General features: G+C 54.4%; 101 protein-coding genes and 1 tRNA gene (1 of these 102 running past the window's edge). 26 read left to right on the plus strand and 76 right to left on the minus strand.

Annotation, left to right across the window (positions count from 1 at the left end; genetic code table 11):
- Positions 1-101: 101 nt before the first annotated feature.
- Positions 102-175 (plus strand) — tRNA-Gln (locus FDK21_RS13370).
- 62 nt (positions 176-237) lie between these two features.
- Here FDK21_RS13370 and ppsA read toward each other — a convergent pair.
- The 16 genes from ppsA to phnG all read right to left on the minus strand — a co-directional run bounded on the left by ppsA (position 238) and on the right by phnG (position 16,249).
- Positions 238-2,643 carry a phosphoenolpyruvate synthase gene (gene ppsA / locus FDK21_RS13375; protein ID WP_138149043.1) on the minus strand — a complete coding sequence of 802 codons (2,406 nt, stop codon included), beginning with the start codon at positions 2,641-2,643 and terminating at the stop codon, positions 238-240.
- Between the two features lie 208 nt (positions 2,644-2,851).
- The gene (locus tag FDK21_RS20660) at positions 2,852-3,013 is read right to left on the minus strand and encodes a hypothetical protein (protein WP_157967713.1); all 162 of its coding nucleotides are present in this window, start codon (positions 3,011-3,013) and stop codon (positions 2,852-2,854) included.
- 225 nt (positions 3,014-3,238) lie between these two features.
- Positions 3,239-3,844: a phosphonate metabolism protein/1,5-bisphosphokinase (PRPP-forming) PhnN gene (gene phnN / locus FDK21_RS13380; RefSeq protein WP_114010253.1), complete on the minus strand. Its 606-nt coding sequence runs from the start codon at positions 3,842-3,844 to the stop codon at positions 3,239-3,241.
- A gap of 50 nt (positions 3,845-3,894) precedes the next feature.
- Positions 3,895-5,049, minus strand: coding sequence for an alpha-D-ribose 1-methylphosphonate 5-triphosphate diphosphatase (locus FDK21_RS13385; protein WP_114010252.1), 1,155 nt, complete (start codon positions 5,047-5,049; stop codon positions 3,895-3,897).
- A 79-nt stretch (positions 5,050-5,128) separates the two neighbouring features.
- Positions 5,129-5,830 carry a DUF1045 domain-containing protein gene (locus FDK21_RS13390; RefSeq protein WP_138149045.1) on the minus strand — a complete coding sequence of 234 codons (702 nt, stop codon included), beginning with the start codon at positions 5,828-5,830 and terminating at the stop codon, positions 5,129-5,131.
- A 53-nt stretch (positions 5,831-5,883) separates the two neighbouring features.
- The gene (gene phnE, locus FDK21_RS13395; protein ID WP_138149047.1) at positions 5,884-7,458 is read right to left on the minus strand and encodes a phosphonate ABC transporter, permease protein PhnE; all 1,575 of its coding nucleotides are present in this window, start codon (positions 7,456-7,458) and stop codon (positions 5,884-5,886) included.
- A gap of 14 nt (positions 7,459-7,472) precedes the next feature.
- The gene (phnE, locus tag FDK21_RS13400) at positions 7,473-8,441 is read right to left on the minus strand and encodes a phosphonate ABC transporter, permease protein PhnE (protein WP_114010250.1); all 969 of its coding nucleotides are present in this window, start codon (positions 8,439-8,441) and stop codon (positions 7,473-7,475) included.
- Positions 8,442-8,725: 284 nt separating this feature from the next.
- A complete protein-coding gene (gene phnD / locus FDK21_RS13405) occupies positions 8,726-9,640 on the minus strand; it encodes a phosphonate ABC transporter substrate-binding protein (RefSeq protein WP_138149049.1) in 915 nt (304 codons plus the stop codon).
- Between the two features lie 87 nt (positions 9,641-9,727).
- Entirely contained in the window at positions 9,728-10,573 is an 846-nt protein-coding gene (gene phnC, locus FDK21_RS13410; protein ID WP_114010247.1) for a phosphonate ABC transporter ATP-binding protein, read from the minus strand.
- A 184-nt stretch (positions 10,574-10,757) separates the two neighbouring features.
- Complete coding sequence (locus FDK21_RS13415; protein ID WP_138149051.1) at positions 10,758-11,393, minus strand: acetyltransferase; 636 nt, start codon at positions 11,391-11,393, stop codon at positions 10,758-10,760.
- Between the two features lie 9 nt (positions 11,394-11,402).
- Positions 11,403-12,176 (minus strand): phosphonate C-P lyase system protein PhnL, encoded by a 774-nt coding sequence (gene phnL / locus FDK21_RS13420; RefSeq protein ID WP_138149053.1) that lies wholly within the window; start codon positions 12,174-12,176, stop codon positions 11,403-11,405.
- Between the two features lie 13 nt (positions 12,177-12,189).
- Entirely contained in the window at positions 12,190-13,047 is an 858-nt protein-coding gene (phnK, locus tag FDK21_RS13425; protein ID WP_138149055.1) for a phosphonate C-P lyase system protein PhnK, read from the minus strand.
- Positions 13,044-13,970 carry an alpha-D-ribose 1-methylphosphonate 5-phosphate C-P-lyase PhnJ gene (locus FDK21_RS13430; protein ID WP_138149057.1) on the minus strand — a complete coding sequence of 309 codons (927 nt, stop codon included), beginning with the start codon at positions 13,968-13,970 and terminating at the stop codon, positions 13,044-13,046. Before FDK21_RS13430 ends, phnK begins: the two co-directional genes overlap by 4 nt.
- Entirely contained in the window at positions 13,967-15,109 is a 1,143-nt protein-coding gene (locus FDK21_RS13435) for a carbon-phosphorus lyase complex subunit PhnI (RefSeq protein ID WP_138149059.1), read from the minus strand. The genes FDK21_RS13430 and FDK21_RS13435 overlap by 4 nt, the downstream gene beginning before the upstream one ends.
- 1 nt (position 15,110) lies before the next feature.
- The gene (phnH, locus tag FDK21_RS13440; RefSeq protein ID WP_246657579.1) at positions 15,111-15,761 is read right to left on the minus strand and encodes a phosphonate C-P lyase system protein PhnH; all 651 of its coding nucleotides are present in this window, start codon (positions 15,759-15,761) and stop codon (positions 15,111-15,113) included.
- Entirely contained in the window at positions 15,761-16,249 is a 489-nt protein-coding gene (gene phnG, locus FDK21_RS13445) for a phosphonate C-P lyase system protein PhnG (RefSeq protein WP_138149061.1), read from the minus strand. Before phnG ends, phnH begins: the two co-directional genes overlap by 1 nt.
- 272 nt (positions 16,250-16,521) lie before the next feature.
- Here phnG and phnF point away from each other — a divergent pair, with 272 nt between their 5' ends.
- The 4 genes from phnF (at position 16,522) to FDK21_RS13465 (ending at position 19,078) form a co-directional block, all read left to right on the plus strand.
- Positions 16,522-17,286, plus strand: coding sequence for a phosphonate metabolism transcriptional regulator PhnF (gene phnF / locus FDK21_RS13450; protein ID WP_138149063.1), 765 nt, complete (start codon positions 16,522-16,524; stop codon positions 17,284-17,286).
- Positions 17,287-17,431: 145 nt separating this feature from the next.
- Complete coding sequence (locus tag FDK21_RS13455; protein ID WP_114010240.1) at positions 17,432-17,896, plus strand: YbhB/YbcL family Raf kinase inhibitor-like protein; 465 nt, start codon at positions 17,432-17,434, stop codon at positions 17,894-17,896.
- 89 nt (positions 17,897-17,985) lie between these two features.
- Complete coding sequence (locus FDK21_RS13460) at positions 17,986-18,324, plus strand: hypothetical protein (protein ID WP_138149065.1); 339 nt, start codon at positions 17,986-17,988, stop codon at positions 18,322-18,324.
- Positions 18,325-18,454: 130 nt separating this feature from the next.
- Positions 18,455-19,078: a response regulator transcription factor gene (locus tag FDK21_RS13465; protein WP_114010238.1), complete on the plus strand. Its 624-nt coding sequence runs from the start codon at positions 18,455-18,457 to the stop codon at positions 19,076-19,078.
- On the opposite strand, the gene FDK21_RS13470 is transcribed toward FDK21_RS13465, so the two are convergent.
- The gene (locus FDK21_RS13470) at positions 19,073-20,890 is read right to left on the minus strand and encodes a hybrid sensor histidine kinase/response regulator (protein ID WP_138149067.1); all 1,818 of its coding nucleotides are present in this window, start codon (positions 20,888-20,890) and stop codon (positions 19,073-19,075) included. The two genes, FDK21_RS13465 and FDK21_RS13470, sit on opposite strands and share 6 nt — an antisense overlap.
- A 233-nt stretch (positions 20,891-21,123) precedes the next feature.
- Here FDK21_RS13470 and FDK21_RS13475 point away from each other — a divergent pair, with 233 nt between their 5' ends.
- The 3 genes from FDK21_RS13475 (at position 21,124) to menA (ending at position 23,966) form a co-directional block, all read left to right on the plus strand.
- The gene (locus FDK21_RS13475) at positions 21,124-21,726 is read left to right on the plus strand and encodes a DUF4202 domain-containing protein (protein WP_138149069.1); all 603 of its coding nucleotides are present in this window, start codon (positions 21,124-21,126) and stop codon (positions 21,724-21,726) included.
- A gap of 319 nt (positions 21,727-22,045) precedes the next feature.
- Entirely contained in the window at positions 22,046-22,819 is a 774-nt protein-coding gene (locus FDK21_RS13480) for a CbiX/SirB N-terminal domain-containing protein (RefSeq protein WP_138149071.1), read from the plus strand.
- A gap of 220 nt (positions 22,820-23,039) precedes the next feature.
- Positions 23,040-23,966: a 1,4-dihydroxy-2-naphthoate octaprenyltransferase gene (menA, locus tag FDK21_RS13485; protein ID WP_138149073.1), complete on the plus strand. Its 927-nt coding sequence runs from the start codon at positions 23,040-23,042 to the stop codon at positions 23,964-23,966.
- A gap of 77 nt (positions 23,967-24,043) precedes the next feature.
- Here menA and FDK21_RS13490 read toward each other — a convergent pair whose 3' ends face one another.
- A complete protein-coding gene (locus FDK21_RS13490) occupies positions 24,044-24,628 on the minus strand; it encodes a copper chaperone PCu(A)C (protein WP_138149075.1) in 585 nt (194 codons plus the stop codon).
- 414 nt (positions 24,629-25,042) lie between these two features.
- Between FDK21_RS13490 and FDK21_RS13495 the strand changes: the two genes are divergently transcribed.
- On the plus strand, positions 25,043-25,930 hold the full coding sequence (locus FDK21_RS13495; RefSeq protein WP_114010232.1) for a bile acid:sodium symporter family protein: 888 nt from the start codon (positions 25,043-25,045) through the stop codon (positions 25,928-25,930).
- 55 nt (positions 25,931-25,985) lie between these two features.
- On the opposite strand, the gene FDK21_RS13500 is transcribed toward FDK21_RS13495, so the two are convergent.
- On the minus strand, positions 25,986-26,534 hold the full coding sequence (locus tag FDK21_RS13500; protein ID WP_114010466.1) for a cupin domain-containing protein: 549 nt from the start codon (positions 26,532-26,534) through the stop codon (positions 25,986-25,988).
- A 208-nt stretch (positions 26,535-26,742) separates the two neighbouring features.
- On the opposite strand from FDK21_RS13500, the gene FDK21_RS13505 reads away from it, so the two are divergent.
- Positions 26,743-28,068 carry an aspartate aminotransferase family protein gene (locus FDK21_RS13505; RefSeq protein ID WP_138149077.1) on the plus strand — a complete coding sequence of 442 codons (1,326 nt, stop codon included), beginning with the start codon at positions 26,743-26,745 and terminating at the stop codon, positions 28,066-28,068.
- A gap of 78 nt (positions 28,069-28,146) precedes the next feature.
- On the opposite strand, the gene FDK21_RS13510 is transcribed toward FDK21_RS13505, so the two are convergent.
- From FDK21_RS13510 to FDK21_RS13530, 5 genes are all read right to left on the minus strand, one after another.
- Positions 28,147-29,259, minus strand: coding sequence for an ABC transporter ATP-binding protein (locus FDK21_RS13510; protein WP_138149080.1), 1,113 nt, complete (start codon positions 29,257-29,259; stop codon positions 28,147-28,149).
- Positions 29,260-29,376: 117 nt separating this feature from the next.
- Positions 29,377-31,014 (minus strand): alpha-glucosidase, encoded by a 1,638-nt coding sequence (locus FDK21_RS13515; RefSeq protein WP_138149082.1) that lies wholly within the window; start codon positions 31,012-31,014, stop codon positions 29,377-29,379.
- 55 nt (positions 31,015-31,069) lie between these two features.
- The gene (locus FDK21_RS13520) at positions 31,070-32,227 is read right to left on the minus strand and encodes a carbohydrate ABC transporter permease (protein WP_138149084.1); all 1,158 of its coding nucleotides are present in this window, start codon (positions 32,225-32,227) and stop codon (positions 31,070-31,072) included.
- 1 nt (position 32,228) lies between these two features.
- Entirely contained in the window at positions 32,229-33,239 is a 1,011-nt protein-coding gene (locus FDK21_RS13525) for a sugar ABC transporter permease (RefSeq protein ID WP_114010227.1), read from the minus strand.
- Positions 33,240-33,642: 403 nt separating this feature from the next.
- The gene (locus FDK21_RS13530) at positions 33,643-34,998 is read right to left on the minus strand and encodes an ABC transporter substrate-binding protein (protein WP_138149086.1); all 1,356 of its coding nucleotides are present in this window, start codon (positions 34,996-34,998) and stop codon (positions 33,643-33,645) included.
- 388 nt (positions 34,999-35,386) lie between these two features.
- Here FDK21_RS13530 and FDK21_RS13535 point away from each other — a divergent pair, with 388 nt between their 5' ends.
- Both FDK21_RS13535 and FDK21_RS13540 read left to right on the plus strand, forming a co-directional pair.
- Entirely contained in the window at positions 35,387-36,412 is a 1,026-nt protein-coding gene (locus FDK21_RS13535) for a LacI family DNA-binding transcriptional regulator (protein ID WP_138149088.1), read from the plus strand.
- 74 nt (positions 36,413-36,486) lie between these two features.
- Entirely contained in the window at positions 36,487-37,845 is a 1,359-nt protein-coding gene (locus tag FDK21_RS13540; protein WP_138149090.1) for a GH1 family beta-glucosidase, read from the plus strand.
- 312 nt (positions 37,846-38,157) lie between these two features.
- On the opposite strand, the gene FDK21_RS13545 is transcribed toward FDK21_RS13540, so the two are convergent.
- The 6 genes from FDK21_RS13545 to FDK21_RS13570 all read right to left on the minus strand — a co-directional run bounded on the left by FDK21_RS13545 (position 38,158) and on the right by FDK21_RS13570 (position 48,975).
- Positions 38,158-38,604 (minus strand): Lrp/AsnC family transcriptional regulator, encoded by a 447-nt coding sequence (locus tag FDK21_RS13545; protein WP_171022083.1) that lies wholly within the window; start codon positions 38,602-38,604, stop codon positions 38,158-38,160.
- Positions 38,605-39,156: 552 nt separating this feature from the next.
- Complete coding sequence (locus FDK21_RS13550) at positions 39,157-40,512, minus strand: amidase (protein ID WP_138149094.1); 1,356 nt, start codon at positions 40,510-40,512, stop codon at positions 39,157-39,159.
- Between the two features lie 261 nt (positions 40,513-40,773).
- The gene (locus FDK21_RS13555) at positions 40,774-42,972 is read right to left on the minus strand and encodes an anthranilate synthase (protein WP_138149096.1); all 2,199 of its coding nucleotides are present in this window, start codon (positions 42,970-42,972) and stop codon (positions 40,774-40,776) included.
- A gap of 400 nt (positions 42,973-43,372) precedes the next feature.
- A complete protein-coding gene (locus tag FDK21_RS13560) occupies positions 43,373-45,517 on the minus strand; it encodes a methyl-accepting chemotaxis protein (protein WP_138149098.1) in 2,145 nt (714 codons plus the stop codon).
- A gap of 270 nt (positions 45,518-45,787) precedes the next feature.
- Complete coding sequence (locus FDK21_RS13565) at positions 45,788-47,929, minus strand: HAMP domain-containing methyl-accepting chemotaxis protein (RefSeq protein WP_138149100.1); 2,142 nt, start codon at positions 47,927-47,929, stop codon at positions 45,788-45,790.
- A gap of 353 nt (positions 47,930-48,282) precedes the next feature.
- On the minus strand, positions 48,283-48,975 hold the full coding sequence (locus FDK21_RS13570; RefSeq protein ID WP_114010220.1) for a response regulator transcription factor: 693 nt from the start codon (positions 48,973-48,975) through the stop codon (positions 48,283-48,285).
- A gap of 430 nt (positions 48,976-49,405) precedes the next feature.
- On the opposite strand from FDK21_RS13570, the gene FDK21_RS13575 reads away from it, so the two are divergent.
- The 3 genes from FDK21_RS13575 to FDK21_RS13585 all read left to right on the plus strand — a co-directional run bounded on the left by FDK21_RS13575 (position 49,406) and on the right by FDK21_RS13585 (position 56,685).
- Positions 49,406-50,839 (plus strand): helix-turn-helix transcriptional regulator, encoded by a 1,434-nt coding sequence (locus tag FDK21_RS13575; protein WP_138149102.1) that lies wholly within the window; start codon positions 49,406-49,408, stop codon positions 50,837-50,839.
- Between the two features lie 383 nt (positions 50,840-51,222).
- Positions 51,223-53,925 (plus strand): aminopeptidase N, encoded by a 2,703-nt coding sequence (gene pepN, locus FDK21_RS13580; protein WP_138149104.1) that lies wholly within the window; start codon positions 51,223-51,225, stop codon positions 53,923-53,925.
- A gap of 342 nt (positions 53,926-54,267) precedes the next feature.
- Positions 54,268-56,685 (plus strand): PAS domain-containing sensor histidine kinase, encoded by a 2,418-nt coding sequence (locus tag FDK21_RS13585; protein ID WP_171022084.1) that lies wholly within the window; start codon positions 54,268-54,270, stop codon positions 56,683-56,685.
- A gap of 224 nt (positions 56,686-56,909) precedes the next feature.
- Here FDK21_RS13585 and FDK21_RS13590 read toward each other — a convergent pair whose 3' ends face one another.
- The 31 genes from FDK21_RS13590 to FDK21_RS13740 form a co-directional block, all read right to left on the minus strand.
- Complete coding sequence (locus FDK21_RS13590) at positions 56,910-59,891, minus strand: bifunctional [glutamine synthetase] adenylyltransferase/[glutamine synthetase]-adenylyl-L-tyrosine phosphorylase (RefSeq protein ID WP_138149108.1); 2,982 nt, start codon at positions 59,889-59,891, stop codon at positions 56,910-56,912.
- A 63-nt stretch (positions 59,892-59,954) separates the two neighbouring features.
- Positions 59,955-61,442: a HAMP domain-containing sensor histidine kinase gene (locus FDK21_RS13595; protein WP_246657580.1), complete on the minus strand. Its 1,488-nt coding sequence runs from the start codon at positions 61,440-61,442 to the stop codon at positions 59,955-59,957.
- 79 nt (positions 61,443-61,521) lie between these two features.
- Positions 61,522-62,199 (minus strand): response regulator transcription factor, encoded by a 678-nt coding sequence (locus tag FDK21_RS13600; protein WP_114010214.1) that lies wholly within the window; start codon positions 62,197-62,199, stop codon positions 61,522-61,524.
- Positions 62,200-62,444: 245 nt separating this feature from the next.
- Positions 62,445-63,965: a Do family serine endopeptidase gene (locus FDK21_RS13605; protein ID WP_210238783.1), complete on the minus strand. Its 1,521-nt coding sequence runs from the start codon at positions 63,963-63,965 to the stop codon at positions 62,445-62,447.
- Between the two features lie 414 nt (positions 63,966-64,379).
- Positions 64,380-65,642, minus strand: a complete 1,263-nt coding sequence (locus tag FDK21_RS13610) for an Hsp70 family protein (protein ID WP_138149112.1) — start codon at positions 65,640-65,642, stop codon at positions 64,380-64,382.
- 140 nt (positions 65,643-65,782) lie between these two features.
- Positions 65,783-67,033 carry a bifunctional alpha/beta hydrolase/OsmC family protein gene (locus FDK21_RS13615; RefSeq protein WP_138149114.1) on the minus strand — a complete coding sequence of 417 codons (1,251 nt, stop codon included), beginning with the start codon at positions 67,031-67,033 and terminating at the stop codon, positions 65,783-65,785.
- A 101-nt stretch (positions 67,034-67,134) separates the two neighbouring features.
- Positions 67,135-67,644, minus strand: a complete 510-nt coding sequence (locus FDK21_RS13620) for a cytochrome c-type biogenesis protein (protein ID WP_138149116.1) — start codon at positions 67,642-67,644, stop codon at positions 67,135-67,137.
- Between the two features lie 38 nt (positions 67,645-67,682).
- Positions 67,683-69,668: a heme lyase CcmF/NrfE family subunit gene (locus FDK21_RS13625; protein ID WP_138149118.1), complete on the minus strand. Its 1,986-nt coding sequence runs from the start codon at positions 69,666-69,668 to the stop codon at positions 67,683-67,685.
- 138 nt (positions 69,669-69,806) lie between these two features.
- On the minus strand, positions 69,807-70,259 hold the full coding sequence (gene ccmE, locus FDK21_RS13630; protein ID WP_138149120.1) for a cytochrome c maturation protein CcmE: 453 nt from the start codon (positions 70,257-70,259) through the stop codon (positions 69,807-69,809).
- Between the two features lie 54 nt (positions 70,260-70,313).
- Positions 70,314-71,579, minus strand: a complete 1,266-nt coding sequence (ccmI, locus tag FDK21_RS13635; RefSeq protein ID WP_138149123.1) for a c-type cytochrome biogenesis protein CcmI — start codon at positions 71,577-71,579, stop codon at positions 70,314-70,316.
- A 204-nt stretch (positions 71,580-71,783) separates the two neighbouring features.
- Positions 71,784-73,196, minus strand: coding sequence for a hypothetical protein (locus FDK21_RS13640; RefSeq protein WP_138149125.1), 1,413 nt, complete (start codon positions 73,194-73,196; stop codon positions 71,784-71,786).
- 171 nt (positions 73,197-73,367) lie between these two features.
- Positions 73,368-73,841, minus strand: a complete 474-nt coding sequence (locus tag FDK21_RS13645; RefSeq protein ID WP_138149127.1) for an RT0821/Lpp0805 family surface protein — start codon at positions 73,839-73,841, stop codon at positions 73,368-73,370.
- 165 nt (positions 73,842-74,006) lie between these two features.
- Positions 74,007-75,428: an ATP-binding protein gene (locus FDK21_RS13650; RefSeq protein ID WP_138149129.1), complete on the minus strand. Its 1,422-nt coding sequence runs from the start codon at positions 75,426-75,428 to the stop codon at positions 74,007-74,009.
- A 5-nt stretch (positions 75,429-75,433) separates the two neighbouring features.
- Positions 75,434-76,099 carry a response regulator transcription factor gene (locus FDK21_RS13655; protein WP_138149131.1) on the minus strand — a complete coding sequence of 222 codons (666 nt, stop codon included), beginning with the start codon at positions 76,097-76,099 and terminating at the stop codon, positions 75,434-75,436.
- 62 nt (positions 76,100-76,161) lie between these two features.
- The gene (locus FDK21_RS13660) at positions 76,162-76,488 is read right to left on the minus strand and encodes a PepSY domain-containing protein (RefSeq protein ID WP_138149133.1); all 327 of its coding nucleotides are present in this window, start codon (positions 76,486-76,488) and stop codon (positions 76,162-76,164) included.
- An 87-nt stretch (positions 76,489-76,575) separates the two neighbouring features.
- Complete coding sequence (locus FDK21_RS13665) at positions 76,576-76,881, minus strand: hypothetical protein (protein WP_138149135.1); 306 nt, start codon at positions 76,879-76,881, stop codon at positions 76,576-76,578.
- 202 nt (positions 76,882-77,083) lie between these two features.
- A complete protein-coding gene (locus tag FDK21_RS13670; RefSeq protein WP_114010201.1) occupies positions 77,084-77,290 on the minus strand; it encodes a hypothetical protein in 207 nt (68 codons plus the stop codon).
- Between the two features lie 41 nt (positions 77,291-77,331).
- Positions 77,332-81,225 (minus strand): glycoside hydrolase/phage tail family protein, encoded by a 3,894-nt coding sequence (locus tag FDK21_RS13675; protein WP_138149137.1) that lies wholly within the window; start codon positions 81,223-81,225, stop codon positions 77,332-77,334.
- Positions 81,222-81,704, minus strand: a complete 483-nt coding sequence (locus FDK21_RS13680; RefSeq protein WP_114010199.1) for an NlpC/P60 family protein — start codon at positions 81,702-81,704, stop codon at positions 81,222-81,224. The genes FDK21_RS13675 and FDK21_RS13680 overlap by 4 nt, the downstream gene beginning before the upstream one ends.
- Before the next feature lie 4 nt (positions 81,705-81,708).
- Positions 81,709-82,602: a DUF2163 domain-containing protein gene (locus FDK21_RS13685; RefSeq protein WP_114010198.1), complete on the minus strand. Its 894-nt coding sequence runs from the start codon at positions 82,600-82,602 to the stop codon at positions 81,709-81,711.
- Positions 82,599-83,225, minus strand: coding sequence for a DUF2460 domain-containing protein (locus FDK21_RS13690; RefSeq protein ID WP_138149139.1), 627 nt, complete (start codon positions 83,223-83,225; stop codon positions 82,599-82,601). The genes FDK21_RS13685 and FDK21_RS13690 overlap by 4 nt, the downstream gene beginning before the upstream one ends.
- Positions 83,226-83,548: 323 nt before the next feature.
- The gene (locus FDK21_RS13695; protein ID WP_138149141.1) at positions 83,549-84,145 is read right to left on the minus strand and encodes a phage tail tape measure protein; all 597 of its coding nucleotides are present in this window, start codon (positions 84,143-84,145) and stop codon (positions 83,549-83,551) included.
- Positions 84,146-84,162: 17 nt separating this feature from the next.
- Positions 84,163-84,402, minus strand: a complete 240-nt coding sequence (locus FDK21_RS13700) for a phage tail assembly chaperone (protein ID WP_114010195.1) — start codon at positions 84,400-84,402, stop codon at positions 84,163-84,165.
- Positions 84,399-84,731: a gene transfer agent family protein gene (locus FDK21_RS13705; RefSeq protein WP_138149143.1), complete on the minus strand. Its 333-nt coding sequence runs from the start codon at positions 84,729-84,731 to the stop codon at positions 84,399-84,401. Before FDK21_RS13705 ends, FDK21_RS13700 begins: the two co-directional genes overlap by 4 nt.
- Before the next feature lie 14 nt (positions 84,732-84,745).
- The gene (locus FDK21_RS13710; RefSeq protein ID WP_138149145.1) at positions 84,746-85,159 is read right to left on the minus strand and encodes a phage major tail protein, TP901-1 family; all 414 of its coding nucleotides are present in this window, start codon (positions 85,157-85,159) and stop codon (positions 84,746-84,748) included.
- Positions 85,160-85,190: 31 nt separating this feature from the next.
- Positions 85,191-85,604 carry a DUF3168 domain-containing protein gene (locus FDK21_RS13715; RefSeq protein WP_138149147.1) on the minus strand — a complete coding sequence of 138 codons (414 nt, stop codon included), beginning with the start codon at positions 85,602-85,604 and terminating at the stop codon, positions 85,191-85,193.
- The gene (locus FDK21_RS13720) at positions 85,601-85,870 is read right to left on the minus strand and encodes a hypothetical protein (protein ID WP_138149149.1); all 270 of its coding nucleotides are present in this window, start codon (positions 85,868-85,870) and stop codon (positions 85,601-85,603) included. Before FDK21_RS13720 ends, FDK21_RS13715 begins: the two co-directional genes overlap by 4 nt.
- A complete protein-coding gene (locus tag FDK21_RS13725; protein ID WP_138149151.1) occupies positions 85,860-86,216 on the minus strand; it encodes a phage head closure protein in 357 nt (118 codons plus the stop codon). The genes FDK21_RS13720 and FDK21_RS13725 overlap by 11 nt, the downstream gene beginning before the upstream one ends.
- A gap of 9 nt (positions 86,217-86,225) precedes the next feature.
- Positions 86,226-87,242 (minus strand): head-tail connector protein, encoded by a 1,017-nt coding sequence (locus FDK21_RS13730; RefSeq protein WP_138149153.1) that lies wholly within the window; start codon positions 87,240-87,242, stop codon positions 86,226-86,228.
- Positions 87,127-87,714: a helix-turn-helix domain-containing protein gene (locus FDK21_RS13735; protein ID WP_171022086.1), complete on the minus strand. Its 588-nt coding sequence runs from the start codon at positions 87,712-87,714 to the stop codon at positions 87,127-87,129. The genes FDK21_RS13730 and FDK21_RS13735 overlap by 116 nt, the downstream gene beginning before the upstream one ends.
- 320 nt (positions 87,715-88,034) lie before the next feature.
- A complete protein-coding gene (locus tag FDK21_RS13740) occupies positions 88,035-88,556 on the minus strand; it encodes a YcgN family cysteine cluster protein (RefSeq protein ID WP_138149157.1) in 522 nt (173 codons plus the stop codon).
- 251 nt (positions 88,557-88,807) lie between these two features.
- Here FDK21_RS13740 and FDK21_RS13745 point away from each other — a divergent pair, with 251 nt between their 5' ends.
- The 3 genes from FDK21_RS13745 (at position 88,808) to FDK21_RS13755 (ending at position 92,327) form a co-directional block, all read left to right on the plus strand.
- Positions 88,808-90,994, plus strand: a complete 2,187-nt coding sequence (locus FDK21_RS13745) for a PBP1A family penicillin-binding protein (RefSeq protein ID WP_198662954.1) — start codon at positions 88,808-88,810, stop codon at positions 90,992-90,994.
- Between the two features lie 200 nt (positions 90,995-91,194).
- Positions 91,195-91,770 carry a DUF1214 domain-containing protein gene (locus tag FDK21_RS13750; protein WP_114010182.1) on the plus strand — a complete coding sequence of 192 codons (576 nt, stop codon included), beginning with the start codon at positions 91,195-91,197 and terminating at the stop codon, positions 91,768-91,770.
- Positions 91,767-92,327, plus strand: coding sequence for a hypothetical protein (locus FDK21_RS13755; protein WP_114010181.1), 561 nt, complete (start codon positions 91,767-91,769; stop codon positions 92,325-92,327). The genes FDK21_RS13750 and FDK21_RS13755 overlap by 4 nt, the downstream gene beginning before the upstream one ends.
- A 35-nt stretch (positions 92,328-92,362) precedes the next feature.
- Here the strand turns inward: FDK21_RS13755 and FDK21_RS13760 are convergent, their stop codons facing one another.
- The gene (locus FDK21_RS13760; RefSeq protein ID WP_138149159.1) at positions 92,363-93,187 is read right to left on the minus strand and encodes a hypothetical protein; all 825 of its coding nucleotides are present in this window, start codon (positions 93,185-93,187) and stop codon (positions 92,363-92,365) included.
- A gap of 890 nt (positions 93,188-94,077) precedes the next feature.
- Between FDK21_RS13760 and FDK21_RS13765 the strand changes: the two genes are divergently transcribed.
- A complete protein-coding gene (locus FDK21_RS13765) occupies positions 94,078-96,627 on the plus strand; it encodes a hypothetical protein (protein WP_246657581.1) in 2,550 nt (849 codons plus the stop codon).
- Between the two features lie 64 nt (positions 96,628-96,691).
- Here the strand turns inward: FDK21_RS13765 and FDK21_RS13770 are convergent, their stop codons facing one another.
- The 3 genes from FDK21_RS13770 to FDK21_RS13780 form a co-directional block, all read right to left on the minus strand.
- Positions 96,692-97,045 (minus strand): DUF1491 family protein, encoded by a 354-nt coding sequence (locus FDK21_RS13770; protein ID WP_246657582.1) that lies wholly within the window; start codon positions 97,043-97,045, stop codon positions 96,692-96,694.
- 43 nt (positions 97,046-97,088) lie between these two features.
- Positions 97,089-97,943 (minus strand): peptidoglycan-binding protein, encoded by an 855-nt coding sequence (locus FDK21_RS13775; protein WP_171022087.1) that lies wholly within the window; start codon positions 97,941-97,943, stop codon positions 97,089-97,091.
- A gap of 74 nt (positions 97,944-98,017) precedes the next feature.
- Entirely contained in the window at positions 98,018-99,940 is a 1,923-nt protein-coding gene (locus FDK21_RS13780) for a PAS domain-containing sensor histidine kinase (RefSeq protein WP_138149167.1), read from the minus strand.
- A 624-nt stretch (positions 99,941-100,564) separates the two neighbouring features.
- On the opposite strand from FDK21_RS13780, the gene FDK21_RS13785 reads away from it, so the two are divergent.
- Both FDK21_RS13785 and FDK21_RS13790 read left to right on the plus strand, forming a co-directional pair.
- Positions 100,565-100,933 carry a DUF5330 domain-containing protein gene (locus FDK21_RS13785; protein WP_114010175.1) on the plus strand — a complete coding sequence of 123 codons (369 nt, stop codon included), beginning with the start codon at positions 100,565-100,567 and terminating at the stop codon, positions 100,931-100,933.
- Positions 100,934-101,245: 312 nt separating this feature from the next.
- Positions 101,246-101,665 carry a SufE family protein gene (locus FDK21_RS13790; RefSeq protein ID WP_114010461.1) on the plus strand — a complete coding sequence of 140 codons (420 nt, stop codon included), beginning with the start codon at positions 101,246-101,248 and terminating at the stop codon, positions 101,663-101,665.
- A 14-nt stretch (positions 101,666-101,679) separates the two neighbouring features.
- On the opposite strand, the gene FDK21_RS13795 is transcribed toward FDK21_RS13790, so the two are convergent.
- Both FDK21_RS13795 and FDK21_RS13800 read right to left on the minus strand, forming a co-directional pair.
- Positions 101,680-102,507, minus strand: coding sequence for a DUF6456 domain-containing protein (locus FDK21_RS13795; protein ID WP_246657583.1), 828 nt, complete (start codon positions 102,505-102,507; stop codon positions 101,680-101,682).
- Positions 102,508-102,551: 44 nt separating this feature from the next.
- Positions 102,552-102,959 carry a helix-turn-helix domain-containing protein gene (locus tag FDK21_RS13800; protein ID WP_138149169.1) on the minus strand — a complete coding sequence of 136 codons (408 nt, stop codon included), beginning with the start codon at positions 102,957-102,959 and terminating at the stop codon, positions 102,552-102,554.
- Positions 102,960-103,202: 243 nt separating this feature from the next.
- Here FDK21_RS13800 and FDK21_RS20960 point away from each other — a divergent pair, with 243 nt between their 5' ends.
- Positions 103,203-103,601, plus strand: coding sequence for a DUF6477 family protein (locus FDK21_RS20960; protein ID WP_246657584.1), 399 nt, complete (start codon positions 103,203-103,205; stop codon positions 103,599-103,601).
- Positions 103,602-103,684: 83 nt separating this feature from the next.
- Here FDK21_RS20960 and FDK21_RS13810 read toward each other — a convergent pair whose 3' ends face one another.
- The 8 genes from FDK21_RS13810 to FDK21_RS13845 form a co-directional block, all read right to left on the minus strand.
- Positions 103,685-104,098: a MucR family transcriptional regulator gene (locus FDK21_RS13810; protein ID WP_114010172.1), complete on the minus strand. Its 414-nt coding sequence runs from the start codon at positions 104,096-104,098 to the stop codon at positions 103,685-103,687.
- 293 nt (positions 104,099-104,391) lie between these two features.
- Entirely contained in the window at positions 104,392-104,742 is a 351-nt protein-coding gene (mnhG, locus tag FDK21_RS13815) for a monovalent cation/H(+) antiporter subunit G (protein ID WP_114010171.1), read from the minus strand.
- A complete protein-coding gene (locus tag FDK21_RS13820; RefSeq protein WP_114010170.1) occupies positions 104,739-105,098 on the minus strand; it encodes a cation:proton antiporter in 360 nt (119 codons plus the stop codon). Before FDK21_RS13820 ends, mnhG begins: the two co-directional genes overlap by 4 nt.
- Positions 105,095-105,571 carry a Na+/H+ antiporter subunit E gene (locus FDK21_RS13825; protein ID WP_114010169.1) on the minus strand — a complete coding sequence of 159 codons (477 nt, stop codon included), beginning with the start codon at positions 105,569-105,571 and terminating at the stop codon, positions 105,095-105,097. The genes FDK21_RS13820 and FDK21_RS13825 overlap by 4 nt, the downstream gene beginning before the upstream one ends.
- On the minus strand, positions 105,571-107,271 hold the full coding sequence (locus FDK21_RS13830) for a Na+/H+ antiporter subunit D (RefSeq protein WP_138149171.1): 1,701 nt from the start codon (positions 107,269-107,271) through the stop codon (positions 105,571-105,573). The genes FDK21_RS13825 and FDK21_RS13830 overlap by 1 nt, the downstream gene beginning before the upstream one ends.
- Positions 107,272-107,285: 14 nt before the next feature.
- On the minus strand, positions 107,286-107,663 hold the full coding sequence (locus FDK21_RS13835; protein WP_114010167.1) for a Na+/H+ antiporter subunit C: 378 nt from the start codon (positions 107,661-107,663) through the stop codon (positions 107,286-107,288).
- Between the two features lie 6 nt (positions 107,664-107,669).
- Positions 107,670-108,080: a Na+/H+ antiporter subunit B gene (locus tag FDK21_RS13840; protein ID WP_114010166.1), complete on the minus strand. Its 411-nt coding sequence runs from the start codon at positions 108,078-108,080 to the stop codon at positions 107,670-107,672.
- Entirely contained in the window at positions 108,077-110,491 is a 2,415-nt protein-coding gene (locus FDK21_RS13845; protein WP_138149173.1) for a putative monovalent cation/H+ antiporter subunit A, read from the minus strand. The genes FDK21_RS13840 and FDK21_RS13845 overlap by 4 nt, the downstream gene beginning before the upstream one ends.
- A 567-nt stretch (positions 110,492-111,058) precedes the next feature.
- On the opposite strand from FDK21_RS13845, the gene msrB reads away from it, so the two are divergent.
- The gene (gene msrB, locus FDK21_RS13850; protein WP_138149175.1) at positions 111,059-111,454 is read left to right on the plus strand and encodes a peptide-methionine (R)-S-oxide reductase MsrB; all 396 of its coding nucleotides are present in this window, start codon (positions 111,059-111,061) and stop codon (positions 111,452-111,454) included.
- A gap of 182 nt (positions 111,455-111,636) precedes the next feature.
- Positions 111,637-112,167: a DUF3592 domain-containing protein gene (locus FDK21_RS13855; protein ID WP_157967707.1), complete on the plus strand. Its 531-nt coding sequence runs from the start codon at positions 111,637-111,639 to the stop codon at positions 112,165-112,167.
- Positions 112,168-112,395: 228 nt separating this feature from the next.
- Here FDK21_RS13855 and FDK21_RS13860 read toward each other — a convergent pair whose 3' ends face one another.
- Entirely contained in the window at positions 112,396-112,731 is a 336-nt protein-coding gene (locus FDK21_RS13860) for a 5-carboxymethyl-2-hydroxymuconate Delta-isomerase (protein ID WP_114010162.1), read from the minus strand.
- A 94-nt stretch (positions 112,732-112,825) separates the two neighbouring features.
- Here FDK21_RS13860 and FDK21_RS13865 point away from each other — a divergent pair, with 94 nt between their 5' ends.
- Positions 112,826-113,335, plus strand: a complete 510-nt coding sequence (locus tag FDK21_RS13865) for a GNAT family N-acetyltransferase (RefSeq protein WP_138149177.1) — start codon at positions 112,826-112,828, stop codon at positions 113,333-113,335.
- Between the two features lie 93 nt (positions 113,336-113,428).
- Positions 113,429-115,343 carry the 5' portion of a S9 family peptidase gene (locus FDK21_RS13870; RefSeq protein ID WP_138149178.1) on the plus strand. The gene runs 206 nt beyond the window's last position, so 1,915 of the gene's 2,121 nt are visible here — the first part of the coding sequence; it begins with the start codon at positions 113,429-113,431; its stop codon lies off the right edge, out of view.

The following is a 115,343-nucleotide window of genomic DNA, read 5'->3' on the forward strand; positions in this document are numbered from 1 at the left end:
CCTTGACCGCCCAAAAGGACAGAGCTAGAACGCGTCCACCAACGATTTGTAAAACATTCTACCAAATCTTGTAAAACATAGGCTTAAGCCTTTGTAATTGCTGGGGATTAGTTTAATGGTAGAACAGCGGACTCTGACTCCGTCGGTCCTGGTTCGAGTCCAGGATCCCCAGCCACTTCTCCCTTACATTGCCAGCGATCTGCCCGCTCCGGGTTTTCCTGTGCGTACAACGCATCGTTATGCTGCGCCTTGGGCTTCCTGTCCCTTCTGCTCACTTTGCGCCACTTGCAGTTTGACCGCGAGGAAGCTGTCTGGCGTGACCGAAATCGAGGATATGCCGCATTCAACCAGGAAGTCGGCAAATTCAGGATGATCACTTGGCGCTTGACCACAAAGACCAACCTTGCATCCTTTTTCACGTGCCTCTTCAATGACATGGCGGATCATCCACTTGACCGCCGCATTCTGTTCGTCAAACAGGCCCGAGAGCAACTCTGAATCCCGATCAACACCAAGGGTCAACTGGGTCAAGTCATTCGATCCAATGGAGAAGCCGTCGAAATGATCGGCATAGTCAGCCGCAAGGATGACGTTGCTTGGAATTTCGCACATGACATAGACTTCCAGTCCCTTATCACCACGTTTGAGGCCGTTGTCAGCCATAACGCCGAGCACCTTGATTGCCTCCTCAACCGTGCGGCAGAAGGGAATCATCACCACGGCATTGGTGAAGCCGAGCTCGTCCCGCAGGCGCTTGATGGCTTGGCATTCCAGTTCAAAGCCCTGCCGATAGCGTGGGGAATAGTAACGGCTGGCACCACGGAAGCCGATCATCGGATTTTCTTCGTCCAGTTCGAACTGGCGCCCGCCGAGCAGACCAGCATATTCATTGGATTTGAAGTCACTCATCCGGATGATAATCGGTTTGGGATGCGCCACCGCACACAGACGGGCAAGGCCGCGCGCGAGATTGTCGACGAAATAGTCTTTCTTGTCGGTATAATCCGCTGTCAGCGTTTCGATCCGGGCCCGTTCTTCCTCACTTTTAAGTTGGTCAAAATTCACCAAAGCCATTGGATGGACCTTAATGGTGTTGCTGACCACAAACTCCATCCGCGCCAGCCCGATGCCGTCAGATGGCAACCGCCACCAGCGCAAGGCAGTGCCGGGATTGGCCAGATTGAGCATGATCTGGGTTTTGGTTTCCGGCAGGCTCGACATGTCGAGTTCGCTTGCTTCAATCGTGGCAGTGCCGGCATAGACGATGCCTTCGTCGCCCTCGGCGCAGGACACCGTGACATCCTGCCCATCGTGGAGCAGATAGGTGGCATTGCCCACCCCGACGACGGCAGGCAGCCCAAGCTCGCGACTGACGATCGCAGCGTGGGATGTGCGCCCTCCATGGTCGGTGATAATGGCAGCGGCTCGTTTCATCACCGGGGTCCAGTCCGGGTCGGTGATTTCAGTCACCAAAATCGAACCATCGACAAAGCGATCGATATCCTTGGCGCTTTCGATCAGACATATTCGACCGGTGACTGCCCCGTCCCCAATGGCCAGTCCCTTGCACAGGACTTCACCGCGCTCGCTGAGGCTATAGGTCTTGATGCTGTTGCCTTCGCGGCGGGACTGGATGGTTTCCGGTCGGGCCTGCAGGATGAACAGCTCGCCCGTCAGGCCATCCTTGCCCCATTCCATATCCATGGCACAACCATAGTGCTTCTCGATCTGAACCGCCCAGCGGGCAAGCTGCAACAGGTCATCATCACCAAGGACATAGGCATCGCGTTCCTTGCGCGAAGTGGACACGTTGCGGGTTGGATGCTCGGCGTCGCCAAAGACCATCTTGATGGCCTTCTCACCCTTTCTGCGCTCAATGACCGGCGTCACCCTTTCATCTGCAAGGAAAGGTTTGAAGAGCTGGTATTCATCCGGGTCAACGGCGCCCTGTACGACATTTTCCCCCAGGCCCCATGCGGCATTGATCAGCACCACCTTGTCAAAGCCGGTGTCAGTATCGATGGAGAACATCACGCCTGAACTGCCCAGATCGGTGCGGACCATGCGCTGAACACCGATGGAGAGCGCAACCTTCATGTGATCAAAGCCATTCAGTTGCCGATAGCTTAGGGCCCGGTCGGTAAAGAGTGAAGCATAGCAACGGCGGCAGGCACGCAGAACCGCATCGGCCCCCTGAACATTGAGGAAGGTTTCCTGTTGGCCGGCAAAACTGGCGTCTGGCAGATCTTCTGCCGTGGCACTTGAGCGCACGGCAACCGAAAGATCATCCTGTCCTGCTTCGCGTTCCAGCCCTCGATAGGCAGTCGTGATTGACTGCGCGACATCCTGAGGCCAGTCACCGCGCAGGAACAGGTCCCGAACGGCGCGCCCGGTCTCAGCCAAGCAGGTCTTGCCCGACTGCCATTCATCGAGACAGTTGGCCATCTTGCTGCGAATATTGTTGAATTCTACATAGGACCAATAGGCATCGGCGCTGGTTGCAAAGCCTGACGGGACTGCAATGCCCTCTGCTGCAAGTTGCGATATCATTTCACCAAGTGACGCATTCTTGCCGCCAACGATGGAGACATCGTCACGTCTGAGATGTCTGAAATCCAACACAAGAGTTCTTGTTTTGTTCATAACCCAATCTCCTCACGTTGGCGTTGTTTCCTTCCGAATGCTTGGGGCGTGAGACTAGGATTTAAGCGCGTGCGGAGAGCGCGCTATCGGCTTCACGTCATGCAAAGCCATGGAAGGTCTTTCCGCTATACAGAATAGCATTTTTCGCAAGGCTTCGGTATGCGGCATCAGTTGTAGAAGCACAAATGAGCGACAGACCTGGAGCGCCTTAACCAAACAGGATCTTGGCGACAGGCCAGGTGGTGGTGACGACGATGCCAAGCACCGAACCAAAAACAAAGCGGGAAACCGGGGTGCTCAACAGCGGAGCAATCATCGCCAGAACGCCAAACAAGGCAGCAAAATAGGCGAGCATCGTGTTACTGACCATCGTCGGTGCCTCCTGATGCGGAACAGTGAACGCCGTCATGCTAGATAGCATCGGGCGCGTTTGGATCGCATCATTATAGGCAAGCTCGCATCTGGTAAAAAGGTTTGAAATCGGCATCTTGAAGACAGAGCTTCGCAATCGATAACCCTGCTGGAGCAATTTAAACCAAATTGTAGCAAAATGCAGCGCCACTCCAGATGGAGCATTTTCCAACAGATTGGGCGATCAGGCAGGATTCTCCGCCCAGTCCAGCAACATATCAACGAAGACTTGACCGGCAGCTTCAATGTCACCGGAATTGTCGAGATGAATGGTTTCCTCGTCAAACAGATCTTCGGCTTCAAGCTTCTTGGTCCGCGCGATGCGCTGACGGATCTCATCTGCATTTTCCCGCCCGCGGGCAGACAATCGCTGGACCAGAATGTCAGGTTCAACCGTCAGATTGATCACATGGAAATGGGGAAACTGGTCGCGCAGCACCGGTATGGTCTTGCGTGAGCCATTGGCAATGGCCACACCGCCAGTCTGCAAATGAGCGAGCAAACTGGCTGGCAGACCATAATAGAGTCCGTGCGCACCCCAGGAAATGACGAATTGCCCTTGCATTTCCGCCTTCTGGAAAGCCGCAACGCTCATGCTTTCATGATCTTCGCTGGGATCGCCATTTGATCGGGTGATACAGCGACGGACGAAGAGAATGCGAGGATCATCTTTCAAGGTTTCTCTGGCATAGTTCAGCACACTGTCCTTGCCAGAGCCACTAGGCCCCACCAGCAACACAAGCGTGCCATATCCTGCTTCACTCAGGTCATGCATGCCAAGCTCGTTCATTGCGATCTCCGTACCCTTCCCTCATCTTGCATTCTCAATTGTCATCGCACTCAGACAATGCGTTGTCCCTTGCGCCAGACCTGCCGGATCACTGGCGTGTTGCCCGATTTGCGGACATGAACCAGATCGCCCCGTTTGCCGATTTCAATAGCACCGCGATCATCCAAACCCGTAGCCTGAGCCGGATTGTGGGTGATCATACGCACAGATTCCGGCAACGAGATGGCGTGATCGTCATCGGCAAGCATGAAGGCGGCCTGAACCAGTGACATCGGAATATAGTCTGAAGAGAGAATATCCAAAACCCTTTCTTTGACCAAGTCTGCCGCAGCGATATTCCCAGAATGTGAACCGCCACGCACAACATTTGGTGCCCCCATCAGAACAGCAAGACCTGCGTCATGGGACGCCTTGGCCGCTTCCATGGTGGTCGGGAACTCCGCAACGTGAATATCCTGGGCGATTGCCTCCTCGACATGAGCAATGGTCGCGTCATCGTGAGAGGCAAGGATCAGGCCCCTTTGCTGACAAATTTCGGCGATGGCATTGCGGTGTTTGTCGGAGTTGCGGGCAGAGGCTTCCATTCGGCGCTGACAGAACAGATCAAATTCATCATCCGTCATTTTCAGCTTGCCTTTGTAATAGATCGCATAGGCCTCAAGCTGGGCAAATTGACGCTGCCCCGGCGCATGGTCCATCACAGAAATCAGCTTGACCAACGGGTAATTATCAAACTGATGGAAGGCGGTGATACAGTCGTCGGCAGAGACTTCGCAACGCAAGTGCAGGAAGTGATCGGCCCGCAATGTGTCTTCCTCGACACCGCGATGGAAGGCGTCAGCAAGGGCTTTCATGTCCTCGTAGGTCAGGTCGGCATCGGAATCGAGCCCCACACGCAAGGCATCAAACACGGTGGTGATGCCGGAAGAGGCAATCTGGGCATCATGGGCCAACACCGCAGCCATCGGGTTCCAGCGGACTTTCGGACGCGGGGCATAATGGCCTTCCACATGGTCGGTATGCAGCTCAACAAAGCCCGGCAGCAAATAATCGCCTTGCAGATCATAAGCCATGCTTTCCAATGGCTCCGGCAGCTCACCTTCCGAGATATCGCAGATGATGCCGTCCTTGACATGGACATGGCCGCGCAGGATTTCGTCTTTCAGTACGATTTGCGCGTCTTTTAAAATGAGGTCTCGGTTCATGTCGAACGTCTTTCCTAAGTGGGGCAAGGTCACCCGCATTGAACAAATCGGCAGCCACAAATGGCGCGATCCCTTGGCGTCAGGCTGAGCCAGAACCAAGAGGAAACTGGTGAAGCACCTTGAAGGGTGCACCGCGCTCAGCCTCAACAAACAGCGAGAGGGCCGAGACGGATTGAGGAACCCTCAGGACAGTTTCAAAATGACGATTGGCCGCCTGTTCGAACCGGTCCGCCAACTCCTCGGAGATCGGGTCAGACAGGGTCATGTGGAAGCGAAAATCATCAAAGATATAGGGATAGCCCCAAGTCATCAGATTGTCCCGCTGGCTGTCGCTTAGCCTTTCGGGCTTGCGGCGGGCAATGTCATGGGCATCGAGCGGTGCGCGAAAGGGATCAAAGTCGCGCACCAGACTGGAGGCCAGTGCCTTGAGATCATCGCTTGGGCGTTCTGTGCGCAGGGCAAAGAAAGGACCAAGCCGCCCGACCTCGAACATTGGCAGCGTGAAGGATTTCAGGCCCGCCGCATAGGTATCGAGTGCCTGTACGAGTTGATCGATGCTGGTGCCCGGTGCCAGTTCAAAGGGGGCTTTCAGTGTGCCATGAAACCCATAGCGTCGCGGAGAGGCTGTCATGGCATCAAAGGCCTCACGCGACTGTCCGTCCATCAGAGAAGGACGATCAATGTCGCCACCACCAAAGGCATCCCGACCGAGCCAGATTGCGGCAGCTTCGGTCAGAGGATCATCTTTTGGTGGAGCGAAGAAGAGAGCGTAGCGCGGCACAGCGGTTTCCTTTGGGGCTTTGGATGAGTCTTCAGGCGGCGGGCAGCCGGTGCCTAGCTTTTGGTGAGCATGGCACGCAGCTTTCCTGAAATATTATCGAAGACATAGACAACAATAAGGATAAGGATAACCATGTAGAACACATTCTCCCAATCCTGATTGGTGCGCATGGCTTCCCACAGTTTGAGGCCGATGCCCCCTGCCCCGACAGCGCCGATGATGGTGGCCGAGCGGGTGTTGGATTCCCAGAAATAGAGCGACTGGGACAGAAAGACCGGCAGAACCTGCGGCACCACCCCATAGCGCTGAACCAGCACCGGATTGGCCCCCAGCGACTTGACACCCTCACGCTGTTTGTCGTCGATATTTTCCAGCGCTTCGGAATAGAGTTTGCCCAGCGTACCAGTATCGGTGAAGAAGATGGCCGACATGCCCGCAAGAGGCCCCGGACCAAAGGCTCGGGTGAAGAACAAAGCCCAAATCAACATGTCCACCGAGCGCAGGAAGTCGAACAGACGTTTGATCAACTGGTTGCCAAGACGGTTCGGGGTGATGTTGCGCGCGGCGAGAAAGGCCATCGGAAAGGCCAGAAACGTCGCGAACAAAGTCCCGACAAAGGCCATGACGATGGTTTGCAGCAGCTTGATCCAGACATCTCCATGTTGCCATTCCGCATTGTTGATGATGTTGTCCATAGCCAGCGACAGGTTGGACATCTCGGGTTTGATCCGATCGCCGGAGGAGATCAGCGCCATCACTTCGCCAAAGCTCTTGTTCCAGTAAGGTGAATTGGTGTCGAAGATGAAATTCTCCCAACCAAGGAAGCGGCGGCGGATTTTCACCTCGTCATTTTCAACCTCAATGCGGCCGTCAACCCCAAACTGGGCGATGATCTTACCATCTTCATATTTCTGCGTGGCCCAGTCTGGAAGCGCCCCACGCGCCCGCACGCGTTCATCCTGGACAATGTCAATGACAAGGGTCTCCTCACCGCGCACAAGGGTGACAAGATCCGGTTCAACTTGAACCACACCGGAGCCGATGGCGACTTCGGCATAGACCGTTTCTTCGCGGCGTTCTGGTTTGGCTTCGATGGTGGTCGTCGCGCTCGGCGTTGCCGGATTGGTGGCGGTTGGTGCGCTTGGGGCCATGAAGCTGATCACGGGTTCCTTTGCCGGTGTCTTGGCCGGAGCAACCGGATTGTCCGCTGTGCCAGCCCCCGGCGCCATGAAGCTGAAGGCCTCGGCGGGTTTTGCTGCGGTATTTGTCTCTTCTGCTTTTGCCGGTTTGATATCGATGATCTTGCGGGTCTCGGTAATCCAGCTTGGATGCGGGTCCTTACCCAAGGGCGAGAAACGTGGAAACTCGACCTTGATGAAGCCATCATCAAACTCGACATCCGGGCGCACTTCATAGGACACCCAATCGGCAAGATAGGAACCGGCAATGCCCCAGTTGCCATTGTTCAGGACCTGCCCGATCTGGAAAAACTGCCAAGCAAAGATCAGATAGACAATGATGCCGACCGAAATGATCCAGCCGCGAAAACGTTTCACCCAGTTGGCTCTAAAAACGTCCGGATGGCGGGTCATAACGGCGTCGAGCTGAGAAGCGGTTAAAGTGGTCATTGTCTTGTCTCCTCTTAAATGCTGCCGCCAAAGGCGAAGGCCTGATCACCGACAATCTTCTTGCGAAGCCATGCGGAAAATTGGTCGATGGCGATGATCGTGACAAACAGGAGCAGGACGATGGCCAAGGTCTTGGCTTCATGGCCACGGGAAATGGAAAGACGCAAGGCTTCTCCGATGCCACCGCCGCCAACGGCACCGATGATGGTGGAGGCGCGGACATTGATTTCGAGGCGCAGCAATCCGTAGGACAGGAAGTTGGGCAGGATCTGCGGCACGATGCCGAACCAGACCCGCTCGACCCAGCTGCCGCCTACCGCCCGCAAGCCCTCGTCGGCCTTCATGTCAGCATTCTCAACCACCTCAAAGAACATCTTGCCAAGCGAGCCGATGGTATGGATCGACACAGCGATCATCGCCGGGATTGCACCAAGGGTCAGCACCGCGACAAAGAAGCCTGCAATCACAATCTCCGGGAAGGCGCGCAGAACTTCAAGGATGCGACGCACCACGAAGCGCAGCCATTTCCGGGTGGTGAGGTTCGATGCAGCAAGGAAGCAAAGAATAAAGCCGAAAAAGAAGCCGATCAGGGTTGAGACGATCGCGATGTTGATCGTCTCCAGCATCTTGTAGAAATATTCCGGCAGATAGAGGCTTTCGGTCAGATAGATCCGACCTTCGGGATAGTTGTATTTCAACGATCCGTCCGCGTAAGGCGTGTCGAGATCAAACAAGGCACGCCAGATCTCTAGTCCGTCGCGGGGCACCATATCCAAAAAGAAATCGAAAAAGTAAGGCAATCGGTCGAAGAACTTACCCGCATTGGTTTCGTTGGCGAACCAGAGCGAGGAAAGCAAGGCGACCAGCAATATCCCAACCGACAACAGGGTGTAGGTGCGGCGCTTGCGGTTGAGGTCCTGCCAATGGCGCTCAACAGTCTTGTTGCTTTCCGACAAGGGGATCGTGGGCGTCATGTTTGTCATGTCTTCACCGAACTAAAGAAAAAGCGTCCAGAGCAGTCTCGCCTAGATGGTCAGCGAGCTGGTTCCGGATCAGCGCACAAAACTGGAGATGGTTGCCGAACGATCAGCTGAGCCGCTGATGCCATCGCACAAAAGGAAAAGCGCAATCAGGCATCTGCCTGATTGTTGCCAGCCTCTTCATCCACCTGATGTGCATTTGAGAGTTGCGATGGGTCCGGACATGCTCCGCACCCATCATTTCATTTCCAGTCATCCATTCTCAAAGCTTTGAGAATGCGATCCAGTTAAGAACCGATTTTTGCCTTACGAGCAGCAATGATGGCTTGGTAGAACTCTTCATTGACTTCGGTGAAGCCTTTGTAATCGCCGCCCTGGATGGCAGAGAAGCAATCCTGGTTGGATTCTGGCAGAGCCATCATGAAGGCTTTGAATTTGGCTTTGGTGTCGTCGCTGAGGGTCGAGCGCACAACGATCGGGCCATTCGGGATCAGTGGGGACTGCCACAGCTGAACCAGATCACCCATGTCGAGGATGCCTTTATCGACCATTTTCTTCAGGTTGCCAGAGGTGTAACCATCTTCGAATTTGCCAACGCCGGAAGACCAGGTGGTGCCAGCATCGAAGTTGCCTTTGACCACTTCGAGAACAAGGTTTTCATGACCACCGCCAAAGCCGGTGTCACCGAAATATTCCTTGATCTGACCACCAATAGCAGCAGGCAGGGTGACAGATGGGACAAGGAAACCGGAGGTGGAATCCGGATCGGCGAAACCGAGTTTTTTGCCCTTCATGTCTTCCAGCTTGGACATGCCGGAATCCTTGCGAGCAACCATGACGGAATAGTAGCCGGTCGACCCATCGGTCTGAACGGTGGTCAGGATTGGCTCAACGGCCTTTGGATCTTTCAAATACACTTTGGCATAGCCGGAAGCGCCAAGCTCTGCATAATCAAGGGTGCCGCCGAGCAGGCCCTGAATCACGCCGTCATAGTCGGCAGCGGGGAAAAGGGAAACCTTTTCAACGCCGATGGCAGCAGGCAGGGCATCAACGAGGCACTGGAAGTTGCGCAGACGGTCCGCTTCGTTTTCACCACCCAAAATGCCGATGCGGAATTCTTTTTCAGCGGCAAAGGAAGGCGCAGCGGCACCGGCTGCCAGAGCAGCCACGGAAACGGCGGCAAGAATTGCTTTTTTAAACATGTTCGTGTCTCCTGGTTTCAACCGGCTTAGCCGGTGTCATCCCTGTTGTTAAATCGAAGATTTTTGGTTCGTTCACTGTTGGCCTATTCACGCTGGCGAAGCGATCTCGGCTGCAGCCATTGACGCGACCGGGGCGACGGCTGGCTCGAAAGATTCCTTGATGGAGGTCGAAGTGATGGCTTCGGAGATTTCGGCATCTTCCAAAGAGCCGTAAATCATCTTCACCGCATCATTGGTCAGCTCAGAGGATGGGCCATCGAACACCACACGGCCCTGATACATGCCGATGATCCGCTGACAGTAGGCACGCGCCGTATCAAGGGTATGCAGATTGGTCACCACCGTGATGCCGTCCCGCTCATTGATATCCTTGAGGCTGTCCATCACGATCTGCGCATTGAGCGGATCAAGGGATGCAATCGGCTCGTCTGCCAAGATGACCTTGGGACTCTGCATCAAGGCGCGCGCAATGGCGACACGCTGCTGCTGACCACCGGACAAGGTCCCTGCCCGCTGCAAGGCGGTTTGCTCAATGCCCAGTCGCTCAAGTGCGATCAGGGCTTCGGCCCGCTCTTGCCTTGTAAAGATGTTAAACAGATTAAGCAGCGTGTTGCGATGATTGAGACGGCCCAACAGCACGTTGGTCAACACGTCGAGCCGTGGCACCAGATTGAACTGCTGGAAGATCATGGCGCAATCGCGCTGCCAATCGCGCAACTCACGCCCCTTGATCGACGAGACCTTTTTGTCATCACAGGAGATCGCGCCTTCGGACGGGTCAATGAGGCGGTTGATCATCCGCAACAGGGTCGACTTGCCCGCCCCAGAGCGTCCAATGATCCCAACCATCTGGCCTTGTGGAATGGTCACTGTGACGGAGTCAACGGCTGTATTGGTGCCGAAGCGGCGTGTCACATTGGTCAATTCCAGCATCTGGTTTTCTCCCGCAAGCGCCAAGCAATGCGCTTTGAATTGTTCGTTTCGATCTGGCGAACATCTACGAATTCTTTGTGAAAGGCGCATGTAAAGCATGTTTCAGTTGTGTGACAGGCGATGCTTTCCTGCGGATAAACCTTCAAAACAAATAGCCGTTTGATCAGGAATAATGCCGTTGCAATCAGCGCTCGTAACGCGCCAAAAACGCATCAATTTGAAGATTGCGAAAATCTTCCAGCGCAGCGCGCAAATCCTCGTGGGGCCAGTCCCACCAAGCCAATGCAATCAAACGTTTGGCGATCTCTAGAGGGAAGCGTTCGCGGATGAGGCGGGCAGGTACGCCACCGACGATGGCATAATCAGGCACGTCTTTTGAGACCACCGCCCCTGCCCCGATCACCGCCCCATGACCAACGCGCACACCGGGCAGGATGGTTGCCCCATGACCGATCCAGACATCGTGGTCGATCCGGACCTTGTTATCGCGACGCCAGGCGAAAAAGTCCTGATCCATATCTGCATCCGCAAAATAGTCTGACGCGCGATAGGTAAAATGATGCTGGGTGGCACGCCATGTGGGGTGATTGGTGGCATTGATGCGCACCGCATTGGCGATATTGGCAAACTTGCCAATCTCTGCATGCCATATGTCGCAATCCAGCATCACATAGGAATAGTCGCCCATGGTCGTCTCGGCGATGCGGCTACGGTCGGCGACCTCCGTGTAACGACCAAGCAGGCTGTCGCTGACTTTGGCTGTCTCATGGATCAAAGGGTCGACACCAAGGCGGGTTTTATTGGTCAGGTGGTCCGGCATGATCGTTCCTTATGCGCTTGTGGCTCCGACCAGATTGTCTCTGGCTTGCTCTGTCTGCAGTTGGGCATTGGTGGCAAAGCTCGAGACATCAATGATCTGGTCCGCGATGGCGTCACGAACATCGGCATCGTGAAAAATGCCGAGCAGTGCGACATTCTTGGCTTTCTTTTCTTCGATCAGATCAATGACAATCGCGCGGTTGGCGGCATCAAGCGAGGCCGTTGGCTCATCAAGCAGCAGGATCGGGTGATCGGTGAGGAAACCACGGGCAATGTTGACCCTTTGCTGTTCGCCACCGGAGAAAGTGGCAGGCGGAAGTTGCCAGAGCTTTTCAGGCAGATTGAGCCGCGCAAGCATCGCGCAGGCCCGCTCGCGGGCTTCCGCCACATCCGCGCCTTGGGCAACCAGCGGCTCGGCTGCGACATCCATGGCCGAGACACGGGGCATGGCGCGCAAAAACTGGCTGACATAGCCGATGGTTTCGCGGCGGACCGACAGGATGGTGCGCGGATCGGCGGTGGCAAGATCCACCATCTTGTCACGGTGACAGGTCAGGATCTGGCCCTGATTGACCGCGTAATTGCCGTAAATCATTTTCAGGATCGAGCTTTTGCCAACCCCGGACGGGCCACCGAGCACGGCGCATTGGCCCGCATGGAGCACCAGATTGACCCGCGAGACCACGGGAATGGTGATCGAGCCACGCAAATGCATGACGAAGCTTTTGGCAACGTTGGTGACGATCAACGGCGTTGCCTTCATCTCATGGTTGGGAGACGTCATCAATCGAGCCTTTCTAGACCTGCAGGATGGAAGAAATGAGTAGCTGGGTGTAAGGCGCTTGCGGATCATCCAGCACCCGATCGGTGAGACCGGTTTCGATGACCCGGCCACCTTTCATCACCACCATGCGGTGGGACAGCAGACGGGCGACTGCCAGATCGTGGGTGACGACAATCGCCGCCAGCCCCAATTCGGCCACCAGACCGCGCATCAAATCGAGCAACCGAGCCTGTACCGACACATCGAGACCGCCGGTTGGTTCATCCATAAAGATGAGACGCGGACCGGTGACCAGATTGCGGGCGATCTGCAGGCGCTGGCGCATACCGCCGGAAAAGGCGCGAGGTTCGTCGTCGATGCGATCGGCGGAGATTTCCACCTGTTCGAGCCAATCGGTCGCGGTCTGGCGGATATCGCCATAATGGCGCTGACCGATGGCCATCAGCCTTTCGCCGACATTGGCACCGGCAGAGACCGTCATGCGCAGTCCGTCGGCGGGATTTTGATGAACAAAGCCCCAATCGGTGCGCATCAGAAAACGCTTTTCGGCTTCACCCAGCCGGAAGACCTCGCGCATCGCCCCATCGCGCATGCGGTAATTGACCATGCCGGAGGTTGGCGTCAGGCGGGTGGAGATGCAGTTGAGCAAGGTGGTTTTACCTGACCCGGACTCGCCGACAATGGCCAGCACTTCGCCGGGCCAGAGATCAAAGCTGATCTCTTCACAGCCAACGCGTCGGCCATAATATTTGCTGACCGAGCGGACCTGCAGCAAAGGCTCTTCATTGAGGTCCGTCGGGCGCTGGGCAACCAGCGAGGATTTGGCCTCGAACTCTTTGCCATGGAATTGGGAGGAGTGTGGCTGGCTCATGCTGGCACCTCTTGATCATGGTTGGCATCTGGTGCCATCGGGCCGCGGAAACCCTGTGCACGGCGGTCTTCGCAATAATCACTGTCGGAGCAGACAAACATCCGCTCGCCCTTGTCATCGAGAATGACCTCATCGAGATAGACGCCTGTGCCGCCACACAGAGCGCATGGCTCCTCGAAGGCCTGAATTTCAAAGGGATAATCTTCAAAATCGAGGCTGACGACATCGGTATAGGGCGGGATGGCATAAATGCGCATTTCGCGCCCGGCGCCATAAAGCTGCAGGGCTTCCATCTGATGCATTTTCGGATTGTCGAATTTCGGGGTCGGCGACGGATCCATCACATAGCGCCCCTTCACTTTGACCGGATAGGCATAGTTGGTGGCGATATGCCCCTTCTGGGCGATATCCTCATAGAGCTTCACATGCATCAGGCCATAATCCTCGACCGCATGCATTTTGCGGGTCTCGGTCTCTCGCGGCTCAAGGAAGCGCAGAGGCTCGGGGATTGGCACCTGAAAGACAATCACCTGATCTTCGCTCAAGGGCTCTTCGGGGATACGGTGACGGGTCTGAATGACGCTGGCCGCTTTGGTCTGGGTGGTGGTCTCAACCCGGGCCATCTTGGCAAAGAAGGCGCGAATGGAGACCGCGTTGGTTGTATCGTCCGACCCCTGATCGATGACCTTCAAGACATCATCTGGCCCAAGGATCGAGGCGGTCACCTGCACCCCACCGGTGCCCCAGCCATAGGGCATGGGCATTTCGCGGCTGGCAAAGGGCACCTGATAGCCGGGAATGGCAATGCCCTTGAGGATCGCTCGGCGGATCATCCGCTTGGTCTGTTCATCGAGATAGGCGAAATTGTAATTGGCAATTGCGCTTGGGTCGGAAAGGCTCGTGATGCTCGCTTTATTGCTCATTGTGCCGCCTCCTGATCGCTGTCTGCCTGCGCCGGATTGGCATCAGGATTGTGGTTGGCGTAGAATTCGGCCTGCATCTGGCGCACCAGCTTCAGCTCGGCCTGAAAATCGACATAGTGCGGCAGCTTCAAATGCTCGACGAAGCCGGTGGCCTGCACATTGTCGGAATGGGAAATGACAAATTCCTCATCCTGCGCTGGTGCGATGATGTCTTCGCCAAATTCGTCGGACCGCAAGGCGCGGTCACACAGGGCCATGGACATGGATTTGCGCTCCGACTGGCCAAAGACCAGACCATAGCCGCGGGTGAATTGTGGTGGCGCGGTGCGTGAGCCCTTGAACTGGTTGACCATCTGGCATTCGCTGACCTGAATGCGACCAATGGAGACCGCAAAGCCCAGCTCTGGCACGTCGACCATAACATCCACCTCGCCAATGCGGATTTCGCCAGCGAAGGGGTGGTTGCGGCCATAGCCGCGCTGGGTGGAATAGCCAAGCGCCAACAAAAAGCCCTCATCGCCACGGGACAAGGCTTGGAGGCGCTGGTCACGGGTGAGCGGGAAATCGAGCGGTTTGCGGGTGATGTCGCCTGGCTCTGGCCAGTCTTGCTTGCCCTCTGGCAGCACGCCATCGGGTTCCATCAGGCCTTCACCGGCAATCAGATCAGAAACGCGCGGCATGGCTTCGGCGTCATCGGCCAGTTCGGCCGTTTGGGGGGCTGAGACTTCCTCGTCCCCTGCCAAAGCCGGGTCCAGCAAACGGTGGGTATAGTCAAAGGTTGGTCCAAGAATCTGGCCACCGGGCAAATCCTTGAAGGTCGCGGAAATGCGGCGCTGGATTTGCATGGCGCTGGTGTCAATCGGCTCGGAATAGCCAAAGCGTGGCAAGGTGGTGCGGTAGGCGCGGGTGAGGAAGATGGCTTCGATCAGATCGCCGCGGGCCTGTTTGATGGCCAGTGACGCCAGTTCGCGATCATAAAGCGCCCCTTCGCTCATCACCCGATCAACGGCCAGAGACAATTGCTCTGAAATTTGGTCAAGCGATAGGGCATCGACATCGCGATCCCCCCGGCGGCGGTCGGCCAGCAATTGGTGCGCGGCCTTGATGGCGGTTTCCCCGCCCTTTACGGCAACATACATATCAGCGGCCTCCCGTTTTCTGGTTTTTGATCCGTGTAGTGCGTGGCAAACAAGCAATGGCATCCGGGGCAACAAAGATCACATCGACACCGCGCGGGAAGCGATTGTTGTTGGCAATCCATTGATCTTGAAAGAGTGGTGAGATGGGCGTGACACCAAGCGATGTCGTGGTCTTGATACCCGGGCCAGAGAGGATCCAGTCTCCATCCATGCATAGGTCATCAACGGCTATGATCAAGGTAGTGGAGCGATCTGGATAGTCCTGCTGGCCTTGTGCGAAGATGTCGAGTGACGCAATCTTTTGCGCATCTGAAAGCACGGCAAAGGTGGCGCGGGCTGGCTCGACGGCGAATGGTGCACCCACATGGAAGGTCAACCAATCAGTGACGGCTGGTGTGGTTTTCAGGCCTTCATCCAGCCAAATCGGGGTGTCGGCATCCGCTAGGGTTGCCAGTACAGCACCTATGAGAGGGCACAGACCCGATGGCGGTTTCGCATCGGTCTTGGTTGGCTTGATGGTGCCCGGGCGGGCCATGGCATCCATGATGGCGCGGAAAATGCGCTGGGTCTGAAGGGTTGGCTCACTCAAACCGCCCTGCATCGCTTTGGCAGCGTCCTTTGGGCTCGGCATGTTGGGTTGTGCGATCTGCATCAATCGTCCCCTCTGACCATGGTGAAGAAATTGACCCTTGTGGCCTGCGTTTCAGCAGCATTCTGGTTGTCGCGCTCTTTGGCGGCTTGTTCCAACGGGGTCAGGATTTGGCGTTCGATCAGATCAGCGGTGGCGCGATCCGTGGCCATGGCGTCGATGACCGCAGCCAGTTTTGCCTTGCCTGCATCGCGGCCGAGCATGATGGCATGGCCGATGGCGCCATTTTCCATCCGCACGGTGGCGCGGGTGGCTGTGGCTTCACCAAAATTGAAGGGCGCACCACCGCCCCCCATGCGACCACGCAGGGCGATCAAGCCAGTTTCCGGGCCGCGCAGCAATTCGCAGCCGGGATCCAGTTCAAGGGAAAGCCAAGCCTGCAGCAAATCTTGCTTTGGGGCATTGGCCAAAATCGATAGTCGGCGTTGGTGGGCAAGCTGGTCGGCGGAGAGCGTCTGCGGCGTCGCCTGAGAGCTTTTTTTGTCTTCCATGGGAGATCCGTCGCATCTGGGGTTTAAATTTGTCTATTTTACTAGACAACCTATTTGAACCGATCTCTACGCACCAATGGTGACAGCTATGTGACGAAGGGATCAAAGACTGATGAAAGTCCTTAGGACATTGCGCCCTCTGGCGCGCTGATTGCAAATTGCATACGCTTTCCAGCAAGATACGCAAAAGTCTGTAAGCAAGAACTGGACTGCGGCGGGCAATCGCGCTAAAGGACCAACCAGACCGGGCGGCAAGATCAAAGGACCGATTGATGGCTTCCGAGACCCTGAAAAGCGAGATTGAACGGCGCAGCGGCGTGGCCCTGTGGCGACAGATTGCCGATGCGATCCGGGCGGGCATATCCTCCGGTCTTGGGGATGACAGTGGCAAGCTGCCTCCCGAGATGGAGCTGGCCAAGCAATTTGGCGTCAACCGCCATACGGTGCGCTCGGCCATTTCGGCTCTGGTCAATGATGGCATCCTGCGGGCCGAACAGGGGCGCGGCACCTTCATCATCGAACCCAATCGCCTGACCTATCCGATTTCCAAGCGCACACGCTTTTCTGCGGGCATGGCGGCACAGGGCACGACGGGCAGCACGGTTCTTGTGAGCTGTGACCGCGTGGCTGCCAAGCATGATGTGGCAGAGGCGTTGGGGTTGCCGCTTGATGCGCCGGTTTTCAGCGCACGGACTGTCGGAATGGGGGACGATATTCCGGTCAGCCGGTCGACGTCCTGGTATGATGCAGCGCGGTTTCCCGATTTTGCCAAACAATATCAATCCCTTGGCTCGGTGACCAAGGCTTTTGCGGCGTGTGGGCTGTCAGATTATGTTCGGCATTCGACCATCATTGAGGCCTATCACGCGACGGTTGATGATGTGCGGATCATGCGGCTGACGCCCGGCGCCATCGTGCTGGTCACCCATGCGATCAACCATGATCTGGAGGGACGCCCGATCGAATATTCGAAAACCCGCTTTTCAGCGGACCGGATCAATCTGGAAATAGACATGAATGAAGAGGGGCAGCGATAAGGACAATCTGTGCGAACCGGGGCTCGCGTTTCTGACTGTGGCGCGCGCGCATTCGCCCCTTGCTTTGTCATGAAATTTCCTCAAACTCAGGTTTTACAAGACTACCATTTTCCTCGAACTTCCCATTTTTATTCGGAGATTTGATATGAAATTGACTAGCCCAGATTTTAACGACGGCGATCCGCTACCGCAAAAATCCGTGTCTGCCGGTCTTGGTGGACAGGACCTTTCCCCGATTCTGGTCTGGTCCGGTGTTCCGAGCGAAGCCAAAAGCCTTGCGCTGACCTGCTATGACCCTGATGCTCCGACCGGTTCTGGCTTCTGGCACATGATCATCACCAATCTGCCGGTCACCGAAAGCGGTCAGATTGCCAGCGATTCCCTGCCGGAAAGCGCGTTGAGTGCCTTGAATGATGCGGGCACTGAAGGCTTTACCGGTGCCTATCCTCCGCCGGATGATCCAGCCCATCGTTATATCTTCACACTACATGCGCTTTCTGTTGAGGCGATTGACACAACGAGCATGACAGGGGCCTATGTCCGGTTTAATATCATGCGAAACCAGATTGCCTCTGCAAGCATCACCGGCTTCTTCAAGAATGAAGGCTGAGCCGGTCACCTCGCAGATGTAAGGATCGCACAACAAGCCAGATCGGGCCGCGAGCATCGGCCTGATCATTGTTTCGAGAAAGACAATTCATGCAACGCGTCAATCCGCTCAAACTGAACAAACTCCAGCTGCGCACCCTTGTGCTGCTGCAAATTCTCGGCCGCACCCAGCCCGATGAAGCTTGGGGATCCGATGGTTCGGTGACCATCCCGCGCGTGCCCCACCCGCATGGAGACCATTTCCATGTCGGCGAATTCACCGTGCATGCAGCAGATGCCAGCGGCTTCACCAATCGGGGTGTCTGGGCTGCCTTGGCCCGTAAGGGCATGGTCAAGAGCGCCGATGTGCCGCCGGTCGAGCTGACCAAGGAAGGTCTTGATTATCTGACGGGACTCGACAAGCATTTCCTCGAAAAATCTGACCACTGAGATTGCCTGCGGGCCTGACGATCATCGGTTGCCATATACAGATGTACATCTGGACAAGGGCAACAGTTGGGACCAGACTTTTATGAGGGAACAGAACCCAAAACAGCCGTTTTCAGGGAGTTAGACCGATATGCGCATCATTTTGGCAGATGATCATCCGCTTTATCGGTCTGGCATGACGCTGTTGCTGGAAGACCTGTTTCCCGGTTCCAAGGTGGAAGAAGCAGGCGATGGGGTCAGTCTTAATCGCCTGATTGCAAAATCACCCTCCCCGGATCTGATCTTGTCCGACCTGCTTTTTCCTGGCTTTGATTATATGCGCGACCTGAAGCGCTTGCGGCAGAGTTTCGCCCTTTGCCCGATCATTGCAGTCTCGATGCTCAACGACCCGGTCGAGATCGAACAGATCATGGGCCTTGGGGTCAATGGTTTCATCTCCAAGTCCGTATCCTCACAGGAAGTGATGCGGGCGATCCGCAACATTATGCAAGGACAGATCGAGGTGTGCATCAGCGATGCAACCCTGTCGCAGGATATGGGACAGCAGCATCATGTGCCGCTTGGCGATTTGACGCCCCGCCAGATTGAAATCCTGAAATTGCTGCGCCATGGCCTGTCGAATAAGGAGATAGCCCGTGAGCTGGATCTCTCTCCCTTCACCGTGCGCAGTCATGTCTCCGCCCTGATGAAAAATCTCGGGGTTTCCAACAGAGCTGCGGCATCCGCCATGGCGGCCAGCTATGGCCTGTCATGACAGGACCTGCTCGCCGGCGTGGCTGGAGAGGAATCGGTCGAGCATGGCCGAGCGCAGTTGCACCGGCTGGACCGGCTTCTGAATGAGCAACAACCCCTTGTCCTTCACGCGCTGTTGCACATATTCCGAGGAATCGCCCGAAATGATCAGCGCCCGCAAGTCAGCACCAAAGCGACTGCGGGCGGCTTCCACCACCTCGATGCCGGTAAAGTCATCCTCAAAAGCATAATCGCTGACAATCAGGTCGAACGGTCCCTGAATCGTGGCAAACTCGGCGAGATTGGCAGCAGCCGAAACACGGCACCCCCATTTTGCCAGCAGTTCCTCGGTTGCCTTGAGGGTTTCCCGGTCATCATCGACCAAGAGAATGCGCTTTTGATGAAATCGTGCACCCATTTTGGCACTGGCTTGTTCGCGTTTTTTGCTATGTGGCTTCAGGGCTTCGGCCCGGAAATTGAGAATTTTGATGCAGGTGCCATCCGGGCTGGTTTGCAAATCAAGGGACAAATCCTGCAAATCAGCCAGTCGACGGACAATCGCAAGCCCCAAGCCCAGCCCTTTTTGCTGATTGTCGGTACTGTTCATGGTTGCATTCACCCTTCCCGCGCGCCGGGATATCTGGGTGAACTCCTCGAAAATCACCGCTTGATGTTCCTTTGCGATTCCCGGACCGTCATCTATGACGGCAATTGAGAGGCGATCACCTTCCTCCCCATGATATTGCTCGACATGGATCCGCACGGATCCTCCCTCGGCATGACGGATGGCATTGGAGAGCAGGTTCTGCACCATCCGTCTGACAAGGATAGCGTCGCCCATGACGCCCACCTTCGGGCACTCGAGCATTAAAGTAACATGGGCAATCTCGGCCAATGGCTCATAGTCGTCGAGCACATGATTGAGCATGTCCTCAAGGTCGAACAGGCGCGGGCGAACCTGCACCTTGCCACTGTCAAGCAAGCTGACATCGAGGAGCGAGTTGAACAATTTCGACAGGGTTTGCAGACTGCTGCGAATACGCTCGAGTGTTGTACGACTGCGTTCATCCATCTTGTCGAGCGGTAAGGTTTCTATATAGAGGCCAATGGCATGGATGGGCTGACGCAAGTCATGACTGGCAGCAGCCAGCAGTCGTGTCTTTTCCCGGTTCGCGTGGTCGGCTTCCGCCGCTGCATCCCGGTAGCGCTGCGCGAGGTCGAGATTGTCGGTGCTGATGTCAATATATTGCGACACGGATTCCATCACATCCGAGCCGAAGCGCAGCAACATCAGCATGAAAATAATGACCAGTCCGCCGAGCAGAATGAAATCATCCCCCAGTAGCATGATGCGCAGGGCCAGAAGCCCCAGAAAGGGAATGACATAAAGTATGAAGGAGCGCGGAAAGATGGCGAGCGAACGCACGGCTGCGGCCGTCGCACCTGCTGCAATCGACATCTGGATGGCGAAATGGGCCGCATTGTCGGGATTGAGACTGATAAAACTCATCACCCCCCAACTGGTGCCAACCATTAGCGACAAGACGTCCATCAGCTTGATCCAGAGATAGGGATTGCGTTTGGATCGCTCCTTGCGCAGATAGACTTGCCGCCAGACTTCCATCAGAACAGGATAGCCGATCAGTTCAAGGAAGGCCCAGGCATAGAGAAACCAAACCGGAACGGCGGGATTCTGACTGGCAATATAAAGCAGAACCGCAGCCGAGGCGATGTGGCCAATATAGATGGAATTTGGGGTTTTAAGGAAAGCGTCGACATATTGATGAACGCGATCAGGAGGCAAAGGGGCCGAAAAGGTTTGCGAAAGAGCCATGGCCACGTTCCCGTCTGGTTGGTGTTCTTCCCGTTTCTTCGCGCTTTCGAATATATTAAAGCATGAAGTATCTGATCATGTCCAATATAGAAGGTAACGTCTCATTTGGGAACAAAAGCCTTTTGATTTCGGACGCGGTGCCGAACCGCTTGCGTGAATTTGCACTGTTGCGTAGGCTTCTTCCTCAAAGCCTTGCCGCATCCTGTTATCGGGAGCATTGATCGGAGTGTCCCATGTCCACCTATGAAGCCGTCATCGAAGCCATAGATCAGGCCAATGCAGCAGATCCTCGTCTGGAGCTGGCCCAAGGGGGGGCTCCAATCCCGAAGGAACTGCTCTATGGCATCCGCATGAGCCTGATGTGCGAGGCCTTTGCGCCCGAAGCGGATGAGCTCACACGGATTGCTGCACGCGGGCAGCATATTGAACGCTGGATCATCCCACGCGATGACTATCCGCGGGACCGGCCCGGATACCACCAGTGGCGCAATGCCCTCAAGCGCCACCACGCGCAAAAGGTCAGCAGTATCATGGCGGCACAAGGTTATGATGAAGATACCCAGAGCGTCGTGTCTGATATGTTGCTGAAAAAGAACCTGAAACGCGACCCGCGTGCCCAGTTGGTCGAGGATGTCGCCTGTCTGGTCTTTTTGCAGCATTATGCCCTCGACTTTGCCGCAGATCATGAGACAAGCAAGGTGATCAGCATCCTGGCCAAGGTGTTGCCGAAAATGAGTGACGCAGGTCAGGCCCATATCGCCAATCTCGAATTGTCGGATGCCCTGATGGGAGCTGTTGAAGCGGCACGCGAATCTCTCTCAGCCAAAGAGGCTTGAGCTCAGGCGGCTCAAGAATGGTCTTCTACGCGCATTCCAACTTATGCAGGCAAAAGGAAAAGACGGACCAACAGTCTGAGAAAATTTCGAAAAATTCTTCACCATACGGTAAAATACTGAATTGAGAATTATGTTAGACTGTCGTCACGGGCCAACCGGGTGAGATGGGTTTTCTGACCACCTGATCCGACTGTCGGTTTGGCACGTACCAATTGCAGGTGTTTTTGAGCACCAGTAAAGTTTCGTTTTTCCTGTTCTTCGCTTTGCTATTGCAGATGCGTTGGCAGTAACACCCAAGACAGACTTTGGACCGTTCGCCATGCACAGTTACAGACATGCCTCGGAACAGGCCGTATTGATCGTTGCCCATGGCGAACGTGGCGGGCGCTGCGATAATGCACGTCTGTTGGAGCTGGCTGACGAAGTGCGGAACAATCTTGGCGACGTCCAGGTCGAAGCTGGCGTGTTGCGTGGGTCTCCCAGCATTGCCGAGGCCTGGAACAGGCTAACCGCTCCCAACCGTTTGATTTATCCATTCTTCATGGCCGATGGCTTCTTTTGCAATCGGATTCTGCCAAAGAAAATTGCCGAAGCCACCGGGTCGGATCCGCGAAACGTGAACGCTCCGACGCGGCTGTTACAGCCCTTTGGCGTATCGAATTGGTTGGCGGACGCAGTCACTGGCGCTTTGGTGCGCGATATGAATCGCATGAAGCTAACCGGCACACGGCCGCATTTGCTGATCGCTGCGCATGGAGCGTCGGTTGACCGGCAGTCGAGCAAACGGGCAAACGAACTGGCGGACCAGCTTCGCACGACCGGCTATTTCCGCGATGTCTCCTGTGCGTTTCTCGACGAAGCGCCACATCTGAACTGCGTCATCGGCACGATGCTGCCCAACACACTGGTCCTGCCGCTATTTAACGGGCTGGGGTCGCACTCAGTCGACGATATGGCCGAACTCGCCTCTGTCGCGCCACCGCAGACCCACTTTCTGACCCCTGTCGGGGGGCAAGACTGGGTGGGTGACTTGATGACTGCGGACATTGAGGCTGCATTGGCCGCCGGGCACCTTTCCATCGCTGCAGAGTGATCCTGTGGGATCACCTCCGGGACCCGTGAGTTATCCGGGGACGCTAGGCCAGCCCCTGTTGTTTGCGGCTCAAAACGTCGGTATTGCTGGACCATTAGTCTGGGTAAGTCACAAAGAGACTGGATTTTCTCATACGACAAAAGTATGATACGACCGTTCTGAATGCCGACCGACGGCGCGTCCGACAAGAGATGCAAGCTCAAACCAGCTGGAGACATTCATGGCGCTACAGGAACAGATGACCCTCAGCTCGCTTGAAGTCTGGCTGATGGCGACGCGACCCAAAACCATTATTTTGTCAGTTGCCCCGGTGCTACTGGCGGGCTTGTTGGTGCTTGACGGCACCGCTCCAGTCCATTGGTTGATGCTGCCTGCAATCTTGATTTCCGCCGCCTCCATTCAGATTGCCACCAATCTGTGGAACGATGCCACAGACGCCAGTTCCGGTCTGGACAAAGCCAGTGAACGATTGGGGCCACCGCGCGTGACAAGCCTTGGGCTAATGGATGCGACCACGGTGCGCAAGGCGGCGGTTGGATTTTTGCTGCTTGCGGCACTCAGTGGGCTTTATCTGGTCTATTTTGGTGGTCTTCCCATTCTGGCCATCGGCGCGATCGGGATTGTCTGCGCCTTTGGTTATTCCTCCGGCCCCTACCCGATTTCCGGCTCGCCATTGGGTGAGGTCTTTGTCATTCTGTTCTTCGGCATCATGTCGGTGATGGGCAGTGTCTTTTTGCTGACTGGAGAATGGACATCAACCAGTTTCTGGTCGGGTGTCTATATCGGACTGCCGGCTGCATCCGTTCTGACCGTCAACAATCACCGCGACCGGGTTGGCGACAAGGAAGGTGGCCGCAGAACGCTGGCCATCCAGTTGGGGCCCCGCAAGACCAAGCGCCTCTATACCGCAATGATGCTGATCTCCTGCATTGGCATGATCCATGTTTTCAATCTGATTCATCATGGGACCGTCAGTCTGGTGAGCCTTGTGGTGACTGCCATTCTGGCCGCCTATGCGCTTGCCATGCCGATCCGCAAACTGTTTCTGGCTGAAACGCCTGCCGATCTCAATCAATGTCTGGTCGCAACATCACAATTTCAGCTGGTCTGGGTCGTTGCCTTCAGTGCCATAATGCTGTTCGCGTAAACCTGCGAACAGAACCACGCAAAAAGCCCGGCAATTGCCGGGCTTTTGTCGTTCCAAGAGCAATATCAGAGGCTGAATCAGTTTTTGGAATGATCCATCTTGCCGTGATCATGCTTCTCCATGTCGCCCTGTTGCATGTCGTCATGCTTCATGTCGGCCTTATCCATTGTGGAATGATCCATCTCAGAATGGTCCATCTTGGAATGGTCCATATCCGGAGCCGTTTTGGCCCCGATCGAAGCAATTGAGACGTCAACCGTGACCTTGCCCGCCTTCTCGAAGGTCAGTTCCAGCGGAAAAGTCTCGCCCTTTTTCAGCGGCCCATTGAGTCCCATGAACATGACATGAAAACCGCCCGGTTGCAGGGCGACTTCGCCATTGGCGGGCACATCAATCGCCTCGACCTGACGCATCTTCATCACATTGCCTTCATGGATGTGGGTATGCAGTTCGGTGGTCGCACTCACATCGGCATGGGCCGCGACCAATCGATCTGCTTCGCCCTTATTGGTGATCATCAGAAATCCACCGCCAGCTTTTGCCTTACCAGCAGTCGCGCGGGCGAAGGGATCGGATACGGTGATCGAGCCGACGGACCAGTCCGCAGCCTGCGCAGACGCGGCGGTCAGGATGAGGGTTGCGGCAAGGAGAAGTTGTTTCATGCTGGTTCCTTATTATCTCGGTATCACGATGACATATGATCGAAAGCCCGACCACGGGTCAAGATATCATGCCCTATAAATATGCAGTTCATGTTCAAATTTAAACACTCCTTTCTATCGTTAGGCTCCAGATCACATCCATCAAGGTGCAAATGCTGAATGAAGACACCAGATTGCCTCGCTGTTTCACCGGAATTCGAGCTTTCTCCCCCACTTTTGCATAGCTGCTAATGCTTGTATTTCTGCGCAGAAATGTGGCAAATAGGTGTAAGACTTACGATGTATGTGAAAAATCGTATGCCGCATGACTATCGTCAAAGATGGGTGCTGACCAAAATGGCTATGGTCGGTGCAGGCAATAAATCAGAGTGCTGGTCGACGCGGGCATAGGACTGGCATCAGGAAGGTTACAACGTGAACACACCTCTCATTCCTCTGGGTTTGGCACTGATCATGATTACGGTTGGACTGTCAGTTCGACTGCAAGATTTTAAAGCTCTGTTTCAGCAATTGCGGGCTGTCGGTGCGGGCATTGTGGCACAAATCCTGTTTCTGCCTCTGATTGCCTTCGGTGTGGCGTTGATCACCAAACTTGACACAGTCTATGCCATCGGCTTGATCATTCTGGCAGCAGCCCCCGGCGGCATCACCTCGAACCTTCTCACCGTGCTGGCGCGCGGCAAGACCGCTCTGTCGATTTCGCTGACGATCATCACCAACCTTCTTGCCTTCATTACCATCCCAACGGCCCTCTCTGCCGCCTTCCTTCTGTTCCGCGAAACGGGTTTGGCTGGCTCCGAGTCCAATCTCTACGCCCTGCCATTTGGTGAAACCGCGTTGAAGGTTCTGGCCATTTCTGCCCTGCCGCTGGCAATCGGCATGACCTTGCGACATTTCCTGCCAAGCTTGATCAAGCGAATTGAAAGCCCGGCGAAATTTGTGGCTTCGGCGATTTTCGCAGCCATCGTCTTCACCTCCTTCTACAGCGAGTGGAGCAGCATCACAGCCCATTGGAGCACCGTTGGCCCCGCCGTGATCCTGTTGAACGGTTTGGCCATCGCGTCTGCCTTGATCATCAGCCAGATCTTCAAGCTGGAAACTCGTCAGTCACTGACCATCGCCATTGAGTGCGGCTTGCAGAATGTGGCCTTGGCTTTGGTGATTGCCAATTTCCTCGGCGACGGACGCTTCATGGTGCCGTCCTCGATCTATGCGCTGGTTATGAATGTCTCCGTGCTGATCCTGATCGCCGTTGGCAACCGGCTGTCATCGAACGCGGTCGAAACCAAGCATAACAGCTAAGCGCGCTTCAATCCGTCGATCAAAGGGCCCGTTGTGGGCCCTTTTTTGTCCCCCTTCAGAAAGAGGGCGGCGTGCAGGCACTGATGCAAATACAAGGCTCGGCCCCCTTGTTGCGAAAGCGGTGTGGCAACGCACTATCGAAGTACCAGGCATCCCCGGCTCGCAAGACCTGACGCGCCTCGCCGACGGTCACCTCAAGGCTGCCTGATATCACGATACCGCATTCCTCGCCTTGGTGACTGAGAAAGACCCTACCGGTGTCAGCGCCCGGCATCAGCGTTTCATGCAGCATTTGAATGGCCTTCTGTGGGCGATCTGCCCCAACGAGCCGGAACGAGGTCTTGCCACGCCCGATCTCGACCAACTCGCTGGCCTTGTAGAAATGCCGACCACCATCGCTCAACTCAAGGGTGAAGAATTGGCCCATATCCATCTCAAGTCCATCGAGGATGCGCTTGAGTGCCCCGACAGACGGATTGGCATCTCCGCTCTCTATTTGCGAAATGGTGGCGTTGGCGACCCCTGCCCGCTTGGCCAGGGCCCGCTGGGAGAGGCCATGCGCCAATCGCACCTGACGCAGTCGCTGACCGATATCTGTTCGGATGTCGTGAGCGGCCTCATCACGACCTGATTGCAGTGCCTCTGTCATGCTCGCCTCGTCGCTCGAAATGTTCATTTGTTCAATATACTAAACATCTCAATTTCTAGCCACGTAATTTCAGCCTCTTATGGCAATCAAGATAAAGACTTGTTCGTTATCAGCAAAATTCGCACAATCGGGAAAAACACAAATCACCCTTGACGAGGCGAACATGAACGAGATGTCTTCCAAGCCCAATGACCTGTCCAGTTTCTGGATGCCCTATACCGCCAACCGGGCCTTCAAAAAGGATCCCCGTATGGTCGTGTCTGCCAACGGGATGCATTACAAGAGCGCCGATGGCCGTGAAATTCTCGATGGCACAGCAGGACTGTGGTGCGTCAATGCGGGCCACAATGCCCCCCGGATCACCGAAGCGGTCCAGAAGCAAGTTGCCGAGCTTGACTATGCCCCGAACTTCCAGTTCGGCCATCCCAAGGTGTTCGAGTTTGCCACGCGCGTATCGGCCCTGTTTCCTGAAGGCATGGACCATGTCTTTTTCACAAATTCCGGCTCGGAATCGGTCGATACGGCCCTGAAGATTGCCTTGCATTATCACCGTATGCGGGGCGACGCGGCCCGTACCCGACTGATTGGCCGCGAACGGGGCTATCATGGCACCGGGTTTGGTGGCATTTCGGTGGGTGGCATCGTCAAGAACCGCATGCATTTCGGCTCGCTTCTGACAGGGGTGGATCATTTGCCCCACACCCATGATCTGGCGCGCAATGCCTTCTCACGCGGTTGCCCTGAGCATGGTGTTGAAAAAGCCGATGCCTTGATCGACATCGCGGCCTTGCACGATCCTTCGACCATTGCAGCGGTGATCGTCGAGCCAATGGCTGGGTCAACCGGCGTGCTGTTGCCGCCGAAGGGATATTTGAAGCGCCTGCGGGAATTGTGTGACCGCTATGGCATCCTGTTGATCTTTGATGAGGTGATCACCGCCTATGGTCGTCTGGGTGCGGCCAGCGCTGCGGACTATTTCGACGTGAAGCCGGACATCATCACCACGGCCAAGGGGCTGACCAATGCGGTGGTGCCAGCGGGGGCCGTGATTGTCGCCAACAAGATCTATGACTCGGCCATGGAAAATGCCGATGCAGCGATTGAGCTGTTCCATGGTTATACCTATTCGGGTCATCCGCTGGCGGCGGCGGCCGGTATTGCGACCCTTGATACCTATGCCGAGGAAGGCCTGTTTGAGCGGGCTGCCTCGCTTTCTTCCTATTGGGAAGATGCGATCCATAGCCTTAAAGGCACCCGCCATGTGATCGATTTGCGTAATCTGGGCCTTGTCGGCGCCATCGAGCTGGAACCACGTCCGAATGCAGCAACCGCACGGGCCAGTGAGGCAATGGTCAAGGCCTGGGAGAAAGGGGCCATGATCCGGGTAACCGGCGACATCATCGCCTTGTCGCCACCACTGATCATCAAGAAAGAGCAGATTGACGAACTGATGGATATCATTCGCTCGGTTTTGGAATCGATTGACTGATCATTTTATTGGCAGGAATAGCAAAACAAAAAGCCGGATGACCTCTCATCCGGCTTTTTGTCGTGGGGACATTTTGGCTTATTCTTCGCTGAGCCAACGGAAAGAGCGCTCGTCCTCGGTGAAGAGATGACGCTTGGAATCGTCTGCCGTCAGACGAACTTTTTCGCCGCGGGAAAAGTCATGATTGCCGGGGATTTTGGCGATCAGAGGCTCGGCTCCCTGTTGCGGCGGCTCAAGATAGAGCAACGTGACTTCACCCAGTTTCTCGACGATCCGCACTTCGCAATCATACAGGGCTTCCTCGCCTTCCTCTGCCAGACGGAGATCTTCCGGGCGAACGCCAAATTTGGCTTTCTTGCCTTTGAACTCGGCCGCACTTGGCACCTGAACGGTGAAGCCTGCCTCGTCTGTCTTGAAGGAAACTTTGGTCTGGTCGCCGGTCTCGGCGACAACGCAGTCATAGACATTCATGGCAGGCGAGCCGATGAAGCGGGCGACAAAGACGTTGCGTGGATTCTGATACAGCTCCATCGGTGCGCCACATTGCTCGATGATGCCACGGGTCGACAGGACGACAATCCGGTCGGCCAATGTCATGGCTTCGACCTGATCGTGGGTCACATAGATCATGGTCGCATCCGGCATGCTCTCATTGAGCTGGGCAATCTCGATGCGGGTCGCCACACGCAAGGCGGCATCAAGGTTGGACAGAGGCTCGTCAAACAGGAAGACTTTCGGGTTGCGCACGATCGAGCGACCAATGGCAACGCGCTGGCGTTGACCACCGGACAAAGCTTTTGGCAAACGCTCCAGATATGGGGTCAATTGCAGAATTTCAGCAGCCTTGGTGACCCGCTCCTGGATTTCTTCCTTGCTCGCCTTGGCGATGCGCATGCCAAACGCCATATTGTCGAACACGGTCATATGCGGATACAGCGCATAGGTCTGGAAAACCATCGCGATACCACGCTTGGACGGAGGCACCTCGTTGACGACCTGACCGTCAATCTCCAGCGATCCGCCAGTAATGCTCTCCAGCCCGGCAATCATTCGAAGCAGAGTGGATTTGCCACATCCCGAAGGACCGACAAAGACGACAAATTCGCCTTTCTCGATTTCGAGATTGATATTCTTGAGAACCTTGGTCGAGCCGTAGGCCTTCTCAATATTGGTGAGCTTCAGGCTTGCCATCCTGTCCTCCCGTCGATTGTGTCCGTCGCAGGTTGGCCTTGAGCAGGCCGTCAGGCGACATTGGAAATGGGTTTAACCCAGCCGCCCGGCTTGTCAGGCGGGCGGCGGGCAGAAAGGTCACTTGAGCGCGCCGAAGAAAGCGCCGTAGGCAGGCAGTCGCAGCTTGCCCTCTTTGATCTGAGCGCCGAAATCACAGCCTTCAAGTGGTTCAATGTTGAGGCTGTCGAAGGCGACCTCCTGCTCCTCTCCCACCAGATTGAAGGCACAAAAGACACGGTCCTCACCCAATTCACGCATGAAGGTAAGCACATTGCCTTCAGTATTGACAAACAACAGATCCCCTTTGATCAGGGCAACATGCTGTTTGCGGAAGGCTAGCATCTGGCGGTAGTGATGCAATAGCGAACCATTGCGGGCTTCCATCTGAGCGACCGATTTCGGCTTGTGGCTATCGGCCACGGGCAGCCACGGAGTGCCTTCGGAGAAGCCTGCCTGTGGCTTGGTTTCATCCCAAACCATCGGCGTTCGGCACCCGTCACGGCCCTTGAATTTTGGCCAGAAGCGGATGCCATACGGATCTTGTAAATCTTCAAAAGCAACGTCGGCTTCTTCCAATCCAAGCTCTTCGCCCTGATAGAGGCAGACGGACCCGCGCATGGAAAGAAGCAAGGCAATGCGCATGTGATTGGCTGCATCCTGCAAATCCGGATTGACCGGCCAGCGCGTTGCATAGCGGACCACATCATGGTTGGAGAAGGCCCAGCAAGGCCAACTATCAGGGGCAGCTTCGTGCAAGTCGCTGAAAACGTCATGAACGAACTTCGGATCCGGTACGCGAGGGCCCAGAAAGTCAAAGCCGTAGCACATATGCACCTTGTCACCGCCCGAGGTGTAGTCCGCGACAATCTCAAGCCCCCGCTCTTCGTCACCCACCTCGCCGACAGCGGTCGCTGCTGGATACTCATCCAGAACAGCGCGGAACTTCTTCAGGAATTCGAGATTTTCCGGCTGGCTCTTGTCATAGAGATGCGACTGGAAGGCATAGGGATTGACGTCAGTGGTGGTGTTGAAGCTGCGCTTCTCTGGCGGCAAAGCCGGATTGTCTTTCAGGCTCTGACTGTGGACATAGAAGTTGATGGTATCCAACCGGAAGCCATCGACACCGCGCTCAAGCCAGAAGCGGGTCACATCCAGAAGGGCCTGCTGAACATCCATATTGTGGAAGTTGAGGTCCGGCTGGCTGGTCAGGAAGTTGTGCAGGTAATATTTCTGCCGACCTGTGTCCCATTCCCACGCAGAGCCGCCAAAAATCGACAACCAGTTGTTGGGCGGGGTGCCGTCCGGTTTGGCATCGGCCCAGACATACCAGTCAGCCTTGTCATTGTCGGCGCTGGAGCGAGATTCCTTGAACCATGGATGCAGGTCGGACGTGTGGGAGAGGACGAGGTCGATCATCACCTTGATGCCCAACTCGTGCGCCTTGGCGATCAGGGCATCGAACTCGGCCAATGTGCCGAACATCGGATCGACATCGCAATAGTTCGAGACGTCATACCCGAAGTCATTCATCGGCGAGGTGAAGAACGGCGAGATCCAGATGGCGTCCACACCAAGAGAAGCCACATATGGCAGGCGTTGGGTGATGCCATTGAGATCACCGATGCCGTCGCCATTGCTATCCTGATAGGACCGCGGATAGATCTGATAGATCACCGCTCCACGCCACCAATCCTTGTCAATGCTGGTATTCTGCATGTTTGTTCCGATATGTCTGTGTTGTTCTTGTTATGCAAAACAGGGTTGAATGTTCCTAGCCACCCTTCACTGAGCCGGCGAGCAGACCGCGCACCAGATAACGCTGGAGCGAGAAAAAGACGCCAAGGGGCACAATGATGGTGATGAAGGCGGAAGCCGTCAGGATTTCCCAGTTGCCCCCGCGCGAGCCGAGCATTTCTCTTAGGCGACCTGTCAGGACCAGCTGATCTTCTCCATTGCCCAGGAACACCATGGCAACCAGCAGATCGTTCCAGACCCAGAGGAACTGGAAGATGGCAAAGGAAGCCAGCGCCGGGAAGGACAGCGGCAGGATGATCTTGATGAAGATATCAAAATGACTAGCGCCATCGACGCGCGCAGACTCGATGATCTCCTTTGGCAACTCGGAGATATAGTTGCGCAATAGATAGATCGCCAACGGCAAACCAAAGCCCGTATGGGCCAACCAGATACCCAGATAGGTCTTGGCAGGCACCCCCATAAAGGCCCCGATCTTGTTGTAGAGTTGGAGGAGCGGGATCAGCGACATTTGCAGCGGCACGACCAGCAGGCCAACCACCACAGCAACCAGAATGGCACGGCCCGGAAACTGCATCCAAGCCAGCGCATAGGCGGCAAAGGCGGCAATCAGGATCGGGATGATGGTGGACGGAATGGTCACTGTCAGCGAGTTGATAAAGCTGCGGCCAATGCCTTCAGCGGTCAGCACTTCGCGGTAATTGTCGAGGGTAAAGATTGGTGGACTGGCAACGGTATGAAAGAGCCGTTTGCCGCGACTGCCTTTCCATTTGGTCGAAGAGGTCAATTCATAGGAGCCATCTGCCTCAACCTTGAGGGTTTGACCCTTGCGCATTTCCGCAACTGCCCCCGGCTCATAGGCTGTCGGTTCCTGAGCACGCCAGCCAAATGCCGTGATCTTTCCGGCTTTTTCGGTTTCCTCAAGAATGTTGCCGCGGATGACGAAGACACCGTCTTTTTCAATCTGACTGTCCGGCCCAAGGCTGCGACCGATCAGATTCTGCTCTGAGGAAAACAGGGCTGTCCACCAACCGGAGACGGCCAGCTGATCCTTGTCGCGGATCGAGGAGACAAACAGGCCGATGGTCGGCATGGTCCAGAGCAGGACCAAAAGCACAACGGACAGGTGCACAACCCACATCAAGGGCGATTTTGTTTTGGATCCCGAGATCATGTTAAAGCCCTTTATTTTCTGCGTTGGCCTGACGGATGTTCCAGATCATGATCGGAACAACGAGCAGCATGATGATGACCGCAATGGTCGCCCCGCGCCCGAAGTCACCGCCACCGCGGAACATCCAGCTAAACATGAGATTGGCCAGAACCTGCGTATCCCATTGCCCATTTGTCATGGCAAAGACGATGTCGAAGACCTTTAGCACCGTGATGGTGATGGTGGTCCAGACGACGGCGATGGTTTTCCAGATTTGCGGCACCATGATGTAGAAGAAGATCTGGACACCATTGGCACCATCAATAACCGCGGCTTCAATGGTTTCCTCAGGGATCCCGCGCAAGGCAGCGGACAGGATAACCATGGCAAAGCCGGTCTGAATCCAGACCAGAATGATCATCAGGAAGAAATTGTTCCAGAAAGGCAGCGTGATCCATGCCTGAGGTTCCATCCCCATGGCTTCAACAACAGCGTTGAGCAGGCCGATCTGAACCGACCCCTCACCACGATATTCATAGATGAACTTCCAGATGATCGACGCCCCGATGAAGGAAATGGCCATCGGCATGAAGATCAGCGATTTGGCAATATTGCCCCACCAGATGCGATCGGTCAGGGCGGCGATGACCAGCCCGAAGAAGGTCGACATGGCCGGCACAAAGACCAACCAGAGAATGTTGTTGAACATCGCTTGATGGAATTCGCGGTCCTGAAACAGCCAGATATAATTGTTCAGACCAATGAAGGTGTCACCATTCTTGTCATGAACCGACAAGATCAGCGATGCGACGGCCGGATAGACGAGATAGAGGGTCAGGGCCAAAAGGGCCGGACCAAGAAACAGCCAAGGTCTGATCCGGTGTACCATCGCCAGATTGCGCACACTTTGTTCCGGTGAGGCTGCATCAGCTGGGTATAGCCGATCCAGGAACCAGTTCGAACCGACGAAATAGACCACACAACCCAAGACGCCGACGACGACGATGCCGAGTGCGGATGCAATTTGTTCCATACTGTCGCGCTCCACCTTGAGCGTTTTTCCGACAATCCATGCGGGATTGGATCAAAACGCTGCTTATCTGTTTTTGCTGAAGACTTGGAAATCCAACATTCCTCAAGTCTGCTCCAAATCGGCTGAAAGTCCAGCCTCGCTCGTTGCCACTCCCGGGTAACCGCGTTGCCTTTGCTTTGGCCTAATATGAAGACTTGGTCCTGTTTTCGATCCTGATCGATTTCGCCTCTGGCTGCATCATGGGCATTTCGGGCATGTCTTGCCCTTCGATGATTTGCGACCAGAACAGGTGACGCCATTTGTTAAACGGAGCATTCAAGCCCCGAGCAGACAGTCCCCGCACATAGCGGGAACCATCCAGTTTGGGAGGTTGGGGGACTCCCAACATTCAGCATGGGTTCGCTTATTTGAGTGCGTCCCAGGTTTTCTGAATTTCGTCACCGACAGTCTGGGCATCCTTGCCGCCAGCATAGTCAACCATACCGGTCCAGAAGGCACCGGCACCAATTTTGCCGGGCATCAGGTCAGAGCCGTCGAAGCGGAAGGTCGTTGCATTGAGCAGGATTTCACCCTGTTTCTTCAGCGCATCATTCGCATAGGCATCAACATTCACCCCTTTATGCGGGGTCAGCAGACCAGACTGTGCCATCCAGACTTCGTGCGCGATTGGCGACTTGAGGAAGTCGATGAAAGCGCGCGCGCCTTTGGACTCGCGGGTAATCGCAAACAGAGTGCCTGCGCCCAGAACCGGCTTGCCAAGATCCTTGCCGGCATAGGCAGGGAAGTAGAAGAAGTCCGCATCTTCACCCAACTGCGTACCTTCCGGGAAGAAGGACGGAATGAACGATGCCTGACGATGCATGTAGCATTTCGGAGGAGAGGAGAAGAGGCCTTTCGGGCTATCACGGAAATCGGTGGTGCCAACGGCCCCTGCCCCGCCATCAACGAAATCATCGTTGCGCGCGAACCAGCCAAACTCCTCGATCGCACCAACAACGGCAGGATCGTTGAATTTCACTTCATTGGTGACCCATTTGTCATAGACATCTGGCGACTGCGTGCGGAGCATGAAGTCTTCCACCCAGTCGGTTGCAGGCCAGCCGGTCGCATCGCCAGAGCCCAGACCGATACACCATGGCTTGCCACCATCCTTGACGATCTGCTCGCTGAGCGCTTTCAGCTCTTCCATGCTTTCGGGCACTTCATAGTCAGCATCTTCAAAGTTTTCCGGCACATACCAGACCAAAGATTTCACATCGACCTTATAGAAGAAGCCGAAATAGTCGTCCTTGCCGTCTTTGCCCTTGTAGGTACCAAGATCAACCCAGGACTGACCAGCAGCGTAATTGTCCTTGACCCATGATTTGGTTTCGTCAGACAGAGGGGTCAACAAGCCTTTGGAAGCCAGATCAGCGGCCAGACCCGGCTGCGGGAAAATGGCAATATTCGGCGCGGAGCCTGCACCGGTATCAATCACGATCTGCTGTTCAAAGCTGTCGGAACCAGCATATTCGACATTGGCGCCTGTGGCTTCCTCGAAATAGGCGATAACGCTTTCAAACAGGTCCTTATCGACGCTGAGCCAAGGCCCGAAGACCGTAATGGTTTCGCCTTTGAGATCCATTTTCTTGAGCGCTTCATAAGACGCCCAATTCAAGCGCGCATCTTCGCCCGGCTTAAATTTCAGATGATCCATGGCTTGCGCACTACCCGCAGCAAGAGCAGCAACAGCAACGCCCATCATTAGTGTCTTCAACATTTCGCAAAACCTCCCAAAGGCATTTGTTGATCAACAATTATTCTGATGGATAAGCGATTTTCAAACCGCTTTGGATTGCTTTGAGCATGCTTTGGATGATTGGCAGAGTCAAGGCAGTTTTTGGCAAAAATCAGCAATCTTCTTGAGAAAAATCAGATTTCAATCGTTCCAAACTGTCATATTTCGCAAATGCAGCATCAAAGCCCCGCGCAATCGGTATTGCAGAAATTTCCAAACTATGTGTAAGATGGAGATCACTTTTGATAGGGCTTTGGATAGCTGTGCAAACGGTTTCCTATCGCCCACCGAGCCAGAAAAGCAGAAGCAGGCCAAATCTTCCGGCCTGCATAAGCCCTTGCCTGTGCGCATCTTTTGTGAGGTCGCAGCCGTGAATTTGAAAGAATTGTCCAGCATTCTGAATCTGTCCCAAACGACGGTCAGCCGCGCCCTTAATGGTTATCCGGAAGTCGGCGAGAAGACTCGACTGCGGGTTCTGGAAGCTGCGCAGAAACACAATTACCACCCCTCCTCTTCCGCCAAACGACTGGCCATGGGGCGTGCGAGTTCGGTTGCCCATGTTGTGCCGCAAAATGCGCAGCATTCGATGATCAACCCGCACTTTTCCGATTTCATCGCCGGGGCTGGCGAGACCTATTCGCGCAACGGCTATGACATGGTCATCTCGGTGGTGCCGGACACGGAGCAGGAAAGCGTCTATCGCGAGTTGACACGCTCAGGTCGGGTGGATGGCTTTATCGTCCACGGCCCTTTCAAGGAAGACCCGCGCATTGATCTTCTGGAAAGCCTCAAGGTGCCGTTCGTCGTTCATGGCCGGACCGAAGTCAGCAAGGATCGATATTGCTGGCTCGATGTCAACAATCGCAGCTCCTTCAAGCGGGCAACCACCTTCCTGCTCGATTTGGGTCACACGCGCATCGCCCTGCTGAATGGTCTGGAAGAAATGGATTTCGCCTATCGCCGCAAGATCGGCTATGAGGCAGCCCTGCGAGAGCATGGACTTGAGCCTGATCCGGCACTCATTTTCTCCTCCGACATGATCGAACCCTATGGCTACTCGGTTACCCGCACATTGCTGGAACGCGATGAAGCACCGAGCGCAATCCTCACATCATCGGTATTGACGGCCCTTGGGGTGGTGCGTGCTGCACAGGAAATGGGACTGCAAATCGGGCGTGATCTGTCCATCCTGACTTTTGATGACCAGCTTTCCTTCTTGCAGCATTCAGGTGTGCCACTATTCACTGCTGTTCGCTCCTCCATTTTGGAAGCTGGCAAGCGGTTGGCGGAAATCCTGCTCGACCGGATCAACAATCCGGATCAACCCCTCACCCAAGAACTCTGGGAGACAGATCTCGTGGTCGGTCGGTCTACCGGCCCCTATCTAGGCGATTAGTCTGTCGACTGGACCTGAGGCGTCTGATCCTTCAAATCTCGAACTCTATCCAATCACATGCGATGAGGCACCCAATGCCAGCACTGACACGACAAACGTCCTTTTCTCTTTCACGCTCTGATTTTCCCGATGACTTCAAGTTCGGCACGTCGACCTCGGCTTATCAGATCGAGGGCAGCAAATTTGGCGGCGCCGGCAGCTCCCATTGGGACACTTTTGCCACCAGTCCCGGCAATGTGGTCAATTTCGAGAATGGATCCATTGCCTGCGATCATTATCACAAATGGCAGGGTGACCTCGACTTGATGCGCGACCTAGGCATTGACTCCTATCGTTTTTCCAGCTCATGGGCGCGGGTGATGCCTGAGGGCAAAGGCGCAGTGAATGCAGAAGGCCTCGATTTTTATGATCGCCTCGTGGATGGATTGCTGGAGCGCAATATCGAACCCCACCTCACCCTTTATCATTGGGAGTTGCCCAGCGCCTTGTCGGATCTTGGGGGCTGGCAGAACCGGGATATTGCCGACCATTTTGCCGACTATGCCGAGATCATGATCACACGTATGGGGGATCGCCTCGAAAGCGTCGCAACGTTCAACGAGCCTTGGTGCATCACATGGCTCAGCCACTATCACGGGATCCATGCACCAGGGCTGCGCGACATTCGCGCAGCGACCCGTGCGTCCCATCATGTATTGTTGTCCCACGCCAAAGCGGTGGCGATTTTGCGGTCAATGGAGCAGAAAAATCTCGGAATAGTGCTCAATTTTGAGCATACAACGCCCTTTGATGATCAGGAAAGCTCGATCGAAGCGGCTCGAATTGCTGAAGGAATCTATAACCGCTGGTTCCTTGGCGGCCTGTTCAAAGGCGCCTATCCAGAAGATGTCGTGACGTATCTGGAGCCTTATCTCCCCACGGGCTGGCAGGACGACATGGCGGCGATCAATGCGCCACTTGATTGGCTGGGCATCAACTATTACACCCGCAATCTGGTGGTCGAAAAGGAACCATGTGAGGGCTGCACGCTGCCGAACTTCACCTCCGAGCCGGGCCCCCTGCCAAAGACAGAAATGAACTGGGAAGTCTATCCCCAAGGCCTCAGCGCACTGCTACGCTGGATCAGCGAAACCCATACCGGAGCGCTGCCACTGACGGTTACCGAGAATGGCATGGCCAACGACGACCATCTGATTGACGGCGAAGTGGATGATCAGGAACGGATCGCCTATCTCGACATGCACTTCAAGGCAGCGCTTGAAGTGATCGAGGATGGCGTGCCTTTGACAGGCTATTTTGTCTGGTCCTTCATGGACAATTTCGAATGGGCGCTGGGCTATGACAAGCGGTTCGGCATCATTCATGTCGACTTTGATACGCTGGAGCGTCTGCCCAAGGCGTCCTACCATGCGTTCAAAGCATTTCTTGCCTGACTGCAACACCACGCAAGCCCACGCAAAAAGAGAAAAGGCAGCCTGATGGCTGCCTTTTTAGTAAAACCTTGACTTTATGAGACACCATCTGGGGGTAGAGATGGCGTCCCTCAGCTGGTCGCCGCTGCGGGGGACAACGACGACCAGCCCGCAGGCCAAACGGACTGCGTATTCGGGCCGTGGGGCCCTACGGCAGAGAATTATTGTTATTGGCAACCATGTGTGGGGGACGAGGTTGCCTATCCTTCTCTGACGCTCTTCTTTGCCACTACAGGGGCCGCATCTTTAAACCACTGGGGCTAAGACATTTCCCTATAGAGGCAAAACTCTGGTTTCCTTCGCTGTATTCAGCGCAATCTGCGTTTCTGTCGCCCGCACTCCCGGTTGGGTTTTGAGCGACTTAACGATGAAGTGGTTCAGGTCATCGTTGGTTCGCGTCCTCACCTTTAAAAGGTAGGAATGCTGTCCGGTGACATGGTGCATCTCCTGCACTTCATCAAAACTGGCAACGCTGGATACAAATTCGTTTTCGTCAAACGAGTAATCCAAATCGACAAAAATGAAGGCTGTCACCCCAAACCCGCTTTTCACAGGGTCGAGCACTGCCTCAATGGCAGCGACAGCTCCGGAATCAATCAGCTTACGCACACGTTCATTGGTAGCGCTTACCGAAAGTCCGATTTCCTTTGCAAGGTCAGCGCTAGCGCGCCGGCCATCTTTTTGCAAAAGCAACAACAAATGCCGGTCCAGATAATCCATGCTGGTATTTTTCCTTATTGGACAGCGTCCTGATAACCAAGTTGCGTCATCCATGCAAGTGCATCCTAAGATCGCCAGATCACGCATGCGCACCAAACCAATACATCTCGCCAACGAGTATTCGACAATAATTATGCTTTAATGCATCGCAAATTTTAATTGTTGCGTATCTCGCCTACTCGACGCGGAAAAGTTGCGTGATCGGCTGATCACCAGACAAATTGGTATTAGAATATATCTTGTGGATAAATCAGTTGCCGTTATATAGGAGACACACAGAATTGCTGCCTAGCAACAAAGCAAGCATCCAATCAACGGAAAAAAGCGCAGAAAACGGCTAATTTTATGGCTGTGATTGAAATTTAGGCAGTTTTGTTTCGCAACTGCAACAACCAATATTCCGGCTTTTCCGTCCATACGCCTTTCGTTTAAGACACCAATTAACCTCGTTCAACCCCGTTAAGTGATTGTGCTATCAGTGAAACTCGAAGATTTAATTCAGCGATTGAATTATTTCGACTTACTGATTCCGGACGCGTATCTGCCTGACAATTATTGCCGCAGGACGTAGTCGATCGATTCCGCGTGATCGAGCACCACCGCATCGCCACCATGCTCCCCCATCACCATCAAGCCGACTGGCGCACCATCAGGCATCCCGATGGGAATGGTCATGGCTGGGCGTCCGAGGATATTACCGATTGCCGTGTTGCGCAGAATCTTGAGGTTGGTTTCCCCGTAGAGTTCGTCGGACGCCAGGATCGGCTTGAGCTCCGGTGGTGCGATGGCCACTGTCGGCATCAGGACGGCATCATAATTGCGGGTCGCAAGATGGGTTCGGACCTGCATGTCCTTTTGCAGATCAAGCATGTCGAGATAGTCGGCAGATGAGATGCCACCTGCCACTTCCAGACGCTGACGGACACGGGGATCCATGCCGTTGGCATGCCCTTGCAAGAAGCCACGATGGGCGTGGAAGGCTTCGGCCCCGACAATGCTACCAAGCTTGGCAATGTCCCAGAAACGCTCGATGGCATCGACCTTGATGCGCTCAAGACGCGCACCAGCCTTAGCGATTGTTTCAAGCGCACGCACGAAGCTGCCCGCCACCTCGACATCCAGATCGTCCAATGCAATGGTTTCCAGAATGCCAAAGCGTTTGCCCACAAGGGATCGCAGGTTGGCTTCAGGAACAGGATGTCCCGCCATCACTGCGTCAATAATGCGGCAGCACTCGACGGAGTTGGCCAGAGGCCCAACCGTGTCCAGGGAGCGAGCAAGCGGGGTAACTCCCTTGAGGGAATGACGACCGAAGCTCGGCTTGAAACCATAAAGTCGGTTGAAGGCTGACGGGATGCGGATGGAGCCGCCCGTATCCGACCCGATGGCAGCAACAGCCATGTTTTCCGCAACCGAGAGGGCCGCCCCGGACGAGGAACCTCCGGGCACGCGGCCAATCTGACGATCCCAGACATTGAGTGGCGTGCCAAAATGCGGATTGATGCCAAGGCCGGAATAGGCAAACTCGGTCATGTTGGTGTGACCGAGGATAACAGCCCCGGCAGCGCGCAAGAGCGCGACAATGTCGGCGTCAGCGGATGCCGGTTGGGCGATCTTGGCCAACTCAGCAGAGCCTGCAGTGGTTGGCTCTCCCGCCACATTAAGCAGATCCTTGAGGGAAACCGGAATGCCTGCAAGCGGCCCCTGAGGCACATTCATTTTGCGCAGGGCATCGGAGGCTGCAGCTTGTGTGATGGCGGTGTTCTTGAAGGTGCGAATGAATGTGCGGTTCCCCTCACCTCCCTCTTTCTCGATTTCCGTGAAGGCAGCACTGACCAATTCGACCGAGGAAATCTTGCCCTCATCCAGTGCCTTGCGAACCGTTGCGATTGTCCAATGCGCCGTCATTTGCCACTCCTAGCCCACATCAATTGTCTTCTCTTTGATGTCCTCTCATTTCACTGTTTCAAGTGCGACGGCTGGCTGCAGTCCAGTGTCTCAGTGAAATTCCCCCGTGATATCAATAGAGAAGCACGCAGTTGCGAACATGTTAGCGACAAAATGAAACCTTGTCGCCTTTGCTTGAGGACGCTTGCGCTTTCGCAGTGCAATTGTGGAGAAAAACAGGGTGTGCGCGCCCAAATGGGGCGCGCACTCTTTTGCCTGCGGCTATTTCGCCGCCTTGACCCGCAGAATGACATTTTCAATCATCTGCATGCCCGCATTGCCACCCAATGTCATGATCGATTCGGGATGGAACTGAACCGCAGAAATCGGCTCGCTACGATGCTCGATCGCCATGATGACGCCGTCATCCGTGTCGGCAGTGATGTCGAACTCTTGTGGCAGGGAGACTGGATCAGCGAACAGCGAGTGATAACGCCCGACAACCACCTGTTTTGGCAATCCCTTGAACAGCGAACCACCTTGTAGACGAATGCGCGAAGGCTTGCCATGCATTGGCACGCTGAGCTGACGCAGGGAGCCGCCAAAGGCTTCTGCAATGGCTTGCAGGCCGAGACAAACGCCGAAGATTGGCAGATTGCGGGCGCGAGCCTTGGTGATGGTCGTCTTGGTGTCGAAATGTTGCGGCGAGCCCGGCCCCGGCGACATGACCACCAGATCCGGCCGGACCTTGTCAAAGGCATCATCGGCGACGGGCGTCCGCACGGTCACCACTTCAGCCCCGGTCTGGCGAAAATAGTTCGCTAACGTATGCACAAAGCTGTCCTGATGGTCGACCAGAAGAATCTTGACACCAGTGCCAACCTGCCGGTGCGGGTTGCCTGCAGCGAGTTTTTCCGGATTGGCCGCATCGCGGATAGCTGCCCGCATGGCGGAAGCTTTGAGTTCAGTTTCCGCTTCTTCCGCATCAGGATCGGAATCATAAAGCAAGGTGGCACCGGCACGCACTTCTGCCACGCCATCCTTGATGCGAATGGTGCGCAAGGTCAGGCCGGTATTCATGTTGCCATCAAAGCCGATCATCCCAATCGCGCCGCCATACCATGCGCGCGGCGATTTTTCGTGTTTCTCGATGAAGTCCATGGCCCAGAGCTTTGGCGCTCCGGTCACGGTGACAGCCCATGCATGGGACAGGAAGGCATCCATCGCATCGAGGCCTTCCCGCAGGCGACCTTCGATGTGATCGACGGTATGAATGAGGCGGGAATAAAGCTCGATCTGTCGACGGCCCTTGACCCGGACCGAGCCTGGCACACAAACGCGGCTTTTGTCATTGCGGTCGACGTCAGAGCACATGGTCAGCTCGCTCTCATCCTTTTTGGAGTTGAGCAGCTTGAGGATCTGTTCGCTGTCCTCAATCGCATCGCGACCACGCTGGATGGTGCCGGAAATCGGGCAGGTTTCGACCAGATTGCCATCAGAAACCTTGACGAACATTTCCGGGCTGGCACCGACCAGATATTCCTGGGCACCCAGATTGATCATGAAGCCATAGGGCGAGGGATTGATCTGTTGCAGACGACGGGAAATGGCAGAAGGCAGGCATTTGACCGGCTCATAGAAGGTTTGGCCGGGCACGCATTCAAACAGGTCACCACGCTTGAAATAGTCGACCGCCTTGCGCGCCACATTGGCATATTCGCCCTTCTTGTGGTCGCCTTCAGGCGGATTGCGGTCGGTTTGCTTGAAGGGATCCTTACGCTCTGGGCGCTCCATGCCTTCGGTCGTGTTGCCTTCAAAGGCAAAGTCATAGCGATAGCGGGTCGCCTCTTCGGCATAGAGATCGACGACAATCACTTCATCGGGCAGATAGAGAACCATGTCGCGCTGGTCATCCGGGCGCTGAAGCTGCATCTCAATGGAATCGAACTGGAAGGCCAGATCGTAGCCAAAGGCCCCGTAAAGGCCGAGGATGCTGTCCTGACCGGATTTGAACAGGGCGACGATCTCGCGCACCACCGAGAAGACGGTGGGCACACGGCTGCGCTCTTCCTCGGTAAAGGTGCCCTCCGGCTCTTTCACTTCGAGAGAAATCTGGGTGTCGTCTGCCTGATAGCTCTTGAGGATAAAGAGGTCCTTGATGGTCTTGTGAATGGCTGGCATCAGCACCACGCCGCGATCATTCAATGCTTCGATGGTCATCGTGCGGCCGCGCGCGGTGATCACCAGAGGCGGATTGACGAAACCGAACTCGCTTCTGGTATAACGGCCGGGATATTCATAGTTGGAGACCAGCACCACGCCGCGCTGTTCATCAAGCTTCGAGAGGCAATCGGACAAGGCCGTCTCGAAATTGTCTTTACCCGCGGAGCGGAGGACTTCGACACCACCTTCCGTGATATAGTCTTCGTCAGGAAAAAACTCGATCTCTGCTGAGACGGGTATGCGGTGTGAATTCGTCATTTTACCCTCACTGGTACGGATCCGGTGATTGCCGATCCATGTCTTGGTTGTTTGTCTCAGCCGCTTCTTTTCGGCGACTTCATGAGCAGGACCTGCCAGACACACAAAAGCCGCCGGAAATCCGACGGCCATATCCCATTTTCAATTTATGCAAGCAAAAGGGTAGGATCAGCCGCCGTTAATGCGTCTGCCACCACCAGTCCCGATTGTTTGCGATCAAATGTGTCATAGCTCTGATTTAACCGATTTCTTGCGTCGCGGCAAGTGTCTATGCGACCACTCGAACGCAGGCATTCTTTTTCGTCAAATCTTTTGCGCCTACAAGCTTGACCAACTGGTCAGAACAAACAGAAACGGGGCCATGACAGCCCCGTTTCTTTTGGTGATACAGTTTGCCTGATCATGCGGCGGCAACGCCTTTGAGGAAGTGATCGACCTCCTCGCGCAGACGCTCGGTCTGCGCAGCCACGTCGCGGGATTTCTGTTCGACTTCATCGACCGCATTGGTGGTTTCGGCAGCGGCTGCAGACAGCTCATCCATATTGCCGGCCACTTCCTGAGTACCACTGGCGGCACGCGCGACATTCTGGCTGATTTCATAGGTGGCACTGCCCTGCTCATCCACCGCCAGAGAAATGGTCTTGGTATATTCGTTGACCTTTTCCATTGTCTCGGCAATGCCCTGAATGGCGCGAACGGCGTCTTCCGTAGACCCCTGAATGCCCTGAATCTGACTGGCAATCTCTTCAGTTGCCTTGGAAGTCTGGTTGGCCAGCCCCTTCACTTCAGCGGCAACAACAGCGAAACCCTTGCCATGTTCTCCTGCACGGGCAGCCTCGATGGTCGCGTTCAAGGCCAGCAGGTTGGTCTGCTCTGCAATCGCCTGAATGAGTGCGATGACATCGCCAATCTTCTGGGCGGAATGGGACAGACCAGACACGGTCTCGGTGGTTTCGCGGGTGGCGTTGGTGGCCAACTCTACAACCTGCGTCGTTTCACTGACCTGTCGTTTGATCTCCTCGATCGAGGCGGCCAACTCTTCAGCCGCAGAAGCAACGGTCTGGACGTTACCCGATGCGACCTGTGAGGCGGAGGCAGAGCCTGTCGCCTTGCTCGAGGTCTGATCAGCCATGCTGGAAAGCAGATTGGCTGTTTGCTTCATAGAGTCCATGTTGCTCGAGACATTCCCCAGCAATTCCATAGAAGAGGACCGGAACTCGTCAATCATCACCTCGATTGCCTGTTGACGCTTCTCACGCATGGTCTGGTCCTGCTGACTGGTTGCTTCCAGCCGATGACGCTCAAGGGCATTGTCACGCAACACCTCGATGGAACGGGACAACTCACCCACTTCATCTTCGCGCTCACTGTCAGGCAGCTCGACATCGTAATTCTCGCGTGCGATTTCGGTCACACTCCGATTGAGTTTCTGGAGCGGAGCCATCGAGATGCGGGCAAAGAATACGCTCAGCCCACCCATGATCAACAACGACAAAACACCCAACAATAACAGGCTATTGGTCAGACTGTTGGAGGCAGCCAGAAACTCATCATAGGTTTGGCGTGCGACGACGGTCCATTTCAAACCAAAAGCTTCAAACGGTGCGGCATTGGCGCGGAACTTCGTGCCATTCATCACCAGATCATCGGAAGCAGAACCCACATCCAATGCTGCGGTTGCCATCGTCTTTTCTTCTTGTGTCGCGCTGACCAATTTCATAGCGTCAAAATCGAGCAAATGGCCATCAGCGGTAACCAGATCGACGGTCCCGGTCTGGCCAAGACCTGTGCGGTCATTGACGATCTGGGCAAGTTTGTCGATGTTGACTTCGAATGCAACAGCAGCGATTACCTTGTCATTCTTGTAGACTGGAGCAACCATGAAGGCATCCAAATGGCCGTCCACTTCGATGAAGCCGGTGAAAGACTGACCTGTGAAAGGATCAGTCGACTTGTCAGCAGCCATTTTTACGACAGGCTCGACAACAGCCTTCAGACGCTCATCGAAAGCCGCACCGTCAGCGAGTGACTTGGTGAAGAGGTCAGACTTGCGATAGCTATAGAAAACATCGCCGTCTTTGCTGAACAGAATCATGTCACGAAAGACGTCGCCCTTGAGCAGTTCACCGACACCGACATGGTGCTTTTCATGGGCCTTGGTGTAATAGACATTCTTGGCTTCGGCGGTTGCCAGCTTGTGACGCTCGTCCTGCGGATGCGGATTGTTGGCAATATAGAGACCATGCAGCGTTTCAGCAGCCTTGTCCTTGAGGATACGCCAGCCAGCATACATTTCCGAGCTGGTGTCTATGGTGACCACATTCCCGGTCATTGCGGTCATTTTCTCGTGCAATTGCTCTGTATAGAGTTCGAGAATTTTCGTCTTGCTTTTCGCAACATTGAGCAGCGTCCCGTCTGTTTGCTGCACAGAGGCATTGCCTCCCATCCATGCTGCCACAGAAACGAAAACCGCAGCCATCACGATAATAGATCCAACCATAATGGTTGGAATTTTAGTAACGAGGCGTTTTGGAAGGATCGACATCAGGTTTCTCTTGTCTCGAGATAAGTTTCCCTCAGTGTTGCCGACTTAAATTAGAAAATGGTAAAATTCATTGTTGTCTCAATATTTTACAATTCCGCCTCATTTCCAAAGTTAAACTACCTACATGCAGCTCAAATTTTGACAAACTATTTTGCATATTACTGTTTATTATTTATTCAGTTGCTCAACGTTTGAGCAAAGCACAAAAGAGGCGAGGCCTGACGGACCTCGCCTCTGTTGATAACATCTGTCTGGCTTTGTCCAAATCAGTTAAGCAGCAGACACACCTTTCAGGAACCGATCCACTTCATCGCGCAAACGGCTGGTCTGAATGGCAACATCCTGACTATTCTGTTCGACCTGGTCCACGGATTGAGTGGTTTCCGCTGCAGCTTGGGACAATTGCGACATGTTGCCAGCCACAGCCAAGGTGCCACTGGCAGCCTTGGCCACATTCTGGCTGATTTCAAAAGTCGCACTGCCTTGTTCGTCGACTGCCAGAGAAATGGTCCGCGTATATTCGTTGACCGTTTCCATGGTTTCGGCAATCCCCTGAATGGCATGGACGGCTTCCTGAGTGGCACCCTGGATCCCCTGAATCTGGCTGGCAATTTCCTCGGTCGCCTTGGAAGTCTGGTTGGCCAGCTCTTTCACTTCTGATGCCACGACAGCAAAGCCCTTGCCATGTTCGCCAGCACGTGCCGCCTCGATCGTGGCATTGAGTGCCAACAGGTTCGTCTGTTCGGCAATGGCCTGGATCATGGCGACGACATCACCGATTTTCTGAGCCGAGAGGGACAGACCAGAGATGGTTTCCGTCGTCACGCGCGTGGCCTTGGTGGCCTGATTGACCACTGAGGTGGTTTCGGTGACTTGACGCTTAATCTCTTCGATAGAGGCCGCCAGCTCTTCGGCTGCGGACGCAACCGTCTGCACGTTGCTGGAAGCCACTTCAGACTCAGACGCAGACACTGTGGCCTTGTCTGCGGTCTCGTCAGCCATCCCAGAGAGAATCTGTGCCGTTGCCTTCATGGCGTCCATGTTGGTGGACACGTTGTTCAGCAGCTCCGTAGAGGAATTTCTAAAGCCATCGATCATGGCTTCGATCGCCTGCTGACGCTTGGCGCGCTCTGATTGCTCGTGCCGACCTTCTTCCTCCAGACGACGGCGTTCCAATGCGTTGGTACGCAAAATCTCAACGGAACGACTCAACTCCCCCACTTCGTCAGGACGCGAGCTGTCGGGCAAATCGACAGAGAAGTTCTCTTGTGCAATCTGGGTCACACCCTGATTGAGTTTTTGCAAAGGTGCCAGCGAGTGTCGAACAAAGTAGGCGCAGAAACCACCAATCATCACCAACAACACACCACCCACCAACAGCAAGCTCTGGGTCAGTTTGTTGGATGGTGCCAGCAACTCGTCATAGGATTGCTCCGCAATCATTGCCCATTGCGTGCCCAGCACGGCCATAGGAACAGCCACAGCGCGGTTGGCGACACCCTTCACTTCAGCATCACCACTTGCCATGGTTCCACCCACAGCATTCAGCGCAATTTCGTTCAGCGATTTCGGCAGCGTCTGGACGATGTTGTTGGCAAAATCGACTTGCTGCAGATCCGCAGAGACCAGCATCATCTGACCCGTCTCTCCCAGACCGGAAGAGTCGGAAATCAGTTTTGCAAGGGTCTCGGTTTCAACTTCGACTGCGACGGCGGCCAGAACCTGATCCCATTTGACAACAGGAGCAACCATGTAAGCGGTTACTTTGCCGTCTACCTCAACAAAACCGGTGAAGCCATTGCCCTTGTATTTTTCTTTAGAGCCCTCAGCCGCCATTTTGAGAATCGGCTCCAGCAGCACCTTCAGTTCAGAACTGACTGCACCGCTTTCATTGATGTTGCGAGCAAAAGCTTTTCCTTTGCGGTAGGAATAATAGACATTGCCTTCCTTGCCGATGAACATCAGATCACGGAATGCGCCACCTTCAAGCAGCGTTGCAATGTCTTCCTGATGCTTGCCATGGGACTGACCATAATAGCTATCATGGTCGATCTTTGAGAGTTTGTACTTCTCGTCTGGCGCATTCGGATTGTCTGTGACGTAGATCTTTTTCAGAGTCTCGGACGCTTCTGCTTTCAGGACGCGCCAGCCGCCATACAAATCACTTGCCGCATCGGCCGTGGTGTTGTGACTGGCAACAGTATTCATCTTGCCGCGCAATTGGTCCATATACAGCGTCACTGTACTGGTCCGCCCTTTTGCCGCGTTGATCAATGCAGTTTCGGTGAGGCTGACTGAGGTATTTCCTCCCATCCAGGCAGCGATGGAAACCAATGCCGCGACTAGCAAGGTCACTGACCCGATCACGATCACTGGAATTTTGGTTGATAGTCTTTTAGGAAGCAGTGACATCCCGTTTCCTCCGCAGGAATTCTCGCTTAAAACTACGCATAGTCTTCGGCATCAACCTTTCCTTTGTGTAAACGAACGTACGCTTCCCACTTGAGAATCGTGAAGAACCCGGCATTTCTTTATGGCGAGGGCCAAAATAACGGCATTTTTGACAAGCCTGTCCACTGAGCTGCGTCAAAATGAGCTATCCTTTTTCAACAGCCTTGAACAAACGCCCGCTGCTGTCCGACTCAGCGCATCTGCTATTTTGATGTCTCCATGGTCCCAGAAGACAAAAAAAGAGAGGCGTGCAGGGGACACGTCTCTCTTTCTAACATCATCTCGCTAGCGGCTTGGGAGGAGTGGCCGCGTCCTTACATCATGCGGTTGGCAATCGCCACGGCCTGCGTGCGGCGATAGCAGTTGAGCTTTTTCAGGATCAGCGAGATGTGATGTTTGACCGTTGCTTCGGTCAGACCCAGCTCATAGGCAATCTGCTTGTTCAGAAGGCCGTCACGCAAATAGCGCAAGATGGTCATCTGTTTTGGCGTCAGATTGGCGAGCTTGGAGTAGAGGGTAGAACGTTCGATGACAGCTTCGGTTTCTTCAAACAGGGCGTCATCGGCGATACCGGACTTGATGCGCTTTGCAACTGCGCGCAGCTCTGATACAGGCGCGGTTTTGAAGACAACCCAGTCAGCGCCATTGCCCAAGGCGTAGTGAGCAAGGCCGTGATCGGACTCGTTGCAGATCAGGATCAAGCGAGCGCGTTTGTAAACCTTGCGAATATCATTCAATGCAGCGGAACCGCGGCTGGAGGTGGCATCCAGATTGAGCAGCAGCAGCGTGTCTTCCCGGTCAGGCGCAGCGCTCAGCATCTGCTCCAGTTCGGAACAATCCAGAACCGGAGTATATTCCCGCTTGATGCCCAGCATGCTGAGGAGACATTCGGTGAAGACCGGATGTGGCTCAGCCAGTACAATCGTGCGGTAGTTGACGGTGCCCTGTTCGATGTGATGACCCAGTCCGCGGCGTACTTCGTTGCCAGTATCGTCGAGTAGAAGCATGGTTTTCCCCCTTCTCACAAAGAGAAGTAAAAGCGTTGATCAAAACAAGTTTTGGTCGAAACCCCTAAGGTATTTCCCGTCCGTAGTCAGACTTAGAAAATCAGCCCTTTGGTTTGGTTCTTCTTCGTGGCTCTTTCGAAGAATGTCTCGACCAGCTCCCTCTTTGCCTATATGCCGGATCGACCCTTGGTTCCTATGACCTGCGTCAATTCGCGCATTGTACGTAGTAACAACCACGTTGCGGTTTACGGCAAATACCGCATATTCTTTTATCTCACCTGCATTGGCCAAAGGGCCAGTGCTTGAGGGTGATTAGACGACGGGTCTGCAAGAAAGTCAATGAAGGGATTGATTTTATTGAGTTAATTTGCGAAAGTTTTCGCAGTTGCGTTTTGCAATTTGCAAAGTTTGCAAAAGTCCAGAGGGTATAATGGCTGAAAAACTGTTTGTCGGACCGAAGGTTAGAACGCTGCGTGAAAGTTTTGGCTTGACACAAATGAGCTTTGCTGAACGCATCGGCATCTCCACTTCCTATCTCAATCAGATAGAAAACAATCAAAGACCCTTGACAACCACTGTCTTGCTGGCTCTGACGCAGAATTTCAATCTTTCACTGGCTGAGTTGGCATCTGCAGACACCAATCGTGTCCTGGCCGATTTGAAAGAGGCCCTCGCCGACCCGCTTTTTCGCGATACGAATCCGGGGTTGCAAGAGCTCAAAATGGCGGCTTCCAACTCCCCTTGGCTCACGCAGGCCTTCCTCAATTTGCACACCGCTCATCGACGTGTGAATGAACGTCTGATGGTGCTCGATGACGCCCTGTCGTCACAGAAAAATACCGGTGAAGATCGGTCTCTGTTGCCCTATGAAGAGGTGCGAGACTACTTTCATTATCACGATAACTATATTGATCAACTGGATCGTGCTGCCGAGGATTTGGGCATTCGCAACAATATGTTGGAAGGGAATCGCCTGCCCCATTTCCAAACCTATCTTGAGCAAAGGCACAATGTGCGCGTGCGGTATCAGGATCATGCAGCCAACGATCAGACGATGCGTCAATTCGATTCTGAAAACCGGGTTTTGAGTCTCAACTCAGCGCAGGATGACCCTTCTCTGACTTTCCTTCTGGCGCACCAAATTGCCCTTTTGGAATATTCCGATCTGATCGAGGAGCATGTTGCTCAGGGCAACTTTCAGTCATCGGCTGCGGAAGCCATTTGCCGCATCGGTCTAGCCAACTATTTTGCCGGTGCACTCTGTTTTCCTTATCGTCGATTTCTGGAAGTCTCTCAGGAAATGCGTCATGATCTGAGACGCATGAGCCACTATTTCGGCGCATCACTGGAACAGATTGGCCACCGCCTTTCCAGCATGCAACGATCCGGGGCCCGGGGGATCCCGTTCTATTTCTTGCGGGTCGATCGAGCGGGCAATGTCAACAAGCGTCACTCTGCGACACGGTTTCAATTCGCCCGTTTTGGCGGCCACTGCCCGCTTTGGAATGTCCACGAAGCCTTTGAAGAACCAGGTCGTTTTCTGGTTCAAATCGCCGAGATGCCAGATGGGGTTCGCTATCTTTGCATTGCCACCAGTATTGCAAAATTCGGAGCTGGGTATCATGCGCCAGTACGCCGCTATGCAATCGGCATTGGGTGCGAATTGTCTTTTGCGGAGGATCTGGTCTATTCGGACGGGCTAAACCTGAAAAGCGCTTCCAGTGTTGAGAAAATTGGGGTTTCCTGCCGTATTTGTGAAAGGGAAAACTGCCACCAACGCGCCATGCCGCCAATTGATCGCACTTTGATCGTTGACCCGGATGTTCGAGAGTTTGTTCCGTTCAAACTGGGCGGCAACCACTAAGTGATTGAAATAAATCACTTTCATGGAACCTGACACATTTTGCAAAAGTGTAAAAGGTCTGGAGATCGTCCGGTTTGCAAAGGAGTTGCTCCTTTTGCAATTTTTGCGAAAAGTCACGTTTCTTCCCATTGTTCACAGGGTCGAGGGTGCCATCAAACGGGTTTTCTCGTACCAACACTAAATTTATGCAAATGCCTTGGCAACTTGATTGCAAGATGTCAGCGCTCCACAATCTCAGCTAGAATAAAATCCCGCAAAACTGGCCTTTACGTCATATTTGCGCAATTGTTGCAAATGCGCCTTGTTGATGGCTTGCGAACCCCTCGGTGTTTCTTCTAGATTCCCACAACTATGTAATATTCCATCGTCGAGACCGATCCTTCATGACAAAAGACAAAAAAATCGTCAGGCTGTGCAACTACAAACCCACGCCCTACACAATCGAGCACGTGTCATTGGTCATTCGGTTGGATCCCGAAGAAACCACTGTTATCTCACGTTTAACAATTGTGCCTCGGGCTGCCTATCCGGCAGGGCATTGCCTTATTTTGGATGGCGATGGATTGGATTTTGTCGATGCGCGTCTCGATGGCAAGGAAATGTGGGAGGAGCGGTTCAGTGCAAATCCAATGCGGTTTTCTTTGAATCATGCCCCGCATCGGCGCTTCACATTGGAAATTACGACCCGTTTATCCCCAAACCAGAATACACAATTGATGGGGCTTTATTCCTCCAATGGTGCCTTTTGCACCCAATGCGAAGCAGAAGGCTTCCGCAGAATCACCTACTTCTATGACCGTCCTGACATCCTGAGCACGTATGATGTGCGGATTGAAGCGCCCAAGCGCCTCACGCATTTGCTGGCCAATGGCAATCTGGTCGAAAGCGGCGAGCTGCTGCCACCTGATGGGAATATTGATGGCGAAGCCTGGCATTATGCCCTTTGGCGCGATCCTTTTCCCAAACCGTCCTATCTGTTCGCCATGGTTGCTGGCGATCTGGCCTGTGTTGAAGATCACTTTGTTACCCGCTCAAACCGCAAGATTTCGCTTAAGATCTTTGTCGAACATGGCAAAGAAGACCGAGTGGCCTATGCCATGGATTCCCTCAAGCGCTCGATGGCATGGGATGAGACGGCTTATGGACGCGAGTATGATCTCGACACCTTTATGATTGTCGCCGTTTCCGACTTCAATTTCGGGGCGATGGAGAATAAGGGGCTTAACATTTTCAATGATAAATATGTACTGGCAAAGCCCGAGACCGCAACTGACACGGACTATGCACTGATCGAGGCAGTGATCGCACATGAATATTTCCACAATTGGAGTGGCAACCGCGTTACCTGCCGGGATTGGTTCCAACTGTGCCTGAAGGAGGGACTGACGGTTTTTCGTGATCAGGAGTTTTCGTCCGACATGCGCTCGCGTCCGGTCAAGCGGATCGCAGATGTCCGCGAGCTTCGCTCCCGCCAGTTCCCAGAAGACAGCGGTCCCCTCGCCCATCCGGTCCGCCCGGATTCCTATGCAGAGATCAACAATTTCTACACCGCGACAGTCTATGAGAAGGGCGCGGAGATCTGCCGGATGCTACACAGCCTTGTCGGCAGCGAGGGTTTCCGCGAGAGTCTCGATCTCTATTTCGATCGGTTTGATGGTCAGGCCGTGACGATCGAGGATTTTCTGGCCTGCTTCTCCGAAACATGTGCCGTCGACCTGACGCAGTTCGCACTCTGGTACGAGCAAGCGGGCACACCTACGGTCGTTGCCACTTATTTCTACGATCCCAAACACAAGCAATTGTCCCTGACCTTGCAGCAATCCTGTCCGCCTTCGCCGGGTCAGACGACCAAGAAGCTGATGCACATACCGCTGCGGATCGGTCTGGTGGCGCGCGATGGATCACGCCTGCGCTTTGAAGCGATTCATGATCGCAAGAGCGGCGAGCAGGTTGGTGACCGTGACTGCACTTTGTTGCACATCACTGACCGCCAGCATCAGTTCGTCTTTTCCGGTGTGGAGAAAGACGCTATTCCTTCGATGTTGCGTGGTTTTTCCGCACCGGTCCATTTACGCACCAACTTAACGCTGGATGACAATCTGATCCTGATGCGGCATGACAGCGACCCTTACAATCGATGGGAAGCGGCACAACAGATCTTCACTGAACATCTCGTCGAGCAATCAAATGCGCACAGGCCCTCTATTGCGGACTGTGACCGACCGGTTGTCTGCGAAGTGGATCCGCTTCTTGTGTCGGCGCTGGACGCCTGTCTGTTTGATGAACGCCTCGAGCACGCTTTCCGTGCCCAGATGCTTCGCCTGCCAAGCGAGGGGGATATTGCCCGTCTGATCGCCAAGGATGTCGATCCCGATGCGATCCACGCTGCACGTTCGAAGCTGCGACAGGAGCTGGCATCTCAATTGGGGGACCGGTTGATTGCGTTATATACGAGCCTGCAGGATGATAAACCCTATAGCCCGAACGCCGCTGCAGCCGGTCGACGGGATTTGCGCAATTGCCTGCTGGATCTTCTCTTGGCAACCAAAGCGGAGGCCGTCACCACCCTCGCTCAGCATCACTATGAGAATGCGACCAACATGACCGACCGGTTTGCGGCCCTGTCATCGTTGGCGACCAATCGTCCAGCAACCGCGGAAGGGTTGCTGGCGGACTTCCATCAACGATATGCAGATGACGCACTCGTCGTCGACAAATGGTTGTCGCTACAGGCATCCATTCCGGAACAAGGCACCATCGCGCGACTGCGCACATTGATGAAGGCACCATTCTTCTCGATGGAAAATCCGAACAGGGTACGCGCTCTGATCGGAGCATTTGCCGTAAACAATGCGCTGCAGTTCAATCGCAAGGATGGGGCCGGTTTTTCTCTCCTCGCAGACGTCGTGCTGGAACAAGACACAGTTAATCCACAAACCGCCGCCAGATTGGCCAACAACTTTCGATCATGGCGCGCCTTGGAAGCGGATCGTCAAACCAGCGCAGAGCACGCGCTGCGCAGAATCGCTGAAAGCTCAATGCTATCAAAAGATGTTGCTGATATCGTCAATCGGTGCTTGCAATGAGTAATCGGCCTGAGTCTTTAACAGGCTGAAACGGTGTTAAAGTAATCTCGGCAACATTAACGCCTTGTTAACCAAAAAATTCATGCGGGACTCTAGACAAAAAGCTGCGCATCGATTCAAATAACCTTGGATCGGAGATGCGGCACACCTCCGGATAAATAAAATAAAGAAGCTTCAGTCAGGAGGCCTCCAATGACGCAGGCTGGAACAGTCAGCGCGCATAAAGATACTCGATTCCGTTTTTTAGGATCGAAATCTTCGGACATGAACGACCCCATCTCAGGGCCGGCACGTTTGCTGGCTGGGCCAAGTTACATGTCCCGCGTGCGAGAAGAACCTCTCTTGCGCCATATTATTCCTGCGATCATCCTAAGTTTCATTGCGTTGGTCGGCCTCTGGCGAGCCGATGATCTGGCATCTAAAAAACTCTCCCTGAAAGCGGATGCAGAAACCGAAATCCAGCTTTTGACCGCTTTGGTTACAGCACGGGTGTCTAGCCAACAGGACGCCCATGATACCAAGCACACCAAGCAAGGGGTGGCTGACGCCAACCGGATCACCACCAAGCAGCCAGCAAAGCCAATCCTGCCGGATGCTTCGACCACTCTCCCTGAACAGACGCAGTCAACCAATCCTGCTTATCAAGCCACCTCCCCAAGCAGGGACCAGTATCAGGAATGGTTGTTTGCCTCCCTGCCAAATCAGAAGCTGGCGGACAATTACCAGATTTATCTGACCAACAGTACCGGCATGATCGTTGCGTCCATCCCTCGAGACGCGCAGGACATGCGCAAAACTCTCGTGGCGCTGTTGGGGCGGTCGCAAGGCATTCAGTATCTGGGATCGAGTGCAGGGGTGTTCAGCACCACGCTGGATGACGACGTGGAAGCCATGGCAACCGTGCATCATCTGGGGGCGGGCCGAGGTTCGGTCGTGGTGTTGCGCAAGAGCAGCGACATTTTCAGGAACTGGCGGAGCGACGTGGCGATCAGCGTGATCGTCTTCCTCGTGATGAGTGGAACCATTCTGCTCACTGTCTATGCCTTTTTCAGTCAGGGTGCACGGGCACGCGAAGCAGACAACATCTATTTCACCGCAATCCGTCGGATGGATGCCGCACTCAAACGCTCCCGCTCTGGCCTGTGGGACTGGGATCTGGCTCGCGGTCACATCTACTGGTCTCGCTCGATGTATGATTTGCTCGGCATGGCGCCCAGTGACGATCTGATCGGCTTTGCCCAGCTCAATTCCCGTATGCATCCCGAAGATGGCAATCTTCACGAGCATATCGAGACACTCCTGTCGACACAGTCCATGATGATGGACCAAAAATTTCGCATGCGCCATGAAAAGGGCCACTGGGTCTGGCTGCAAATTCGCGCTGAACTGACCCGGAGCCCGAACAACCGCCTGCATCTGATGGGACTGGTCATTGATGTGACAGAACAGATTGCGGCGAATGAACGACGCAAGCGGGCAGATATGCGCCTGCGCGATGCCGTCGACACGATTTCTGAAGCTTTCGTCTTGTGGGATGACAGCCACAAACTGGTGCTCTGCAACCAGCCCTATCGGGAGCTTTACAATATTGACCGCGATGAGGACATCATTGGCCTGAGTTACAATCAGTTGATGGACCGGGGTCAACCACATGTGGTTGGCATTGAAGACGATCAGGAAATCAATGCGGAAGAGTTGCTGTTTGACCGCTCCGGCACTGCGGCCCGGGCCGCAAGGACCTACAAAGCCGAACTGGCAGACGGGCGCTGGCTGCAAATCAGCGAACGCCGCACCAGTGATGGCGGCTTTGTTTCGGTCGGCACCGACATCTCCAATTTGAAGCTGCAGGAAAGCCGTCTGCTCGAAAGCGAACAGCAGCTAATTGATACGATCTCTGATTTGCGCCAGTCTCGCCAAACCTTGGAACGTCAGGCACAGCAGCTTGTCGTCATGACCGAGCAATATGCCAGAGAAAAAGACAATGCGCAGGCTGCCAACCGGGTCAAATCGCAGTTCCTTGCAAACATCTCTCACGAGCTAAGGACTCCGCTGAATGCCATCATTGGATTCTCGGAAGTGATGAAGAACGAGATTTTTGGCGAACACAAGACAGACAAATATCGCGACTATTCTAACGACATTCACAATAGTGGTGCCTATTTGCTGCATCTGATCGATGATATCCTGAGCATGTCGAGGCTGGAAGATGGGGAACTGGAAGTGTTTCCGGAGCCGGTCGACTTGTCCGAGATGGTTTCCAGAATCAAGGATGACAGCATCGAGAGCAAAGCGGAGCTACGCAATCTTTCCTTCCACGACAAGATGCCAGCCCATCTTGGAGCCCATGCCGATCCACATCTCATTGAACAGGTGATATTCAATCTGCTCGACAATGCGGTCAAGTTCACTCCTGAAGGTGGCACCATTGCCATAACTGGCTCGGAAAGCAATGGTCAGGCCGTTCTCACCATTACCGATACTGGCGTCGGCATCCCGCAGGATGCGATAGACCGGATTGGTCTTCCGTTCGAGCAAGTGCAGAACCAGTTTACCAAGACACACAAAGGTTCGGGCTTAGGGCTATCGATTGCCCGACGGATCATTTGTCTGTCTGGTGGCATGATGAAAATTCGGTCACGCATTGGTCAGGGAACACGCGTATCGGTACGTCTGCCCAAAAAACTGTCCACCAACGAAGATCTACGTAATTTGACCCATCACAAGGAAGAATCCACGAATCAAGCACATGATGTTGCTTGACGGATGTGAGAAGGCAAACCGTTTTGTCCCCTTGGTAGCATCTGCGCAACCGTCATGGATGGATGCATCCAGAGTTCTCCCGAGGAGGAGGCGCTCAGGTGGAAACCAGCACCAAGTGAGCATCAGCAGCCGCCTCCGACATGCTGGCACCTGGAGCGGAATTCGATCCACATGTTTCGAATTTCCGCTCTTATTTTTTGGGGCGCGCTGAATTAGCTCCTGCATTAGCTTTTGACGGAACCCACCAGTTTTTCAAAGCAGGCCCTGACGGCAGTCTGACAATCACGCATCCGCTCTTCCAGCCTCGGCATGTCAGGCTCGAAAGAAACACGAACCAGCGCTTGCCTGAAGGCTTTGGTTGCTGTGTCTGGATCAAACTGTTCCGCAAAGCAAACCCGAACGATCTGCGTCAAATCGTGATACAGCCGAATGGCTGGAACAAGTGTATCTGCGTCCCCTACATCGATCAGTCCTTCATCAACGCAAAGGCGCAGGGTTTCGGCTGTGTTGGCATGAAGGACCGCCGGATGGGTATGGGCGTGGATCAGCTGATAACATTGCGCGATGAACTCGACATCCACCAGACCGCCAGCCACTTGCTTGATGTTCCAGAGATCTGAGGTGCCCTTTTCGCTTTCAATACGGCCCCGCATTTGGGCAATATCCTTGCGGATGGCGGCTTCGTCGCGCGGCTGGGTCAGGATACCCACCACTTCATCGCGCACCACTTGAGAAAAGGCCTTGTCGCCCGCCACCACGCGCGCGCGGGTCAATGCCATATGTTCCCACGTCCAGGCGTCCTTAGCGTGATAGGATTTAAAGGATTTGAGCGACGTTGCCAACGGCCCCGAATTGCCTGACGGCCTCAACCGGAAATCCACTTCATACAGTTCCCCTTCCGCTGTTGGTGCAGACAGGGCCGTGATCAGTCTCTGAGTGAGGCGGGCGAAATACTGCGAAGGGGCGAGCGGTTTTTCACCGTCGGAAAAGGCGGCGCCTTCGTCATGATCATACAGAAGCATCAAATCAAGATCGGAGCCAGCCGTCATTTCGCGCCCCCCAAGCTTGCCCATTGCCAAGACAGCAACCCGACCGCCGGGAATGCGTCCATGACGACGCTCCAGCTCTTTCTGGCTGAAATCGAGCATCTTGCGAATGATCACACCAGCCAGCATCGCATAGGCTGCACCGGCCTGTGAGGCCGAAATCGCCCCCATCAGAATGCGCACACCAATCAGGAACAGTTGCTCTTGGCCGAAGATACGCGCACCATCCAGAGCTTCCTCATAGTGAGTGGCTTCTTTCAGCATTCGGTCCAGCTGAGATTCCAGATTGTCCCGCTCCAGCATATCGCCAAAGAAAGCCGGATCCAGCAAGGCATCAATCACCCGCGGGCGGCGTCCCACCGTTGCGGCCAAGCGCGGCGAGGTGCCAAGAATGATGGTGAGGATTTCCAAAAGCTGCGGATTGTTGCGCAACAATGAGAAAACCTGCACCCCGGATGGCAGTGCGGCCAGAAACTCGTTAAAGGACAGGAAAGCGGCATCGGCATTGTCGGTGTTGCTCAGTGCCTTCAGGAGATCAGGGGTGAACTCGGTCAGGCGCTCCCGGGCCTTGGTCGACCGGGTCGCGGGATAGCGGCCAAAATGCCAACTGCGAATGGCAGCTGTAACTTCTCTGGGATTCTGAAAGCCCATGCGGGACAGGGTGTCCAACGTTTCGGGATCGTCATCCTCGCCGGTGAAGACCAGATTGCCGCCGCCTTCCGCCCCCAGTTCATGCTCTTCTCGGAACAGCTCAACATAATGGCTTTGAACACATTCCAGCCAGCCTCGCAGGTCCTTTTTAAACTGATCGGCATCAGGATAGCCCATCATCCGACCAATCTCTGCAATCCCTTCGTCGCTTTGCGGCAAATTCTGGGTCTGCTCGTCGCGCTGCATCTGGATGCAATGCTCGACTTTGCGCAGAAAGGCATAGGCTTTCGTGAGGGCATCGCGGGCCTCAGGCTCGATCCAGCTGAGTTTGACAAGCTCGCTTAGCATGGGAATGGTTTCCCGCCCACGCAGCGCAGGATTCCGGCCGCCCGCAATAAGCTGCTGTGTCTGAACGAAGAACTCGATTTCGCGGATGCCACCACGCCCAAGTTTCACATTGTGCCCCTTGATGGCGATGGTGTCATGGCCCTTGTGGGCATGGATCTGGCGCTTGATCGAGTGGACATCGGCAAGCGCTGCATAATCGAAATATTTGCGCCAGATGAAGGGGACGATCTCTTGCAGGAAACCTTCTCCGACAGCAATATCCCCGGCACAGGCACGCGCCTTGATCAGGGCGGCACGTTCCCAATTCTGCCCCATGCTTTCGTAATATTGCAGGGCAGCCAGTAAAGAGACTGCTGGCGGGGTTGCGCCCGGATCGGGACGCAAACGCAAGTCCGTACGAAAGACATAGCCTTCGGCGGTCCGGTCCTGCATGATCTTGACCAATTGCTTGGTCAGACGGACGAAGATGCTGCTCATCTCCATCGGATCATCACACGGGGCCTTGTCGCCGTCATAGATGATGATCAGATCGATGTCGGAGGAATAATTCAGTTCCCCTGCCCCATGCTTGCCCATGGCCAACGCCACGTAGCTGCAATCGCGCTCGGGATTTTCTGGATATGGCAGTTTCAGCTTGCCACGGCGATGAAACTCACTCAGCACGAACCGCAGAGCCCCGCGCAGGGTAGCGTCGGCTATGTCGGTCAGAGCGTTGGTCACCTGATTGACGGACCACAGGCCAGCCAGATCAGCGAGGCCGATGGTCAGCGCGGCATCCTGTTTGATCAGACGCAGATGGCGCATGATGTCAGCCTGAGAGGCTTGTGGCTCCTCAATGGACTGCCGCACCAACCGTGCCATGCGTGCGGTTGGGCATTCACTGAGAATGGACGACAAGCGCGCTACATCCTTTGCCATCAATTCACGCAAATAGGGAGAGTTTTCGCAGGTGGCAGCCAACATGGCTTTGAGATTGGGAACACGCATCGCTGCATCAAGGGATGCAATCTGTTCTTCTGCTGTCGCATCCCGCGCCAACAAGCTCTTGCGGCTGTCAAGCAGGCGCTCGAAGGCTGCGTCAGCCTCTCCCATCAACGGCAGAGCTGTCGCCTTCAGCCAGAATGGATCGATCAGGCCACCAGTTTGTTCCTCTTGAGCCATCTCCACTTCCCCTTATATTGATTTTTTTAGTCCCCGCTCTCCCAACAACTGGTGGCAGGTGGTTTATTCTGATTCCTGCGTCTGCTCCATCTCGTCATCCTCTCTTGTGTCCAAAGGCGGGAACTGGATCGTAAAGATCAGCCCCGGCTCGTTATCACCCAAGATGATGGTCGCATCATGCAAGGTTGCGACTGCATTGACGAGACTGAGACCAAGACCCGAGCCGGGCTGGTTGCGGCTCTTATCCAACCGCACGAAGCGCTGCAACACCCGCACCCGGTCTTCCTTGGCGATGCCAGGACCGTTATCTGCAACAGTTAGAAGGATTGGCCGATTGTCAACGGCTCTGTCTTTGGGAATGTCTCCCTTGCGGCTTATGGAGACATGAATGCGGGCCATATCCGGTAGCTTGTCGTGATCACCCACAGCGAGACCGCGCCGTTCAACGGCATGACGAACGGCGTATTTCAGCGCATTGTCGATAAGATTGGCGACGGCTTGACTGACCAGTTCTCGATTGGCCTCAATCTCAAAGCCCGGTCCGGCATCCCAGGTGAGTTCGGCCCCTTCATCCTCTGCCACAGGCTCATATAGTTCGGCCATGTCGGCGGCGATGGCACCGATATCAAGAGATACCTTTTCGATTTGGGTGGATTTGGCTTCGACACGGGCAATCCGCAACAAGGCATCAAAGGTACGGATGAGACTCTCGGACTCTTCGAGCGTCTGCTCCAAAGCAGCGCGATAAGTCTCGCTATCAGCGTCATCAGACGACAAAGTCAGTTCAACCCGGTTGCGCAAGCGGGTCAAGGGCGTCTTCAGATCGTGGGCGATATTGTCAGAGACTTCCTTCAAGCCATGCATCAAGCCTTCAATGCGCGACAGCATGATGTTGAGACTCTCGGACAACCGGTCAAATTCATCACCTGCCTGTGTCACAGGCAGGCGCTCGTCCAATTGGCCTTCCATGATGTGGTGGGAAGCTTCGGCGATCACATCAATCCGCTTGAGCACCTTGCGGGACACGAAAATCCAAGCCAGTAGGGCGAGCAGGATCATCAGGATCGCCGAGACGATGAAGGCTTGCTCGACCACCTTGCGGAAGATTTCGCGCTCACCCACGTCGCGCCCAACCAGCAAACGGTAGCCGCCAAAAATCTCATAGACGCTGACAACGGCGTTGTATTCCTTGCGCGTGGTTTCCCCCAAGCGCTGATAGGGTACCGTTTGTTGGATCGCACCGCGCTCATCCAGAACCCATTTGGGCAGGGTCGAGACGTTGCCCGCTACAAAGTGGCCACGAAAATCGGTAACCAGATAGAGGCTTGCGCCCGGCCGCCGGGATCGTTCCTCGATGACCTGAACCAAGTGCGGCAAACCGCCGGAGCGATATTGCTCGACCAGCCCCCTCACCTCAAGTTCAACCGCCGAGTTGAGTTGCCGGGTCATTAAAATCTGGGTGTTGATGGCGATATAGACGATGAGAAAGACGGCAAAGATCGTGAAGATGATCAAGTAGATTGCGGACAGCTTGAAAGCTGTTGTTCGCATGATCTTATTAATCGAGCCCACTGCCATTCTGCCGGGATATCCTTTTCTCACAGGCAAGACCGCAGCCCTGCCTGCAGCATCAATCAGGCTCGCGCAGGCTATAGCCGGAGCCACGCACGGTTTGCAGCAATGCAGGTTCAAACCCCTTGTCGATCTTGGCCCGCAAACGGGAAATGTGAACGTCAATGACGTTGGTCTGCGGGTCGAAATGATAGTCCCAGACATTTTCCAGCAGCATGGTGCGGGTAACAACCTGACCTGCATTTTTCATCAGATATTCGAGCAGCCGGAATTCGCGCGGCTGTAACAGGATTGTCTGGCCGGACCTCTTTACTGTGTGGGACAAGCGATCCAATTCCAGATCGGAAAGGCGATACATGGTCTCGACTTCACCGGGGCTGCGCCGACGGGCCATCACCTCGATACGGGCAAGCAACTCCGAGAAGGCGTAGGGTTTGGTGAGGTAATCATCCCCTCCGGCTCTCAGGCCGGTTACCCGGTCATCGACTTCTCCAAGGGCGGAGAGGATCAGAACTGGCGTCTCGTCGCCTTCCGTGCGCCGCTGTTCAATGATGGAAAGCCCATCACGCTTAGGCAGCATACGGTCAATGATCAGAATATCATACCCGCCCTTGGCTGCATGCGCATAGCCCTGATCACCATCTGCGGCATGATCACAGACGTGACCCGCTTCCTTGAGTCCCTTGATCAGGTAGCTCGCAGCTTCAATGTCATCTTCAATGATCAGAATGCGCATGCTTTTCCTCTTTTATTGCTTCTCTCCGCCACGAGGACGGCGCTCCTCAGGCGACACGGAAAATCATGGCGATTATAACGGTCTTTGACTGTGAGCAAAGGGGCATTGTCGGAAAGCCGCGATAAGTCACAGACTTGGCCAGCATGTCGGCAAAATCAGGGAAATCACAACAGGCAGGACAACAAAAAAGGGCGCGGTCAGAAGGTGACCGCGCCCAATCGTCCGAAATTGATTCTATCTGTCGCTTAGTTGCCTTTCAACGGCAGGGCGACGAAACGAACACCATTTTTGGTTTTCACCCGCATCAGGATGGTTTTGCGGTTGCCGCTCTTGGCGTCGGACAATTGCTTGCGCACATCACCGATGGTTGCCACCTTCTTGCCAGCAACAGACTGAATCACATCCCCTTCTGCCAGACCTTTCTCTGCCGCAATGCTGTTCGAATCAACGCTCAGAATGGCAACCCCATCGCCATCCGGGCTTGCCTGCAACTCGAGACCGAATTCTTCAACTTCAGCCGGGGCTGCTGGTTGTTGTGGCTGGGTCTGCTCATCGGTGTCGTTGCTGACCTGATCCGGGAACAACCCCAAATGGACCTTCAACTTGATCTCTTGATCTTCGCGCCAGATAGTCAGTTCCACGTCGGATTCAGGCTCAGCACGACCAATGGCACGGGCAAGCTCGCGGGTACTTTTCACCGGCACATCATCGACGGCAAGGATGACGTCACCAATCTGGACACCTGCTTTGTAGGCAGGTGCGGTTTCATCGGTGTGGGTAACCATTGCACCTGCGGCTTCGGCCAGACCAAGGCTGTCGGCAATGTCTTCGGAGACATTCTGGATATGCACCCCAAGCCAGCCGCGCTTCACCTTGCCACCATTTTTCAGGTCCGCGACAACATCCTTGGCAACCTCCGCCGGGATGGCAAATGCGATACCGACATTGCCGCCAGACGGTGAGAAGATGGCGGTGTTCACCCCGATTACCTCGCCCTTCAGGTTGAAGGTCGGGCCACCGGAATTGCCTTTGTTGACCGCAGCATCGATCTGAATGAAGCTCTCATAGTTGCGGGCATTGATATCGCGACCGTGGGCCGAAACGATACCGGCTGTAACAGTGCCACCCAGACCGAACGGGTTGCCAACGGCGAGAACCCATTCCCCAACATCAGGCAGTTCTTCGGCAAATCTCACATAATCAAACTTACGGTCCGGATTCTTTACCCTAAGCAAAGCAAGATCGGAGCGTTCGTCGGACCCAAGCAAATCGGCTTCCAGCTCGGAGCCATCATCCATGACCAGCGTAAATTCGCTGCCTTTGTCAATCACGTGATGGTTGGTGACCACCAGCCCGTCATCGGAAATGAAGAAACCGGAGCCCTGAGACTGGCCAAACCGTGGGCGCGGCTTGCGCTTCTCGCCATTCCCCTCCTGCTCTTCGCCAAAGCGACGGAAGAAACGGTTGAACGGGTGATCCTTTGGCAAGTCACGGAATTCAGGAAAACCGGGAATGCCGAACTTGTTGCCTTCAGGCGTGGAAATCTGGGTTTTGACCTGAACCGAAACCACCGCAGGCTTCACGGCTTTCACAACTGCGGTGAAGTCCAAAGGTCGGGCAGGTGTGGTGACTTGAACGGGCTCCGCATTGGCGGCGGGTTGTCCGGTCATCAGCGTTGGCACGGTTGCACCGGCAACAACACCCAAAGACAGGGCGGACGCCAGCATGGTTGCTTTCACTGGTACTTTCTTAAAAATCGTCTTCATCTAAACTTGTCTCCGCTCGATCTGTCAGCCGCAAATTGACACACATATTTGCGGTAAAATGAAGGTCTGTCAGTTAATTCGTGAGTCGCGCCCTGACGGATCCGGTCGCGGCATCATCAAAATTTGAGGATGGCTATTCGTCGCAAAATACGTCATCCGTACGATACATATTTTTATATGGGGCAAAATTGGCCTGAGACGAGGTGTTTCTATTAAAGTTACGTAATGTTGATATGAAATAAAAATATCAACAAAATCAGAACGTTACAAATGCACCGACAATTATCGGACGATTAACGTAATAAAACACCAGACCACTTCGCCCCAATTGGGCCAGTTTTTGCCACATTCAACCAAGGGCTTGCCCCTTCAATTGAAACAGCAAAGCCCTGTTGTTGGCAAGGGGTATATCGGTTAAGCGAAGCGTTGATGCGCCTCGAGCGCTAACCCGACGCCGACTGAGCCAAACGCATCACCATCAATGATCCGGGCTTTGGGCACCATTGCGGTTAGACTGTTGCGGATGAAAGGAACCTTGGTGGAGCCGCCAGTTAGAAAGACCACTGACACATCGTCAGCCTTGATCTGAGCGCTTGCGATGGCTTCCGAAATGACCTTTTTCACTCTGTCGGTGCCATCGTTCAACGCTTCGACCAGATCATCGCGGGACATCAGTGCTTTCAGACCGGCTTCGATGAAGTCAAGGGGCAACTCCGTTTCCATTTGATCAGACAGCGCCACCTTGGCTGCTTCAACACCCAGTGCGATCCTATGGCCTTCACGCAACTCTAGTATCTTCAAAAGGCGTTCGATCAAGGTTGGTTCCTTTGCCTCTCTGCGCAAGACACGCAAGTCGCTGAAGGTCTTGTGATCATAAAGGAAGTTGATCCGTTGCCAGGTAGCCAGATCGTGATAATAGCCGACTGGCATCAACCGTCCTTCCTTGATCATCGGACTTTGATAGCCCAGCAAAGGCATCAGGCGCGAAAGGGAAAGCCATCGATCAAAGTCGGTCCCTCCGACATGAATGCCGGCATTGGCCAGAATTGTATCGGATGGCTTGCCGGTCCGCCTCGTTTCGTCCGGGGATACTTTCAGGATTGTGAAGTCAGAAGTGCCGCCGCCGATATCGATGATCATCGCCAATTCTTCGCGATTGTTGGTTTGTTGGAAGTCCCGCGCGGCAGCAACCGGCTCATATTGAAATTCGATATGCTTGAAACCAACCTCCGCGGCAATGGCACGCAAAGTGTCTTCGGCTTCCTTGTCAGCGGTGTCGTCATAATCCACGAAATGAACAGGTCTTCCCATCATCACATGGCTCAGCTCCTGACCTGCGGCTTGTTCCGCCTGCTTTTTCATATGCTGAAGAAACAGTGCAAGCACTGCGGTGAAGGGCTTGCGCTCCGGACCGATCATGGTTGCTTCATGGATCGTGGAGGTGCCGAGGATCGACTTCAGCGCCCGCATCAAGCGGCCCTCGCCGCCTTCCATATAGGTGGAAATCGCATCACGGCCAAAGTGCACCTTATGATCTTCAAAATCGAAGAACAAGGCAGAGGGCAGCGTCACGTCTCCGGCTTCCAGCGCAACGAGCTTTGGTTTGCCATCGACAACGAGCCCCAACGTTGAATTCGATGTGCCGAAGTCCAGTCCACAATAAGCGTGCTTTGACATCCCCATGCTCCCATCCGATTTTGCCTGCCGGGCTCTGTTTGGCACAATGCAGAATAAAAAGCACCCGATGCGATTGCACCGGGTGCCGGGGAAGCGTCTTTATCACAGCCTGTTCTGGATGAAAAGAGTTGGTGCGAGGATTAGTCCATCAAGCTGGTGACGACCACACAGCCATGCTCCATGGTCTGGTGCACGGGACACTGATCTGCGATACGGAGCAAGGATTGCCGGTCCTTATCGCTAAGGTCACCTTCTATTGTTACCCGTCGTTCGAAGCGATCTATCTTGCCCTTTTTGTTGGATTTCTTTTCGATATCGCCCGCACTGCATTCTGCGCAATCTGACCCGTGGACCTTGTTGTGAATCACCTCGGTTGCAATGTGACTGACAGGGAGTTTTTTGAAGTCCGCATACATGCGCAAAGTCATGGTGGTGCAAGCTCCTAGCGCGGTGGCGAGAAAGTCATAAGGCGTTGGACCAGTGTCGAGGCCACCAACATCCTTGGGTTCGTCTGCCAGCAGGGTGTGATGTCCGACCTGCACATAGTTCTGAAACTTTCCCAATCCGGTCTCAGCCACCAAAGCACCCAGTGGCACTTCTTTTTGCGGCGCATGGCCCCCATCAACGAAGCGCGATGCCCAAGCGGAAATTACATTGGCCACATAGACTGCGTCATCCTTGTCAGTGATCAGGTGATCAGCATGGTCCAGGGAGACAAAACTCTTGGGATGTTTGGCAGCCATGAAGATTTCAGACGCATTGTCGATGCCCACGGTCTCGTCGATAGGGGAATGAAGCACCATCAGAGCTTTTTTCATGCTGGCGATCTGGTCGATGAGTTTATGCGCCTTCAGATCTTCCAAAAACTGTTTCTTGATCGTGAAGGGACGGCCAGCAAGAGAAACTTGTGCTTCGCCATGATCACGAATGTCGTCGATGTCGCAGCCAAAGGCATGCTCGATATGCTGAACATCAGACGGGGCACCGATGGTGGCGACAGCTTTTACTTCGGGAATTTGCGAAGCAACCGCAAGGACTGCGGCCCCACCGAGGGAATGGCCAACCAACAGGCTCGGCCCCTCAATTGCTTCACGCAGGGTTGCCGCAGCTCGCAACAGGTCTTCCACATTGGAAGAGAAGTTGGTGTCGGCAAAGTCACCTTTCGATGCGCCGAGACCTGTGAAGTCAAAACGAAATACAGCATAGCCCTTGCTCGCCAACTGGGTGGCAATCTGTTTGGCGGCGAAAATGTCTTTCGAGCAGGTGAAGCAATGGGCGAAAATGGCGGTGGCCCGGATCGGGCCTGTCGGCAGTTCCAAACGGGCCTGCAGGACATCGCCCAACGACCCTTCGAAGGTTACTCTCTGTGTCGAGTTTTCTTTTCTGATCATGACCAGCCCCTCATGTAATAAACAAAAAAGCGTGCCGAGCCGACGCGCCTCTTGTCTATTTATCTAGAAGAGATGAGAGGAAATGCCAGTTTCGGACAGCCCTATTCTGATAAAATTTTCTTGAGCTTCGTCTGCTCAGCTTCACTCAGCTGATCACTACCTTTGGCTGCTGAAGTCTGAGCCACCTGTTTGTTGTTGCGATAAAGGCGATGAATTGCAAACAAGCCAAACAGTAGAACCAGCGGTCCGAAAGCCCAGAGAATGACATTTTTTGCAGAGAATGTCGGCTTGAGCAGAACGAACTCACCGTAGCGACTAACCAGAAACTCCCTCGCTTCTGCGTCACTGTCGCCAGCAACCAATCGCTCGCGCACAAGAATGCGCAGATCTCTTGCCAAAGGGGCATCGGAATCGTCGATTGACTGGTTTTGACAAACAAGGCAACGCAATCCCGCAGAAATGTGGCGAGCTCGTTCTTCAAGCACAGGATCATCGAGTATTTCATCTGGATTGACCGCGTAGGCGGGCACCATACCGATCGCCAACCCCGAAACCATCGCCAAAGCGAGCATCACGGACCGAAGAGCTGAAAGGAGACTGAGAGGTTTCATGGAAAATTTGTCCATAGCTTGTATCAACCCGATCGATGTTATGCGGTGCCTGCAGCCTGTTTGGCCCGTCCACGTCGTGCTGGTGCCCCGATGCGTAGCCGGCGGTCCGTCAAAGAGACAAAGCCACCAAGGAACATAACGACAGTCCCAAGCCATATGAAGGTGACCCATGGCTTATGATAGATGCGCACTGCGATGCCGCCATCTTTCTGCTTGTCACCAAGAGACATGTAGATCTGAGATACGCCACCAATCGTGTGGATGGCCGTCTCAGTTGTCGGCATGTTGCGTGACGTGTAGACGCGCTTGATCGGATGCAGTTCGGTTACGAACTCCCCGTCCTTGGTGACCCGGAATGTGCCAGCCATGTCAGCGAAGTTGAACCGAGCTTCTTCCTTGAAGCCTGTCAGCTCAAACTGATAGCCGTCCAACTCGGTAACATCGCCTTTCTTCATCACAAGGATATTTTCACTGTGGAAGGCGCTTGCAACGATCAGACCGAGGACAGTCATGCCGAGACCAAAATGCCCCAGGGCAGATCCCCAGACCGTGCGAGGCAAACCCTTCATACGAGATAGCGATGTTGCGAATGGCATTTTGAAAAGCCCCACGCGCAACTGAATTTCGGCCAAAGACCCGATCATCACCCATACGGCAAGACCAATACCAAGCGGTGCCAGACCTGCCCCGCCTTCGATCAACGCAAAGCTCGCCGCCATGACGAACAGTGCCAGACCGAAGGCAATGTAGAGCCGTTGGGAAGCCGCATAAAGATCTCCCCGCTTCCAAGCCAGCAGAGGACCAAAGGGAACAGCCAGAAGCAAAGGCACCATCATCGGGCCAAATGTAGCGTTGAAGAAAGGAGCACCGACGGAAATCTTGGCGCCAGTGATGGCCTCGAGCGCCAATGGATAAAGGGTACCAACCAGCACGGCTGCGGTGGCTGCCGACAGGAACAGGTTGTTGAGCACCAGCCCCCCTTCCCGCGAAATCGGGGCAAAGACACCGCCCTGCCGCAGTAATGGAGCGCGCCACGCAAAGAGTGCGAGACCACCACCAATGAAAGCAACCAACAGGGCAAGGATGAACACACCGCGGGATGGATCCGTCGCAAAGGCATGCACCGAGGTCAAGACTCCGGAGCGCACAAGGAAGGTGCCCAACAACGACAGCGAGAAGGTCAGAATCGACAACAGGATTGTCCAGACTTTCAGCGCGCCACGTTTTTCCATCACAATGGCGGAATGAAGTAAGGCGGTGCCACTCAACCAAGGCATGAAGGAGGCATTTTCAACCGGATCCCAGAACCAGAACCCGCCCCAGCCGAGTTCGTAATAAGCCCAATATGACCCCATGGAAATGCCAATGGTCAGGAAGCCCCAGGCAACAAGAACCCAAGGGCGCACCCAACGGGCCCATGCCGCATCAATCCTGCCTTCGAGCAGGGCTGCAATCGAAAAAGCAAAGGCGATGGAAAAGCCGACATAGCCGAGATAGAGCAACGGCGGGTGGATAGCCAAGCCAATATCCTGCAGGATCGGATTAAGATCCCGCCCTTCAATGGGTGCATTCGCAATGCGCTGAAATGGATTGGAGGTAAAGAGCACGAAGGCCAAAAAGGATGCCGTCACCCACCCCTGAACAGCAAGGGTGTTGGCTTTGAGTTGCGGTGGCAAATTTCGACCGAATACCGCAACCATCGCGCCGAAAATCACGAGAATGAATACCCACAACAACATGGATCCCTCGTGGTTGCCCCAAACCGATGTGAACTTGAACAACAGCGGCATGTCTGAGTGGCTGTTTTCCCAGACATTGCGGACAGAGAAATCAGATGTCACATAGGCGTTGGTCAGGGCAGCAAAAGCCAATCCGACAAACAGAAACTGGGTCACCGCAATGGGACTGGCGACGGCCATTAGCCGGTCATTGCCGCTTTGCGCACCCCAGATCGGCACTACGGATTGAATCAGGGCCAAGGCAAATGCCAAAACGAGCATATAGTGACCGAGTTCAATGATCATGCTGTCTCTCCAATCAATGCTGACAAACCACTTGGACGGGTTGGCCAGCTGCAAAAATGACATGGCCGACCATCGCATGTGCGAGCGCGAAGGTCGGGGCAATGTTAGTGGTCCCAGTTTTGTGTTGCAATCCTAGGGTCAGTTGGATTGAACGTCTTCCTGCTCTTGCCAATGGCCTTGTTCTTTCAAGGCATCGGCAACTTCTTTCGGCATATATGTTTCATCATGCTTGGCTAACACGGTGTCAGCCTGAAAACTGCCATCAGATTTCATGGCTCCTTCGGTCACCACGCCCTGCCCTTCACGGAACAGATCCGGAAGGATGCCAGCATAAGTGACCTTCACATCCGCCCCACCGTCGGTCACAACAAAGGATATTTCGGTGCCTTCACCACGTATCAGAGTGGCTTCCTTGACAAGGCCGCCCAACCGAATACGCTGCCCAGGCTTGACCCCGTTTTCGGCAAGATCACTGGGTGAATTGAAGAAGACGATCTGATCCTGCAAGGCAAAGAGAATGAGCCCGACTGCAGCAAACAACACCGCACCAGCGCCACCAATCAGCATCATTCTACGTTTTTTTCTTGTCATGAAACGATCCTCATTTCGACCACATCTTCTGTTGGCCTGATTGGTTTCGAGATATTATTGATTGACAGAGACACCCAAAGAGCGAGCAGCCGCTTTGACCTTCTCAAGGCCTTCAACATCCGACTGAAGCGACTCCATCGCTTTGGCGACAGTTTTTGCAGCTTCATCTGGACGGTTTAGCACCAGCTCAGCGCGAATGAGCCTGACCCATTCATCAGCAGAGCCGCCCTCCTCGTTCAGTCTCTCAGCCAACTGAGACACCATATTCTCGATCATCTGCTGGCGATCTTCAGTGGTCATCTCTGACGCCGCCTTGACATCTTCTGCGGAAGGCCCGGACAAGGTGGACTCTTTCTGTGCCATTGCGCCATGCGGCGGCGTTGTCGTCTTCTGACCCGCAACGTCACTATTGAGGCGTTTTTGCAAGGCTGCAATCTGGCTTTTGGCAAATGACACCCAAGGGGCACTCGGCTTGGAGTCCTTGATCAGCGCATCCCAGGTTTTGATAGCATCCTGCTCCTGCCCCTTTTGTCCAAGAGCAATGGCAAGGAAGAAGCGTGGCTTTGGAGAGCGGGCGTCCAACTGATTTGCCCTCTTGAACAAATCAAACGCCTGATCCGACACAATCCCAGCTTCACGCACCACCAATGCCTCACCGAGGTCAGTCAGTGTTTCAGCAGTCTCGCCTTCCAGCCGCAGAACATTGTGATAGGCCTTTACAGCTTCGTTGGGGCGACGCATGGAAAGATAAATCGGAGCGAGCTTTTTCCAGCCCTGCAAATCATCGGGATTTTGCTTGAGCTTCTTCTCAGCCGACGCAACCAACTCGGTCAGACTTTGCTTTTCTGGCGGCTTTTGCAAGCGTGCTGCCAACGGTTGGCTTTGCAGCGTGGGAGACCCCAGAACCACATAAAGGCCCATAGAAATGAAAGGGACGATCATGACCGCAGCGATACCAACTATTTTTGCTGTGGTTGATGGCGTCGCAGGTTTCTCCTGAACAGCCTTTTTCCTAGAGGCGCGGTTTGAAGAGGTTTGCTCAGATTTCTCGAGCGATTCCTGCGCAATCAACAATCGACGCGCAACTTCCGCACGTGCTGCATCTGCCTCATCCGAAGCGATCAGACCCCGCTCCACATCGCCGTCAATCTCCTTCAACTGAGACTTGTATACGGTCAGATCATAGGCGTCTGCACTTTGCAATCTGCGAGATTTCCTCGTGAGCGGGTAGATTACCGAAGCAACAGCGGCGAATGTCAGGATGGCAGCAAAGGTCCAGAACATAGGGGTCCATTTCGTAATTTGGTCTCGACACAGCATTTCGCTTTTGCGTGGGAAGTCAAATTAACTCATGTTCATCTGTTTGACGTTTGCTTTTTGTCAATTGGACCGACAGGTTACGAAGATTTAATATTTAACACCTGACGTTCTTGCGAAGATGCTCAGGCAAGCAGAGGATCATCATGCTTACCTTGCTAGGCAATCATCCAAAGCAAACTCAGGTATGGCACGGGGGTAGCGGGTTTAGGAACCAACCGCTTTTTGTTCTGTTGCAGGCACTTCCGGAACCATCGATGCTGCACGGAGCTGTCGCCGGAGAGAATTCGCATAATTTTCGTCAAAAACATGCTGCGCCAAAGTGACGGCAGCGTCTCCGAGCACTTTGCAGACTTCAACATCTTCACCGGTTGCCAGCTTGGTTCTGTCAACAATCGATGTCGATAGAATCTCGAAGGACTGGTCAAGTTCCTTGCGGATGCGGGATATCTCTGCGTTCAGCGCCAGAATGTCTTTCATCCGCTCTACGTGGTGGAAGATTTCAATCGCCTTCATCGCGTCGTTCAACAGGCTTTCGTCAACATGCTCTTTTGCACCATTCTTAGGGGCACGCAATACCTTGCGAACCAATCCCGGAGCCGGAACAATTTCCTGCTTCAACAGCTCGGAAAGCTTGGTCTTCATCGCTGCAACAGATTTGCCCCATGGCGATTGCACGGGTAGCTCAAGCTCGGTTTCCAGAGCCTTTGTCAGCTTACGCCACATCGACAAGTATTTGATCGTATTGCTCTTATCGCCGCCATCCTTCAAAGAAGCCTGAAACAGGGAAAGGCTCGCTTCAAGATCTGCCATCACCTGCTTGACGGCAGGCGCATAGACAGTCGCAGCAACTTGAATGGCATCATCGGACCCGGCCAGTTTCGTCGCCAGTTGCAGTTTCAACCGGGGCTGCGTCAGATGACGGGTGATCGCTGAAAAAACCCACGACGCTTTCATTGGATCCTGTTGCACTCTTTTGCAAAGAAGATTGCAGGCTTCGGTCCCTTCAGGACCGTTCCAGCTTGAAATTTCTGCAGGTAACCGGCTGATCACCGGCTTTAGGTTCTCCAACCTTTCTTGACATAGCAACACTTCGAGCAAGTCTTCATAGATGATTGCTCCCCCCAACTGATTGCCGAGTTTACGTGCGATGTCGGGATCACGCTTCATCTTGTTGACATAGGTTTGGGCTGATGCGGTCAGTTCCTCACAAAGCGTTCTCACTTTGCCACTGAGAAGTTTTCCATCCTGATCGTTGGTATCTTCTTCAAGGCGTGCTTTTTGCTCTGGGCTGGCAATATCACGGGCGATCCACAGCCAGATTGCCTCAATTGACGCGGGGCTGATGCGTGCCTGTATCTTGTTGATGTGGTCGATCTCGGAGAGGAACGGTTCGCAAGGCTTGAAAATCTCTTTCCGAACAAACTCTGATACTGGAACGGCAGGTTTGATCTCCCTGCGAATATTCAGCAGCGCTTCCAGAATCAACTGAGTGGCACGATCCTCTTTTATGGCATCAATATCGCGCTCCAAACTTTTGAGAAGGAGCAATTGCGCACTTTCAGACAAAGTCGAAAGATAGCGACCTAGCTTCTCTTTCATCTTTTCATTGTCTGGCATTCAAGCTCTCCGGCAGGTATTTCGGTTCATTTCACTCATCCCCATTTAAAGCTTATAAAGCCTTAAAAAATCCTATCCGGCGCTCAAAATTCAGTCATTTGACGTCCGAAAGCAACAAAAAAATGGGCGATGCAAGCCGCACCGCCCTTTTCCAATAATTCAAGTCGTGCCTCAGCTCACCGGTTTCCAGGTGCCATCACTCTGGCGGCATGCCTGTCCGCGCGCGGTCTGTGGCTGGCCATCGATATAAATGGTGTGCGTGTAGTCGCGGCACATCAGGCTATTGGTGGTGTAAGCCTGACTAGGCACGACTTGGCCATAGTGACCCGTATCAGGGTTACGCCAATCAACGGGAGCCCCTGAGCGACCATATTCCAGAGCCCTGCTCTGGGCTTGATAAGCGTAGCGCTGGTCGTTTTCGTCCAAAGCACGGCCTACTGCTGAACCGGCAATCGCACCAATCGCCGTTCCGAGGACCGTTGCAATGACACGGCCTTCACCTTTACCGACCTGGTTGCCAAGGATGCCGCCTGCCACAGCTCCGGTCAGGCCACCGAGTGTTTCCTTAGTTCCCAAGCTGCCACTCTGACAACCAGCGAGAAACATGCCTGCAACGGCGACAATTGCGATTGATTTTCTTTTCATTCCTAGCCCCTATTTGTACAAACCGGGTCCCTGTGACAACCGGCCCCAAGTTGACCTGACTTGGACTAAACGCGTTAAAGGATGAAGTAGTTCCGGATCATGTCGAAAGTTTGGCGCGATCCGGGTATCACGATGGCATCAAGCTTTGCCAACGGCATCCATTTATCAAGAGTCGTTGACTTGCTGTTTGATCAAAGCAGGCAGCAACATCCTAGCCTTCAAGCCTCCAAGCTCTGATCGATCCAAGACCAGCTTTCCCTGATACATCGAGATGATTTCTTCAACGATCGACAGGCCCAGACCTGAGCCGGACTTGCTTTCATCAAGTCGATGGCCGCGTTGAAGTGCCACGACGATTTGTTCATCAGTCATACCAGGACCGTCATCTTCAATCGTGATTGTAAGCCAGCGTATGGCGTCCGTCGGTATCCCATTGCCACGAGCAGGTTTTTGCTCCTCAGACGTGAGTGCAAGTGTCACGGACACAGCCCCATTCGACCACTTGCAGGCATTGTCCAGCAGATTACCAACCAGCTCTTCGAAATCCTGCTCTTCGCCTCTAAAACTGATAGGTAGCCCAATTCGGGAATGAAACGATATGCTCTTTTCAGGGTGGATTTTGCGCATGGCAGATACCAGCCGCGACATGACCGGCCCAACATCTGTCGTAGTGCCCATCACACTTCGGCGGGCTGCGATTCGGGCACGCTCGAGGTAGAGTTGGATTTGGTCCTTCATCAAGTCACTCTGGGTCTGAATCAGGTCCGCATGACTGTTGTCGACTTTTCGCGCTTCATTGGCGATGACAGATAGTGGTGTTTTCAATGCATGGGCCAGATTGCCAACCTGCGTGCGCGCACGTTCGAGTGTTTCCTTGTTCGATTCGATCAGCAGATTGGCTTCATTCACGAGGCCCGCAATCTCAACGGGATAGCTACCTTCGATAGACTCGGCTTCACCTTCAGCAACTTTTCTTACCTGTTCGCTCATTTGGTTCAGAGGGCGTAAGGCCATTCTTGCAAGGAAAGTGGAAACCGCCAGCAGAATAGCACCGAACAGGGCCATGATCGTCCAGGCACGAGCCTGGAAGGATGATACCCGCTCTTCAAGGGTTTCGAGATTGCCTGTCACGCGCACAATCAGTTTGTTGCCTTCCGCAAAGGAGATTTCACGTTGCAGGATTCGGATCCGCTCACCGTTCGGCCCCCGCCCCTGAGCACTTGCGCCCAACGCATCAGTCAGGCTGGTGATTGTATCTTGAGAGATGGAGAAGGAGCCACCGACGAGGGACTCTGATGCGAGCAAAATCTCTTCACTTCCCGCGCGACTGACAGTCCAGTACCAACCCGACAAAGGAAGCCCAAAGCGTGGTTCTCCGACGATTGTGGGAGGGGCCAGCGCGGTATCGTCCACTCCCTGACCAGCAAGATCGCCAACCAGAACTTTCAACACGATATCAAGCTGCTCATCAAAAGCTTGCAGGGCTGATGAGCGGAACATTTCCGACAGCAGCAACCCCGATGCAAAAGCAACGATGATCGCCCAGATGGAGGCATTGATCAGCAAATATCGCGTGATGGACTTCATGGAACTTATCGACCCGGAACGACCAAGTTATACCCCAGACCACGAACGGTCTGAATGGCATCTACGCCGAGCTTTTTCCTTAAACGGCCGATAAAGACTTCGATGGTGTTGGAATCCCGATCAAAATCCTGATCATACAAATGCTCGACCAACTCGGTCCGAGAGATGATCTTACCCTGATGATGCATCAAATAGGAAAGCAGACGATATTCATGCGAGGTCAATTTGACCGAGCTACCATCCACCGTCACGCGCCCAGACCTTGTATCGAGACGAATGGGGCCACAATGGATCTCGTTCGACGCAAGCCCTGCAGAGCGCCGGACAAGAGCCCGGACACGAGCAATCACTTCCTCCATGTGGAATGGCTTTGCAACATAATCGTCCGCACCAGCATCTATGCCCTGCACCTTGTCACTCCAACGGTCACGGGCTGTCAGAATAAGCACTGGCATGTTGCGATCATTCCTGCGCCAGTCTTCCAGAACGCTGATGCCATCCATTTTCGGCAATCCGATATCAAGGATCACGGCGTCATAGGTTTCCGTATCACCAAGAAAGTGTCCTTCCTCTCCGTCAAAGGCGACATCCACAACATAGCCATTTTCTTCAAGCTCCTCTTTCAACTGCCGATTCAGAGCTTCTTCATCTTCAACAACCAACACACGCATTTGCACCCCCAAAATTCAGTCTTCAATCTTGCCATCCACCTAAACGAACCATTTGCTGCCCATCACGAGCCGCCCTTTGAGAGGATTGCTCCCGACTTGGCGTCAATCACAAACCGGGTGACTGCGCCTTGACGTGACAACGTGACGAGCTGGTAAACCAGTCCGCTGCCCCCTCTACAAAGTTTGACATTGATGACATCTCCTCGCGCAGCACGGCTTACCGCGGCCGAGATTCCGGCCACGTGGCGCGCCTGTCCGCTGTTGATCGCCTGACGGGTCTCCTGCGCTGACAGACAGTCAGCAGCCTTTGCTGTGTCTGAAAAACTCAGAAGAATGACCCACAGCGAGACCAGCAACAGCAGAAAAGAGATGATGGTCCGAATTTTCATAAGGGCAATTTAGTCAATGATCACTGAACTGAACATGAATATGCGCGCGTTACTCCATTCATCTTTTGGCCCAGTCAGAAATGACAATCATTCATCCGAAGTTTCGCAATAGAGCGAAAGTTTGCGATTGTGTTGTTTGATTTGGAGAATAGTTGGCGCGGTATCGTCGACTGACCAGAGGATTGGGTCAAACAGCAAGCACGAAATGGCCTGAGGCTCCACATCGACATCAGTCAGGGCGGATAGCGAAGCAGTCTGTTTGGTCGGATCAATCCCGCCGATAGCCATCGGTGCTGTGCAGGCTGTCAGCATCAACAGACTGGTCAGCCCCATTAATCTTGTGCCCAGCTTCTGTTTCTTTTGCTGAATGTGGCCATTTGCTGCGATAGGCATGATTGAAGTCTCTTTTCAAAGTCACCCCCTTTGGGCTCGGGCTTCGATCAACAACTCTTAATAGTGACCAAAAATCCAGCAGAAGGAGGACCAGTTTCCAGAGTTGCTTCAGGACCAGCATTGCGAGATCTCCCAAATGGTGCAGCCCCCGCATCTGTTGCGGAGGCAGGTTCTGTCAATCGAAGTTTTGAGACGGTGGCGACTAGATGAGTGTTTTTGTGGTGAACCAGGTGCGCCAAATAATTGTCACCGCCGCAGCAATACTCGAGAGTGCAACCGCAAGACGCTCCTGCAGATCTGGCTCAAGATCAATGCCGAACATGGCCAATCCCATTGCCAAGACAGCAATAATCTGGGTCCAGTTGATCTTGGATTCCCAAGAAGGCTTGGTGTTGGAAGAATAGATCATGAATAATCTCCTCAGTTTGTTGATGGCAAAAAGATAGGAAGTTAGTTCGGGGCACTGTCTGAAATCCCGAGGGTCTCCAGATCAATGCGTCTGGACAGTTTGGCTCCAGCCCCGATTGTGCGACCGATCTGCCGGATCTCGATGATCAGATGATCAGTTTCGCTTATTCCGTCGGCCTGTCGGACTGGCAAGGTGTAGAGCCATTCGGGTTGAGTAACGACCTCCTCTCGCACCAGTTGCTCTGTCAGAGGATGTAGAATACGAAGCTGATAGCTCTCAGTGTCTTCGTTCAGAGGAATGGTTGCACCAGTCCAACTGTCAGCCCCCAAACGATCCCTGCGAAGCCATCTGAAGTGCAACCCGCCCCCTTCCTCAGACGTCAGGCGCAAATGAACAGGCGACAAAGGCAGCATTCCGCGTCCAGTCATGTCGATCATCTGGTCGCTGGTATCAGCTGCATTGATCAGTTGCCCGCTTCGCACCATGCGAAGCTTTAGGGATTTGCCTAAATCCCGCTCCGAGCTTTGCAATGGCAAAACGGCCTCATCGAGCAAAACAAAGGACGCACCTGTGACGGCCCCCAATTTTGCGGCTTCTTCCGTACCCAATTGACCACGCAACAGGCCAGTCAGGAGCCAGCTATCATCGCCGGTCAGTTCCGCATTGGTGAATTGCAAGACTTCGCATGAGCCATCTTGCGCCCTAATGGCCGCAGCGTTGCCTCCGGACAAGACAGCTTCGGGTTGAATGCTGGCCAAGCTACCGTTGTAAATCTTCACTCTAAGCTGGCTTCCGCGATCCCAGACATTGGGCAAAGCGGGCTTTAGATCTGACAGCAAATTTCCCATGATTGCCGGCACTTCAAGGGTTTGGCGAAAGGAAAATCCTGTAGTGCTGTCTCCCTGATAAAGAGCGACTGCCCCTTGCCATGGTTTGGCATAAACCGCGAGATAGGGTGCGTATGGCTTTTGACTCTGGCCGGGAAGAAGCGGCAAATGAAGGACTTCCATAATCGGCAGCATTGTCGAATGACTAAGATGTTGAGATGCTCTGCTCCGAGTGGCGATCGGGGCAGCATTGCGTGGTGCAAGTCGGGTTGCCTGTATCTGGCGCAAAGCGCCATCCTCGATTTCTACGATCCGATAGCGTTGTGGACTTCCGTCCATATCAAACGTGATGGCATCACCCACCTCTAACGCGATTTGTGAAGGTGGCAATGAAAACTGAATGGAGTGCCGAGCATGGTTTTGCTCCCGCAGCCAGTTTCTTGCAGCATTCATCATGACAGGTTGTGTCGACAGGATGGATGTTGATTGATTGACCTCTCGTTGCGACCGAGCTGCAGGCTGGGCAAAGCGCGCCACAGACTGGCGATAGTCAAGAAACACCTCCTTGAATCCAACCGACACGGCAGCGGCTTCCCTTTCCCAAGCTTCGGCCTGCTTGAGAATATGAGGTGTATCTTCGCTCTCAGCCAGATTTTCAGTTGTCAGGCTGGTACAAGACACAGTTTGCATGGGGTGAAATGCCAGTTGGTCATTGGCCGTTGTCATGCTCAATCCGAAGAAGTTGCACAACCCTTCCAAAGCGGATCGGGCCGACATGGGGCGATCCACAACGAAGCCATCAATCACTGGCAAGGTCGCCGAGATGGTTGTCATCGGCAGGGAAAAGTCCTTGAGCAAGGTGTTGATCACGCCATTCAAACTGGCGCTCCCCAAGCGCCCATTAAGCCAGTGACCTTTGTTCCAACTCTCGCTGTCTGCCCATGTTTCCCGACTCAGAGGAAAGGCCGGAAATGGGCGGGCATCCCATGCCCACAGATGGATCCGATCTGGATCGACCATCGGTCCGCCGTAATGCGCAGACACGGGATTGCTGTGCGCTTCGTTGTTCGACCAATAGGAGTGGCAAGCCTGAAGCATCGCTCTTTGAGCGCAATCATCCCGAGCACCGACAGAATGGTGTGGCAGTCCACTCTCTACCGACTTGGGATCCGGGAATCGGTTGGGCTCATTCGGTCCCAAATGGACGGCTGGGCAGCCGAGCTCGGTAAACCAGATCGGTTTTGATTGCGGCACCCAAGCTGTTGCGGTTTCGCTTTCCTGCCCATTCAGTCGGTCATGATGCGTATTTTGCCACCAACTCACCAAATCCTTGTAGCGATAGACCCAATCTTTGCCTGCCAGCCCATCTGCAATCGGCGTTCTGACCTGTGACTGGCGGTCCTCCTCGCTGGCATAGTACCAGTCATAGCCTTCACCCCCGGCAATGTTGCTTTGGAGATAGGCTTCATCAAGACCATTGTCAGACATGGCCGCGTCGAGATGACTGTCGCCAGCCCGCCAGTCAGACAGAGGCATATAATTGTCGATCCCGATGGCATCGATATTGTCATCACTCCAAAGAGGGTCGAGATGATAGTGAACATCGCCGAGTTCATTGACAGGCTGGTGGCCAAAATACTCACTCCAGTCAGCAGCATATGTCAGAAGACAGTCCGAGCCCAGGATGCTCTTCACCTCAGCAGCGAGGGTTTTGAGCACATTCACGAAGGGATAGTCGGATTGGGCATCGCGCAACCACGTCAATCCGCGCAACTCCGAGCCAATAAGAAAAGCATCGACACCACCAGCATCAGCTGCGAGCTGGGCATAATGGTGGATGAAACGAGCATAGCTCCAGTCTTGCAAAGTGGCGAACTGAGCGATTTGCGCGTCCACCTCATCGGTTTTGTCGGCACTGTTTGGCTGACCCGGACCGGGAAAGCAGGTAATCCGTCCTCGCCATGGATAGGGAGCCTGTTTCACATTTCCATATGGATCGACAAGCGTATTGTCGGTTGGAACATCCATCATCACGAAAGGATAGAGAACCACTTCCAACCCACGCATCCGGATAGCGGCAATGGCGTGTTTGACGCTGTCATCGGATGGTGTTCCGCCGTAGGCAGGCTGGCCATCACTTTCGCTTACCACCGGTGCGGTGCCTCTTGTCAGGCCTGCGACGGACCAAGTGGCACCTTTGGTTACTTTGCCAGAGTCTTCTACTGCCGGTCTGATTGCACAATGACTCGCACGCAAATCCGAGCCGAACCAGCTGACCACCAACGCTATCCGTTCCAGATTGGGGCACAGGGCGCAAAGATGATCGAGCGAGGTCTCAAAATCGGTCAACGGTTCAGAGGTATGTCGGTTTTCACTCGTCCATTCCCCTTCCCCGTTCTTTCGGGTCACCTCGGACGCGTCATAGCCAAACTCGGTCGCGCCGGGTATCACAACCATCGAACGGATCTGTGTTTCCAGCTTGCCGACCGGGCGCACCACCTCAAAGCTCAATTGCGGGATGCGGTTGCCAAAGGCGCCGAGCGGCAAATCTTCGAACACCACATAAGCAAGCCCCTTGTAGGCGGGCACATTGCCAGCCCCCTGTTTGGCTTCGATCAGGCTGTCTGGCAACTGGTCTTCATCTCCTCGATAGACCCGGTAGGCAATGTCCTTGAGGTCCAACTCGGTGCCATTGGCCCAGATGCGACCGACATAGGCGATCTCACCTTCGCACAGGCCGACGGCAAAGTTGGCATAATAGCTGTAGGTTGTCTGTTCGACGGAACCTCCAGACATGCCGCCTTTGGCCGCGCCGGTGCGCTGCTCACGACGCGTAACCGTTTCGGTGAAGTTGGTTGCCCAAATAATCTGACCATTGAGCCTTGCCCGGCCATAAAGCCGTGTGATCGGGGCACCTTCGGTGGACGTCTGGACCTCCAGATCAGACAGGCGCGGACCTTCAGCCGAACGAGAGCCAGCACCAAAGAGAGACTGGTCTAGGGCATAGCCAGCACTCGCTCCCAAAGCCCCCCCAATGGCTGCACCGAGTGGCCCGAGCAACGAGCCACCGATCACACTGCCAGCAGTGCGCAAAACCAGCGTTGTCATGGATGTATCTCCCTCTTGTTGGTTTGTCTCGCCAGAGACAGGGGAAAGGCGAAAGCATAGGCGATGCGTCTCTCCCACCAGTCGGACAGGGAAGCACGGCAAACGGCACTATTGTGGTGAGCATGCAGAAACTGGTTCCCAGTGAGCAATATGCCCGCATGTTTGGCGGGGAACTCGGACCGATAGCGGAACAACAACACATCACCGGGGCTTCGATCTTCGAGCCGCTTGGAGACGAGATATCGAGCCGCCCCTTCTGCCAGTGTTTCAGTGCCGCCAGCATCTGCCCATCCCGGATTGTAGGTGGGGATAGGCGTATCATTCGGCCAGAAGGCACTGTAGACACCGCGCACGAGCCCGAGGCAATCACAACCAAAGCCCTTGCAACTGGCCTGATGACGGTAAGGGGTACCTTCCCAGCTCAGCGCTTCGGACAAAATATCCTCAACCCCAATTGCGATTTCAGATCGCGCCTTCATAATCTCATTCCTTCATCAGGGTAGAACCGTCCCTGACCTGATGCTGATCAGGGGCACTCAGCACAAAGTCATTTCCCGGAATGTGCGGAAAGCCACGGAAATTCTGCTGATTGGCATAGATATCGCGGCAGGTCGCAAAGCTCTTGTCGCAGCCCACCTGGACAAGAACTTGATCACCGGGAGCCACATCGCCATGAAGTGGCAACCAAAGCTCCAACTGATCGTGCTCTTCGGCATGGTTGTGGCTCATGATGTCAAACACCATGCCCTCAGCCTCACCGGACAAGAGCGTCATCTGACCGAGATCGAGGCGACCAGCAGAGGGGCGGTTGGTGAAATTGACGGTCAAATTTGTTTGGCTGGATGTGGCAATTATGGTGCCATCAAAATGCAAATCCGGCCTTGTCAAATCGAGACCGCAGCGCAGATCGCCACAGGTGGCATCACAGCCATATTGATAGATCCGGCCCTGCTCCTGCTCCATCGCCACTGAGAGCCCGCGAATTTCCGCTTGAAAGCTAGTTTCTGTGCGTTTTACTTCGCCCAGATAGCCGGTGCGCAAGTGCAGTTTTTGCTCCGGCGACTGCCAATTGAGCCGCCATGTCTCGATAGTCGCGCCGTCATAGCGGCCGGAGATCAAATCGGTTTCCGAAATTGCACTTGATGACAGAATGCCACTGATGTCCTGATCATCGCTGGCAAAGCCGTGGCTTTGGCGCATTTCGGAGCCTGTCATGCCGGTAGCAGGTTCGCACGTTACCTCTTCCAGGGTCAGAGGCTCATCATGATCGGTAAAACCAAGCGTGAAGCCGTCGGTGCGTTTGAGAATCCAGCAGGTGGCGAGCGTCGTCGCTCCCGTTTGCAAGTGGGCAGCGAGGTCAGGGGTTAGGCTTTTCATAGGCGGATCTCCATCAAGGGCACAGACGGGATGTCGCCGGCTTCAAAGCCACTGAGTGAGAATTCCAGTTGGTCGGTGTCGAAGCGGACCGGAACATCAAACTGAAACCCTGCTGTCAGCGCGCTGCCTGCGTATGGCGGGGTGGCAAAGGTGACCACCCCCGTTGCTTCATCGATTGCGACATCGTTGACCGCAGCGCCATCCACCGCGATGAGCACCGAACCGGCCACTGGCTTGGTAATTTTGCGTTGATAGGGGGCATGCAAGCCACCATAGGTCTTAGTCAAATGGAAACTGACCGTTTCACCATCTCCCAAGCCCAGAGACTGATCGCTTGCCTGCGGCTGCTGACCAATGGGACAGGACGCATGATCCAGGGGATCGCGAAACCGGAAGCCATAAAGCCGCCCTCGCCTTTCTTCGAAGAAGGAGAGCACCGTTTGCAGATCGCGCAGGGACCTCAAACCGGTGCCGGCATCATAGCTGCGTCTGGAGTTGGCCCATCTGGCATTGCGCTCCTCAAAGCCTGAGACCAGAGCCGCAATGTCGGTCTTGCGCATCGGCCCGCCCGAAGCGCCAAAGCCTACATGCAAGGGGAAGAGAGTTTCATGAAATCCGTTCATTTTTGATGATCCGGTCTAAGGAGATAAACATAGAAGATCGCCTTCACCAGAGAGGCATTTTCCCTCTCAGGTGCTAACGCGCAGGCTGACAAAAAGACGCGTAAAACTGCAGACTCCGCGTGCCTAGACGGTCGGTCCAGTTTGTTTCCACGCTTTGCTTGATCTTGATCAAGGTGAGTTAGTTGGTCGCATGAAATAGTGTACTTACTGCACAGTTCACTCTTTCCATGAAGCGCCGGGGGCTGATTGAAAGGAGTAAGAGATGTCTTTTTCTCCTGTCAGTTGGTTGGTGATCGAGCCCCTCCTCGTCTTGCACCAGCTTGTTAAAGCCCGCGCCGTCCCCGTCCGACGGCGCGGGCTAATTTTGTTGCTATCTGATTTTCCGATTTGGCAAAGGAATGCGCATCCGGTGTGGTTATATTCATCACGATGGAAACCGCTGCGCTCTGGCCAGATCCGGTAGAGACGCCGAGGCGACCATCGGGCCCTCGTTGCAACGGCAAAATGGCTTCAGGGCCCGCTTCTCCCATCAGGCCCGCCCCTGCCCCCATAGGGAACAAAGTCGGCCCATTGACCACGCCGCCTGTTGCAAAGGGTGTCATGCCGCCAGCGATGCCCTGTGATGCGGACGGACCCAGCAAGGAAGAAAGAAAGCCTTGCGCAAGATTTGAAACGCCGCCCGAGACCAACTCCCGCAAAGGGGCAATGCCTGCTGTCAAAAAGCCCTTACTGACATCCAGTGCGAGATTTCGAAAAATCTGTTCAAGACTACGGCCACCGATCAGGGCATCAGCCATCGCATCGCCAACCTTGTCACCCAGCATATCGGCCTGCTTTTTGGCGGCGTTGAGATCCCTGGTGAAGGACTTGAGATCGGCCTCCACTTCGATGACCGCTGTTTCCACGACTTCTGCGGACATGTCATTTCCTCTTTTCGTCAAAACTGTTGGGACTGCCCCTCATCGGGGAAAGCTTGTTGCAACTGATCAAGGGTCGCGCGATCAAAGGGAGGCGAAATCTGCTGATTCACCGCGAATGCCATACACACTTCCCGCGGGGTGGATTGCCAGAAGATCTCTGGCGTCCAACAAAGCCCCCGCAAGGCAATGGCAGAATATAAGGTCCACGGAAAAGCCACTTCTGCGACACCCGTATGCTGGCTTTCTGCTCCCCTCATGGTGTTTTTTGGGGGCTTGGTTCCGGGTTAAAGGTGAGTTGCAACAGCTCTACCAGTGCCACCGCCAAAGCACCCGCCCCTCCCTCGCAACGCATTGAGGCGGCTTGTCGATCAGAGACATCGTTGCCACCCCCACGCAAGGCCACGCCCAAAATCCTGATCAGATCCGCGCTGCGGACCTGTCCATTGGAAAAACGGCCCGCCAATTCACCGATATTGGCAAGTCCCATCTTGTCTTCCAATTCGGCCAAGGCCCCGAAGGTCAGGCAAAGAGGATACGTCTTGCCATCGAGGGTGAGATCAATCTCTCCGCGTCTTTTGTTTGCCAATTTCCTTGCTCCCCCTAAAGCGCTGTGAAGCTGAGGGCGCCAGCGGATTCCATCGCAATCTCAAAGGTCAACTCGTTGTCATGTTGGCCGGAATATTCCAGCGCTGAAATTTGGAACGGGCCTTCCAATGTGCCGAAATCGGGAATGATGACCTGCCACTGCGCTGATACTCCTGAAAAGAACAACGATCGCGGGCGTTCATCGCTTTCAACATCTTTGAACAAGCCACTGCCGGACAGGCTCGCACGGCGCATGCCACCGCCGGATAGCAACTCGCGCCATTGACCTGCGGATTCGGTGTGGGTGATATCAACGCTTTCCGCATTGAAAGACAGGCTGCGTGCCCGCAGGCCTGCGACGGTTACAAAGGCACTGTCTGCTTCATTGCGCACTTTAAGCAATAGGTCCTTACCGCGTTGTGCAGTCATGGAAAATCTCCAAAATAAGGGGAAAGTAAAATCAGTTGGCGATGGGTTCGGTGACGGCCCGCAGTTGCATCAGCCCCTGAAGGGCGCGGTTGCGCTGGTCTGAACGGATTTCGCAGCTTTGTTGCTGCATGTTGATCAGATGGTGGTTGGGCAGGCTGAGCCCCTCGGCCACAATCAGGTCAGACATCCGCGCCAAAATGGCCGCCAATTGGTCGCGGTGATTGCGGCCAGCCCAGACAGTCAGGATCAAGCGATGGTCGCCTCCGGTCTCGGTTCCTGTACTCCAGTCTCGAGACAGTGATACCGCAAGGGTGATATAGGGAAAGGCACTGTTGCGGGGCGCTTCGGCATAGACTTTGGCCCCACCAAGCAGATCGATCAGGGCCGTGTCGGCGATCAGGCGAGCATGGATGGCGGCTTCCAGTTGGGTAGCGGCAAGGGTCATGGCTGGTGCCTCCTATTGTTGGCGCAGGCTGCGAGTATCCGGGTGATCGAGTGGTCAGCCGGCGCATCTGGCGCGCCATAGTGGCGGGCGAGCAAATCAGGGCCTGTCAAGGAAAGGCGAGCCTTTAGCTGCTCCAATTCAAGCGTGACGGTCAAATCCATTTGCAACCGTTCGGCCTCGGCCTCAATCTCCCCCTTCACTTCAGGGGCGACCTTGGCAAGAAGTCTTTGCGTCAGTTGTTTGATGGCTTGGGCGCTAGAGACCATGGCCGATCTCGCTTTTGCCTTTGAGGATCAACCAGCTTTTGCGATGATCCGGGTCATGCATGGATTGCAAGGCGTAGCCGTGGCCGTCTTCCTCGACATGAGTGATGCCAGTGACATCGCTGCGATAGCGGATGACGAAGCTGATCTCTTCTGCATTGTCGGCCTGATCAGCGGCGATATTTTGCCTTGCTTGGCTGGTCAGGATCCCCGCCCAGACGGTGGCGACGGTCTCAAGGCTTTCAGGCGTCAGCCAGTCCGCATCCGGCGCGGCTGGCTTTTTGAGGCTGATCCGATGACGCAAGGCCGATGGATCAAAGGCGAAGGAAGCGGCGTTTGTCTCGGTCATAGCATCCCCTCACAGCCGCACAGTGCGGTAGGGCGCGATCAATGGAGCGAGTGCCTTTGAGAGTGCGGGCAATGAGCCGGGATCGGCAATCAGGCGCCGCTCATACCATTCGGCGGTGATCATCCGAATGGCTTGCAGCAAGGGCGCAGGCACCTCTTCTGCGGTCGCGCCAAAGCCGGTTTCGACATCGAGTTGCAGGCGATAGCCCGCCAAGGCCACTTGACCGCCAATGGTGCGGATGGTCGCAGGACCGCTTGGCTGATTGATCGAAAAGGCTTCGCTGCCCAAGGCCACCAAATCACCGTCGGAGGACAGGAAAGCGGCACTGAGAATGGCACCAAGCGGCGCAACAGGCACGGTTATCACGGCCCCGAACGGCCCATCGAGAATGACCCTCCAAGTCTGGGTGATCAGGTGCTGCCCAATTAGCTGTTCAAGATGGATCCGGGCGCTGGTGAGAAATGCACGCAGCAAATCATCTTCATCGCTATGGTCGATCTTCAGATAGGCCTTGATGTCAGACAGGCTGACGGGCTCGATCTGGGGTGGTGTCAATAATGCTGCCGACATGCCGGATCTCCTCCGTAATTTGGTTGGATATTGGCAAAAAGAAGCCCCTGCCCCTTTCAAGTATGGAAGGAACAGAGGCCCAGTTGAGGGGCGGTAAACACCCTCTACCATCACCTCGCGTGCATCGCCCAGGGTTTCCCCCACCAGAGCAATGCGCCCATGGGGCTGGGACGCAAAGGGTGCGCGCCCCAATGCCAGCGCCTTGATCCATTCTGCCCCGGTGCGGGTTTTGCCAGCGCCCCGACCTCCCATTACCAGCCATGTGGTCCAGTCGCCTTGGGGAGGCAGTTGGTCGGGCCGGGCCCAGATTTCCCAGTCACTCAGTAAAGCATTGAGTTCATCAACCGACAGGCTCGCCAGAAATTGCGCCCGATCCGCTTTGCTGCAATCGATCAAGGCGCTGCGCAAGGTCTTGGCGGAGGCGGTCAAGATCGAGTTGCTCTTCGCTTCGCTCATTGACTTTGTCTCCGGCTTTGTTTGATTTGACGCTCTCTCCATCCCCGTCGCTCTCGGCGGGTTTTTGACTTGTCAGATCCATGATTTTGTCAAGCGTTCGGGCAATGGTGCCTAGCATACGGGCTTCTTTTTCATCGAACGCAGCCTCTCCGCTTTCATGCTGCTGTTCGAGATGGCGGATCTGCTGGTCCGTCGCGTTGAACAGCCGCTGTACCATGGTCAGATGGTCCTGCGCCTCTGCGCTGGCGGCTTTTGTCTTTTGTCCTCGTGCGGAGGCCCGTCTTGGCTGTTTTTGGATCTCTTTTTGGGATGTCTGGTCCGCTGCGTCCTGCCGCCAGACTTTTGCCCGCCGATAGATCGTGTCGCGATGAACCCCAAATGCTCGTGCAATCTGGGCCACAGGCTTGTCGCCAACCTCCCAGGCACGCCGAATGGCTTGCCAGTCTCGTTCGTCCGACCTCTTCTTGCTCATGCATGTTCCTGATATAGCGCCCTTTGCCCCACTGCCCCGCTGTCCGGCGCGAGCCATGCTCAGCACCGTCCCGGAGATCCAGAGCGTAGCCACAAAAAAACCGCACCTAGGGGGCGCGGTTGTTCGAATGATTGCGGATCAACGCAATCCAAACAGCTCAGAGTGGTGAACTCTCGCACCTCTCCGACTGTACCTAATGTCTATACGACCTGCGTTCGCATGTCAACAAAAATAATCGTTAAAGTTGTATTTTTAGATTGAACAATCAATTTATCGTGCAATTTCAGGACTTTACTTTTCAAACAAATACAATCAATCACTCACTTGAGTGGCTTTGGTGGCTCGTCGTCTTCGAATCCGGGCCAGAAAACCACATGCTGCTCATATTCCTCTACCGCCATTCCATCTTCTGACACCACCTTGTCGCGCACCGAAATGCCAGCCTGATGGATGCTATCGGGATCGCCGGATACCAAGGGATGCCACCAATAGAGGTCAAAGCCCTCATCGAGCAGGCGATAGGCGCAAGTGGGTGGTAACCAGGATAGACTTTGCACCTTCTCGACATTCAGTGGCACGCAATCGGGCACGGTTTCCAGTCGGTTGTCATAATCCTTGCAGCGGCAGGTCTGATCATCCAGCAACGTGCAGGCAATGTTGGTCCAGATGATCTCGCCAGTGTCCCAGTCCTCAAGCTTGTTCAAACAGCAGCGGCCGCAGCCATCGCAAAGCGATTCCCATTCCGCTTTTGACATTTCCGACAGGCTTTTTCGCTGCCAGAACGGTTTGGTCTCAGCGTCGGCCTTGGATGCAGGTGTCAGGAAATCGTTGGAATCTGTCATGGATGAAAGTCCTGTTTTCGGTCAGCTCTGATGACTGGCCCGCTTTGCTTTGACTGTCAAGGGAGGAAGGCTTTTAGGGTCTGATTTCCCACTTGAGAGATTTCTTTTGCGTTTGCTTGGCATCAGGCTTGCACAGCACCCCCCAAATATGAAAAAACTCATACCTAAACTTTTAAACCTCAGTGAAGTTGCCCCGAATGTTGCGCGATCCGTATCAAAATAGGACAAAAACCAAGCTTAAGACCAAGCTTTTGGCGTTTGATGCCCTGATCGATACAGCTGTCTACCACTTCTGGGGCATGCTGGGACGCTTCATCGACACCAGCAACAGCTTCATGCGCCGCTTCTCGGTCAATGGCTGGAAATTCTGGCTGGTTCAGGCCCTGTCCGGTGGCTTGACGATGGCGGTGTTCGGCTCGATTTTCGCCCTTTCCCTTGCAATTTCGAATTTCGAGCTGACCGAGAATGGTTTGCCAGCTCAGGAAGACTATGCCGTTACCTTTCTTGATCGCTTTGGCAATGAAATCGGCACCCGCGGTATTTTGCAGGATGATTCCTTTGAATTGCAGGACCTGCCGGACCATTTCATCAAGGCGGTTCTTGCGACCGAGGACCGAAGATTCTTCGAGCATTTTGGCATCGATTTCTTCGGTCTTGCCCGCGCGATGGTCGAAAATGCCCGCGCAGGCGGCGTGGTTCAGGGTGGCTCGACCCTTACGCAACAGTTAGCTAAGAATATTTTCCTGACCAACGAACGGACACTGAAACGCAAAATCGATGAGGCCTTTTTGTCTCTGTGGCTGGAAACCCATCTGACGAAACGAGAGATCCTCAAGCTTTATCTGGACCGCGCCTATATGGGTGGCGGCGCTTACGGCATTGCGGCGGCGGCAGAATTCTATTTCGGCAAATCGGCCAAGGATCTGACTTTGGCAGAATCGGCGATGCTGGCAGGCCTGTTCAAAGCGCCGACCAAATATGCCCCGCATGTCAATTTGCCACGGGCCCGTGCCCGCGCCAAGGAAGTGCTGATCAATATGGTTCAGGCTGGCTTCATGACAGAGGGTCAGATCGTTGGCGCCTTGCGTGATCCAGCAACACCGATTGACAAGAATGACGCGGAAACACCAAATCATTTCCTTGATTGGGCCTTTGACGAGGTCAAACGACTGGCGGGTAGTCAGCACCGGGTTCTGACCGTCAAGACCTCGATCGATATGACCTTGCAGAAGCAGTCAGAACAGGCGGTCAAGCGCGTTTTGCGTGAAAATGGCAAACAGGTTGGTGTAACCGAAGGTGCAGCCGTCCTGATGGAGCCGAATGGTGCCGTGGTGGCGATTGTCGGTGGTCGCGATTATGGCAAGAGCCAGTTCAACCGCGCAACCGATGCCAAACGACAACCTGGTTCTTCTTTCAAACCCTTTGTCTATACGACGGCCATGATGAATGGCTATACACCGAAATCCGTCATTCAGGATGCTCCGCTGACCATTGGTGACTGGTCGGTGCGTAACTATGGCCGCAGCTATGCCGGCCCGGTCACCTTGACCAATGCCCTCAAACGATCAATCAACACAGTGCCGGTTCGACTGGCACAGGCGATTGGCCGCGACAAGATAGTCGAAACCGCACACAAAATGGGGATCAAGTCCGAATTGTTGATCACCCGCTCGCTGCCGTTGGGGGCAGCCGAGGTTACGGTCATGGAAATGGCAACGGCCTATGCGGTGTTTGCCAATGGTGGCAAAAAGTCTGAACCGCATGCCGTGCTGCAGATGCTCGATAGCAAAGGCCGGGTCATCTTTGATCGCAAGCGTGACGTCAAGATCGAGCAGGTGATCCCGGAAGAAGCCATTGCTCGAATGAATCAGATGCTGGTCACGGTGGTTGAAAGCGGCACCGGGAGACGGGCACAATTGCCGGGCATTCGGGCAGCGGGCAAAACGGGTACGACAACCGGTTATAAGGATGCCTGGTTCTGTGGCTTCACCGGAAACTATTCTGCCGCTGTCTGGTTCGGCAATGACAACAACTCCTCGGCCTATAGAGGCAATACCGGCGGGCGCCTGCCAGCTATGACCTGGCAGGCCATCATGAGCGCCGCCCATCAGCAGATTGCCTTGAAGCCCCTGCCTTTCGTCGATGACGCGGATAGCCTACAGAAGCACAACAGCGCCATTCAGCTGGCCGCTGGCGGGCGGATCAAGGATCTCAAGACCAAGCGCGGCAACCAGCGTCTGAGTCCCGATGTGGTCAAGCAACTTGACACGCTTTCGGGCTTGTTCCGCTCAACCGAAGCGCAAAAGCTGAAGTCTTCGCCAACTCCTCAAGCCAGCAGCTTCGTGGGTGGACGGCAAAAACTCAGTGGCCTGATCCCGATGAAGTCCCCGACGCAAAGTGGCCTCATCGACCTGCAAGCCAACTGGAAAAACAACTGACACACCTGCACTTTTCGGGCACAAACTCCTGAATTGCACGTAGTCTTTTGCGCATTATTCCCAATCACCAATTGACCTTTCGGCAAATCCCTGTACGGATGTGAACTGAAACTCTTGCCGGGTTAATGCCCGGGCATGAAACAGGATTCTGATCTACAGGTCAGAATAACATTCGCGGAGCGCTGCAAGGATCGTATGGCGTGTTGTTGTTGAGGGACATACTTCTGTTCATCGTCGTTGCGGCGGGTCTGGGCACAGGCAGCGCCTTCTTTGCGGTCAACAATGCCGATCAGTTGGAGCAACTCAAGGTGGGGGCTTGGCGTTCTTGGCCAAACTCCATCGGACCGGATGCCAATCCCTATACAATCGCCGATCAGGCCCGCCGTGGCTCGGTGCCAATGGGTGCCGGAGAGGGTCTGGTTTTTGTTGCCACCAGCGATGACGACGGCACGCCGCTTGATGGTGCGTGCCAGTATGACATCCGCGGAGGACATCTACCCGCGCGACTTTGGAGCCTTTCCGTCCTGACAGAAAAGGGGGAGCTGATTGACAATCCCTCTCTGCGCTACAGCGTTCACAGCCGCAATGTGGCTTGGCTGAGTGGGCAGGAATTTGAGGTAACGACCGGGCCCGATGCCATGGGTGGCAACTGGTTGATGACCAATCCGGTGGGATCCTACTCGCTGGTTTTGCGACTCTATCAGACGTCGCTGACAACGGGAGTCGGATTGGGCGAGATCGAGTTGCCAAAGATTGCATGGGTGAGTTGCCAATGATCCGCGTTCTCTATGTCCTGGCAGCGGCACTCCTGACCGGTGTGCTCATTCACATCGGGACCATTTTCGCCCTTCCCTATTATTCGATCAATGATATCTGGCACCGGGTTCTGACCATGGGTCCGATGCACCGGGTGTTGGTTATCTCCGACCCTCATGAGGCGGTTGCCTTGTCGGACGATCTCGACCCGACCTTTGTCTATGGCCTTTGCCGAACCGACATTTCGGGAGCACCGATCGCCATGAAAGGGGATCTGCAAACCGACTTCTGGAGCCTCAATTATCTCGACCGCTATGGCCGCAGCCAATATAGCCTGACAAACGAAGTGTCTGGCCCGAATATCAATGTGATCCTAGGCACAAAGGGGCAATATCGTCTGCTCAGCGAGCGCCGTGATCTGATCGACGACACGACCATTGTCATTCAAGCCAACGACGATAAGGGGCTTTTGCTGCTGCGTGGCTTCGTTGATGATGAAAAGGAACGTGCGCGCCTCACCGAGGCGATGCGCCTTGTGTCTTGTGAACCACTCTGGGAAACCGAGGCCGGGCAGTAACCAGCACCGACCCGTGCCAAATCCGATCCGGCTCCCTATTTCACCAGATTGGGATCATCCTTAGCCCATTGGCGACGGCTGTAACGTGACCGTCGCTCTGCTGAGGCATCAGGATCGTTCGGCGCGGCATCCATTGCCCCATTCTGACGCTGGAAATCCTCTTCAAGACGTTTCAAAGCGCGGCTAGCATCCGCCACCTTGGGCGAAGGGGTTTCGACTTCGAGTCTCTTGATCGCATAGGCATAGGCGCGCATACGATATTGCAGCGCCCGCCAGACCCAGCCAATAAATCGTCGATTTTCGTCCACGCGAGCATAGGCATCTTCCAGTTGCCGGGGATCCATGTCGGACAGGCGGCTAAGGGCAGCCATCCGCTGCCGGTCCATTTCCAGCACCCGTTCGGCCACCGGTACGAAGCCAGCAAATGCCTCGCGGTCCTGATTTATGTCCGTTATCACCCGATCATATCGCACATGGTGGGAGGCATATTGTTCGGTTCGAAGGGCACGATAATAGTTTTTCGATTCAAAAGCGCTGTCGACTTCCTTGGTCAGACGCGTCCTCTGGGTTTCGGTCAGAACGTGAACCGTCACATCTCGAATGGAAAAGAGATTCCACAAATTAGGCGATACCCAATCCTTTGCGTGCGGCGGGCGGATCAGAATCCACGCCTTGTCACGCATCAGCTTTTCTTCATCCGTACGGTTGAAGTCAGAGTAAAGCTCACCTGAAAGCTTGGCCCGTGCCTCTCCACCCAGCTCCATCAAGCTTTCCGCGAAGCCATTCTTTGCTGGCCGACCAAGATCTCCTTGCGTCGACGTGCATCCAACAAGGCCAGCACAGACGGCAATCATGATCATGCAGTTTGCCGTGAGGCGTCCAAGTGGCTTTTGTCTTTTGCCAGCAATTTTGTGTTGACTAATCAATGCTGCAACCAAACAGGTTCTCTTGCCTATAGTTGATCCGGGACCAACCAAGTTATACTTGCTTAACCGGTTGGATCGAATCGCACGGTTTGATTGTTTCTCAGAAGCCCAAAGTTTCCAAGTCGCGATTGTCGAGCGTCTGGCGTTTGGTTTTATCTGTGGTTCGGTTGGTGGATAATTGTCCAGTCTTGATCATGGTTAACAAGAATTTAAAGTTTGCAGACCACGATTGCCGCGTTGGATTATTTCACATTACAAGCGTTCAGGATCAAGTGAATGTCGGTTAAGCGTCGCCGCGCTCTGTTCTTTCGATTTATTGAGGGGTCAAATAAATGACCAGCTCTGAAAGAACCAGCTTGTCCTCGGTCACCGCTCTTTATTTGTCGGCGGGCCGGTTTGATGCAAAGACGCAGGCGCGTTTTTCGTCGGAGTTTCATCGCTTCTATAACTCAGCCCAACTCGAAGAACGCATTCAAGTTTCCAGCCGCATTTGCAAATCGCACCATATCCCGCTCGACGTTCTGACGCTGCTTTGTTGTGACGACAAACGCGTAGCAATGCCAATACTTGCACACTCGCCCATTTTGGGCGAAGCTGAACTGACAACGCAGATATTGCAGGGAACGGCGGCAGAGCGACAAGCAATTGCCCATCGGCACGACTTGCCACCAGTGCTGGTGTCACACTTGCTCTCATTTGGTGAAGCAGCGGTTGCCGAGCGCCTTTACCACAATATGGCGTATCTATCGGGGCTATCGGATGGGCTCAAACAACGAATTAAACGCATAGGCAGGATCGACCCCAGCTTGACGGGACAGCAGGCGATGACGAACAAGACGAACGACACTCTGGACACACTGGTCTCTTCTATGGAGCAGGATTGGTATGCCCACTATCAGCCGAACGCCCTTGACGCCACGTCCGTTTCAGGGGATTCCATCGACCCTGTTGAACAAGGTGTCACCACCGACCAAGTCCAGTCTGATCATCTCTCTGACGCCTCTTTGACCCTTGATGAGCCGGATACATTGCAACAGAGACTCGATTCCTTGTTTGAAGAAGCAGAAGACGCCCCGATGAAGCCCAATCCAGCCATGGCACCGGAGGCTCAGATTGAGACGGATGCCGAAGCACCTACCTCTGAGACCGCGTCTGGAAACGAAGACTTTCTGAATGAAAGCGACTTTGCGCTGCTTGAAAAACTCGGCGGCGATGACTGGGAAATGCTCGATGACGAAGCCATCGAAGCACTGGCCGGATCGCTGGCCAAGGAAAATTCGGCGCAAATGGATCATGATGCGCTTGCCGCAGGCCAAGTCGATTGGTCAGCAGTCAATGAGGACGCCATTGACGCCATGGCCAAGACGCTGGCTGAGAGCGATCTGATTCAAGCAGAGGACGAGGCCATCACTGCGGGTGAGGTCGATTGGTCTACACTGGATGATGACGCCATCGAAGCGCTGGCTGCCTCCCTTGCTGATGAAGATTTGGTGCGGATGGAAGCAGACTCGATGGGTGCCGCTGGCGTTGATGCGGACCAGATGCGCTTCACCATCGGCGCATTCGATTCAGCCAATGCCCCCATCCCTCCGCTGGAAGTGATCGACCCGGTTTTGAGAACCGCAACGATTTCTTTCCGGACCCCTGATGGTTTGGACATGGAAGCTGCCGCCGAAGCACCCTTGATGCATGATGCGGCTCCTGTCGAGCCTGAGCGTTCGGTTGCAAAGCAATACCAAGACGTCACAGTGGCCACAGCAAGCGTTGCACCCACGCATTCAACTTCTCTGTCGAGTGAGAAGACAATGCCTGCAGGGACAGAGGCTGCGACATTGCAGGATCAGGAAAAGCGCAAACCGCAAATCACCCTCACAATACGCAAACGGACAAGTGCAGACAGCGACGCATTGGCGGACGCGCTGCTTGCGAGCGCAGCGAAAAAGGTTGAGTTGTCATCAGCCACTGAAGATGACTGGCTGAGTGCGTTGGAAAAGCTGAACCGGGACTTCGATTCGGAGAGTGCCACCCGTGCCACAGCAGGCTTTGTCGAAACGGTGCAAGCAACGGACTTAGGACCAGCCAAGTCGGCAAAGGATCTGGAGGCCACAGCTGCAGCTTCGCTCGCTGAGCCGGACAAGGTGGACGACGTCCCTGAAGCGGTGCCTGCCAAAGCAGAGGCGATCAAGGACAAACATATTCGAATTGACTCCCGTCCGCTTGATCCTGCTTTTACCCCAAAGCCGGCCGCAACTGACAGGGATGCCGAGGTTGTCCCAACACGCAATGACGTCAATACCGGTTTCGCACCAAGGGTGATGTCCCTTGATGATCTTGATCTGGTCGAAGCGACCCCTGATTTACCATCGGCGACGGAGCTTCTGCTTGGGCAGTCTCAACGAGTGACGCCTTATGTTGATCTGGTCGAGCCAATCGACATTACGATCCATGAAAATGGCCGCTCTTACGCTTTGTCCGAGGTGGAAATTGCACCTATGCAGGTGGTGCTTGAGCAATTGGCAAGAGAAAAAGCCGCGTTGGCAGCCGAGACCACACCACCCTCTGCAAATGCAGCAGAAAACATGACGGATCTGCCAGAGATGTCCGCCCACAGGGTGGTCGATGTTGAGGAATATGAAAGCCTCAAGGCCGCGGACATGCCTGCGACTGCAAGGGAAGACACACCAGCAGAAACGGTCGCAATCCCAACAGAGGTCGAAGCCACGACACCATTGCCCCACGCGCCACATTTGCGTGAAATTCAAGGGGTGACACGGCCTGAAGACGGGATGTCGGAAAGCTTTTATGCATTGGATCAGGAGACCCGACTGACCTTGCTTCAAGAAGTTATGGCCCAGACATTGCCAGAAGCTGCGATGGCTGGCGAGAACCGAAACCAGCGCACCCTGATTGATGAAGAAACGGCGCAGCAACTCGTTATGGCGCGCTTCAGCAATGACCGCATAGAGCTGTCGGAGATGCTGCACACACTATCAGGCCATAGCCGCGTGCAGATGAATGCATTGCTGTGTGATACGGGCGGTGAAGCGCTTGTTGCTTTCCTCTATCATATCGGACTTGATGAAGGCAGCACGCTTTCAATGGTTCTGCATGGACCGGATGCCGTCTCGCACAGCTATGACAAGGTTGCCCAGTTGATGACGCTTTATCATCAGCTGTACCCCGCAGCTGCCGCGCGGATTGTCCGTGATCTGTTTGGTGAAGTGAGAAAGCCCGGTTTTGTGCATCAAACCATCCATGATGAGGGCAAGGGCTCAGCGTCGCCTCGCCAACGAGGGTTTGTTGACAACGATAAGGCCGCAGCAAAGGTTACTCCGAAATTCGGGCGTCGCCTTCCGGATGCAGATCGGGCCTAGAGGCGATCAATCAGAATGGAATTTTTTGGAAACGCCCTGTGTTTGCAGGGCGTTTTCTTTTTGCTCAGTCCATCTCGTCAGCCAGAATGAGATCGTGTGAGCCTTCAGGGCATTCGGTTTCGAGCAACCAGAAATCACTGTCGAACTTTTCCTCAGCCTCGATTTTGTCCATCACATCAAACACGTTGACGCCTTGCAAGCAGGGTTCAAACAGGCGCTCTCCCCTGGCAATATGCTCGTCGCGATAGGCAAACTGACTTGCTGGCTGGTAAAGGTCAAAGGTTCCATCGAGGCGATCGACGCGCAGAAAAATGGCGCCCGCCTCCGAAGCCCCCCGACGCATCAGGACTGACGGTTTGTGTTTGGCATTTCGGGTGCGCAAATAGGCCGCGACCCACAAGTCCGATGTAATGCGCATCGGCAAACCGTCTCCATATGGTGATTGTTTTGGAAGAAACTGACTATCCGAGATCCAGATAACCCATGATCATCAGTTCCTGCAACAACCGATCATTGACCTTACCGGTGACCGGGTGACCGCGATTGCGCTGGAAATCGGCGATGGCCGTGCTGGTGCGGTCTCCCATCAGGCCATCTACAGACAGATTGACATAGCCAACAGTCTTCAAGGCTTCCTGCACCTTGGCCAGCATTGGATCGTGTGTTGAGACGGGAATAGACTGCGGCGGAACCGGACCGCGTGCCAGGTTGGTCTGCTGCGGCTTCGCAGGCATCGGAACCGCCACTCGGTTCGATCGAGCCGTTTGATTGGCAAGCTTAATGGAACGCGGTTTGGATTTCGGCATGGTCTCCAGCTTGACCGCATCCGATGACGCGTTCTGCGGCTGCGGCAACGCCACCACTGGGGTTCTGGTCCGCTGTGGTGCGGCTTTGCGTCCGGTCAGGACATCATAAAGGGCCATAGTAACGCGCCCGTCGGTGGTCATTCCATTGGCATCCTGATAGGCCGCCACGGCTTCGCGGGTTTGGGCCCCTTCCATACCATCAAGCGGACCGACATAGTATCCCGCCATGGTGAGTTGGCGCTGCACCGCAAGGGTGAGGGCTGCGTGATCCTTGCTGATTGCTGACCCGTCAAGTTGGGATGATCCAACGGTGCCGGTGATCTGAGGCGCGGTGGTCTGCTTGACCGTGCGCTTCATCATGTCTCTTTCGGCTGATTTCGGCTGATTGTAGAGAGCATTGCCAATGATCGCGGAACTGGTAAGAGCCAATACCAATATGCCAACCAGGGTTAGCGGGCTGTTCTTGGCCTCCTCTTCCCAGTCTTCATATGTATCATAGGTATCAGACATCTGATTGTAACCTCGTTCCAAGATTATGCCGGGTCCATTCATCCAGCCGGCGATGCGTATATTCCATTGGCAGATCAGGCGATCTTTTTACCAGAAATGCTTACTGTTCCGTTATGAGCGACTGCCTTTTCGCCGCCATCCCCAACGTGCTCCTTCAATGTGGCCACCGAATTTGTCGCTTCTTTGACGGTATCTTTTTCCATATCGACCGGCAGGGTGATGGTAACAGTCGTCCCTTTGCCCAAATCGCTCTTGATGTGGAAGGAGCCATGCTGCAGTTCAGCCAAACCACGGGTGATCGACAGGCCAATTCCTGCGCCTTCAAAGCGACGTTGCAGACTGCTCTCCGCCTGAACAAACGGCTGCGCCACATTGGGAAGGTCTTTCTTATCGATGCCAATGCCCGTGTCACTCACCTTGATCATCAACAGCTCGGTTGCCGTCATATTGTCCTTCACTGATGGCCGCACGCGGCCTACGGAGATACAGACCTGATCGCCCTTGTCACTGAATTTCAAAGCATTGGACAACAGGTTCAAAACGATCTGGCGGCAGGCACGCGGATCTAGATTGACGTCGGGCAGATCGTTGCCACACTGGCTGTATAGGGTGATACCGCGACGATTAGCTTCAGCCTGCATCATACGGCTGCAACCGATGACCAGATCATTGAGGTCAAAGGCCTGAGCGTTGACTTCGAAATTACCAGATTCCAGCCGCGACATATCGAGCAGGCTGTTGACCAACTGCAACAGATGGTTGCCACCCTTGTGGATCAACTCAGCATATTCGCGATTGCGCTCTTCATTGTCGCAGGACAGTTCTGGATGACAGAGAATTTCAGAAAAGCCGATGATGGTGTTCAGTGGCGTGCGCAACTCATGCGTCACATTGGCCAGAAACCGGATTTTTCCTTCATTGGCCTTTTCGGCCTCAGCACGGGCTTCTTCCATAGCAAATTGGTTTTTCTTGCGCTGGGAAATGTCCCGGGACACGGCGATCACACCAACAATGTAACCTGTGTCATCGCGCTTGGGAGAGCATTTCATTTCCACCCAGAGAAGGGATGGAGCGGCGGCGCTTTCCTCTTTGGCATTGGCCGGGTCCACCTTGCGCATGACCTGCAATTCCACGGTTACCGGGTCATTGCAATCAGCAGGCTGGTTCATGCAATCGGACAAGGCCCGCAAATAGGCCGGGCGATCAGGGATATGCACTTGATGAAACAGGTTATTGCCGGAGAGAGCTTCTGGTGGCATGCCAAGCAACGAGAAGCTGGCATCTGAGGCATAAGTCACATCGCCGGACCGGTCGTGGCGCGTGATCATGTCAGACACCGTATTGGCCAGCGAACGATAATGCAGTTCCTTGGCAGAAAGGCTGGACACTCTGAAGCGGTGCAGATGTTCGATGCGCACTGCCAGCAATCCGGCATAGAGAATGGCAAGAATGATGGACATGCTGCCAATGAAAGATTGAGCCGAGCTTGTGATTTGCAATGTGCTCAGCAGCTGCCCTTCCTGCACACCGAAGAGACAGGCAATGGCAGCAAAGCAAATCAGCAATGCCTGCTTGATGATTCGACTGTTGCCTGCCAAAGCCACTTCCAATGGGATGACGCCAAGCCAAATCAAATGAGGGGAATAGAGTCCACCGGTCATCGCGGCGATCCAACCAATGAAGGCGGCTGTCAGAGTTGCTGTCAGCAGGAAGGCATTGCCAAGTTTGCCGGTCTTGGACAGATAAGCGACAGAAACGAGCGGCGCCAGCATCCAGAGAGGAACAAGAGACAGAGTCGTTGATAGCGTTGGATCAAGTTGGCCGGACAACAGGATCACAAGCGGCAAAAACGCAAGCGCAGCCACACCGACGCAGAGATGCACCGCGATAAAAACCCTGTGACGGGCCTTTTCACTGTCACTTTCTTTGCCGCTTGCATGCAGAAGGCCATCTACGACGGACTGGATTGGAGTATTGGCCCAAAACGCGTCTTGCACTGTCTTACCTCGCCCGGACTATGGCCAATGAAGGTCTGGCCACAAAAGAATACGCAATACAAACTCAGGGTCTCGGAAGGACGATCCGATTGGTATTGTGAGCCATAGAGTGCCATGCAGACTTTTAAGGAACGCTAAAAATCGGCATTGGGAAGTGAACGTGAAAGCAGCAGCAACCGATTTTGGGCACTTTTGGCTCAGAAAGCGCTTTTATGGTTAACAAACTCCTTCCGAAAACGCCTCCACCCCTTATTTCTTTTGAGATATCTGTCGTTTAGTCCTGTGGGTATAACGGTCTAAAAGATTGGGCAATGCGGTTTTCCCTTCGATGTGGAGAGACATTTCGGCCCTGTCACGGGCCTTCCATACCGCAGGAATCCACGACATTTCCGAAGTGTTACCAGTGTCTTACAGAATAGATCGAATTTGAATTGATTTTGACTCAATCCCTCAAACTGACTTTGAGATCTTTCCTCTATCTTGAGGCTCAAGCCCAACAGGGAGCCGGATTTTCTTAGAAGCCGGCCCTGGCAAGCAAGGATCCAAAAGAGATCCGCAAGGGCACAATTATGGGACGGTATCGGAGCTTGGATCTCCGCATATGGGTAATGAAAGGGCAAAACAATGTCATTCCTGATCAGAGCAGCATTCTGGCTTTCCCTGGTCATCCTGATTCTGCCTGCGGAACCAGGAAGCGAGCAATCGGACGCGTCGCTTTCCACGACTCAGGCAATTTCAGCCGCACAGGCAGCGCTGAGCGATTTCACCGGCTTTTGCTCGCGGCAACCTGACGTCTGTGCAGCGGGAGAAGTGGCGCTTGATAATTTCGCCGCCAAGGCACGCTACGGCGCCAAGCAATTGTATGTCTATCTTGATGATCAATCAGACGAGAAGGCCCCAGCAGAAACCGAACTGGCACAGAATCAACCATCGGATCGTTTGGCCCATGATCAAAAGCAACTCACAGCTTTGGTCAACGATCTGCAGCAATAGAGACGCCCTGTCTTACCACCATATTTCCAAATTTCGGGAGGCCAGACCGTAAAGCCACCCGTTTCCCCGGGTCAGACCCCTGATGAGACCACTATGTCAAACCCATGACAACCACCTCATCACTCAGGTCCCTTCAGGAGACTGACCATACTCGTCCCACTGGGCCAGTGGCCGCGCCGAAATGAAATTGCCCTTTCATTTCGGCGCTTTTTCTTTTCGTCTTTGTCTTCCTGCATCTTGCTCGTCGTGACAGGCTTGTTTAGTCTGCTCAGCGGACAAAGGCCCAAAGGAAGAGACTGCACCACCATGCCCATGACCGTCGAAGAGTTGATCGAGAATTTTTCCTTCATCGAGGATTGGGAGGAAAGATATCGCTATGTTATCGAGCTGGGCCGGGAACTGGAGCCGTTGGCAGAAGAAGAGATGAATGATGCCAACAAGGTTCAAGGCTGTGTCTCACAGGTTTGGTTGAAGACCGAACAATCAGGGGACAGCGCCAATCCGATTCTGACCTTCAAGGGCGACAGCGACGCCCATATCGTCAAAGGGCTGGTTGCGATCGCATTGGCAACCTTCTCGGGCAAACCAGCAAAAGACATTGTTGGCATTGATGCAGAAGCAGTCTTCGACCAGATTGGCCTAAGAGACCATCTGACGCCACAACGTTCGAACGGCCTCTCAGCAATGATCGGGCGTATCAAGACCGATGCACAGACCGCCCTTTCTGCCTGAGGGGAACCCTTCGGTCAGATTTGCGGGCGGTAGTCTTCCGTTCCCCAGTGTCGAATGAGATTTTGCAAAGGCCCCTGCGCTTTTTCAGACAAGCCATAGTGACGGGCAAGGCGATCAAGGGCCAATGAGAGGATCTGTTTTGCGGACCGGGCTGGCCATTGCCGCTCCCTCTCAATGGTTTCGAGCCCTTTCAGGAAACAACAAAAGTCAACCAGAATTCCGAACAGTTCGTCACCCACGTAAAGGGCGGCTTGGCTGAAGCGTTGACGGGCTCCCATGGCATTGTCGCTGATCTCAATACGCCCGAATGACCCCTGCCCCTTTCCACCGCCCGCTTTGCCGAGCTTATCCCAATTGATCCCCATCATCGGGGCCATTTGTCCCCGTTCAAAATCCAATCTAAAGCGTTCGCCCGCTTCAAATTGAGAGGAAGACAGCATCGTGCTACCATCTGGCTTCTTGCGCAGAGCCAATGCTGCCAGCGGACTTTCCTTGCGATTGATCCATGGGCGGGGCTGATGCTCAGCGCCTTTGGGCAAAGGCTGCCCCCTGTCCATGTCGGACACATCGTTGTTTGCTGGATCCTTGACCATCCGTGTGCGGACTTGATGTTGAGCGGCAAAGATCTGGTCCACTTCCTTTGCTAGCTGCGCGCGACGCAAGGCCTGTCGTCCTTCCGGTGTAACGGAAATCTGCTCACCCTCTTGCTTCAGGCAGCCTTTGCTCAGCAAATCGTGCAGAACAGCTGGTTCTTTGGCTTTCACCCCGGCCGCCTTGGACTTGAGGCAGGCTTTGAGCAGCCGCACTTCATCTGCCGACAAGACAGACAGACAAGGTCGCATAATAGGATTCCCCTTTGAGTGCATCTTCTCCGTCTTGCGTCTGTTCATTTTGACCTCCGGCAGGTTAGAGGCGTGATCAGCATCATGGTTTCAAGGGCGCTTTCAAGGCTGTTGATCAGCAGTTCAGTCTCTTCTTCCTCCCGACGATCCTCAACGACCCGGCAGGCATAGGCGACCGTGGTCCGATCGCGCCCATAATGGCCGGCAATCTGCTTCAAGGGGTAACTGAGGCTGACATGAGCGAGATACATGGCAACCTGTCGAGCAAAGGCGACCGTCTTGCGGCAACGGGTATCTGCATAAAGTGCCGAACGCGGCATGCGGTATGTGCGAGCCACCAATTCATCGACAATCACCAACGCCGGGATTGTTCTGTCGTGGTCCAGAAATCCCCTTGGTTCAACAGACCGTAGTTCACTATCAGCAGGTGTGCTGTTTAGCTGCATATTCATGATAAGTCTCCCTTATTGCCCATCCGAAAGAAATGTTAGGAAAATTTACCCCTGACAATACTACTTTAACGTGCACTCGGTATAAGTTGTGGCTAAAAATTTTCTTGAAAATTTATTCTTCAGCTCGTTGATAAAGTGAATATTTCTGTTTTTCAGACAGTTAACCCGGCTGTTCATGCAAGAAATCTGTCATACGAACACTCACTTTATACTCGCCCTTTGGTTGCAGTAGACACTGTGTGTATGACAAAACGCACGGATTGGCGCAACGACTGCGCGCAGGGACAAGCTTCAGCGCGATGCGATCTTGTCCCCGCCCACCGACTCCTCGAACCATTTGCATCCAAACAAGCTGTCTGCCCTGACCTGGTGGAGCAAAGCTTGCGACACGGGGAGAAGATCTACGATCGTCGGCGAGATCTGCCGGGTCTTTTACATCTGTTTCCGGCAGATATCGACCGGCTGGACCGGGTGTCATCCAAAGCAGTGCTGCAAAAACTGACACTGCTGGTCAAAGGAGAGCGAGCCCGCGGCCGAACGGGTCATTGGCGCTATTCTCTCGCGCGTCACATCGGCCTAAGTCAGGCGCTGCGGGCTGAAAAACTGCGGCTGATGCATGAAAGGCGTAAAGGCCGGGATTGAGCGCGTCCTTTGATCGCGAAACAAAAAAGGCAGCCCAGAGGCTGCCTTTCCATAGCTTGTCGGTCGTCTGCTGGAGAGCTGACCTATTTCTTACGACGCTGTTGTCCCAGGCCCATTTTCTTGGCCAGATTGGAACGGGCTTCCGCATAGCTTGGCGCGACCATTGGATAGTCGGCAGGCAAGCCCCATTTTTCCCGATATTCTTCAGGAGAAAGATTGTAATGGGTGCGAAGATGCCGCTTGAGCGACTTGAATTTCTTACCATCTTCGAGACAGATGATGAAATCAGGTGTAATCGACTTCTTGACGGTTACAGCTGGTTTCGGAGCTTCGACCACTTCTTCGGTCACTGGTTTCTTGGTGTCTTCCAGTGCCTTGTAAATGTCACCAATCAGTCCCGAGAGATCGTTCACCGGGACCGCATTGTTGCTGACATAGGCCGACACAATATCTGCGGTCAGTTCAATAAGCACATTATTGTCTGAGCTTTCCGACATTTCTTGGATTCTTTCTTGTTGAATTGCTCACAATCTCTCGTGGAGAGAGAAAACGCTAGAGCTAAACATTTTGACGCGGGGCTGCAAAGCCGCAAGCATTTGCTACAGTAGTAGTGGAACTCGCTTTTTACTTCAAGACAGAACGACCAAATCTTTGGTCACTTGTGGGCAACGCATCAATGCAAAGCAAAATATTAGTAAACTATAATCAGAGAAAACAGCATATTAGATAAATTCAAGGGAAGATCCCTTCAGATCACCCCACTTTTTCTACATCATCTTCCCTAACGGTATCAAGGCTGTTTGTGCTTCTTTTCATTGACGTTCGCAGCATAGTCATCGATGACCGTGCCCTTCCATGGCTTGGTTCCTGTGATATAGGCAACACGGGCAATCAGATGAGCAGAAATTGGTGCGGTAATCAGAAAGAAGGCTATTCCCGCCAAGGCTCGGCTAACGACGCTGAACTCCATCGAATAGACAGCGAGCGCCAGCAGCAGAACGCCTGACCCGACGGTCCCGGCCTTCGAAGCGGAATGCATACGGGTGTAGACGTCGGGGAACCGCAGAAGACCGATGGATGCAGACAAGATGAAGACTGCCCCAATCAACAACAACAAACCGGCAACGAAATCATGAATCATGACGCATCCCCTTTTCTGGCTTTTTCTGCCAATTGCTCGGCCTCAGCGGCCTCTTTCTTGTCATGGAAGACGGAGTCATCACCGTGACGCAAGACGAAACGGGCGAAAGCAACCGTTGACAAAAACCCCACCAGACCAAGCGCAATCGCGATATCGACATAGAGAAAATAGCCAGTTTTCACGCCAAAGACAGCAATGAAACCGATGCCAACAGCCACCAGCATATCCAGCCCGACAATCCGGTCGGACAAACTGGGTCCTTTGATGATCCGGACACTGGTCAACAAGAAGGAAATCGACAGGATCACCAAGGTGAGTAAAATGATTATATCGAGAAAAGTCAGACCTTCCATCATCTGAATGCCTCCATGATCTTGCGCTCAAATCCGTCACGGATTTCGGAGCGTAGCTCTTCAAGGTCATCAAAAGTGACAGCATGAATATAGAGTGTTTTCTTGTCGTCGGAGACGTCGACGGACAAAGTCCCGGGGGTCAAGGTGATCATGTTGGCTAGAATGGTGATTTCGATATCGCGGTCAGTGGTCAGATCATAGGCGATGAAACCGGGACGCAATTCCAGTTTGGGGCTCAGCGCCAATTTGGCGACGCGGAAGGCCGACTTCATCAGTTCGCGCAGGAACAGCATCAGAAGCGACAGCACCCGCCGCGCACGCCCCAGATAACTGAAGGCACCTACCTGTTCGCGCAGAATGAACAGAACGATCATACCCAGCATGAAGCCAAAGAGCAGGTTCGGAACGGTGAAGGAACTGCTCACGGCAGCCCACACCAAAGCCAGCAAGATATTGACGAGAAGAAGATTCTGCATCAGTGCGCTCCTTCCTGTTTCATAGGCTCGGTCTTGGTGTCATGGCCTTTGACCGTGTCCTCATGGTCTTTTGGCTGTTGTGCCTTCTCTGCCTGTTTTGCCTTTTGCTGTGCGGTCGCTGCGGAAAAGACCGCAGAGACATACCGCTCGGGATTTAGCAGCGACTGGGTACCGGACTGCACGATGGAAAGCAGCGGCGAGGGAAAGACCCCAATCAAGCAAACAATCACCACCAAAGCACCAACCGGCAAGTAGGTTTTGCTGCGGACTGGTCTGGTCAAACCCTGCAAGGGCATGCCCAATTGGCCATCCGTGGTGCCGATGGGGCCACCGCGCCAAAAAGCGTGCGCCCAGACGCGGCCAACCGAGATGGTGGTCAGGAAACCGGAGAAGAGGATGGCAAAGGCCAGCCAGCCATGACCGGCATGAATGCTCGCATCGACGAGGATGAATTTGGGCCAGAAACCGGAGAATGGTGGCAGACCGACAATCCCGAAGGCCAAGACCAGAAACAGGATCGACAGGCCATCAGAGGCTTTGTAGCCTCCCCCCACGTCGGAGAGATTGTATTTTCCGCCATTCTTGCGCATCAGGATGCCGAAAGCGAGATAGAGCCCGGTCAGCGCGATGATCGAATGGACGGCATACATGATGGCACCGGAAATGGCTTCTTCCGAACCAAGGGCGACACCGACCAGCATGGGGCCGATACCGGAAATGACCAGATAGCCGAAGACCCGGCGGATATCATTGTGCGCCAATGTGCCAAGAGCCCCAAAGATCATGGTGAAGACCGCCACCCAGGCAATCACTTCACTCAAAATGATCCGGGTGTCCGGCAACAACAGGATCATCGTCCGGATCAGGGCATAGACGCCAACCTTGGTCAGGATACCACCAAACAAGGCTGACACCACGATATTGGGCGTGTGATAGGAGGCCGGGAGCCAGAAATTGAGCGGGAAGGCCGCAGCCTTCATGGCGAAGGCGAGGAAATAAAGCGCCCCGATGGTGATGATCGGTGCGCCGGCTTCCTGCACGGCGGGCAGTTTCAGCGAAATGTCAGCCATATTGAGGCTTCCAACTGCACCGTAAAGCAAGCCGGTGGCAATCAGGAACAGGGTTGTTGCCAGCAGGTTGAGAATGGCATATTTCAGCGCCCCGTCGAGCTGGATCCGTTCTCCACCAAGGATCAGCAGACCGAAGGACGAGATCAGCATCACCTCGAACCAGACATAGAGGTTGAAGATATCGCCGGTCAGGAACGAGCCGGTCACCCCGGTCATCAAGAGCATCAGCAAGGGATAGAAACCGAAACGGCGACCGGTGACCGAAATCTCGACCAGTGAATAGATACAAACAGCAAGGGCCACAACGCCCGATATCAGAGCCATCAAAGCGCCGAAGGCATCAACGGTGAAGGTGATACCAAAGGGCGGCAGCCAGCGTCCCATCGTCATGGCAATGGGGCCGACATCCAGCACCCGCGCCAGCAACAAGGCATCAACCAGCACCAGCAAGCCCATGATCAGGGTCGCCAAAGCGCCATGCAGTTTGGTCTTTTCCCTCAGCATCAAAAGCAAGGCGCCACCAACGATCGTCAGAATGATCGGTGCAATGATCAGCCAGTCCGCGAAGTGGGTCGCTTCCATTAACATGCCCGCAGAATAGTCTACGGCGTGATCCAGATTTCCTGCCATAACTCAGCGTCTCCCTAGAAACTTACCGGCGGCAGGTCTTCATCTGCCGGTTCGGCCACGCGCATCTCTACTGCGTCGTCGGTCCCCAATTCCTGATAGGCCCGATAGACCAGCACCAGCAGGAAGGCGAGGAATGAGAAGGAAATCACGATCGCCGTCAGGATCAGTGCCTGCGGCAATGGATTGGCGGTGGGCCCTGCGGGAACCATCGCATCCAGCGGAATGATCGGCGGGACTTCACGCATCAATCGCCCGGACGTAAAGATCGTCAGGTTGACCGCATTGCCTAGAATGGCAATGCCCAGAATGATGCGAATGAGGTACCGCGAGGTCATCAGATAGACGCTGACGGAGAAGAAAACGCCGACCAGGATAGAGAGAATGGTTTCCATGGTGCCTTATTCCTCCTCCAACTTCAGCGCGATTGAGGTGATGCCGCCCAGAACGACGAAATAAACCCCGAGATCGAAAAAGAGTGGTGTCGACAAAGCCACTTCCACCCCGAGGATGGAAGGGAAGGCCCACTGACTGGTCAAAAACGGCATTCCTTGGGTGATCGACAACAGACCGGACAGGGCCGAAAGCATCAAGCCAAAGGCAGCCACACTCAGCGGCTGGAAGTAGAGCGCACGCCTCACATTCTCAACACCCGCTGCAATGCCATACATGGCGAAGGCAGAGGCTGCGATCAGGCCACCAATAAACCCACCGCCGGGATCATTGTGGCCACGCAAGGTGACAAAGATCGAAAAGAGGACCATCAGCGCGGCGATGAATGGCGCAATGGTTCTGAAAATCAGAGTGTTCATTGATCCGCCCCCTTCTGATCCTTGGATTGTTGTGTCGACGGCAATGCAGGATCCTTTGCCCCCTGCCCGCCGCGGAACTGCTTGGCGGTACCAAGGGTCAGAGTGAAGACGCAGAGTGCTGTGATCATCACCACGGCGATCTCGCCCAGCGTATCAAGGCCACGGAAGTCGACGATGATGACATTGACGATGTTGCGGCCATGGGCGATGACGCGACTATAGTCGGTAAAGAAGTTTGGAAGGCTGGTATCGAAGGAGCCTTGCGTAACAGACATCAGCAGCAAGCCAAGGCACCCACCAACGACAATGGCCACAGCGGAATCGCCAACGGTCTGGGCGAGCGGACGCTTGTCCCTTTCTTCCAGCGACAGCCGGTTCATCACCAGAGCAATGATGACAACAGAAAGGGTTTCGACCATGAACTGGGTGAAAGCCAGATCGGGCGCACCGAACATCAGGAAGATCAGAGCAACCGAGAAACCCTGAATGCCCAGCGAAATGATCGCTGTCAGTCGGGTCTTGGCTATGATGACCGCAAACAGTCCAACGACTGCGAGTAACACCACGGCCCACTCGTAAAAGTGCAATGACGGCATGGAGGGCCAGTCGGGCAGTTCGTCAAACAGGATCATTGGCGTCAGCAGGGTGCCGGCAGCGACAACGAAGGTTGCGGCCAGATACACTTCCAGATTGCCGGTCTGCAACAAACGGGTGACACGCGCAGAAAAGCGGATCAAGCCGGTGACAAAGGTGTCGAAAAAGTCGTCAGGCCCCTTGCCAATCGTGCGAATAATCCCTTGGCGGATGCTGCGAATATAGTCAGCCTCGTAATAAATAAAGATACCGCCAGCAATCGTCACCAGAGACAGGATCAGCGCTTCATTGAAATGGACCGCGAAGGTCAATTTCGCCGAGGAATGGTATCCAAGCACCGAATAGAGCATCGGGGTCAGCAAATTATCGCTGAGGAACGGGCCTATGAACATGAAAAGGAGGCCAAGCGAAGACAGGGCTATCGGGCCGATCAACAGCAACCACGGGCCGCGCTGAAAATCCTTCAGAGCGCCTTTCATCTTTTCGGTTTCCTCGCCAAGGAATGGTTTCAACGACACCACAAAAACGGCCGCAAACATCATCGAATTACCAGCCACTGCGATGATGGTCAGCAGGATTTCGTTCCATGAGCCACCTTGCAGTCCGCGATAGATCTCTTCCTTGGCGACAAAGCCCAGGAAGGGATAGATGCCGCCAACAGACATCGCGCCCAGATTTGCCGCGACGAATGTGATCGGCATTTTGTGGCGCAGACCTCGCAATTCGGCGATTTCAGATGTGCCGCATTTGTCGGTGATGGTCCCGACCATCATGAACAAGCCACCTTTGGCCAAGGCGTGGGCGAAGAGATACAGCACAGCACCGGCAATGGCCGCTTCAGACGAGGTCCCGACGAGCATAACCAGCAGGCCAAGCGAGGCGATGGTGGTGTAGGCCAGTGCCTTCTTCAGATCGAGTTGGCGCAGAGCCATGCGCGTGCCCATCAGCATGGTAAAGCCGCCAACGATTTGCAGGGTATACATCCACAATTCGGTGCTGCCCATCACCGGATGGACGCGCATCAGGAAATACACTCCCGCCTTGACCATCGTCGCGGAATGGAGATAGGCGGAGACCGGAGTTGGCGCTTCCATCGCATTGCGCAGCCAGGAATGGAACGGATATTGAGCCGATTTGGTGAACGCACCCAGCAGGATCAGAATCAACATCGGGACATAGAGCGAGTGTTCGCGCAGAACGTCGCCGATCACAATCAACTCGCTCATTTCCATGGTGCCACCAGCATAGCCCATGAGAATGAGGCCGGGCAGCAGAGCCAACCCGCCGCCGCCAGTGATCACCAAGGCCTGCATGGCCGCACGCCGGGACGCTCGCTTGAGATGGTTGAACCCGATCAGCAGGAAGGACGTGATGGACGTCAGCTCCCAATAGGTAAATAAGGTCAGAAGGTTATCGGCAAGAACCACACCCAGCATTGACCCCATGAAGAGAAACAGAAAGCAAAAGAAGCGCCCCTGCTCTGGATGCTTGCGCAAAAAGCCGCCCGCATAGAGAATGATGAAGATACCAATGCCGGAAATCAGCAGGGCAAAGAGCAAACTCAGCCCGTCAACAAACAGCGAATACTGAATATTGTATTGTGGCAACCAGGTAATTGGGGTCGGCTTCACTCCAACACCTTCGTGAGCCACCAATTCGATAAAACCGCAGAGATAGACAAAGATCGAAGCGGGCACGAGAGCCAGCAGCCATGCTGCATTGTGACCCATCAATCTCCATAAGTGAGGCGCAATCAAAGCCGCGACAAAGGGCGCAGCCATCGCAAAGTATAATCCATCACTGAATTCAAACGCCATGCGTCAAACCCCATTCAGCTTCTTTGTCTGTTATTCGCGCCCCAGGCTCCCCCCTGAATCGCGCTGGGCACCTGCCCCGTTCCATCTTGGTCAGACCTCAAACCTCGCAGTTTCAAGTCTCACAAGTCAGTAGCAACTGCTTGTTTCACAGATTCGCATTTTCTAGTGTTAGAACCAAAGGATGCTGCCCTTTGCGCTATTGGTAAAGCCTCAACCGTTAGCCATTCAATAAAACAAAGCAAAAAAATTACACAAATTCGACTTATTGCGCATTCTTTGACAAAAAACCTTCCGTTTCGGAATTAAAGATCTTCTCCTTTTCTCCGATTCACTTCAATCCAATACCAAGTATATACACGTAATATCTGATATGTGAAAAAGCGTGAAACGACCTCTAGGTTATGCAGTGGTAGAATGGATCAGATACAAATAGGACCTGCGCAAAATCTGCCAGATTTCTCGCAAGTCCTGACAAGGGTCCCGTATCGGTCCGGTAACAGATTGTATATTTGTCGTTTTTCGACGAGTACAATATGCAGAAACGAAAAAAATGAAGGTGAGGAGATCATGAGCAGAATCGAAAAGAGTGATGCTGACTGGAAGTCCCTTTTGACGGACGAGCAGTATAGAATTACGCGCCAGCATGGCACGGAGCGGGCCGGCACATCGCCGTTGAATGCTGAAAAGCGGGACGGGCATTATCATTGCGTAGCATGCGGCAATTTGCTCTTTCATTCGGGCACCAAATATGAGTCCGGCAGCGGTTGGCCAAGCTTTTATGCACCGGCGAATGAGGAAGCTGTCACCGAGCATGTCGACCGCAAGCTCTTCATGAAACGGACCGAAATACGCTGTGCCGATTGCGACAGCCATTTGGGCCATGTGTTCGATGACGGCCCCGCACCGACCGGTCTACGCTATTGCATGAACGGGGTGGCCCTGCAGTTCGAACCCGAGGAGTGAAGGCGCTCACCGCTTCTGCCATCCATCGGTCCTTCGGTCTTCGACGCAATTTGTTACCGATCCTGAGCATCCGGCCTATTTGGCATTGCATTTCGCCTTGAGGCGGGTACAGTCGCGCCATCTGCACCCACGCTTTTTTCAGCGTGGGAATGGCGTTCGACTCGCACTTGCTGGACAGGAACATGACCCAAGACACTTCCCCTCGCCGCTCTTCTTCTCTTCTTGTCCTATTGCCCCTGCTGGCCATTATGTTTGGGGCCTTTGTCTATGCGGGACTTGGCTATATCGGCTATCAGGAAGCCCAGATCCCGGAAAACTGGAAGACGAGCAAGGGGCAGATTGTGGCAGTGAGTGTCGGCAGCATCGAAACCACAAAAGCAGACGGCTCCAAGATGGAAATGTTCCAACCGCAGGTGCGCTATCGCTATGAGGTGGACGGTTCGTTCCTGATCGGGACTGAGCTGAGCCGTCATCATCCGGACCGCACCTTGAAAGGGGTTGCGGAAACGGAGATCGAGGATCTGGCGCAAGGCTCCGAGGTGACCGTCTATTACAATCCTGAGGCACCTGCTGAGAGTGTATTGCGAAAGTCAGACACGATCGGGCCGTTGCAGGCCATTTCCGCAGGACTTGCAATTGGCTTGACGACCACGGCCATTTTCCTGATCACCCTGCTGCGACGGCGCGTTGCACGTCAGGCCAAATCGGCCTGAATGGCTGTCTGAATTTGCGCGGCATTGCGGGATCCGATCCACCGGCCGATCACTCTGGCTATCCAATCCCGATCAGTTGCCGAACCCTTGCAAAGCGGAAAGGTCATTCAGAGTGCCTCCCACTCCGCCAGCGATGCTGTCTCGGACACAGCGTCGCCAACACCGTCACCAGCCAAACGAGTGGAAACTGGATCTCGCCTTACTTCACCATGCCTCACACGCTGTGAGTCAGCTTTTTATATAGTTGGATTGGTCCATGTCGATGGCCTCGACACTAAGCGAAACCGTGTCAGGCACCAGCCCTTTCAACGCATTGAACAGATCCTGAATCATCGCCTGTTTCTGCGCATCGGTGCGTCCGGCAAACAATTTTGCGTCGATATGAATGAAGGGTTGATCTGTATTGGCAGTCAAAAAGTGTTCCACCGGCAGGGCGCGCACCTTGATGGCTGCGGGATTGAACAAACCGGTCTTGTCGGCTGTGTCCCAGACAAGTTGAACCATTTTTGCGATATCAACTTTTTCTTCAATCGGCTTGGCGTAAGAAATTACCATATGCGGCATCGGATTGCTCCTCCTTGCGGCTTGTCCCTGAGGCTCTTATAGCTAACATTTATACCTGACTTTTCAATACAGACTTTTCAGCAAAGCGAATTTGATGGCACCGATCCCAGAAATCGAAACCGCACGTTTACGGCTACGTCCCATGATGATCTCGGATTGGCCAGACTATTCTGCCCTGATGCAGTCAAGCCGCGCCCAGTATATGGGAGGGCCGCATGATATTGCTGCAGCATGGGGCATGTTCTGCCATGATGTCGCCAACTGGCCGCTCTTTGGCCACGGAGCCCTGATGATCGAGGAGAAAGATACTGGCCTGTGCGTCGGTCAGGTTGGCATCAATCATGGCCCGCTTTTTGCTGAAAAAGAATTGGGCTGGTTTGTCTATCCGCATGCAGAAGGTCGAGGCTATGCCTTTGAAGCCGCCTGCGCTTTCCGGGACTGGGCTTTCGCCTCTTTGGGGCTTCAAAGCCTTGTCAGCTACATGGACCCGGCCAATGACCGGTCCCGGCGCCTTGCAGAGCGAATGGGGGCCGTTCCCGACCCGGATGCAGCAAGAACAGAGCCACAGGACCTCGTCTATCGCCATTTGAACAAAAGCCCGTGAACAACACAGGCGCCGCAAGGCGGGCGCTTGCAGAATGTACTGCGAGACCTTACCTCTGGACTTCACGAATGGACCCGAAACAAAGAAAGCATAATGTCTCAGTTTTCCGCTTCTAAAGCCACCAAGGCCGCCTATCCGCTTGATGCTCCCCGCGCAGAGAAGCGCGCTTACAGCGTTACCCATCACGGCATCGAAATGACCGACGCCTATGCCTGGCTCAGGGCGGACAATTGGCAGGAGGTTATGCATCAGGGCCGAGAGGTCTTGCCCGACGCCATTGAATCCTACCTGGAGGCCGAAAACGCCTATACCAATCAGGAAATGGCCGACACGGAAACCCTGCAAAATGCCTTGTTCGAGGAGATGAAGGGGCGCATCAAGCAGGATGACAGCTCCGTTCCCTCCCCTGACGGTCCCTTTGCCTACAGCTCGCGCTTCATTGAAGGCGGGCAATATCCTCTGGTGGTTCGCACCCCGCGCGAAGGCGGCGACGAAGTGATCCTGTTCGATGGCAACAAGGAAGCGGAAGGGCATGCCTTTTTCCGGCTGGCGTCGACCGCTCACAGCCCGGATCATGCGCGCCTTGCCTGGGCAGTGGACACCAAGGGGTCAGAGTATTTCACCATCCGGGTGCGCAATCTGGCGACCGGTGAGGATTTGTCTGATCAGATCGAAGGCACCACTGGTGGAGCAATATGGAGTGCGGACAGCAGCCATTTCTATTATACATGGCTCGATGACAACCACCGCCCCTGCAAAGTGTTCCGCCACAAGATCGGCACAGCCCAAAGCGATGACGCACTGATCTATGAAGAGCAGGATCCCGGTTTCTTTGTCGGCATTGGCAAAAGCCAGTCGGGCAATCACATCATCATCGACTGCCATGACCATGAGACCAGTGAATGCTATTTGCTTGACGCACGGGACAATGAGGCCAAGGCCCGATTGATTGCCGCTCGCGAGTCTGGCATCGAATATAGCGTCGATGAGGGCATGGGGATCCTCTATATTCTCACCAATGCGGATGGAGCGGAGGACTTCAAGCTGGTCACCGCTGCGCCGACCCAGTCGGGCCGTGAGCATTGGCAAGACATGATTGCCCATGAGCCGGGCCGGTTGATCCTCAGCCATGAAATATTCAAGCGCCATTTGGTCTGGATGGAGCGGGCCAATGGCCTGCCCCGGATTCAGATCCGCAACATCGCCAACGGCGCGCAACATGCCATTGCCTTCGAGGAAGAGGCCTATGCGCTCGGGCTCGGAGGCTCGCTCGAGTTTGACACCGACGTGATCCGTTTCAGCTACAGCTCGATGACGACCCCTTCGCGTACCTATGATTATAACATGGCCAGCCGGTCGCGGACCCTGCGCAAGGAGCAGGAGATCCCGTCAGGACATGATGCGTCACAATATGTCACCCGTCGCCTGATGGCTGCCAGTCATGATGGGGTCGAGGTGCCAGTCACCCTGCTCTATCGCAAGGATACGCCGCTCGATGGTTCGGCTCCGTGCCTGTTATATGGCTACGGATCCTACGGCATTTCCATTCCGGCCAGTTTCTCGACCAATGCGCTCTCACTGGTGGATCGCGGTTTTGTCTATGCCATTGCTCATATTCGCGGTGGCAAGGAGAAGGGCTTTGCCTGGTACTCCAACGGCAAACGCGAGAAGAAACCAAACACCTTCAAGGACTTTATTGCGGCGGGTGAGTTCCTCGTCGAACAAGGATATACCGCGCGCGGCCGGATTGTGGCTGAAGGCGGATCGGCTGGCGGTATGCTGATGGGGGCGGTTGCCAATATGGCACCGGATCTTTTCTCTGGCATTCTGGCTTTGGTGCCGTTCGTCGATGTGCTCAACACGATGCTCGATGACACGCTGCCCCTCACTCCGCCAGAATGGCCAGAATGGGGCAATCCCATCGCTTCGGAAGAAGACTACCGCACGATCGCGGCCTATAGCCCCTATGACCAGGTCAGGGAACAGTCCTATCCGGCCATCCTGGCTG

This window comes from Cohaesibacter sp. CAU 1516 (assembly GCF_005771485.1).
Classification (GTDB): domain Bacteria; phylum Pseudomonadota; class Alphaproteobacteria; order Rhizobiales; family Cohaesibacteraceae; genus Cohaesibacter; species Cohaesibacter intestini.

Bases quoted from the DNA above. Each gene is read 5' to 3' on its own strand.
- FDK21_RS13725 (WP_138149151.1), bottom strand. From the start codon at position 86,216: ATGACCGAGACAAACGCCGCTTCCTTCGCCTTTGATCCATCGGCCTTG.
- phnH (WP_246657579.1), bottom strand. From the start codon at position 15,761: ATGCAGATCGCACAACCCAACATGCCGAGCCCAAAGGACGCTGCCAAA.
- FDK21_RS13845 (WP_138149173.1), bottom strand. From the start codon at position 110,491: ATGGCGTTTGAATTCAGTGATGGATTATACTTTGCGATGGCTGCGCCC.
- phnE (WP_114010250.1), bottom strand. From the start codon at position 8,441: ATGACAAACATGACGCCCACGATCCCCTTGTCGGAAAGCAACAAGACT.
- FDK21_RS13775 (WP_171022087.1), bottom strand. From the start codon at position 97,943: ATGTCTGATACCTATGATACATATGAAGACTGGGAAGAGGAGGCCAAG.
- FDK21_RS13520 (WP_138149084.1), bottom strand. From the start codon at position 32,227: ATGATCTCGGGATCCAAAACAAAATCGCCCTTGATGTGGGTTGTGCAC.
- FDK21_RS13865 (WP_138149177.1), top strand. From the start codon at position 112,826: ATGGCACCGATCCCAGAAATCGAAACCGCACGTTTACGGCTACGTCCC.
- FDK21_RS20960 (WP_246657584.1), top strand. From the start codon at position 103,203: ATGACAAAACGCACGGATTGGCGCAACGACTGCGCGCAGGGACAAGCT.
- FDK21_RS13665 (WP_138149135.1), bottom strand. From the start codon at position 76,881: ATGCCTATCGCAGCAAATGGCCACATTCAGCAAAAGAAACAGAAGCTG.
- mnhG (WP_114010171.1), bottom strand. From the start codon at position 104,742: ATGATTCATGATTTCGTTGCCGGTTTGTTGTTGTTGATTGGGGCAGTC.
- FDK21_RS13770 (WP_246657582.1), bottom strand. From the start codon at position 97,045: ATGCGCATTACATCGGACTTGTGGGTCGCGGCCTATTTGCGCACCCGA.
- FDK21_RS13730 (WP_138149153.1), bottom strand. From the start codon at position 87,242: ATGAGCGAAGCGAAGAGCAACTCGATCTTGACCGCCTCCGCCAAGACC.
- FDK21_RS13645 (WP_138149127.1), bottom strand. From the start codon at position 73,841: ATGAAAAGAAAATCAATCGCAATTGTCGCCGTTGCAGGCATGTTTCTC.
- FDK21_RS13455 (WP_114010240.1), top strand. From the start codon at position 17,432: ATGAAATTGACTAGCCCAGATTTTAACGACGGCGATCCGCTACCGCAA.
- FDK21_RS13680 (WP_114010199.1), bottom strand. From the start codon at position 81,704: ATGAAGGCGCGATCTGAAATCGCAATTGGGGTTGAGGATATTTTGTCC.
- phnN (WP_114010253.1), bottom strand. From the start codon at position 3,844: ATGAACGAGCTTGGCATGCATGACCTGAGTGAAGCAGGATATGGCACG.
- FDK21_RS13785 (WP_114010175.1), top strand. From the start codon at position 100,565: ATGTCATTCCTGATCAGAGCAGCATTCTGGCTTTCCCTGGTCATCCTG.
- FDK21_RS13460 (WP_138149065.1), top strand. From the start codon at position 17,986: ATGCAACGCGTCAATCCGCTCAAACTGAACAAACTCCAGCTGCGCACC.
- FDK21_RS13475 (WP_138149069.1), top strand. From the start codon at position 21,124: ATGTCCACCTATGAAGCCGTCATCGAAGCCATAGATCAGGCCAATGCA.
- FDK21_RS13565 (WP_138149100.1), bottom strand. From the start codon at position 47,929: ATGTCACTGCTTCCTAAAAGACTATCAACCAAAATTCCAGTGATCGTG.
- FDK21_RS13385 (WP_114010252.1), bottom strand. From the start codon at position 5,049: ATGAACCGAGACCTCATTTTAAAAGACGCGCAAATCGTACTGAAAGAC.
- ccmE (WP_138149120.1), bottom strand. From the start codon at position 70,259: ATGACAAGAAAAAAACGTAGAATGATGCTGATTGGTGGCGCTGGTGCG.
- FDK21_RS13660 (WP_138149133.1), bottom strand. From the start codon at position 76,488: ATGAAAATTCGGACCATCATCTCTTTTCTGCTGTTGCTGGTCTCGCTG.
- FDK21_RS13790 (WP_114010461.1), top strand. From the start codon at position 101,246: ATGACCGTCGAAGAGTTGATCGAGAATTTTTCCTTCATCGAGGATTGG.
- FDK21_RS13540 (WP_138149090.1), top strand. From the start codon at position 36,487: ATGCCAGCACTGACACGACAAACGTCCTTTTCTCTTTCACGCTCTGAT.
- FDK21_RS13840 (WP_114010166.1), bottom strand. From the start codon at position 108,080: ATGAACACTCTGATTTTCAGAACCATTGCGCCATTCATCGCCGCGCTG.
- FDK21_RS13590 (WP_138149108.1), bottom strand. From the start codon at position 59,891: ATGGCTCAAGAGGAACAAACTGGTGGCCTGATCGATCCATTCTGGCTG.
- FDK21_RS13430 (WP_138149057.1), bottom strand. From the start codon at position 13,970: ATGAGCAATAAAGCGAGCATCACGAGCCTTTCCGACCCAAGCGCAATT.
- phnL (WP_138149053.1), bottom strand. From the start codon at position 12,176: ATGACGTCTCCCAACCATGAGATGAAGGCAACGCCGTTGATCGTCACC.
- FDK21_RS13740 (WP_138149157.1), bottom strand. From the start codon at position 88,556: ATGACAGATTCCAACGATTTCCTGACACCTGCATCCAAGGCCGACGCT.
- FDK21_RS13480 (WP_138149071.1), top strand. From the start codon at position 22,046: ATGCACAGTTACAGACATGCCTCGGAACAGGCCGTATTGATCGTTGCC.
- FDK21_RS13655 (WP_138149131.1), bottom strand. From the start codon at position 76,099: ATGCGTGTGTTGGTTGTTGAAGATGAAGAAGCTCTGAATCGGCAGTTG.
- FDK21_RS13490 (WP_138149075.1), bottom strand. From the start codon at position 24,628: ATGAAACAACTTCTCCTTGCCGCAACCCTCATCCTGACCGCCGCGTCT.
- FDK21_RS13755 (WP_114010181.1), top strand. From the start codon at position 91,767: ATGATCCGCGTTCTCTATGTCCTGGCAGCGGCACTCCTGACCGGTGTG.
- FDK21_RS13545 (WP_171022083.1), bottom strand. From the start codon at position 38,604: ATGGATTATCTGGACCGGCATTTGTTGTTGCTTTTGCAAAAAGATGGC.
- FDK21_RS13465 (WP_114010238.1), top strand. From the start codon at position 18,455: ATGCGCATCATTTTGGCAGATGATCATCCGCTTTATCGGTCTGGCATG.
- phnC (WP_114010247.1), bottom strand. From the start codon at position 10,573: ATGCTGGAATTGACCAATGTGACACGCCGCTTCGGCACCAATACAGCC.
- msrB (WP_138149175.1), top strand. From the start codon at position 111,059: ATGAGCAGAATCGAAAAGAGTGATGCTGACTGGAAGTCCCTTTTGACG.
- FDK21_RS13615 (WP_138149114.1), bottom strand. From the start codon at position 67,033: ATGATCAGAAAAGAAAACTCGACACAGAGAGTAACCTTCGAAGGGTCG.
- FDK21_RS13760 (WP_138149159.1), bottom strand. From the start codon at position 93,187: ATGATCATGATTGCCGTCTGTGCTGGCCTTGTTGGATGCACGTCGACG.
- FDK21_RS13685 (WP_114010198.1), bottom strand. From the start codon at position 82,602: ATGAAAAGCCTAACCCCTGACCTCGCTGCCCACTTGCAAACGGGAGCG.
- FDK21_RS13510 (WP_138149080.1), bottom strand. From the start codon at position 29,259: ATGGCAAGCCTGAAGCTCACCAATATTGAGAAGGCCTACGGCTCGACC.
- FDK21_RS13620 (WP_138149116.1), bottom strand. From the start codon at position 67,644: ATGAAACCTCTCAGTCTCCTTTCAGCTCTTCGGTCCGTGATGCTCGCT.
- pepN (WP_138149104.1), top strand. From the start codon at position 51,223: ATGACAAAAGACAAAAAAATCGTCAGGCTGTGCAACTACAAACCCACG.
- FDK21_RS13720 (WP_138149149.1), bottom strand. From the start codon at position 85,870: ATGGTCTCTAGCGCCCAAGCCATCAAACAACTGACGCAAAGACTTCTT.
- phnG (WP_138149061.1), bottom strand. From the start codon at position 16,249: ATGGAAGACAAAAAAAGCTCTCAGGCGACGCCGCAGACGCTCTCCGCC.
- ccmI (WP_138149123.1), bottom strand. From the start codon at position 71,579: ATGCTGTGTCGAGACCAAATTACGAAATGGACCCCTATGTTCTGGACC.
- FDK21_RS13715 (WP_138149147.1), bottom strand. From the start codon at position 85,604: ATGACCCTTGCCGCTACCCAACTGGAAGCCGCCATCCATGCTCGCCTG.
- FDK21_RS13555 (WP_138149096.1), bottom strand. From the start codon at position 42,972: ATGACGAATTCACACCGCATACCCGTCTCAGCAGAGATCGAGTTTTTT.
- phnD (WP_138149049.1), bottom strand. From the start codon at position 9,640: ATGTTTAAAAAAGCAATTCTTGCCGCCGTTTCCGTGGCTGCTCTGGCA.
- phnE (WP_138149047.1), bottom strand. From the start codon at position 7,458: ATGACCACTTTAACCGCTTCTCAGCTCGACGCCGTTATGACCCGCCAT.
- FDK21_RS13415 (WP_138149051.1), bottom strand. From the start codon at position 11,393: ATGCCGGACCACCTGACCAATAAAACCCGCCTTGGTGTCGACCCTTTG.
- FDK21_RS13810 (WP_114010172.1), bottom strand. From the start codon at position 104,098: ATGTCGGAAAGCTCAGACAATAATGTGCTTATTGAACTGACCGCAGAT.
- FDK21_RS13800 (WP_138149169.1), bottom strand. From the start codon at position 102,959: ATGAATATGCAGCTAAACAGCACACCTGCTGATAGTGAACTACGGTCT.
- FDK21_RS13605 (WP_210238783.1), bottom strand. From the start codon at position 63,965: ATGAAGACGATTTTTAAGAAAGTACCAGTGAAAGCAACCATGCTGGCG.
- FDK21_RS13525 (WP_114010227.1), bottom strand. From the start codon at position 33,239: ATGGAACAAATTGCATCCGCACTCGGCATCGTCGTCGTCGGCGTCTTG.
- FDK21_RS13765 (WP_246657581.1), top strand. From the start codon at position 94,078: ATGACGAACAAGACGAACGACACTCTGGACACACTGGTCTCTTCTATG.
- FDK21_RS13675 (WP_138149137.1), bottom strand. From the start codon at position 81,225: ATGACAACGCTGGTTTTGCGCACTGCTGGCAGTGTGATCGGTGGCTCG.
- FDK21_RS13830 (WP_138149171.1), bottom strand. From the start codon at position 107,271: ATGGCAGGAAATCTGGATCACGCCGTAGACTATTCTGCGGGCATGTTA.
- FDK21_RS20660 (WP_157967713.1), bottom strand. From the start codon at position 3,013: ATGGTCAGTAACACGATGCTCGCCTATTTTGCTGCCTTGTTTGGCGTT.
- FDK21_RS13640 (WP_138149125.1), bottom strand. From the start codon at position 73,196: ATGCCAGACAATGAAAAGATGAAAGAGAAGCTAGGTCGCTATCTTTCG.
- FDK21_RS13650 (WP_138149129.1), bottom strand. From the start codon at position 75,428: ATGAAGTCCATCACGCGATATTTGCTGATCAATGCCTCCATCTGGGCG.
- ppsA (WP_138149043.1), bottom strand. From the start codon at position 2,643: ATGAACAAAACAAGAACTCTTGTGTTGGATTTCAGACATCTCAGACGT.
- FDK21_RS13710 (WP_138149145.1), bottom strand. From the start codon at position 85,159: ATGACTGCACAACGCGGTAAGGACCTATTGCTTAAAGTGCGCAATGAA.
- menA (WP_138149073.1), top strand. From the start codon at position 23,040: ATGGCGCTACAGGAACAGATGACCCTCAGCTCGCTTGAAGTCTGGCTG.
- FDK21_RS13600 (WP_114010214.1), bottom strand. From the start codon at position 62,199: ATGCGCATTCTGATCATTGAAGATGACATTGAAGCTGCGAGCTACCTG.
- FDK21_RS13570 (WP_114010220.1), bottom strand. From the start codon at position 48,975: ATGCTTCTACTCGACGATACTGGCAACGAAGTACGCCGCGGACTGGGT.
- FDK21_RS13820 (WP_114010170.1), bottom strand. From the start codon at position 105,098: ATGATGGAAGGTCTGACTTTTCTCGATATAATCATTTTACTCACCTTG.
- FDK21_RS13735 (WP_171022086.1), bottom strand. From the start codon at position 87,714: ATGAGCAAGAAGAGGTCGGACGAACGAGACTGGCAAGCCATTCGGCGT.
- FDK21_RS13470 (WP_138149067.1), bottom strand. From the start codon at position 20,890: ATGGCTCTTTCGCAAACCTTTTCGGCCCCTTTGCCTCCTGATCGCGTT.
- FDK21_RS13575 (WP_138149102.1), top strand. From the start codon at position 49,406: ATGGCTGAAAAACTGTTTGTCGGACCGAAGGTTAGAACGCTGCGTGAA.
- FDK21_RS13670 (WP_114010201.1), bottom strand. From the start codon at position 77,290: ATGATCTATTCTTCCAACACCAAGCCTTCTTGGGAATCCAAGATCAAC.
- FDK21_RS13515 (WP_138149082.1), bottom strand. From the start codon at position 31,014: ATGCAGAATACCAGCATTGACAAGGATTGGTGGCGTGGAGCGGTGATC.
- FDK21_RS13435 (WP_138149059.1), bottom strand. From the start codon at position 15,109: ATGTATGTTGCCGTAAAGGGCGGGGAAACCGCCATCAAGGCCGCGCAC.
- FDK21_RS13795 (WP_246657583.1), bottom strand. From the start codon at position 102,507: ATGCGACCTTGTCTGTCTGTCTTGTCGGCAGATGAAGTGCGGCTGCTC.
- FDK21_RS13610 (WP_138149112.1), bottom strand. From the start codon at position 65,642: ATGTCAAAGCACGCTTATTGTGGACTGGACTTCGGCACATCGAATTCA.
- FDK21_RS13560 (WP_138149098.1), bottom strand. From the start codon at position 45,517: ATGTCGATCCTTCCAAAACGCCTCGTTACTAAAATTCCAACCATTATG.
- phnK (WP_138149055.1), bottom strand. From the start codon at position 13,047: ATGAGCCAGCCACACTCCTCCCAATTCCATGGCAAAGAGTTCGAGGCC.
- FDK21_RS13595 (WP_246657580.1), bottom strand. From the start codon at position 61,442: ATGCGAACAACAGCTTTCAAGCTGTCCGCAATCTACTTGATCATCTTC.
- FDK21_RS13530 (WP_138149086.1), bottom strand. From the start codon at position 34,998: ATGTTGAAGACACTAATGATGGGCGTTGCTGTTGCTGCTCTTGCTGCG.
- FDK21_RS13695 (WP_138149141.1), bottom strand. From the start codon at position 84,145: ATGTCCGCAGAAGTCGTGGAAACAGCGGTCATCGAAGTGGAGGCCGAT.
- FDK21_RS13700 (WP_114010195.1), bottom strand. From the start codon at position 84,402: ATGAGGGGAGCAGAAAGCCAGCATACGGGTGTCGCAGAAGTGGCTTTT.
- FDK21_RS13690 (WP_138149139.1), bottom strand. From the start codon at position 83,225: ATGAACGGATTTCATGAAACTCTCTTCCCCTTGCATGTAGGCTTTGGC.
- FDK21_RS13625 (WP_138149118.1), bottom strand. From the start codon at position 69,668: ATGATCATTGAACTCGGTCACTATATGCTCGTTTTGGCATTTGCCTTG.
- FDK21_RS13835 (WP_114010167.1), bottom strand. From the start codon at position 107,663: ATGGAAACCATTCTCTCTATCCTGGTCGGCGTTTTCTTCTCCGTCAGC.
- FDK21_RS13550 (WP_138149094.1), bottom strand. From the start codon at position 40,512: ATGACGGCGCATTGGACAATCGCAACGGTTCGCAAGGCACTGGATGAG.
- FDK21_RS13505 (WP_138149077.1), top strand. From the start codon at position 26,743: ATGAACGAGATGTCTTCCAAGCCCAATGACCTGTCCAGTTTCTGGATG.
- FDK21_RS13825 (WP_114010169.1), bottom strand. From the start codon at position 105,571: ATGCAGAATCTTCTTCTCGTCAATATCTTGCTGGCTTTGGTGTGGGCT.
- FDK21_RS13855 (WP_157967707.1), top strand. From the start codon at position 111,637: ATGACCCAAGACACTTCCCCTCGCCGCTCTTCTTCTCTTCTTGTCCTA.
- FDK21_RS13860 (WP_114010162.1), bottom strand. From the start codon at position 112,731: ATGCCGCATATGGTAATTTCTTACGCCAAGCCGATTGAAGAAAAAGTT.
- phnF (WP_138149063.1), top strand. From the start codon at position 16,522: ATGGCTTCCGAGACCCTGAAAAGCGAGATTGAACGGCGCAGCGGCGTG.